This is a genomic window from Streptomyces sp. NPDC046931 (assembly GCF_040644655.1).
Taxonomy (GTDB): Bacteria; Actinomycetota; Actinomycetes; order Streptomycetales; family Streptomycetaceae; genus Streptomyces.
Map to the genome: position 1 here is coordinate 1 of NZ_JBEYWX010000007.1, position 115343 is coordinate 115343.

The following is a 115343-nucleotide window of genomic DNA, read 5'->3' on the forward strand; positions in this document are numbered from 1 at the left end:
CTGCTGATCACACTGCCGTACGCCACTCTCGTCACCGTCGTCACCACCGCGCTGCTCGACGACTGGCCCAAGCTGCCCGAGGTGCTCGGGCTGTCACGGAGCGCAGAGGTTCCGGCACCCGGCTCGCCGCCGGCTTCCCGGCGGCTCGGGGCGTGCTGGTCAGCCCACGTTCACGGCGCTCCACGCCGCCGCGACCGCGTTGTACTCCGTACTGCCGGCCCCGTAGAGGTCCTTCGCCGCGTTCAGCGTCGCGGTGCGCGCGCCCGCGTAGTTCGTGGACGACGTCATGTAGACCGTCAGGGCCCGGTACCAGATCTTGCCGAGCTTGTCCCGGCCGATCCCGGTCACCGTCGAGCCGTTGCAGGTGGGGGAGTTGTAGGAGACGCCGCCCACGGTCTTCGCGCCGCGGCCCTCCGCGAGGAGGTACGCGAAGTGGTTCGCGACGCCCGAGGAGTAGTGCACGTCGAGGTTGCCGACCGACGAGCTCCAGCAGTCGGCCGAGTTGCCGTCCTTGGAGGGCTGGTCCATGTAGCGCAGCGCCGGCTTGCCGAAGCCGGAGCGGACGATCTTCTCGCCGATGAGGTAGTCACCGGGGTCCGAGGTGCTGTTCGCGTACCACTCCACCAGCGTCCCGAAGATGTCCGAGGTCGCCTCGTTCAGGCCGCCCGACTCGCCGGAGTACGTCAGCGCCGCCGTCTTCGACGTCACGCCGTGCGACATCTCGTGGCCGGCCACGTCCAGCGCCACCAGCGGCCCGAACGTCGTCCCGTCGCCGTCGCCGTACGTCATGCAGAAGCAGCTGTCGTCCCAGAACGCGTTGTTGTACTTGTTGCCGTAGTGCACCCGGTTGTACGAGCCCTTGCCGTCGCCCGCGATGCCGGCCCGTCCGTGGACGTTCTTGTAGTAGTCCCAGGTCTCGTTGGTGCCGTACTGCGCGTCCACCGCCGCCGAGGAGCGGTCGGACGCCGTGCCCGTGCCCCAGTGGTTGTCGGCGTCGGTGAACAGCGTTGCGGGGGCGCGGCTGAAGCAGATGCCGAAGAAGCACAGGTCCGTCTTGTTGGCGGCATCGCCCGTGTAGGTGTTGCCGCGCGTGGGGTCCTTGAGCTGGTACGTCGACCCGGACTGCGTCGTCTCCAGCGGCACCGTTCCGCTGTAGAGGGACTGTCCGTCGCCGGTCGCCGTCTCGATGCTGTCCCACGCGTCGATCTGCCGGCCGGTGCAGGCGTCCGTGAGGACCGTGCGGGCGACCGGGTTGCCGAGCGAGTCCTGGCCGACCGCGTTGGTGCGCCAGGCCAGCCGGGGTGCGCCGTGCAGCGCGTCGACGACGAGCTGCGGCTTGGCCTTCACGTTCTTCAGCAGCTCGCCGGCGTTGGCGGCGCGCAGTGCGGTGGCGGCCAGGTCGGCGGCCTTGGGGGCCTTCACCGAGGGGATGACGGTGGGCAGGGAGACGGTGTGCCGCATGGCCTGGTCCGCGCCGCGGTAGGACCCGTTGCGCGCGAGGTGGACCACGAAGTCGCCGCCGAGAACGGGGAGGTGACGGTACGTCCGGTCGTAGCGCACGTGCTGGCTGCCGTCCGCGTCGACCACGACGTCCCGGACGCTGGTACCCTCCGCAGCGGTGAGGCCCAGGCGTGAGGCCTGCTGCACCAGCGCCGCCGTGGCGTGGTCGATCGCGGTGGCGCGACTGGGTCTGTCGGCCGCGCCGGCGGCGGGCGCGGGTGCGAGGGCGGCGGCCAGCAGGGCCGCGGTGGTCGCGGCGGTGCCGGCCGCGGCGATACGGGAACCTCGGATGTGCCGTATCCGACTCATCGGTCTCCTCGGGAAGGCGCCTGGGGGCGCGTGTGGGGGGCCAGAGGCGGGGACCCCTGGCGTGCTCCTGATTTAAGGGTTCATGACATGTCATGTCCATAGCTTGTTCGCGGAGGTGTGTGAGGGGTCAGAATCGTTCCTGCGACGCTTCGGTAGAGGCACGGAAGGAGACCGGCCATGGTCGCGGCCGACGGGCCGGCCGGCGGGAGCACCCGGGAGGCCGGGCACGTGAGACTGCCGTTCTTCGTGTACGGGACCCTGCGCCCCGGCGAGCGCAACCACGACCTCTTCCTGCGCGGCCGCACCCGGTCCGAGGAACCGGGGCTGCTGTCCGGGGCCGTGCTGTACCACGGCCCCGGATACCCGTACGCCGTGGAGGCGGACGGCGGCACGGTCAGCGGCGACATCGTCACCGCGCTGCCCGGGGAGTACGGCGCGCTCCTCGTCGCCCTCGACCGGCTCGAGGACTGTGTGCCGGGGGATCCCCGCAGTCTCTACGAGCGAGTGGTGCGGGAGGTGACGGCGGGGGACGGCAGGACCCTACGGGCCTGGGTGTACGTAGCCGCGCCCGCCGTCGCTGCACGGCTGCGGGCACACGGCAGTCCGGTCGAGGGCGGGGACTGGCGCACCCGGCGAGACTGAGCCCGCGCCCGGCTCCGCGTCGTCCCGTCCCTCCCCGCATACGTCGCTCGTGCGGGCGACCGCACTGTGCGTCCCCTCCCGCCGCCGCCCCCGCCCGCCCTAGGGTCCCGCCCATGACCGATAGCGACCTCACCCGGCGGCGGGCGCTCACGCTGGGCGGCGCCGCCGCGGGTGCCGCCCTCGGATTCGGGCTCTTCTCCTTCTTCTCCTCGGACGACGGCACCCGGGTGCCGGGGCGGGAGGGGGCCGGATCCGGTCGCGACGGGGTACCGGACACCGCACCGGATGCCGAGCTGTGCGTGCTCAACCGGAGTGTGGAGCCGGGCCCTTACCACCTGGACGGCGCACCCCTGCGCAAGGACATCACCGAGGGCAGGCGGGGCGTTCCGCTGAGGCTGCGGCTGACCGTGCGCGACCATCCGCACGCCTGCGCCGTCCTCGCGGGCGCCGACGTGGAGGTCTGGCACTGCGACGCCTGGGGCCACTACTCCGGCTATCCCGGCGCGCATCCGGACGGCGGGCCCGCAGCGGGCGGGCCGGCCGGCTCCAGGACGTTTCTCCGCGGCTGCCGGACGACCGACGCCGCCGGCCTCGCCGAGTTCGCCACGGTCTTCCCCGGCCGGCGCGCGGCGCGGGCCCCGCACATCAACGTCAGGGTCAGCACCGGCGGCAGCAGGACCGCCCGGGGCTACCAGGGCGGCAGGGTGAACTGGACCGGGCAGCTCTTCTTCCCCGACCGGTACACCGACGCGGTGTACGCGAAGTCCCCGTACGCAGGGCGCAAGGGCACGCGCACACCACTCGCGCAGGACCCTGTGTACCGCTGGGGCGGCGGGAGGGACGGGCTGCTGAGCGTCACGGGGGGCGTGGACACGGGGCTCGTCGGGGTGCTGACCATCGGCATCGACCCGACGCGGGAGCCCACGCAGGCCGCGAAGGGCGTCCCGCGCACCGGGAGGACACCGGCACCGGACAGCTCCGCGAGCGCCTCCCGCCCGGCGAACCCCCCGACTCCCTGAGGCCGGGGCGTCTTGCGTCTGGTGAGCCTCTGGCTTCTTGAGGCCTGGGCGTCTTGCGTCTGGTGAGCCTCTGGCTTCTTGAGGCCCGGGCGTCTTGCGTCTGGTGAGCCTCTGGCTCCTTGAGGCCGCGAGCGCCTCCCGCCCGGCGAACCCCCCGACTCCCTGAGACCGCGGCGCTTCCCGTCTGGTGAGCCTCTGGCTTCTTGAGGCCGCGGCGCCTTGCGTCCGGTGAACCCCCGACTCCTTGAGGCCGCGGCGCCTTCCCTCCGGCGCCTCCTTGAGGCCGAGGCGCCGGCGTCCTCACCTCCGCGCCGCCGCCAGGGCCTTCGCAACCCCGGGCTCCTGCGGGCCGAGGAAGCGCGGGTCCGGGCGGAACAGTGCGTCCAGGGCCGCCTTGCCCGCGGCGAAGACCTCCCGGGTGCCGCCGTAGTACCACGTCATGTCGTGCTTGTCCTCGACGCCGACGCCGTACGAGGTGATGCCCGCCGCCTGGCACAGGGCGACCGCACGGCGGATGTGGAAGCCCTGGCTGACCAGAACCGCCCGGTCCACGCCGAAGATCTTCCGGGTGCGGACACAGGAGTCCCAGGTGTCGAAGCCCGCGTAGTCGCTGACGATCCGTTCGTCCGGCACGCCGTGCCGCGTCAGATACGTGCGCATCGCGTCCGGCTCGTCGTAGTCCGTACGGCTGTTGTCGCCGGTGACGAGCACGACCCTGACACGGCCCGCCCGGTACAGCTGCGCCGCCGCGTCCAGACGGCGGGCGAGGTACGGCGACGGCTCGCCGTCCCACAGGCCCGCGCCGAAGACGACGGCGACCTCCGCGCGCGGCACGTCCGCGGTCGTGCGCAGCCGGTCGCCCGTGGAGAGGAACAGCCAGGTCATGGGCAGCAGTGCGAGGACGCACAGCAGCATCAGGCCCTGCACGGTGCGCCGCTGCCCGGTGCGGGTGCGCGGCAGCCTCGGTCTGCGGATCCTCAGGCGGGGCAGGCCCATCGAAACGTTTCCCCCCGGGGTCGGTGGTCGTCGTCAGGGGGGACGCAGCGAACGGTGATCCGGTTCGCGCGCGGACGCGCCGGGCGCGTCACAGAGCCGCGCGCCCTCTCACACCACCTGGCCCGCCCCTGTGAAACACCGGAAAACACCTGTCACGGTCGCGCAACGGCGTGGCAATCTGCCACCGCCAGGATCGGTCCATGACGGCGTCGAACCCCTCCCCCGACGAGTCCCGCCCCCGCCCCGCGGGCCGGCCGCTGCACGATGCCGACCTCGGCAGCGCGGCGCAGCTCATGAACCGCATCGGCAGTCGGCTCGGCAGCCGGCTCAGCGTTGTCTCGCACAACGGCACCCTGCACCCGGCCCCGCCCGCGCTCGTCCTGGTCGCGCACGGCAGCCGCGACCCGGAAGCCCTGTCCACCGTGCGCGCCCTCATGGAACGGGTGCGCGAACTGCGCCCGAGGCTGCCGGTGCGTCTCGGCCACATCGAGCTGAACGAACCCCTGCTCCCCGACACACTCGCCTCCCTCGGCGAGGACCGGGCCGTGCTCGTACCGCTGCTCCTCAGCCGCGGCCACCACGTCAAGCGGGACATCCCCGAGATGGCCGGCGCGGCCCGCGCCGACACCCTCGTGGCCGCCCCGCTGGGCCCGCACCCCCTGCTCGTGGAGACGCTCTACGCCCGGCTCGTGGAGGCCGGCTGGCCCGCCCGGATGAGCGACGCGAGGCGCCGGGCGAGCGCGGTCGTGCTCGCCGCCGCCGGTTCCCGCGCCCCCGACTCCGCCGCCGACACCCGCCGCGCCGCCCAGCTCCTCGCCGAGCGCCTCGGCGTGACCGTCGTCCCCGCCTACGCCTCCGCCGCCACGCCCACCGTGTCCGCGGCCATACGCACGCTCACCGCCCGCGGCCACCACCGGATCGCCGTCGCCTCGTACTTCGCCGCGCCGGGCCGTTTCGCCTCCGAGTGCGCCGCGGCGGCCCCGTGGATCGCGGCGGCCCCGCTCGGCCCGCACCCGGCCGTGGCACGTCTGGTCCTGCACCGCTACGACCAGGCCGTCGCGGCTTCCGAGCCGGCCGCCGCACAGTCGCTGGCATCGGCCTGACCGGCCCGCGCCCCGCGCCTGCGGGCCCGCGCGGGTCACGGCGGGAGGTGAAGCGGACGCCGACATCCCGATTGTCACCCGCTGCGTTTACTGTCGGGTCATGGACGGGACTGCACCCAAGGCCCACGAGACCTTCGCGCGGCATGACAACGGTCCGGCGACCGCCACGGCCTACGACGACACCGACGCCGAGCGCTGGGCGGCCGAGCCGGACAAGCGCCCGGGCCGCACCGCCTTCCAGCGCGACCGCGCCCGAGTGCTGCACTCGGCCGCACTGCGCCGTCTGGCGGGCAAGACACAGGTCGTCACCCCGGGTACCGCAAGCGCGGCCTGGGACGCGAGCCCCCGCACCCGGCTCACCCACTCCCTGGAGTGCGCCCAGGTCGGCCGGGAGCTGGGCGCGGCCCTCGGCTGCGATCCGGACCTCGTCGAGGCCGCCTGCCTCTCCCACGACCTCGGCCACCCACCCTTCGGGCACAACGGCGAACAGGCGCTCAACGAGTTCGCCGAGGACTGCGGCGGCTTCGAGGGCAACGCCCAGTCCCTGCGCCTGCTCGCCCGTCTCGAGCCCAAGCGGTTCGTGCACAGCGCGGCGACCGGCGAACTCGTCAGCGTGGGGCTGAACCTCACCCGCGCCGCCCTCGACGCCGCCACCAAGTACCCCTGGCCGCGCGGCCACCACCCCACCGATCCCACGTCCCCCAAATTCGGGGTCTACGAGGACGACCGCCCCGTCTTCGACTGGTTCCGCAAGGGCGCCCCCGACGACCGCACCTGCTTCGAGGCCCAGGTCATGGACTGGTCCGACGACGTGGCCTACTCGGTTCACGACTTCGAGGACGGCCTGCACGCCGGCCATATCGACCCGGGCTGCCTGCACGCCGACCCCGAGCGGCAGGCGGTCTTCGCCGTGGCCCTCGGGCGGTATGTCCCCGCGGACACCGACCCCGAGGAGCTGGCCGAGGCCCTCGACCGGCTGCTGGGCCAGCAGTGGTGGCCGCGCGGCTACGACGGCTCCGCGGTCGCCCAGGGCCGCCTGAAGGACGCCACCAGCCAGCTCATCGGCCGCTTCTGTCTGGCCGCGGAGGGCGCGACCCGGGCGGCATGGGGCAGCGGCCGCCTCACGCGGTACGCCGCAGAACTCGTCGTCCCGAGAAGCACCCGCATGGAGTGCGCGGTCCTCAAGGCGGTCGCCGACCGGTATGTGATGCAGCGCGCCGAGCAGGAGCGGCTCCGCGCCGACCAGCGGATCGTCGTGGCCGAACTGGCCGAGGCGCTCACCGCCCGCGCACCCGAGGGGCTGGATCCGCAGTTCCGCGCGCTGTTCCAGGAGGCGCCCGACGACCGCGCCCGCAAGCGGGTGATCGTGGACCAGATCGCCTCGCTCACCGACGCCTCGGCGGAGTCCCTGCACGCGCGGCTGAGGGGGCACGCCTGATCCGGACACGATCCGGACATCGCGATCCGGACTCGGTGATCCGGACAGCGTGAATCCGGACCCGCGATCCGGACCGACTGGGACGGCCGGGACCTACGGGCCTGGAGGTGACCCTGAGTGGCCTGATCGGGCCACCCCCTCTTCCCGCGGCAGACCGTGTGCGGGACGCTCCCATGTGGCGACATCCTTACGAGGAGGCATCAAGTGGTCGACGCGGATCAGACATTCGTCATCGTCGGAGGGGGTCTCGCGGGCGCGAAGGCGGCCGAGACTCTCCGCGCGGAGGGCTTCACCGGCCGCGTCATACTGATCTGCGACGAACGCGATCACCCCTACGAGCGGCCTCCTCTCTCCAAGGGTTTCCTGCTCGGCAAGGAGGAACGCGACAGCATCTTCGTCCACGAACCGTCCTGGTACGCGCGCAACGACATCGAGCTGCACCTCGGCCAGACCGTCGACGCCATCGACCGCGAGGCGAAGACGGTCCGCTTCGGCGACGACGGCACGCTCGTCCGCTACGACAAGCTGCTGCTGGCCACCGGCGCCGAGCCCCGCCGCCTCGCCGTCCCCGGCACCGACCTGGCCGGCGTCCACCATCTGCGCCGTCTCGCCCACGCCGAGCGCCTCAAGGGCGTCCTCACCTCCCTCGGCCGGAACAACGGCCATCTCGTGATCGCGGGCGCCGGCTGGATCGGCCTGGAGGTCGCCGCCGCCGCACGTGAGTACGGGGCGGAGGTCACCGTCATCGAACCCGAGCCGACACCGCTGCACGCGGTCCTCGGCCCCGAGCTGGGCAGCCTCTTCGCCGAACTGCACAGCGAGCACGGCGTCCGCTTCCGCTTCGGGGTCCGGCTGACCGAGATCGTCGGCCAGGACGGCGTGGTGCTGGCCGCTCGCACCGACGACGGCGACGAGCACCCCGCGCACGACGTGCTCGCCGCGATCGGCGCGGCGCCGCGCACGGGGCTCGCCGAGGCCGCGGGCCTGGAGATCGCCGACCGCGCGCACGGCGGGGGCGTGGTGGTCGACGAGCGGCTGCGCACCTCCGACCCCGACATCCACGCGGCGGGCGACATCGCCTCCTTCCACCACACCCTCTTCGGCACCCGGCTGCGCGTGGAGCACTGGGCGAACGCGCTGAACGGCGGTCCGGCGGCCGCCCGCGCGATGCTCGGGCGCGAGGTGACCTACGACCGGGTGCCGTACTTCTTCTCGGACCAGTACGACATGGGGATGGAGTACTCGGGGTGGGCGCCGCCCGGGTCGTACGACGAGGTGGTGCTGCGCGGCGACGCCGGCAAGCGGCACTTCATCGCGTTCTGGCTGAAGGAGGGCAGGGTGCTGGCCGGGATGAATGTGAACGTGTGGGACGTCACAGAGCGGATCCAGTCCCTGATCCGGGCCGGGACGGTGGTGGACCAGGAGGCGCTGGCGGACCCCGGCGTGCCGCTGGAGAGCCTGCTCCCATGACGCCACGCGCGCCGTCCGCCGTCACAGCCTCACCGTAGAATCTCCTCGTGGCAGGACGGATCAACGACGAGGACGTGAAGACGGTCAGGGACGCGGTCCCGATCGACTCCGTCGTGTCCGAGTACCTCCAGCTGCGCAACGCGGGCGGTGGCAACCTGAAGGGCCTGTGCCCGTTCCACGACGAGAAGTCCCCGTCCTTCCAGGTCAGCCCGAGCAAGGGTCTGTTCCACTGCTTCGGCTGCCAGGAAGGCGGCGACACCCTCACGTTCGTGATGAAGGTCGACCACCTCTCCTTCTCCGAGGCGGTCGAGCGCCTGGCCGCCCGCGCGGGCATCACACTGCGCTACGAGGAGGGCGGGTACAACCCCACCCACCAGCGCGGCGAGCGCATCCGCCTGGTCGAGGCCCACCGGATCGCCGCCGAGTGGTACGCCGAGCAGCTCGACACCAGCCCCGAAGCCGGCACCGGACGCACGTTCCTGGCCGAGCGGGGCTTCGACCAGGCCGCCGCGGTCCACTTCGGCGTCGGCTACAGCCCCCAGGGCTGGGACCACCTCACCCGCCATCTGCGCGGCAAGGGCTTCAGCGACAAGGAGCTGATCCTCTCCGGCCTCTCCCAGGAGGGCCGCCGCGGCCCCATCGACCGCTTCCGCGGCCGGCTGATGTGGCCGATCCGCGACATCGGCGGGGACGTGGTCGGCTTCGGCGCGAGGAAGCTGTACGAGGCGGACACCGGACCCAAGTACCTGAACACGCCCGAGACGGCGATCTACAAGAAATCCCAGGTGCTCTACGGCATCGACCTGGCGAAGAAGGAGATCGCCAAGGCGAGCCGGGCGGTCGTGGTCGAGGGCTACACCGACGTCATGGCCTGCCATCTCGCGGGCGTCACCACGGCCATCGCGACCTGCGGCACGGCCTTCGGCGGCGAGCACATCAAGATCCTGCGGCGGCTGCTGATGGACAACGGCTCGGCGCGGGTGATCTTCACCTTCGACGGTGACGCGGCCGGTCAGAAGGCGGCCCTGCGGGCCTTCGAGGACGACCAGAAGTTCGCCGCCGAGACCTACATCGCGATCGCGCCGGACGGCATGGACCCCTGCGAGCTGCGGCTGGCCAAGGGCGACGAGGCGGTCGCCGACCTGGTCGAACCCCGTACTCCGCTCTTCGAGTTCGCCCTCCGCCAGATCGTCGGCCGCTACGACCTGGACACCCCGGCGGGCCGTGCCGCCGCGCTGGACGAGGCGGCGCCGGTCGTCGCCCGGATCAAGAACAGCGGCGCCCAGCACGAGGTGGCGGTCCAGCTCGCAGGCATGCTCGGCATCCTCGACACCCAGTTCGTGGTCAAGCGGGTGGCCCAGCTGGCCCGTTGGGCACGCGACCGGGGCGGCAGGGGCCCGGCGCCGGCCGGGCAGCGCACCCAGGGGCCGTACCAGGCGGCTCCCCGCCGGGCGGCCTCCGGCCCGGCGCTCAACCTCCGCAACCCGGTCTACGCGACCGAGCGGGAACTGCTCAAACTCGCCCTCCAGCGGCCGGAGCTGGTCTCCCCGGCGTTCGACGCGTACGGGATCGACGAGTTCACGGCGGCGCCGTACGCGGCCGTCCGCCAGGCGATCATGGAGGCGGGGGGCGCGGAGTACGGGGCGCGGGATCCGCAGGAGTATCTGGTCCGCGTCCGCGAGGCGGCGCCCGACGACACGGTCCGCGCCATGGTCACGGAGCTGGCGGTCGAGGCGATCATGCTCCGCAAGGAGGTGGACGAGATCTATGCGGGCGCCCAGCTGGTCACGGTCCGCCGCCGGGCGGTCGAACGCCGCATCCGTGACATCCAGAGCACGCTGACCCGCCTCGGCACCCACGGCGACCCGGCCCAACTCGCCGCCGTGCAGAACGAACTGTGGGTCCTGCAACAGTACGACCAGGCGTTGCGAGTGCGGGGCGCGGCGGCGCTCTGAGCGCCGCCTGGGGCGCCCGGGCCACCGGAGGCTGCGTCCGTGACGCCGAGAGGGCACGCGGGCCAAACGAGTTGAGTAACCGCCCGGTCACGCACCGGACTCAAAAAGTGGTCGCACGCCCCTCGTGGCGACGATGTGTCGTACCCCACACTGGGTTCCGGTGCCTGAGTCCCGGAGCGCGGCCGGCCCGTCCACGACGGGTCCGACACCCCCGCGGTTCCGCTCAACGACTACGGGACGGCCGGCGGGCGACCACCGGTCCCATCCCCGACGTACCGCTGCCGCCCCCTCAGCAGCGACATTCCTGGAGGTCGCCCCCCGTGCAGACCCAGACCCTGATAGAGACCGAGATCGCCCACGACGACCCGGACGCCGACAGCGACGCCCTCGCGGCGGTGCCCCCGCGGAGCCGGCCCGCTCAGCACCCCGAGACGGACACGGAACCGCAGGGCCCGCCCGAGATGGAGGAACCCCCCGAGCTCTCCGGCGCCCTCGGGGCGACCGAGCCCGTCGAACCGCTTCGCGGGCGCGCCGACACCGGCGCCCCCTCCTCGGACCTGTTCCGCCAGTACCTCCGCGAGATCGGCCGTATCCCCCTGCTCACGGCCGCCGAGGAGGTCGAACTCGCCCGCCGTGTCGAGGCCGGCCTGTTCGCCGAGGAGAAGCTCGTCCACACTCCCGACCTCGACACCCAACTCGCCCTGGACCTGGACCGGCTGGTGGTTCTGGGACGGATGGCCAAGCGGCGGCTGATCGAGGCCAACCTCCGCCTCGTCGTCTCCGTCGCCAAGCGGTACGTCGGCCGAGGGCTGACCATGCTGGACCTCGTCCAGGAGGGAAACCTCGGCCTGATCAGGGCCGTCGAGAAGTTCGACTACGCCCGCGGCTACAAGTTCTCGACGTACGCGACCTGGTGGATCCGCCAGGCCATGTCCCGCGCCCTGGCCGACCAGGCCCGCACCATCCGCGTCCCGGTGCACGTCGTCGAACTCATCAACCGTGTCGTGCGCGTCCAGCGCCGTATGCTCCAGGAACGCGGCTACGAACCGACCCCGGAAGAGGTCGCCGCGCACCTGGAGCTGTCCGCCGAACGGGTGATCGAGGTGCTGCGGCTGGCCCAGGAGCCCGTCTCGCTGCACGCCCCCGTCGGCGAGGAGGACGACGTCGCCCTCGGCGACCTCATCGAGGACGGGGACGCCGCGAGCCCGGTCGAGTCCGCCGCGTTCCTGCTGCTGCGGGAGCACCTGGAGGCGGTGCTCTCCACCCTCGGCGAGCGCGAACGCAAGGTCGTACAGCTGCGTTACGGCCTTGTCGACGGCCGTCCCCGCACGCTGGAGGAGATAGGCCGCATCTTCGGCGTGACCCGCGAACGCATCCGCCAGATCGAGTCGAAGACCCTGAACAAGCTCCGTGACCACGCCTTCGCGGACCAGCTGAGGGGCTACCTGGACTGAGAGGGGCCGCTCACCAGGAGCGGCCCCCGGACTCAGTCGACCTCGGCCACCGCCTGCGCGAACTGCGCCTTGTACAGCCGCGCGTACGCCCCGTCGGCCGCCAACAGCTCGTCGTGCGCGCCCTGTTCCACGATGGACCCGTTCTCCATCACGAGGATCGTGTCCGCGTCACGGATCGTGGACAGACGGTGCGCGATGACGAAGGACGTCCGTCCGTGCGCCAGCTTCGCCATGGCCTTCTGGATCAGCACCTCGGTCCGGGTGTCGACGGAACTCGTCGCCTCGTCGAGGACCAGGATCACCGGGTCCGACAGGAACGCCCGGGCGATGGTGATGAGCTGCTTCTCACCCGCGCTGACGCCCGTGCCCTCGTCGTCGATCACGGTGTCGTAGCCGTCCGGCAGCGTACGGATGAACCGGTCCGCGTGCGCCGCCCGCGCCGCATCCTCGATCTCCCCGCGCGTGACCTCGCGCGCGGCCCCGTACGCGATGTTCTCCGCGATGGTCCCCCCGAACAGCCAGGTGTCCTGAAGCACCATCCCGATCCCGGCCCGCAGTTCGTCCCGGGACATCTGCGAGATGTCGACCCCGTCGAGGGTGATCCGGCCGCCGGTGACGTCGTAGAACCGCATCAGCAGGTTCACGAGCGTCGTCTTCCCGGCACCCGTCGGGCCGACGATCGCGACCGTGTGCCCCGGCTCCACCGTCAGCGACAGGTTCTCGATGAGCGGCTTGTCCGGGTCGTAGCGGAACGACACGTTCTCCAGCGCGACCCGTCCGCGCAGCTTCTCGGGACGCACACCCGGCACCGGGTCCGCCACCTGCTCCTCCGCGTCCAGCAGCTCGAAGATCCGCTCCGCCGAGGCGACGCCGGACTGCACGAGGTTGGCCATCGACGCGACCTGCGTCAGCGGCATCGAGAACTGCCGCGAGTACTGGATGAACGCCTGCACATCACCGATGGACAGCGAACCGGACGCCACCCGCAGACCGCCCACCACGGCCACCAGCACATAGTTCAGGTTCGACACGAACATCATCAGCGGCTGCATGACGCCACTGTTGAACTGCGCCTTGAACCCGGCCTCGTACAGTTGCTCGTTCTGCTCGGCGAACTGCCGCGCCGACTCCTCCTGGCGTCCGAACACCTTCACCAGTGTGTGCCCGGTGTACATCTCCTCTATGTGCGCGTTCAGCCGGCCGGTGGTGCGCCACTGCTGCACGAAGTGCGGCTGCGACCGCTTGCCGACCCGCGTGGCCACCACGAAGGAGAGCGGCACCGTCACCAGCGCGACCAGCGCCAGCAACCACGACACCCAGAACATCATCGCGAGCACGCCCACGATCGTCAGCAGCGAGTTGATGAGCTGCCCCATCGACTGCTGGAGCGTCTGCCCGATGTTGTCGATGTCGTTGGTGGCGCGGCTGAGCACCTCACCGCGCTGCCGCTTGTCGAAGTACGACAGCGGAAGCCGCGACAGCTTCGCCTGCACGTCCTCGCGCAGCCGGTAGACGGTCTTGTTGATGGCCCGGTTGGACAGCCGGGTGGAGACCGCCATCAACAGGCCGGCCACCAGGAACGTCACCAGCGCGAGCAGCAGGACGTTCCCGACGGCACCGAAGTCGATGCCCTTGCCCGGGGTGAAGTCCGTGCCGGAGAGCATGTCCGCGATGCCGCCGTCGCCCCGCTTGCGCATGGACGCGAGCACCTGTTCCTTGCTGAGCCCGGAGGGCATCTGCCGGCCGATGATCCCGGCGAAGACCAGGTCGGTGGCCTTGCCGAGGATCTTCGGCCCGACCACGGACAGCCCCACGCTCAGCACACCGCAGGCCAGCATCGCGATCATGGTGCTGCGTTCGGGTTTGAACTGGGCGAGGAGCCGTTTTCCGGACCCCTTGAAGTCCATCGAGCGCTGATCGGGGCCGCCCCCGCCCATCATGCGTCCCATGGGCCCGGCCATCAGGCAGCCTCCGCTTCCGTCAGCTGGGAGAGCACGATCTCCCGGTAGGTCTCGTTGTCCGCCATCAGCTCGTGGTGGCGACCGGTGCCGACGACCCGGCCCTCGTCGAGGACCACGATCCGGTCGGCGTCCCGGATGGTCGCCACGCGCTGGGCGACGATGACGACGGTCGCCTCGGCGGTCTCCCGCGCGAGCGCCGCGCGCAGGGCCGCGTCGGTCGCGTAGTCGAGCGCGGAGAAGGAGTCGTCGAAGAGGTAGATCTCGGGGCGCTGCACCAGGGTGCGGGCGATGGCGAGGCGCTGCCGCTGGCCGCCCGAGACATTCGTCCCGCCCTGTGCGATGGGGGAGTCCAGGCCGTTGTCCAGCTTGGACACGAACTCCTTGGCCTGCGCCACCTCCAGCGCGTGCCACAGTTCCTCGTCGGTGGCGTCCGGGTTGCCGTACCGCAGATTGGTGGCGACCGTTCCGGCGAACAGGTACGGCTTCTGAGGGACGAGTCCGACCGTCTTCGCGAGCAGCGCCGGCTCGACCTCCTGAACGTCCACGCCGTCCACGAGCACCTCGCCCTCGGTGGCGTCGAACAGGCGGGGGATCAGCCCGAGCAGGGTGGACTTGCCGCTTCCGGTGGACCCGATGACGGCCGTCACCTCACCGGGTTGCGCCACCAGGTCGATGCCCTTGAGGACCGGCTCCTCTGCACCCGGGTAGCGGAACCCGGCACTGCGGATCTCCAGATGCCCGTGGCGCCGGAGCTCGACGACGGGCGCGGTGGGCGGCACGACGCTCGACTCGGTGCCGAGCACCTCCTGGATGCGCTCGGCGCACACCTCCGCACGCGGCACCATCATGAACATGAAGGTCGCCATCATCACGGACATCACGATCTGCATCAGGTAGGCCAGGAACGCGGTCAGGTCGCCGATCTGCATACCGCCGCTGTCGATGCGGTGCGCGCCGAACCACACCACGGCGATCGACGAGAGGTTCACCACGGTCATCACCAGGGGGAACATCAGCGCCAGCGTGCGGCCGGTGCCCAGGGACACCTCGGTCAGGTCCGTGTTGGCTCCCCGGAAGCGGTCCTTCTCGTAGTCGTCGCGGACGAAGGCGCGGATCACCCGGTTGCCCGAGATCTGCTCCCGGAGAACCCGGTTCACCGTGTCGAGGCGGACCTGCATGCTGCGGAACAGCGGCCGCAGCCGGCGCACGATCAGTGTCACGGAGATGCCGAGCACGGGCACCACGGCCACCAGGACGCCGGACAGCGGCACGTCCAGACCGAGCGCCATGACGATGCCGCCCACACACATGATCGGCGCCGAGACCATCAGGGTGAACGTCATCAGGGTGAGCATCTGCACCTGCTGCACGTCGTTCGTGGTGCGGGTGATCAGCGAAGGCGCCCCGAAGTGGCCGACCTCACGCGAGGAGAACGACTGCACCTGGCCGAAGACGGCGGCCCGCATGTCCCGGCCGACGGCCGACGCGGTACGGGCGCCGAAGTAGACGGCGCCCATGTTGCAGACGACCTGCCCGAGCGAGACCGCGATCATCAGGCCGCCGAAGGCGAGGATGTAGTCCGTGTCCCCCTTCACGACACCGTGGTCGATGATGTGCGCGTTGAGGGTGGGCAGATAGAGCGTGGCGCAGGTCTGCAGGAATTGCAGCAGCACCAGCAGGGCTATGGGTTTTTGGTATGGGGCCAGGTGGGCCCTCAGAAGTCGTATGAGCACGCGAGATCTCTCGGAGTCGCAGACGGACGGCGGGGCGGGCGGTGGTGCACCACCCCCCTATCGTCGGGCACTCCACCCGTGTTACCTCAACCGATTAAGCCGACAGCGGTCCCGGGGCGCCCCGTCCCCGAGCTGAGGACAAGTCAGTCCGGGGCCCGCCTACGACCGGAATGCCCCGGGATGCGTCTGCTCGCGTACCGACACGTACTGCTGGCGTACGGCCTGGCCTACGGCCAGTTCGTCGCCGGGCTCCAGGACCTGCGCCACCGCGCCCTGCCAGGCGGGCGGGGTGCGGGGGTCGAGGGCGCCCTGCGACACACCGAGCGCCCAGGCCGCCTGCCGGGCCGCGCCGATCGCCGCGTAGTCGGCGGGCTGGGGCACCACGACCTGCACACCGAACAGCGCGGGCGCCGCCGCCTGTACGGCGGGCAGCTCCGCGGCGGCACCGAGCAGGAAGATCCGCCGCACCTCGACCCCGCGTCCGCGCAGCACGTCCAGCGCGTCCGCGAGCCCGCACAGCATCCCCTCGAACGCGGCCCGCGCCAGGTGCTCGGGCCTCATCGACTCGCGCCGCAGCCCGGCCAGGGTGCCCGCGGTGTGCGGAAGGTTCGGGGTCCGCTCGCCCTCCAGATAGGGCAGGAGCACCAGTCCGTGGGAGCCGGGTGTCGACTTCATGGCCAGCTCGGACAGCGACTCCAGATCGGACAGGCCGAGGAGTTCGGCGGTGCCGCGCAGGGTGCGTACCGCGTTGAGCGTGGTCACCACCGGCAGGTGCATGCCCGTCGCGTCCGCGAGCGAGGTGATCATCCCGCTGGAGTCGACGAGCGCCTCGGGGTGCACGGCCATCACGGATCCGGACGCGCCGAGCGAGACGACCGCGTCCCCGAGCCCGATGCCGAGGCCGAAGGCGGCGGCCATGGTCTCGCCGGTGCCCGCGGAGATCAGCAGCCCCTCCGGTGTCGTACCCGCCGCCTCCGAGGGGCCGAGCACGTCCGGGAGCGCGGCCTGGTGGCCGAGCGCCAGTTCGACGAGGTCGGTGCGGTAGGCGCCGGTCGCCGCAGACCAGTACCCGGTCCCGGAGGCTCCGCCGCGATCGGTGGTCCTTCTCAGGGGCCGTCCGAGCAGCTGCCACACGAGCCAGTCGTGGGCCTGGAGCAGCAGGGCGGTGCGCCGCGCGTTGTCGGGTTCGGTCCTGGCGAGCCAGCGCAGCTTGGTCACCGGCTGTGCGGCCTGCGGAACGCAGCCGACGGCCTCGGCCCAGGCCTGCCGTCCGCCGAGGGCGTCGATGAGGTCGGCCGCCGCGACCTGCGCCCGCTTGTCCCCGCCGACCAGCGCGGGCCGCACGGTGGCGCCCTGGGCGTCGAGCGGGATCACCGCGTTCTGCTGCGCGGAGACACCGATGGCCTGCACGCCCTCCAGGAGTCCGCCGCCGGCCGCCTCCCCCAGGGACAGCAGCCAGGCCTGCGGATCGACGTCGGAGGGACGGCCTCCGCCCTCGGGGCTCTCCACCGGATGCGGCGCATAGCCCTGCCTGAGCACGGCTCCCGTGTCCGCGTCGCAGACGACGATACGAGTGAAATCGGGCGAACTGTCCAACCCGGCGACTATCCCCATGGCGGAAATTCTGCCGTACGAAGGGGGGTGGGCGTGCAGTCCTGGCAGGGCGTTCGCCGGAGTGGCCGCCGTGGCCCAAGTGACTTGGTGTGGTGGCTGCCGCCCAGTGCGATCGTGTCCTGCCGGTGAGGCCGGGCTCAGGTGTTGCTGGTGCCCCAGTCGTCCGCGCCGCCGCCGTTCGCGTTCCGCTCCCGCAGCGAGCGCACCCGGCCGGCCACCGAGTCGGGCATGCGGTCGCCGACCTTGTCGCTCACCGCGTGGAACGCCTTGCCGGCGATCTCGCGCCCCTGCTGGGCGGCCGTCTCGGCGGTGTTGCGCACGGCGGGGTTCTGCGCGACCTGGCGGGCGGACTTCTTCAACTGCTCGTAACGTTCGCGTCCGGCTCGTGTGCCGAGCACATAGCCCAGAACAAGCCCGGCGACGAATGTGAGCCGATAGCGCATGACGGTCATCCTTCCCTTGCCTCTGTCGTCATCCCTGGGGTGGGCTTTCGGCGCGGCGGGTACCGATTGGCGGAGCACCCCCCTGCTTGCGCTAATGTATGTGTCGCAGCGAGCGCGCGCCCCCTGGCGGATACCCAGGTAGGTACGTTCGATGCAACGAGGCATTCCTCCGTAGCTCAATTGGCAGAGCAGCCGGCTGTTAACCGGCAGGTTACTGGTTCGAGTCCAGTCGGGGGAGCTCGATCCTCCGTAGCTCAATTGGCAGAGCAGCCGGCTGTTAACCGGCAGGTTACTGGTTCGAGTCCAGTCGGGGGAGCGTCTGAACGAGGACCCCTCAGGGGTCCTTTTTCATGTCCGTCGGAACCGTCACGCCCACGGCGGAGTCCTCAAGGTCATGTGTAGCCGACCATCCGAAGCAGGAGATCGTATGAGCGGCTATGCTGCGGCAGACGGCGCGCACACATGTACGCGACGCGCCGTGACGGGGCGGTAGCTCAGCCGGTTAGAGCAGCGGACTCATAATCCGTCGGTCGTGGGTTCGAGTCCCACCCGCCCCACCAGTGGATGTCTCTGACCTGCAGAAACGTCCCTTCCGGGGCGCCAGAACCCCAACTCGGGCTCAACGGATTGAATCCGCTGCTGACGAGTTCAGGGTTCCTGCGCCGACGAGGTTCGACACTGCGCTGACCTGCGTGAATGTGTCGGACCATGGTGTGGTCGAGTCGCGCCCACGGCCTCCGCGAGGGAGCCGGAGGCGAACTTGAGGACGCTGTGAGGACGCAGGTATTGCGAAGGGTGGCTGCGCGGCCGTCTCCCCCAGGCTGTGGCCGGTCGGAGTGAGGAGCCCTCTGATGGATTTTGGGCATGCCCGCGGCGCTCACCCCAACCTGCGAGAGCGGTGGCCACTGGTCGTGATGGTCGGAGCGAACGCACGGCTCCCGTCTGCCTCTACCGGTCGTGGAGCACCTTCGGGCGGGTTACGGGGACGACGGTGAGGAGGTCGTCCAGGCCCTTGAAGTCGTCGGGGTTGGTGGTGAACAGAGGGAGATCTTCGGCGATGGCGATCGAGGCGATCATCAGGTCGGCGATGCGGCGGCGGGGTTGGCGGCCGGTGCTGATGACGGCGGCACAGACGCGGCCGTAGATGCGGGCGGCGTCGGCGTCGAAGGGGATGGGGTCGAACTCGTTCTCCGCGCGCTGGAGGATGTCGGTGCGTCGAGCGCGTTCGGCGTGTTCGTCGTAGTCGTCCTGTTCGGCGTTGCTGCGCACCTGGTGGGGTCCGGCGGAGAGCTCGGCGAGGGTGATGGTGGTGATGGCCATCTCGGCGGGCAGCTCCTCTGGGATGATCCACTTGCGCAGGATCATGATGTTGGTGTCGAGAAGACCCTGCTGGTGCTCACCGGGCATAGGGATCGTCCATGCCCTGTTCAGCGGTGGCGTCCTGGTTGGCGCGGAAGGCGTCCAGGGAGATGTCGGGGGCGCTGCGGGACATGGCGGCGAACTCGCCGCGGGGGACGAAGCGTCGTCGGCGGCGCAGGGGGATGAGCTCGCCGATGCGGTGGCCGTCGCGGGTGACGGTGAAGGACTGGCCGCTCTGGACGGCGTCCATGATCTCTTTGGACTTGGTGCGCAGGTCGCGCTGGGTGATCTCGGGTTGGGCGGTCATACGTCTAGGCTAACCATCGCGTGCTATCTGGTGCCACTCTGTAGCACACCGGGTGCTCCATCGAGGTCGGCAGATCTCGTGCACCGCACTTTGTGAGAGCGGAATACCGGTCCAGCGTTGAGCGGCTTGCGGGGCCCTCGTGGTTCCGCGTGCGATTACGAGTACGCCCGCTCGCGCGGGATCTGAATCGCAGCCGGGCAGGCCGATCCAGCACTCATCTCGGCATCCGGGGCCTTCTCGGCGTGCGGAACCTTCTTGAACAGGGGTTAGCGGACCGTGCGTTGCAGACCGTCGAGGACGAGGTCCACGGCGTCTTCGGCCCAGCCGATGCGACCCCCGCGGCCAGCCATGTAGTCGGCAGCTCGGCGCCTTCTACGCCGACTACCTCGCCGGACGCGCCACCGATCCGGGATGGGCACGGCACACGGTGGACGCCGTGCTCGCCGGCCATGAGGCCCCGTAGCCGAGTGTCCGCTCCCGCAGGAGTCGGACCGCGGCGTCTCGGATGCCGGTCCCTGTTCGCTGACCTCCTCATCGCCGAGGAACTGGAAACGGCGGGCCGCACGGAAGAGGCACTCGCCTGGGCCGAGCGGGGACTGCGGGACTGTGCCGCCGAGACGCACATCGACAGCCGTCTGGTCGAGCATGTATGCGTCCGGTACGCGAAGACGGGGCGGGTGGCGGACGCGGTCGCGGTGCGCCGGGACCGGTTCCGTCTCGAGCGGTCCCTGGCCGCCTACCGGCAGTTGCGCTCCGCCGCCCGGGCTGTGGACTGCTGGGAGGCCGAGCGCGCGGCGGCGCTGGCCACCTTGGAGGAGGACGCCCGTCGTGAGCGCGGCGGCCGGTACGGCGGGCCCGTGCTGATCGACGCGCTGCTCGACGACGGCGACCTGGACGCCGCCTGGCGGGAGGCCGCCGGCAGCGCCGACGACCGGCAGTGGGCGCAACTCGCCGACCTGTCGCGCGAGACGCGCCCGCCGGTGATCTGCTCGGACGGCTCGGCCACCGGCTCGCGCCCGAGTCCGTGCGTGGACTGCGGGCGCTTGTCGCACGGTGGTCGCCGGTCACGCCGCCAGGGGGTTCAGGGTCAGGGGTTTGATCTTGCCCTCCAGCATGGCGCCCAGGCCCTGTACGGCGCAGATGTCGGGGCGTTCGGCGATGCGTACCGGCATTCCGGTCCACTGGCGCAGCATCTGGTCGAGGCCGGGCAGCAGGGCGCTGCCGCCGACCATCATGATGCCGCGGTCGGCGAGATCGGCCACCAGATCGGGCGGGCAGTCCCGCAGTACCTTCCCGATGCCGTCGAGCACGGCGATCAGCGGGGTCTCGATCGCCTCCCGCACCGCCGCCGTGTCGACCTTCACCGAGCGCGCCAGCCCGGTCGCCACGTCCCGTCCGAGGATCTCGGTGGCGGCGGGGCCGTTCGGGGCGGACCCGTTGCCGGACAGGGCGAGCCGCAGGGGGCGTACGGACTGGCTCGGCAGCATCAACGCGTGCTCGTGGCGCAGATGCTGGACGATCGCGTGGTCGACGGCCTCGCCGCCCACCGGGATCCGTTCCGCGGTCACGATGTTCCCCAGCGACAGGACGGCGATCTGGGTGGCGGCGGCCCCGCACACCATGATCATGGAGGCTTCGGGCTGCTCGACGGGAAGCCCGCAGCCCACGGCGGCGGCGACCAGTGTGTCGACCAGCTCCACCCTGCGCGCCCCCAGCCCGACGAGCGTCTCGACCGCCGCGCGCTGGGCCAGCGGGTCCGCGTCGTGAGGGGTGCAGGCGGCGGCCCGCAGCCGGGGCTTGCGGCGCAGGGTGCGGCGCAGTTTCTCACCGAGGAGATGGCGCAGCATGCGCTGGGCCATCTCGATGTCGACGACGGTGCCGCCGGACACCGGCCGCATCACACGGATGTACGAGGGTGTCCGTCCCGTCATCTTCTCGGCGAGCTCGCCGACCGCTATCAGCGCACCGGTCCGGGTGTTGACCGCCGCGGCGCTCGGCTGGTCGACCACCAGCCCCGAGCCCCTGACGTACACACGGGTCCTGGCCGCGCCGAGGTCGACAGCGATATGGCAACGGCGCAGCTGGTCCAGGCTGACGGTCATGCGGTACCTCCCGAGAACGGACCGCGGGCGGCCGCCGGGTGGCGGGCCTCTCCTTCAGCATCGTGCGCCGGATGAGAGGACCTCGCCCCTTGAGAGGGGCCGGGCGGGTTCACCCGGGCGGGTGAACCCGCGCGCGCCGGCGCTCCGGGGACTCACCCGGACGGCGGGGCCGGAGCCGTCTCGCCGCCCGCGATTCCCCTTACCACCCCCAGAGCCACCAGGTCCTGGGGACGGACGCGGAGCTGGTCCGCCGTCGCCCGCACCCGGCCGGCCGGGCGCTTGAGTATCGCGGCGGCGAGCTCCGGTGCGATCACCGAGAAGTAGCTGTCCGGGGTGACCCAGGTGTTGTCGGGGGCGGCCAGGGCCAGCGCCCCGCCCGATCCGCCCTCCCCGATCACCAGCGTGGTCAGTGGCGTACGGGCCGTCGCCACGGCGGTGAACAGATCCGCGATGGCGGCGCCCACCCCCTGTCGCTCGGCCTCCGCGTCGTTGGCGGCGCCCGGCGTGTCCACCAGCGTCAGCACGGGCACGGACAGGGTGTCCGCCAGCCGGATCAGCCGGGCGGCCGTCCGGTATCCGGCGGGGCGGGTCGCGGTGCCGGTCTGGGCTGCGTACGCGATCGTTCGGCCGTCATGGCTGCCGAAACCGCACAGCATGCCGTCCGGGTCGCTGCCACCGCTGCGGTCGCCGCCGAGCGCCGCCCGGCGGGTGAAGTATGCGTCCAGGTAGGCCCGGGAGCGCGCCCGCCCCGGATCGCGGGCGCGCCGTACGGCGTCCCAGCCGGTCTCCGGGAGGTCCGCCGGGCCCAGCGGCCGGGGGACCGGAGCCGGCTCCGTCGAGGGCGCCGTCAGCAGGCCCAGCCACAGACCCACCGCCGCCCGCAGTTCCGCGGGCGGTACGACCGCGTCGACCGTGCCCGCCGTCAGCTGTGCCTCCGCGGTGTACGCCGCCGGGTCCGCCTCCGGCGGGCGCACCCGGGAGCCCGCGAACCCCACCTGGGCGCCCGGCAGCGCCAGCACCACGTCGGCGCCGGCGCCCAGCGTGGCCCAGCCGCCGCCGGTCGTCGGGTCCCGCAGGACCGCGAGTTGCGGCAGCCCGGCCGCACGGGTGAGCGCCGACTGCCGGGCCACCCGCTGGAGCTGGGTCAGCGCGAGCATGCCCTCCTGCATCCGGCTGCCGCCCGTCGCGACCAGCGAGACGACCGGCAGCCGGTGCGCACGGGCGTGGACGTGCGCCGCCTCGAGCCGGTCGCCGGTGCGCTCGCCGAGCGAGCCACCCAGGTAGCCGAACTCGAACGCGATCAGTACGGCCGGGGCGGAGCCGACGGTCCCGCGCCCGACGACCACGGACTCCTGCTCGCCGGTGCGCGCGGTGGCGCGGGCGCGCGAGGCGTCGTAGCCCGCCCAGCCGAGCGGGCCGTCCGGGCCGGACCGCCCTGGCGGGCCCGGCAGTTCCGTGAAGTCGTCGGTGACGAGGGCGAGCGCCTCCCGTGCGGACGGGCGTTCAGGCATCGCCCAGGGCCCGCTTCATGATCTTGCCCATGTCGTTGCGGGGCAGGGCGTCGAGGTACCGCACCGTGCGGGGCCGCTTGTGCGGGGCGAGGCGCCGGGCCACATGGTCGGCCAGTTCGTCGGCGCCGGGCGGGACCGCGGGGTCGGCGGGCACCACCCAGGCGACGATCCGCTCGCCCAGATCGTCGTCGGGTTCGCCGGTGACGGCGGCCTCCCGCACCCCCGGGTGTTCCAGAAGCGCGTTCTCGATCTCACCCGCCCCGATCTTGTACCCGCCGCTCTTGATGAGATCGGTGGCCTTGCGGCCCACGATGCGCACATAACCGTCGGGCTCGCGCACCGCCATGTCCCCGGTGCGGAACCAGCCGTCGGCGGTGAACGCGGCGGCGGTGGCGTCGGGCCGGTTGAGGTACCCGGTGAACAGGTTCGGGCCGCGCACCTGGATCTCGCCGACGGTCTCCCCGTCGTACGCCGCGATCGGGGTGCCGTCCTCCTCGACCAGGCGCAGCTCCACACCGGGCAGCGGCACGCCCACCGTCCCCGCGCGCGGCTCCCCGTCCGCGCGGACGCTCGTGTTCATCAGCGTCTCGGTCATGCCGTACCGCTCGATGACCCGGCGCCCGGTGGCGGCGGCGATCCGCTCGTGGTCGTGCACCGGCAGCGCGGCGGACCCGGAGACCAGCAGCCGGGCCCCGCCGAGCGCCTTGGCCAGCTCCGGGTCACCGGGCAGCGCCTCCGCGATGCGGTGGTACATCGTGGGCACCCCGAACAGCATGGTCGCCCCGTCGTCCAGTTCCCGGGCCACGCCATCGGTGCCGAAGCGCCCCAGGTGCCGCACGGAGCCGCCGCGCCGCAGCGGGCCCAGGGTGCCGAGCACCAGCCCGTGCACATGGAACAGCGGAAGGCCGTGCACGAGGACGTCGTCCGCGGTCCACTGCCAGGCGTCCGCGAGCGCGTCGAGGGTGGCGGCCACGGCCCGGCGGGGGATGAGGGCGCCCTTGGGCGGACCGGTGGTCCCGGAGGTGTAGACGACGAGGGCGGAGCTCTCGCCGTCCACCTCGGCGGGCGCGTACGCTCCCGTGCCGCGCACGTCGACGTCGACGCGCTCCAACGCCCGTACGGCGTCGGGAAGTTCGTCGCCGGGCGCGGCCAGGACGAGCGACGGCGCGCTGTCCGCCAGGATGTGCCCCAGCTCGCGCTCCCCGGACTTCGGGTTGAGCGGGACGACGGGCACCCCGGCGGTCAGCGCGGCCACCACCGCGACGGCCGTCTCCAACGAGGGCGTGGCCCACAGGGCCGCCCGCCCCGGAGCCTCGCCCAGTCGTCCGGCGAGCGCTCCGGCCGCCGCGGCCAGCTCGCCGTAGGTCAGGGCCCGCTCCCCGAACCGCAGCGCGGGCCGCCGCGCCGCCCCGGGATCGGTCAGGGCCGGAAAGAGGGAGGACACGCGGGACTCCTCGCGTCGAAGCGGACGTGCGCAGTAAGGACATCGAATCCGTTCCTACACCAGAGCCGGCGAAACCCGCCGTCGCCGTGACGGAGACCTCACTCCTCGCGGGCCGATGCCCACGGGGTCCCGCCGTTCCCCGGGCCGTTGTTAGCCTGCGCGCACATGCTGCCCACGAACAGGAGTCCGAACGTGTCCCGCACCCCCGTCCGCGTCGCGCTCGTCACCTGCCGTCCCGGTCCCGAGGTGACGTTCGACGCCGACCTTCCGGTCCTGGTACGGGAGGTACGGGCGGCCGGGGCCGACGCCGATGCCGTGCACTGGGACGACCCGGACGTCGACTGGGCGGCGTACGACCTGGCCGTGATCCGGTCCACCTGGGACTACAGCTGGCGGGCCGCGGAGTTCACCGCCTGGGCCGAGCGGTGCGGGAAGGCCACGCGGCTGGCCAATCCGGCGCCCGTCGTGCGCTGGAACACCGACAAGCGCTACCTCGGGGAACTGGCCGCCGCGGGCGTTGCCGCCGTCCCCACCCGGTATCTGGCCCCGGGGGACCCCGTCGACCTGCCAGACGACCACGAGTACGTCGTCAAGCCCACCTCGGGCGCGGGCGCCCGGTTCGCCGCCCGGTACACGCCCGAGGAGCACGACACCGCCGTACGGCAGCTCGCGCGGATGCACGCGGAGGGGTTCACGGCGATGGTGCAGCCCTATGTCCGGGGCATCGATGTGGCCGGTGAGCGGGCGTTGCAGTTCTTCGGCGGGCGGCTGCTGCACGCCAGCCGGAAGGGGGCCGTCCTCGCTCCCGGCACCCCCTACGACGAGCAGAAGGTGGCCCACCCCGGTCTGGAGCCCTGGACCCCGACCCCGGCCGAGCTCGCCGTGGCCGAGCGCGCGCTGGCCGCCGTGCCGGGCGCCCCGGAACTGCTGTACGCCCGTGTCGACCTCGTGGACGGCGCGGACGGGCAGCCGTGCGTGATGGAACTGGAGCTGGTCGAGCCGAACCTGTTTCTCTCCCTGCACCCCGGGTCCGTGCCGAAGGTGGTGGACGCGGTCCTGACGGCCGCGGGCCGCTGACTCCGGGGTCCGCCGGGGCTCTTCGGCGAAGACCGCCGGCGGTCCGGGGGCCGGCTAGTCGCGTACGGCCACCCGCTGCAACAGCCCCCAGGTGAACTCGGCGACCACCTCCCGCGGTACGCCCTTCGCGTCCGGGGCGGTGAAGGCGAGGCCCCAGCGGGTGGGGGCCGTGCCCTCCAGGGGGCGGGCGGGGGCGAAGGCGCGGGCGACCTCGTCGACCGTGCAGGACCAGGGGGCCAGATCGTCGATGGTCTCCAGCTTCGGGACCGGCGCGCCGGGGGCGCGGACCAGCCACTCGTTCCAGATCCGCCCGTCCGGCCCGGCGAGCACCTCGAAGCGCAGGTCGGGCCAGAGCGGGAGGGGCCACAGCCGGGCCTCGCAGTCCAGATCGCCGATCCGGCGCGGGGCCGTCGACTCGGGCTCGCCGAGGACCGAGCGATAGCGGGCGGCGGCCGACCGGGCGCGCGGCGACCGGACCATCGCCTGCCAGCGCCGGTTGGCCTCGCGCATGTCGGCGATGGACACGCCCAGTGTGCGGCGGGCGTCCTCCACCAGGTCCGGGTTGTGGTCGGCCATACGGCGCAGCAGGACCAGCTGGAAGTCCGGGGTGCCGAAGGGGTGTTGCGGGTTCCGGTTCACGGGCGCTGCCGACAGCCTTGGGTCTCGACGGGGGTCTGCTCGCTCCACCGTACTGCCCGCCGGCCGGTCACGGCGGAAACAGCGGACGGGCCCGTCCCCGGAACCCCGTGACCCCAGGCCGGCGCCCGTCCGGCAGGAACAGCACCGAGTTGACGTAGCGCGGGCCGCGGTGGAAGGGCAGGACGCGGCGCAGCAGGCCGTGGGAGACGACGTACGACGTCCTCGCCTGGTGCGCCTCCAGGGTCCGCGGGTCCAGCGGCAGCCAGGAGCGGGAGGGAAGGATCCAGCCCGCGTAGCCGAGGTCCGCGAGGAAGCCGACGACCGGTGCGATCGGCTGGATACGGCACTCCAGCTCGACGAAGAGGGCGGGCCGGTCGCGCGTCAAAATCTCCCTGGCTCCGCGCAGGACCGCCGGCTCGTTGCCGTCCACATCGACCTTGATGAAGCCGACATCGCGCAGCCCCAGCCCGTCGAGGGTGACACAGGGCACCTGAAGGGCGTGCGCATGGATGCCCCGGCGGACGAGGGAGGACACGCCCCGGTCGCCCGCGTCGCCGGACGGCAGCCACAGCCGGGCGGTGCCCCGGCGGTCGGAGGCCGCCGCCGCGACGACCCGCACGTTCGCCGGGGCCGTCGCGGACAGCAGCTGGGCCAGATGGGGCACCGGCTCCACGGTCACCACCCGGCGGGCCCGTCTCGCCAGGCGGTGCGTCCACGGGCCGTACCAGCCGCCGACGTCCACCGCCGTGCCGCAGCCGGGCGGGCACAGGTCGGCGAGCCGGGACAGCTCCGGCTCGCACCGCGGATACAGCAGCCGGGCGGTCGCCGCGACCAGACGGGTGGGCAGGCACCTGGCGATGCGGGCGGTGGCCGTCGTCATCGGGCCAGCCGCTTCAGCAGCCGCTCGTGCTCGTCCTCGCTCATCTGCTCGCCGGAGGTGGGCAGCAGCTGCGGAATCCCGTCGACGATGGGGTAACGGCGGCGCAGCCGCGGGTTGTAGAGCGCCTCGGGGCCGTCGCCGGCCGGCAGCAGATGCAGCGGGCCCTTGTCCAGCGGGCAGGCAAGGATCTTCAGCAGCGGGTCGTCCGGTTTCACGGGGGAGTCAACTCCTTCGGGGTCAGGGGGCGCCGGGGAGGCGGTGCGGTGTCGTGCTTCGGCATCGCCAGCAGGACCGCGACCGCGAGGGCCGTGCCCGCGAGACGCAGTGCGAGCCGAAGCGGCTCGCGGGGCAGCGCCTCGCCGAACGACAGCGTGCCGAGCACCGCCGTGAACAGACACGTCACCGTGGTGCACACCGGAACGATCAGCGAGGCCCGGCAGCGCTGCAACGCCGCCTGCGACATGACCAGACCGAAGCCGCCGGTGCACAGCAGCAGATAGGGGTACGGGGAGCGCACCAGGCCGAGCACGGCGTCCCCGGGCCCGCTCGTCGTCAGACAGCCCGCCATTCCCTTGATGGCGAGCGAGCTGACCCCGTACAGCAGGCCCACCGCCACGCCGTACTCGACGCCCGTCGTCGGCAGCCGGTGCCGGTGGCGGGCGCGCCGTTCGGCGGACCCGTACAGCCACACCCCCAGCGCCAGCGTCGGCACGCAGACCGTGAGGATCAGCGGATACGGGGCGCTGCGGCTCACCGTGTCGGAGCCCTCCCGCAGCGACAGCACCACCATCAGCAGGGCGAGCAGGATGGCGCCGAGCGCGCACCGCTCCCGCCCCGAGGTCTCCTCGCCGAGCAGCCGCGACGACAGCAGCACCAGCAGCACCAGTCCGGAGACGAAGATGCCCTGGGCGGCGGCGATCGGCAGTGTGCGGTAGACGGCGAGCTGGGCCCCGAAACCCGCGGCCAGTGCCAGCGAGCCCCCGATCCACAGCGGGCTGCCCAGGACCAGGCGCAGCAGCCGGGCCGGGCGGCGGAAGTCCACCGCGGGCAGCGCGGCGAGGGCCTTCTTCTCCAGGACGAACCCGGAGCTGTAGAGCACGTTCGCCAGCAGGGCCGCGGCCACTCCCCACCACATGGGCTACGTCCTTCGCGCGTGCAGCAGCAGGATGGAGGCCGCAGACGGCACCGCGCAGGCCAGGCGGTCCAGCGGGCGCAGCGGGCGTGGTACGCCGTGGAAGGGCGCGCCCTTGAGCGCCACGACCTCGAAGCCGGTCGCGGTGACGAACTCCCGCAGGGCGCGGGCGGTGGTGAGCCGCAGATGCCCCACGACCTCCCTGCCGGGGCGGCCGTGGATCGCGCGCAGGCTGACCTCCGAGAAGACGGGCTGGACGCCCGCCAGCAGCAGGGCGCGGTTGTACCAGGCGGCGAGGTTGGGCGTGGAGAGCATCAGATGGCCGCCGGGGCGCAGCACACGGCGGATCTCCTCCAGCGCCGAGTCCGGGTCGACGAGATGCTCCAGGACCTCGCTGAACAGGACGGCGTCGGCCGCGTGCGCGCGGAACGGCAGGCCGCCTTCGGTCAGTTCGCCGCGCACCGTGTACGGCAGCCGGACGTGGGCCCGTCTGAGCGCGTCCTGGGACCAGTCGACGCCGACGATCCGGTGACCGGCGAGGAAGGGGGCGGCGGTGGCGGCCGCGGTGCCGTCCCCGCACCCGATGTCCAGGACCGTCTTCGTGCCGTCGGCGGCCGGGCCCAGCGCGGCGGCCAGCATCCGGGCCTGGCGCAGACTGCGGGAGCTGCCGGAGGCGACGGGTACGGCGGGGTCCTCGTAGAACTCGCGCAGTCCGCGGCGGACGGGGGTGGTCGTGGTCATGGGGCTTCCTCGGTCGCGTGCAGACAGTGCTCGAAGAGGTCGCGCAGGCGGGCGCCGTCGTCGTCGCCGAGCAGGGCGCGGGACCAGCGCAGGGCGAGATGGAGACGGCCCGCGGTGGAGGCCGTGGTGAACGTCAGGCCGCGGGGCATACGGGCCGGGGCCGAGAACCACACGGCGTGCGCGCGGCCCCCCTCCTCCCCGAAATCCATCGGGTACGGGATGCGGCCGATGTTGCTGAGCAGCGTGGTCGAGGTCCAGGGGGTCGCGGCCCGGCGCAGCGCGCGGGTGACGGCGGCACGCCAGACGACGGGCACGACGGGGGCCGTGAGCAGGGCGGCGCCGTGGCCGAGCTGCGGGCGGGGAAGGGACTTGAGGGCACGGGTCCGTCGCGCGGTGCGGCGGAGCAGGGCCGGAAGGTCGCCATCGGTCAGCTCGTCGGCGGAGAAGGGCACTTCGACGAGGCGTGTGCCGTTGCCGATCGGCATGGTGGCGTCCCGGGGGCGGTCGTCGACGGGCATGGTGATGCGCATCGGGCGGGGCCGTGCGCCGTGTTCCTCGTTCCAGCGGGCGACGGTCAGGGCGGTGGCCACCATGAGCTGGTCGTTGACGGTGTAGGGGGCTGCTTTCGGGCGTTGGGGGACGGGGAGTTCGGTGACGAGGAGGCCGTTGCCGGGTGAAGGGTAGGGGCTTCCGGGCGCCACCCGCGCGGGCCGGACCCAGGGCGAGGGAGTGTGCGCCGGCCGGTCCGGGGTCTCGGGCGGGCGTACGGGCGGCGCCGCGGGGGAGTGGTCGCGGCCGCCGTAGAGTTCGGCGGCCGTCGCGAGGATGCGCAGGCAGGCGGGGCCGTCCAGGGCCGTGTGATGGACGGTGAGCACGAGGACCGTGCCGACGGTGCCGTCGCCCGCAACGGGCCCGGGCACCACCTCCAGTCGGATCGGCGGGGACAGGGCCAGCGGCGGGGCCTGCGCCAGCGCCCGCGCCCTCGCCTCCCGCAGGGCGTCCTGGCCGGGAGGGGAGAAGGTCACCGACTCGACCTCCGGGCCCCCTGTCAGTTCCCATGCGTAACGGCGGGCGTACCAGGGGAGGCGGGCCTCGTGCATCAGGATGCGGGGATGGTGGTGCAGGGCCTTTGTGAACGCCTTGCGCAGGCGGGAGGGGTCCAGGCGGCCCGGCAGGTGGACCTCGATGAGGACCGTCTCCGGCTCCTCCTCCTGGAGGCAGTGCCGGGCCACCTCGTCCACCACGGGGAACGGGATCCGGACGGGCAGGCGTACGGAATCCCCGGCGTGGTGCCCCAGCGCGGTCATGGCCCTTCCCCCTGGGTGTCGTCCGGTTCCCCGGGCGGTGCCGCCCCCGGCTTCGGCTTGCGCGACGACCACCGCCCGGCCGACGGCTCCGGCTCGCCGGACGGCAGGCCCGCGCCCCGCCTTCGGTGCGGCAGGGGCCGCGTCGGCGCCTCCGCCGAGGTGGGGGCCGGGCCCATCGCCGGCAGCACCGCCGTCGACCCCGGCGCAGCCGGCTCCCGCACGCTCACCAGGCCCGCGAACAACCCGATCAGCGCGAGGAGTTGGGCCGCCGGCCCGAACGCGCCCAGCCCGGCCCCCGGAGGCGACCCCGCCCCCGTGGCCGCGGCGATCCCCGCCCCCGCGAGTGCCAGGAACGCGATCGGCACCAGCAGCGCGTGCCGCCACCGGGCCACCAGCGCCAGCAGCGGGACCAGCAGCGCGAACGGCCCCGCGATCACGATGGCGACCAGGGTCAACGCCACCGTGCCGAGCCACACCCCGGCGCCCGGCGGCACCACGGACGGCCCGTCCGGGTTCGGTGAGCGGCGCCGCCACAGCGTGAAGAACGCCAGCACCGCGACCGCGGTCCCGCCGCCGACCAGCCCGGCCTGGTACGTCGCCGCGGGCGCGTACGACAGTTTCACCGCGCCGCCCGCCCCGGCCGGAATCCGCCAGCCCTGCTGCCAGCCGTCCAGCCGCACCGGTGTGAGCTTCCTGCCGTTCAGCGTGGCTTCCCAGCCCTCGTTGTAGTTCTCGTACGTCGTCAGGTACGAGGCCGCGCCCGACCCGACCGTCACCTCGCGTCGGTCGCCCAGCCAGTCGACGATCCGCAGGTCACGGCCGGCGGCCCCCGGCTCGGTGACGGTCCCCCGGGTCAGCGTCACGTCCGTCACCGTGAGCGGTCCGGTGTCACCCGACTCCACCCGGTGTGCGCCGGTGGGCAGTTGCACGGAGGGGTCGGCACGGTGCTGCCGACACAGCGTCAGTGTCACCGGCCGGCGCTCCACCAGGTCCCGTACGGTCCCCTTCGCGCCCGTCTCGTACAGCTTTCCGTCGATGGCGAGCACCGGGCCCTGACCGCATGGCAGCGAGACCGTTTGCGTGGCGGACGGCTGGGGTGTGCGGTACTGCCCGAGCGCGGGGATGTACGCCTCGGTGAGACCCACCGGCAGGCGCAGATCGTCGTTCGCGACCGGGTTGTGGAGGGTCACGGAGGCCGTCTCCAGGACCGTGATGTCCAGGTGGTCGGTGGTGATCGGATCGAAGCGGACCCAGCCGTTCTCGTCGACGCCGGCGATCGCCGCGCCGTCCGGGGAGCTGATCTCCACCTTCGTCGGACGGCTCGACAGTCCGCCCGCGGCGGCCAGCACGATCGAGTCGACCGGCTGCTTGCCGGGCCAGTCGAGGTGGATCGTCGGTCGGTCCCCGGCGATCCAGGCCGTGGTCAGGTCACCGTCGGTCAGGTTGCGGGCCGACAGTCCGGCGCCCAGCGACGCCGTGGAGTCGGCCGTCGCGGTGATGCGCCCCTGCTGCCCGGGCGCCACCTGGTACAGCAGCTTGTCCAGTGCCTGGCCGGTGACCGGCACCGCGCTCGCCTTCACGTCGTACGTTCCCGCCACCGAGGTCGTGAAGCGCCGGTGCAGACCGGCCTCCGTGCCCGTGGCGGACAGCCCGGTGGGGTCGGTGGCACGGTGCAGGGAGACGATCTCGGCGCTCGCGTCGGACCCGTCCGCGTCCGTCGGGAGCCTGAGCAGGCGGGTCACCTGGACCCCGGGGACCTGGATCTCCGAGAAGCCCGCGCCCGTCAGTCCGGTCCTGTGCCGCACCGAGTCCAGGATCGTGATCCGCAGCCAACCGGTCGCGCCCGCAGGGAACTTCACCGTCTGCGTCGTACCGTCGGGGTGGAGATAGCTGCTCACCGAGCCCTTCGCGGTCTCCACCCGGATCCGGGTCGCCGCCGCGCGCACCCCGTCCTGCGGCAGCGGCCTCACCTTCAACGACGACGGCATGTCCACCGGCCGTGTGAACGTGATCCGCAGCCACTGCCCGTCCGCCGAGCCGGCGGCACCCTCCGCCCAGGCCGTGTCCGGGTTGCCGTCGAAGGCGTTCACCGGGTCGTACTGCGGCAGATGGAACAGCCAGTTGCCGCTGGAGGACGCGGTCACCGATCGGGCGCCGCGCAGCTCGGCGACCGTCTGATGGCCGAGACCCGTCGCCGGCAGGATCTGGTGCGGCGTCCGGCCGGGGTCCTGCACGGCGCCGGGGGCGTTCTTCTCGTCGCGGGTGTACGTGTACGACGTGTTGGCGTCGACCAGGCCGAAACGGGTGTCGGCGCGGCGCAGCCCGTCACCCACCACCTGCACCGGGGAGGTGCCCAGGCCCGGGGTGCCGTCGCCGGTGAGCACCGCGGCCCGGCCCCGCATCACCGGGTCGGCGGCCAGCGGCAGCAGTGCCTCAGGGCCGCCGGAGACGACGGCGGTGTCCGCGACCGGCAGCAGCCGTGCCGGTCCCGGCCTCGGCACGTCCGTACTCACCGGCTCGTAGATCTCCACGGCCCGCTGGCGCGGATAGAGGCCCTCGACCTGCAACGGGGCGCCGTGCGCGATCCGCCCCCCGGTCAGCACCGGTCCGAAGCCGGACACCCGCCGGTAGCCGGACTGTTCCAGGGCGCGCTTCACGGTCGCCGTGGGGACGTAGCCGATCTGGTCCGGGTCGAGGTCGTTGCGGACGACCACGTAGTGGAGGCCGGCCCGGCTCAGATAGTCGGCGAGACCCGGGATGTCACCGCCCGTCATCAGGGCCTGCTCGACCGCGTCCATGGCGCGCCGGTTGCCGGCGGTGCCGAAGGGGACGAAGTCCCGCTCGGCCCAGCGGGAGTCCGCGAGCACATCGAGGGGCTCGTCGACGGGGGAGCCCCAGGTGTACAGGCCGTGCGCGGTCGCCGGGACGACGAGGGCACGGGAGTCGGGGGAGTACTTCTTCAGCCAGTCGGCCGTGCTCTGCCAGTACCCCGGGAGCTGCCGGAAGGAACCGGGCTGGAGAATCGAGCCGTTCAGGTACGGCGACGCGAGTCCCGGGACGACGAGGACCGCCGCGACCAGCGGGGCCCACCGTCGGCCCCGGACCGGGCGGGCCCGATGGGGGTCCGCGGCGACGCCCACCAGATGGACGAGGCCGAGCACCAGCGCGAGCGCCGTGCCCGTCTGGAACTTGTAGAGGTTGCGGAAGGGGGACAGCCAGCCGTCCAGCCAGTCCCGCACGACCCCGTGGAAGGGCGCGCCGAACGCCCCTCCGTACCCGGCCAGCGTGACCAGCGCGACCACCAGTACGGTCAGCACCAGCCAGCGCCGCTCCGGCATGTCCCGTCTCGCCAGGCCCGCGAGCCCCAGCCCCGCCGCGAGCGCCGAGCAGACGATCACGAGAACCGAGGAGGCCACGGTCCAGCCGGCCGGCAGCCACGCCTCACCGAAGTGCAGATAAGCCACCCAGTTCCCGGCGCCGCGCAGCGACTCCACCGCCGACATGGTGGAGGTCGTGGTCTGGGCGCTCTCCACGTACGGCAGGAAGTTCTCGCCGTAGACGCCGAGCACCAGCAGCGGGACCACCCACCACGCCGTCGCCAGGACCACACCGAGCACCCACCAGCCGATCAGCTTGCGCCGCCGGGGCCCGCCCGGCCGGGAGAGCAGATAGAGGCCGGCCGGAAGCAGGGACGCCAGGGTCGAGGCCGCGTTGACCCCGCCCATGAACGGCACGGCCAGGGCCGAGCGGAAGGCGGCGACCCGGGCGCCGTACCGCTGGTCCGCCAGCGGCAGCAGCACCCAGGGCAGGAAGGCGCCGGGCAGCGCGGCGGCCGACGTCGAGCCGATCACCACGGAGAACACCGGCCACAGCGCGTACGCCACCGCGCCGAGCAGCCGGGAGGCGCGGGTGCCCACGGCCAGCCGCTCGGCCAGCCGCAGCGCGCCCCAGAAGGCGACCGACACGACGATCGACATCCACAGCCGCTCCGCGAGCCACACCGGCAGCTGGACCGCCTTGGCGAGTGCGTAGTACGGCAGCATCGGCCACAGATAGCCGGTGTACTGGTCCTGGAGGCCGCCGAATCCGCCCCGGTCGTGCCACAACTGGCCCAGGTCGGACAGGAACCGCCACGGGTCGGCGGTGACCCCGAGCTTGGTGTCGAAGGTCTGCCGCCCCGGGTGCACCGCCAGGAACAGCACGAGCACCACGGCCCAGAACCCCAGCAGCCAGCCCCTGGAGCGGGGGCCCTCCGGGGGGCCCGCGCTCCCCGCGGTGGTGGGGACGGCTGCCGGGGGAGGGGCCTGGACCGTGGTCGTCATGGGGGACACCGCCGGAGGATGAGAAGGAGGTTCCAGGTGGCGAACTCGCGCAGCCACGGCGCCTTGACGACCGCGGACGCGAGGAACGGCCAGTAGCGGGAGCGCGCCGAGACGACCGTGATGTCGTCGCGGGCGCGGACCTGCCGCAGGGTGGGGCCGATGTGCACGGCGAAGAGGTTCTCGCCAAGGGTGTGCTTGGCGGGCTTCCCGGTACGGCGCCGGTAGCGGGCGCGGGCCCGCTCGGCACCCAGGTAGTGCCAGGGAGCCCATTCGTGACCGCCCCATGGGGACAGCCAGTTGGTGAACGACACGTAGATCAGGCCGCCGGGCCGGGTCACCCGGATCAGCTCGCTGAGGAAGGTTTCCGTATCGGCCACGTGCTCCAGGACGTTGGAGGAGAAGACGACGTCGGCCGCGCCGTCGGCCAGGGGCAGCAGATAGCCGTCGGCGATCACCGCCCCGGCGGCCGGTTTCGGCCCCAGCTCCCGTACGTCCGGCTCGAAGAGGTAGGCGTGCGCGCCGCGCCGCCGGAACTCCTCGGTGAACCAGCCACCCCCGCCGCCGACATCCACCACCGTGCGCTCCCGCACCGGGCCGCCGTACGCCTCCACCTGGTCGGCGGCGTCCCGGGCGAGCAGCGAGTAGCAGGCGTCCGGGTCGCGCTGCTCATGCCGGAAGGCACGGAAGAGGGCCAGGGAGCGGCGTATGGAGGGGTCCTTGAGGCCGGAGTCGGGGCCTTTCGCTCTCGTGCCCGTGCCCGTGCCCGGTCCGTTCGCCGCCGTCACGGCGTCCAGCTCCTCACCGCCTCCGCCGCCACCGCCCGGAACCGCTGGACCGTACGGTGCCAGCGGTACCGGGCCGCGCGTTCGCGGGCCGCCTTGCCCATGTGCCGGCGGCGCTCGTTGCTGAGCGCGAGGGTGCACCAGGCGGCGGCGAAGGACGACTCCCCGCGTGCCAGCATCCCCGTCTCCCCGTCCGCCACGGAGTCCCTGAGGCCGGGCACGTCGAAGGCGATCGCCGGGGTCTCCCGTGCGGCCGCCTCCGTCACCACCAGGCCCCAGCCCTCGACGGCGGAGGGGTGCAGCAGCATCCAGGCGGCGCACAGCAGCCGGTGCTTCTCGGCCTCGGTGACATGGCCCGTGAACTCGACGCCGAACCCGGCGAGTTGCTCCAGGCGCTGACGCTCGGGCCCGTCCCCGACGATCACCAGGCGTCCGCCGGTGACCGGGCGCACCCGTTCCCACAGCCGCAGCAGCAGTTCGATCCGCTTGTACTCGACGAGCCGTCCCATCGCCACGAACAGCGGCTCGGAGGCCTTCGGCTCGAGCGGCCCCGGCTCCTCGACGCCGTTGTGCACGACCCGGATCCGCTCGCGCTCGACCCCGATCGCGCGCAGCGCGTAGGCGGTCGACGGGGAGACCGCGACCAGCAGGCCCTCGCGCCGCGCGCCCGCCAGTGCCCAGTGCTCCAGCCGTCGGCCGATCCGGGCGGCGGGTGCCAGTGGGCCCCCGAACCGCATGCGCCACAGGTCGGTGTGGACGTGGTTGACCAGACAGAGGGTGGGGCCGTGGTGCCACAGCGGGGCGAGGTACGGCATGCCGTTGCACACCTCGACCAGCAGGTCGCAGTCGCCTACGCGGCGGTGGAGGGCGGGCCGGGCGCGCAGGTAGTGGCCCAGATCGCCGCCCGCCGAGACGACCCGGTAGTCACGCAGGGGATTACCGCCTGCCCGGGCGTGGTCGGCGGCGGGGGAGGCGGGTCCGCCGCACAGCAGGGTGACCTGGTGGCCGAGGCGGGTGAGTCCGTCGGCGAGGCGGTCGACCAGCAGTTCGGAGCCGCCCGCCGCCGGGTTGCCGAGATCGCGTCGGGCGAGGAAGACGATGCGGCGCGGGTGTGGGGGGAGCACCGTGGGGTGCTGCGCGGCGCGCGGGACAGCGGCGCGCAGCGGGGACGGTACGTGCTGGGGCATGGGTGCTCCAACTCGTGTCTCGGGGTGCGGAACTCGGCGTGGGGGCAGGGCGGTGCGGATCACCGCCCGGCCGCCGGCGCGGCCGCGGTCGGCGCCCGGTGCGGGGGGCGCCGTGGCCGTGTGCGCGGGTCGGCCGGTGCGGGGGGTGCGGGGAGTGCGCGCGATACCGGGGGGTGCGCCCTTGGGGCTGACGGCGCCGGCGGGGCCGGGTGGGGGGGTCGTGGGAGGTGGGGGTGGTGCGCGGCCGGCCGGTATCGCGTCGTGCGAGTCGTGCGAGTCATACGAGTCGTGCGCGTCGGTGCGAGTCTGCGCGTCGTGCGAGTCGTGCCGGCTGTGCGGGTCGTAGGAGCTGTTCGGGTTCGTGCGGGTTCGTGTGGGTTCTGCGGGGCCGGGTCGAGGTGTCTGTTCCGTTTCTGTCGCTGTTCTCCTTGCGTCACCGGTGCGGACAGGCCGTGCTCGGGTGGGGTGGACAGTTTTCGCCCAGCGGTCCGCCGGAGGCTACTCACCGGGGTGACAAATTCGGGGCCTTTTGAAGCTGACGCCTCATCACATCGCGCCCTCCGCCCCGGACATCCCGGATGTTTCAGAATCCCTCCGCCCTCGTACCAGCCACACACCGCCCGCCACGGCGAGGACGAACCCGGCCGCGGCGGCACCGACCGGCAGGGTCCCGCTCAGCAGCCGCAGCTGGCCGCTCTCCCGCCTGGCCTGCCGGACCTGGTCCTTCTGCGTCGCCGTGGTGAAGGCGATCTTCCGGCTGTCCAGGAGGACCACCGAGTCCTTCGTCGAACCGGGAGCGCGCAGCGTACGCCGCGGGCCGACCTGCGCGTAGATCACCCGGCCGGTGCGCTGGTCGACGACCAGCTCGATGCCGTGGTTGGCGTACCACTCCTCGGCCGCCACCTGACCGCTCGCGGGCCGGCCGACCAGCACACCGGGCACCAGCCGGGTGCCGACCTTGGCCGGGGCGACCGTGCCGGTGAAGCGGTACCCCGTGTAGCCCTGGATCCTCCGCGTGCCGGTGTAGTGCAGCGTCACGGTCGCGCCGAGGGAGTCGTCCCACCACTGGTAGGCGCGCCGGCCCACGTCGAAGGGGAACTTCAGATACGCGTCACCCTCGAAGTAGGGCTTCTCGCGGCAGCAGTGCACCGGCTCGTTGGTCGTGCGGTTCATGACCCAGCGGGCGGGCAGGAACTCCAGCGCGTTGTGCGGGTCGGCGGCCGGCCGCGTCCTGGCGGTGTCGACCGTGGTGGTCACGTCCCACACCGCGGCCCCGCTGCGTTCGCTGTCGGCGACGTCGCCGCGCACCCGCTGGGTCACGGTGATCCGCTGACCGGCGACGGTCCGCACCTCGCCGGCATCGAAGACGCTGCCCGTACCGGTGTAGACGGCGGTCTCGTCGATGTCGATCGGATTGACGGCGGCCCGCGGCGCCACGTACCACGCGAGCAGCGGGGCCAGCACCAGCAGGAAGGTGCCGAGGCCCAGCAGGACCAGGGAGACGGGTCGGACTCTACGGCGCATCCGGGCACTCCAGGGGCGTGAGGCGGCTCGGCCCACCAGGGTTGCGGGTGGGCCGACACCAAGGGGGAAAGTGCGCGTGCGGTCTGGGCCGGGAACCGTAGGCGCCTCTTGACGGAGTGTCAATCATCTGTTGAAACTGAGTACTTGTCGGTACGGGACCGGCAGGGCAGGTGCCGCGGAGTGATCGGCCAGGATCGCGCGGCGCACGGGGGTGGGGACGACCTCGACAGAGAGGCTTACCCTGCGATGTCCAGACTTCTCGCCGCCGTCCTGACCATGGCGGCCGCCGCCGCGCTCGCCGTCGGCGCCGCGCTCGGCATCGTCGCCCTCCTCGACGCGACACCCGAGCAGCCGAACACACCACTGATCACCTACGAGAACACCGGCCAGGAGCGCTGATCCGTGACCGCCCGCCCGGCAACCGTCACGGTCCGCTCGGCCTGGAGCGAGGTGCCCCCTTCCCAGGTGCGGCGGTTCACGGCGCTGGCGATGGCCGAGGCACCGGCGCTCGCCGAGGAGATCCTGCGGGAGATCCGCCGGGAGTACCCGCAACTGCCGGTGGTGCTCGACGACTCCGGCGAACCCATGGCGCTGGTCGGGATCCGCCGTGCCATCGAGGTCTTCGTCCAGCATCTGGAGTCCGCTGAAGGCCGCCCGCGCGTGCACCCCGAGGTCTTCCAGGAGTTCGGGCGCGGAGAGGGCCTCGAAGGCCGCAGCCTCGACGCGCTCCAGGCGATCTACCGGCTCGGCGTCCGGCTCGCCTGGCGGCGCTTCGCCGAGATCGGGCAGCGGGTCGACATCCCGCCCCCGGCGATGTACGAGCTCGTCGACGCCGGATACGAGTACCTGGACGGCCTGGTCGACCAGTCCCTGCGCGGCTATGCCGAGGCGGCGGCCCGGCGGGCGGGCGAGCGCCTGAGGCTTCAGCGGCGGCTGATGGAACTCCTTTTGTCCTCGCACCACCGCGGCGACCCGGCGGACGCGCTCGCCGAGCGGGCGGCCCGGGTGGGCTGGCCGCTGCCTGAGAAGGTCGCCGTCGGGGTGCTGCTGCGCCCGGCACGCGAGGCGGTGGCCCCGGCCGTCGGCCAGGGGGTGCTCCTCGACATGGAGTACGAGCGGCCGCACATGGTCGTACCGGAGCCTGACGCGGCGGGCCGGCCGGAACTGCTGGACCGGGCGCTGAGCGGATGGTCCGGAGCGATCGGGCCGCCGGTACCGCTCGCCGACGCGGCGAAGTCGCTGCGCTGGGCCGAGACGGCGGTGGGGCTGATGGAACGGGGGCTGCTGCCCGGCGGGGAGGTACTGCACTGCACCGAGCACACGCAGGCACTGGTGCTGCTCCAGCCGGAGGAGCTGATCGACGATCTGGCGCTGCGCTGCCTGGCGCCACTGGCCGAGTGCGGGCCGACCCATGCGCGCCGCCTCGCGGAGACGCTCCTGGCCTGGCTGGAGACCCGGGGCGGTGCGCCGGAGGTGGCCGCCCGGCTGGGCGTCCACCCGCAGACCGTCCGCTACCGCCTGCGCCAGATCCGGGAGCTGTGGGGGAACGAGGTCGACGACCCGGACCGCCGCTTCGAACTGGAACTGGTCCTGCGCGCGCAGCGCCTCAGAGGAGAGCTCGGAGAGACGGGCGCGCGCCGCTGATGCCGCGGGACCCGTCGGCACCCGCCTCCCCGGCCGCCCGCGAAAGACCCCCGGCCCATGCCTCGCACGACCATTGCCCGGCCAAGCCGACTATGACTAGCCTTTGTTCGCCATTCCGATCGCCAGTTGAAATTTCGAACATGGAGAGGGGGCCGGTCGTGGGACGCCTCGTACCTGCCGTGACCAGGGCTCTGGACATACTCGAGCTCTTCCTCGACGGGGACGGGACGCTCTCCGCCCCCGACATCGTGCGCAAGCTCCAACTGCCGCGCACCACCGTGCACGAGCTGGTCACCACGCTCGCCGCCCGCTCGTACATCGTCCCGGTGCCGGGGCAGCCGGGACGGTATCGGCTCGGCGTGCGCCCCTACCAGCTCGGCAGCCGCTTCGCCGAGCAGCTCGACCTCGCCGCCGAGGGCCGGCAGGTCGCCCGCTCGGTCGCCGACACCTGCGACGAGACAGTGCACGTGGCCATCCTCGAGGGCACCGATGTCATCTACATCGCCAAGGTCGACTCCACACACGCCGTGCGCATGGTGTCGGCCGCCGGCCGCCGGCTGCCCGCCCACTGCACGTCCGTCGGCAAGATGCTCCTCGCGTCCCTCCCGGAGCCGGAGCTGGCCGCACGCATCCCGGACGACGCCGAGCTGGTCGCGATGACCCCCGACAGCATCACCGACCCGGCGGTTCTGCACGAGGCGCTGGCCGGGATCCGTACCCGTGGCATCGCCCTGGAGACCCGCGAGTCCAACCCCGACGTCAGCTGTGTCGCGGCCCCCGTGCGCGACCGCACCGGGCAGGTCGTCGCCGCGCTCTCCATCTCCGTGCCGATGATCCGCTGGAACGACGAGCGCCGCGCCGAGCTGGAGCAGCTCGTGGTGAAGGGCGCCGTGGAACTGTCCGAGCGGCTCGGCCACCGGGGCGCCGAGTGACGTCGTACGAGATCGCCGTACGGGAGTACGCGGACCTCGGCGAGGGCCCGACGTGGGACGCCGCCGCCGGGCGGCTGATCTGGGTCGACATCCTGGGCTGCCGCGTGCACACCTACGACCCCGCCTCCGGGCGCCGCACGGTCATGGCGACCGGGCAGCACGTGGGGGCCGCCAAGCCGCGCGTGGACGGCGGTCTGGTGGTCAACCTCCGGGACGGCGTAGCCCTGTACGGACCCGGCGGAGACGATTTCCGCTGGCTGCACCGCGAGCCGGTCCCCGGCCGCCGCGGCAACGACGCGGCCGTCGCCCCTGACGGCTCGCTGTGGGCCGGCACCATGCGCTACGACGAGGCGCCGGGCGGTGGCACTCTGACCCGGATCACCGGCGACGGCACGGTCCGCACCGTCCTCGACGGCGTCGCCGTCAGCAACGGCACCGGATGGAGCCCCGACGGCCGGCTGATGTACTACGTCGACTCACCCACCGGCCGCATCGACGTCTTCGACGTGGGCAATGACGGCCTCCCGGCCCGGCGGCGGCCGCTGGCCCATGTCGACCGCGGGTCCCCCGACGGGCTGACCGTGGACGCCGACGGCTGTGTCTGGGTCGCCCTCTGGGACGGCGGCGAGGTCCACCGCTACACCCCCGCCGGCACGCTGGACCGCGTCCTTCGGCTGCCGGTGTGCCGCCCCACCGCGTGCGCGTTCGGCGGCCCGGACCTGTCGGACCTCTACGTGACCACGGCCCGCGCGGGTCTGGAGGCGCCGCATCCGCTCTCCGGCTCGCTCCTCGTCGTTCCCGGCGCCGGAAAGGGCCTGCCGGGGCCCGCCTTCGCGGGCTGACCACCCGCCGGCGCTCCTGCCCGGCCGCCGGGCGGGGGGCCGTCCTTCCTCCGGACCACGACCGGACCACTGGGGTGGTGCGCGGCGGCGACCGCGCCCCCGCACGGCGTGGGACCACGGAACGGGCCGCGGGTCCGCGTTCAATCGCGCCGGGGAGCCGAGCACGGGCAGCAACTCGCCCACCGTCGCGGATCCCCGGTCCGCTGCCGGTCCGTGCCCGAGGGAGGATGCGATGAGCGTCGCGGCGATGTTGCCGACACCGTCCGGTCCGTATCTGGAGAGGGGGCTGCTGCCCGCCGACTTCTACGCCTACACGGAACTGCTGTCGGACGGGGAGCGGGAGAAGATCGAGTCCGTCCGGGAGTTCCTCCGCACGCAGGCCGCCCCGATCGTCGACGACTACTGGGCCCGGGCCGAGTTCCCCTTCCAGCTGGTCGAGGGCTTCGGGAGGCTCGGTCTTGTGGGCTGGGCCGACCCGGACTCCTCGGAATCCAGGCCGAAGAACCTCTTCGCGGGCTTCCTCGCGCTGGAGTTCGGGCACGCCGACGCGTCCCTGGCGACCTTCTTCGGCGTGCACACGGGTCTGACCATGGGTACCGTCCTCAGCTTCGGCTCCGACGAGCAGAAGCGACGGTGGCTGCCGGCGATGTGCCGCTTCGAGAAGATCGGCGCCTGGGCGCTGACCGAGCCGCACGGCGGCTCCGACGTGGCCGGCGGTCTGCAGACGACCGCACGACGCGACGGCGACGGATGGATCCTCGACGGAGCCAAACGGTGGATCGGAAACGCGACCTTCGCCGACCTGGTCGTCGTGTGGGCCCGCGATGTGGAGACGCATCACGTGCTCGGCTTCGTCGTGGAGAAGGACACCCCCGGGTTCACCGCGACGAAGATCGGGCACAAGATGGCGCTGCGGATCGTGCAGAACGCCGACATCGTGCTCGAGGGCTGCCGCGTTCCGGAGGCCAACCGGCTCCAGAACGCGAACTCCTTCAAGGACACCGCCGAGATCCCGCGCCGCACGCGCAGCGGGGTGGCGTGGCAGGCGGTGGGAGTGATGTTCGGCGCCTATGAGATCGCGCTCCAGTACGCGAAGGAGCGCCGGCAGTTCGGGCGCCCCATCGGAGGTTTCCAGTTGGTCCAGGACCTGCTGGTGAAGATGCCCGGCAACGCCACGGCCTCGTGCGGAATGGTGACGCGCCTGGCCCAGCTGCAGGACGCCGGGGTCTACCGGGACGAGCAGTCCGCCCTGGCGAAGGCCTACTGCACCGTGCGGATGCGCGAGAACGTGGGCTGGGCGCGGGAGCTGCCGGCCGGCAACGGCATCGCCCTCGACTACAAGGTGGGCCGGTTCGTCGCCGACGCCGAGGCCCTCTACTCGTACGAGGGCACGCGGGAGATCCAGACGCTGATCGTCGGACGCGCGGTGACCGGCGGTCTCAGTGCCTTCGTGAGGTGAGGACGATGACCACGGAATCCGTCTTCACCGGCCTGAAGGTCCTCGACGCGTCGAGCTTTATCGCGGGACCGGCCGCGGCCACCATGCTCGGCGACTTCGGAGCGGACGTGATCAAGGTCGAGCCGCCGGGGAAGGGCGATCCCCAGCGGAGACTGAGCTCCCTGCCACCCAGCCCGCGCGCACAGGCCAACTACAGCTGGCACCTGACCAATCGCAACAAGCGCGGCATGGTGATCGACCTGAAGTCGCCGGCGGGCAGCCGGGTCCTCAAGCGCCTCGTCGAATGGGCGGACGTGGTGATCACCAACTTCCCGCACGGCACGCGCGAGAAGCTGCACCTGGGCTACGGGGAGGTCTCCGCCTGGAACCCCCGGGTGGTCTACGCCGACATCACCGGCTTCGGGGACGCCGGACCGGACGCCGGGCTGCCGGGATTCGACGTGACCGCCTTCTGGTCACGCAGCGGGCTGCTCTCCTCGACCCGCGACGCGGGAGCCCCGCCCACGGTGCCGGTCTGGGGCAGCGGTGACTACATGTCGGCGATCGCCCTCTACGCGGCGATCACGACCGCCCTCTACCGCCGCGAACGGACGGGACAGGGGGCGAGCGTCGGGACGTCGCTGCTGGCCGCGGGCATCTGGTCCGCGGGAACCCTTGTGGCCGGCGCGCTGGCCGGAGGCACGTTCTTCGAGTTGCACGACCGGACGGCGCCCGCGAACCCGCTCGTCAATCCCTATCGGTGCGAGGACGACAAGTGGTTCATGCTCGTCACCACGCCCTCGTACTGGCCCGCACTGACGCGGGCGGTCGGGCATCCCGAGCTGCTCGAGGACCCGCGCTTCCGGGACGTCGAAGGCTTCATCACAAACTCCGCCGCGCTGACCGGGCTGCTCGACGCCGAGTTCACTTCGCGGCCGTTCGCCTACTGGAAGGACGTACTCGACCGGGAACGCATCACCTACAGCCTCATCCAGACACCGGAGGAGACCGCGCGGGATCCGCAGCTGCCCGCGAACGACATCGCCGTGCCCCTGGAAGGGGTCCCCGGACTGGAGTACACCGTCAACAGCCCGGTCAACGTCCGCGGCGTGGCCAAGGTGCAGGCGAGGCGAGCACCGGAGCTGGGCGAGCACACCGGCGAGATTCTCGCCGAGCTGGGTTTCGGCACAGCCGAGATCGCAAAACTGCGCGCCGCGGGAGTGATTCCCGGCGCGCCCGGGCAGGAGGCGACGCCGAGCTGATCTGGAAGGCAGGCCCTACCGAGCGGGCCCGGGGGAGTTCACCAGCGTCACCGGGACTCCTCCGGCCGCTCGGCCGAGAAGCGTCAGCTCCACCCTGCCCGGGCCCGACGGTGTGGTTCCGTCGGACAGGACCGCCAGTGCGAGCGTGTTGACGCCTCGGGTGTCGAGCACCCCGTTCGGCAGGACGAAGGTGTGCTGGGGTCCCACGTCGTTGATGTACTGGCCCATGTTCCAGCCGTTGAGGAAGATCTGCACCCGGTAGGCGCGGGCCGGGTCGTCCATGAGGGTCAGGCCGATCGACGCGTCCGTGCCCGGGGCGGCGGACAGACGGAACCGCGTCCGGTACCAGACCACACCCTGCCGCCGCTCGGCGCGCGGGAAGTGCGCGGGCTTCCAGCCGCGGCCGCGGAAGCCGGGCAGATGCCAGCCCTGCCGTTCCCCGTACAGACCGCCGTTGTTGAGCGGGCCGCGCACGGGATCGGGGGCCGCCTCTCCCTGGATCCGCCAGCGCACGGCGGGGGCGGGGGAGGCGCCGTCGAAGGTGACGGAGACGAGACCCCGGCCCGCCTTGTGGGTGTCGTTCGCCCGGCCGTCCTGGTCGTGCTGCATACGGCGGACGAGGACCGAGAGGACGTGGGGCCCGCTTCCCGGGGCGACGGGGAACGTCGCCGAGGCCGTCCATGTCCCCTGGCGGACGGTCTTCGCGTCGGGTACGGGCATCCGGTGCGTGCCCAGTGGTCTGCCGTCCAGCCACGCCATCAACAGGCCCTGGGTGCCGGTGATGTAGGAGAGGGAGACCGACCGGGTACCGGCCGTGCCGTCGAAGCGGCCTCGGTACCAGACGTCCCCGTAGTGGAAGCCGTAGTCGTCGGCGAAGAGGACGGGTGCTCCGGCGGGCACGGGGGTCGTGGCGGCGGACGTGGTCAGGTCGGCCGTCCGCCAGGCCGAGTCGTCGAAGCCGGCGGCGGACTCGGGGTTCTCGGCCTTGCGGTGCCACTCGGTCAGCGGGGGCAGCCGCACGGCACCGGCGCCGGGCAGCCGCCGTTCGGCGCGCAGACTGCCGGAGCGGGTGACGCGGGTGCGCAGCCGGGTCCCGTTCCAGGCGACCGCGACGACCCCGCGCGGCGCCCACACCTCCAGGTCCGCCTCCTCGGTCGTGTCGCCGGTCAGTTCGGCGGTCGTGCCGTGCAGGACGGCGGTGCGCAGCAGAGCGGGCCCGTACACCAGGACCGGTCCCGAGGGGGTGGTACGGGGCCACAGCCGTACGGATGTCTTGTCGTCGGCGAGCAGCAGGAGCAGGGGGGCCGCCGCTCCTCCGCCCGTCACCGCGATCCTGGTGAGGCCGTCGAGCCGGGCGCGTACGAGCAGGGCGCCGTTGTCGTATGCGCAGTCGGCCGCGCCCTCCAGCACGGTGACCGCCGGCTTGTCCGGGCACTCCAGGACGGTCTCGGTCACCTCTCCCTGGCGGCCCGTGAACACGGCGACGTCCTGGCGCCCGGCGGCCAGGCGCAGCATGGGCTGTGCGGTGGAGTGGCGCAGCGTCCGCCTGCCCAGGGAGATCCCGGCGGCCAGCAGCCGGGCGTCCAGGGCGGGTACCGGCACCTGGAGGGTCGTCCCGGCGAGCGGGACCGCGGCGACGGTGTCGGTGGACCCGTCGTTGCGGAGCACAAGGATGTGAGCTCCGGTGTCGGGGTTGACGAGGTGGTAGACCCTGACCCCCGGGGCGTCGGCGGAGATGTCCTCCGCCCGGTCCAGCTTGGCCAGGTCGGGAAAGTGGTGCAGCAGCTGCCCGATCTGGTGCATGGGGACGAGCTTGGCGGTGGGCTGCCGGGCCTCGTCGAGGGCGGCCCCGTAGTCGTACGACGTGTAGACGACCGGCGCGGGCAGCCAGCCCCACGAGGTGCCGCCGAAGGTCATGTAGACGTTGTGGAGCGTGATGCCGTTGGCGAGGTTGGTCAGGTAGAAGCGCCGCTCGTAGGCCGCGCCACGGGTGCGGCGTGACTCGGCGTACCCCTTCCCGCCGAACTCGGCGCCGCCCCACGGGTCGAACCAGCCGCCCCCGAACTCGGCGAGAAAACCGGGGGTTTCGGGACTGGCCGTGGATCCGCCCTTCCGCCCGCCGCGGCCGAAGTACCCCCAGTCCGGTGGCGGCCTGAACGGCGACGGATAGCCGTCGAAGCCGTAGAGCCACCGGCCGCGCTCACCGCCCGTGTCGAATGTGCCGGGTGCCCAGTCGCCGTTCCTGCCCTTGTCGTTGTGGAACAGCGGTACGTCGATGCCGTCGGCGCGGACCTTCCGGTACAGGTGGGCCATGTAGGCGCGGCCGGTGTCCTCGGTGACGTGGTTCGCGTACTCGTTCTCCAGCTGGTACAGCAGGATCGTGCCGGTGCCCCTGGTGTACAGATGCCGTACCGCGATCCGGTTCACGGCGGTCAGCCACTCGTCCACATGCCGCAGATACGTCGGGTCGGCGGTGCGGGCCGTGCCCCGGGTGGCGGTCAGCCAGCCGGGGAAGCCGCCCGCGTCGACCTCGGCGTTGATGTACGGGCCAGGGCGCAGGATCACATACAGCCCCGCCTCGGCGGCCGTACGCAGGAACAGGTCCAGATCGCGCACGCCCGTGAAGTCGTAGGAGCCCGGTGCCGGGGAGTGGTAGTTCCAGGAGACGTAGACGCTGACCGTGTTGTAGCCATGCGCGCGGAGTTTGTGCAGCACATCCCGCCACAGGGACGGGCTCGGCAGCCGGAACGGGTGCATCTCGCCCGACCACAGCACCACCCGCCGGCCGTCGACGATCATCGAGTACCGGTCGAAGCCGACGGTGTGCGTCCGCCCGTCCGCGCCCGGGGTGCCCGGCGCCGGACCGGTCGGGGCGGTCGCGGCCGCCACGCACGCCTCACCGCTCCCGCCGAGCGAGAGCCCGAGCGCTGCGGTGCCGGCGATCGCGCTGAAGGTACGTCTGCTCAACACCAAGGCTGTTCTCCTCGACGGGGCGCGGGTGCGGCCATTGTGCACAGGAGCAGGCCCGGCAACGGGTTCATGAGGAGTTCGGCGCGGGAGGATTACGCGGTAAGAGCGGCGCCGGAGCCGACCGTCACTCAGGGGAGCGGTCCACGCGCCGTCCCGGAAGACCCCTGGGAGTCGAGTCCGCCCATCATGGCGACCATGTTCCGGGTGGCGTCCGGGCCGAAGAGGAGGTCGAGGCCCCGGGCCGACCGGGCGGCGGCCTGTTCCGCGCGCGGGAAGAGGGCCTTCTCGTAGGCGAGCAGACCGGCGTCGAGGTCGTCCGGGTGGGCCGCCAGGGCCGTGGCGAGTTCCGCGCCGTCCTGGAGTGCCGCGTTCGCTCCCTCGCCCGCGAACGGCGACATCAGATGGGCCGCGTCGCCGAGGAGCGTCGCGCCCGGCGCGTGCGCCCAGCGGTGGCCCACCGGGAGCGCGTGGATCAGACGCGGGGTCAGCGCACCCTCGGCGTCGGCGATCAGGGCGCGCAGCCGGTCGTCCCAGCCCTCGAAGTGCGCGAGCAGCGCCTGCTTGACCGAGTCCGGGGCCGCGAAGTCGAAACCGGACAGCCAGTCCTCGGGCACCTTGAAGGCCGCGTATGTATGGATGGAGCCGTCGGTCTCCCGGTGCGTGAGGAGCCCTTTGCCGTCCGCGAGCGCGAACATCATGCCGCCGCCCAGGAGTTCGGCCGTCGCGGGGTGCCGTACGGCAGCCTCGTGCAGGTCCGTCTCGACGAAGGACACACCGGCGTAGGCGGGCAGGTCGGGGGAGAGCAGAGGGCGGACCCGGGACCAGGCGCCGTCCGCGCCGATCAGGACGTCGGTGGTGAACAGGGAGCCGTCGGCGAGCGCCACCTCGTGGCGTCCGTCGCCCAGGGAACGCGCGCCGGTCACCTTCGCGCCCCAGCGGACCGTGCCCTCGGGCAGCGAGTCCAGCAGGATGCGGCGCAGGTCGTTGCGGTCGACCTCGGGACGGCCGCTCTCCTCGACGTCCTTGAAGCGGACCGTGCCGTCCGGGTCGAGGACGCGCAACTCCTCCCCGCCGGAGTGGACGATCGCGCGGAACGCCTCGAAGAGCCCGGCGGCCCGCAGCGCGGCCTGCCCCGACTCCTCGTGGATGTCGAGCATGCCGCCCTGGGAGCGGGCGGCGGGGGAGGCATCGCGTTCGTGGACGACCGCCTCGACGCCGTGCACATGGAGCACACGGGCCGCGACGAGACCGCCGAGACCGGCGCCGACTACGGCAACGGCGTGGTGGGTGGACATGGTGGCCTCCTCAGGGAGTACGCGGTGTGGTGGGCGGCTCGGGTGCCGCCGCGATGCCGCTGATCAGCACCTGGAAACCCCAGGCCAGGCGTTCCTCGCCGGTTCCGGACAGCAGCGTCGTGCCCAGCGCGGCGATCTGCGGGTGCCGGTCGGGCGATGCGTCCCGCAGGGCCCGGGTCAGCGCGTCCCAGTCGTCCTTCGTCTCGGGTGTCTGCCCCTGGGTGGAGTGCTCGGCCGCGCTCGCCGTCGCGTACTGCAACAGCAGGTCGAGGCCCAAAGACGCCCGCGCGGACGGCACCCCGCCCTCGGCGAGCAGGGCGAGGACCGCCTCCACGAGATCGAGGTAGTGCTCCCCGGAGGGGCGGGCCACCAGGGCCGCGCGGGCCAGCGCCGGATGCGCGAACAGGACGTCGACGTACGAGGTGAGCAGCCGCACGAGCCGCTCCCGCCAGTCGCCTTCCGCCCCGGCGGCGGACAGGTCCACCTCGCCGAGCAGGCGGTCCAGGACGGCCGCGTGCAGTTCCGCGGTGTTGCGGACGTAGACGTACAGCGAGGCCGGACCGGTGTCGAGTTCCTGCGCCAGGCGGCGCATGGTGACCCGTTCCAGGCCCTCCGCACGCATGAGCGCGACGGCGGTGTCGACGATGCCGTCCCGGGTGAGAGCGGGCTTGGCGGGGCGGTCGCGGCGGCTGCGGGGGGCAGGGGGGTGCGCTGTCATACCCCCAAGCTAACGAACATGTTCGTCGCGAACAAGTTCGTGACGAACATGTTCGTTCTTCAGTCCCGGGTGGCGTAGGAGAGGAAGTCGGTCCAGGCGGCCGGGGTGAGGGTGAGGCGGGGGCCCTGGATGTTCTTGGAGTCGCGGACGTGAACGGTGAGGGGGGTGAGGGCGACTTCGACGCAGTCTCCGTCGCCGCCGCTGCTGTGGCTGCTCTTGAACCAGGTCAGTTCGGTTGCGCTCATAGGTCTCCTCGCATCCGCTGCAACAGGCCCACGGAGTCTTCAAGGGTGAGAGCCTGTGAGCGCATCCTGGCATAGCGCCTTTGGAGCACGCTGACCTCTTTCGGGTCCGAGATGAGCAAGCCGCCTCGCTGCCCCTCGCAGTAGGCGAACCACTTGTTTTCGGGGGTCTCCAGCAACTGCATAGGACCGTCGAGCCCGGCGTGCGACTCCCGTCGCGTCGGCATGACTTGGATTTCGACGTTCCGCAACCTGGCCATGTTCAGAACGTGATCGATAAGCCCTCGGGTGGCCTCCGGACCGCCTGTGCGCCGCCGGAACAAGTGCTCCTCCAAGATGAAGTCGAAGGCCGTGTTCTGTCGGTTCCGCAGTAGTTGCTGCCGCTCGGCTCGCGCTACCCACTGGGCCTCGATCTGCCCGTCGTCCAGCGGTGGCAACTGCTCGGTGAACAAGGTCCGCGCGTACGCCTCCGTCTGCAACAGCCCAGGGACCAACCGGCACTCATACGTGTACAACGTGATGGCCGTCCCCTCCATCCGCGCCCACTGCCGGAACCACGCCGCCAACCCCGGTTGCCGCGCCAGATGTTCCGCCGCCTTCCGTAACGCACCCGTGTTCCCCAGCACCTCCTCCGCCCGCTCCACGAATGCCGGGTCGGGCATGCGGCGGCCCAACTCCACGGATGCGACCGTGTGCTTGGAGAACCGCACCTGTTCGCCGAACTCCTCCCGGCTCAGCCCGGCGTGCTCCCGCAGGGCCTGGATCACCGCCCCGAACGTCCGCAGGCTGCCCTAGGATTCCGGCTCCCCGCCCGTACCCACCGCGCCATCGACCACAGTCCGCCACCTCCCGCACACATGGTTACGGGCAGTCACGGGTACTGTCCAGCGTGTGAGCGCGTACGCTGCCGCAGCGTACGCGGCGTCGACCTGGTGAAACACCCTCCCCGGCCGTCAGATTGAGCGCATGACCGCACCATCCGTCCCCCAACGCACGGTTACCGTACGTATGTTCTCGCAGCGTTTCAGCGCCACACCGCGTGGTGCCCGCCTCGCCCGTCGGCTCGCCCTGGCAGAGCTGCACGCGTGGGGCATCCCGCACGGCACGGACACCTCCGACGCCGCCGCCGCGATCGTGGCCGAACTCGCCGCGAACGCGGTGACCCACGGCCGGGTGCCGGGGCGGGACTTCGAGCTGCGTCTTTCCCTCGTCACGGGCAGCGTCCGTATCGAGGTCAGCGACACCCGCAGCGGACCGCCCTGCCCGCCGGGCCCGGGCGGCGTACGGCCCCCCGCGGCCCTGGAGGAGTCCGGCCGTGGACTCGTCCTCGTCGACGCGCTCGCTGCCCGGTGGGAGGTGCTGGACCGGGACCCGCCGCCCGGCAAGACCGTACGCGCCGAGGTGGACGTGCCGAGGTGGCTGTCCCTGGCCCGGGCTCCCGCGGGAGGAGCTACGGCCGACTGAAGCGGGGCCGGGCTTCGGACCTCGGGGAGTCCCACAAGGTGTACGGTCCGTGTCCGGCCACGACAATGGACGGGTGGCAGGTGAAGGCGGCTTCCGGGTTCCTCGGGGATCCGCGAGCCCTGGGCGCTACGGCGAGCAGGTCTTCCGCCCACAGGACGAGGGCGAGTCGGAGCGGATCGACCTCGCGGCACTCGCCTTCGACGCCACGACGATCGCGCGGCTGCGGCAGCTGGGTGCCGGCCCGGACTGGCGTTGTCTGGACGTGGGCGCCGGAACCGGGACGGTGGCACGCTCGCTTCTGCGCGAGGCGGGTGTCAGCGAGGTCGTGGCGGTGGACCGGGACATCCGGTTTCTCACGTCCGAGCCCGTCGCGGGGTTGACCGCGCTCGAGGCGGATGTGACCTCCGACCGCTTCGAGCCGGGGCTCTTCGATCTCGTCCACGCCAGGTTCGTGCTGATGCACCTGCCGTCTCCCGCGCGGATGGTCCGGCGGCTCGCCGGGCTGGTCGCGCCGGGAGGTGTACTGGTGCTGAGCGACGCGGTGGACCTGACGACCGACGGCGCCCCGGACACGCCGTACACCCTCGCCATGCGGGCGATGTGGCGAGGGCTGCGTGACACGATCGGCACCGATGTGACGTGGGTACCGCGCTGTCCCGAGCTGATGCTCGCCGCCGGGCTGGAGTCCGTGGCCGCCGAGATCCATGTGCCGCCCCTTGAGCCGGGAAGCGCCATCAGCCGGTTCTGGGCGCGTACGTGGGACCGGGCACGTGCCGCGATGGTGGCGACGGGCCTGGTGGACGACGCCGTGATCGACGAGGCCGGGCGCCGGCTGGAATCTCCGACGTGCGCAGGACTGTCCCCCGGGATGCTCACCGCCTGGGGCCGGAAACCGGCACAGCCACGATGACCACGTCCCCGGACACGCAGCGCCGTCGACACCCCACCTCCGCCGGGCCGGCGCCGCTGCTGGCGGTGTGCGCCGGGTACTTCATGGTGATCCTGGACGTGACGATCATCAACGTCGCCGTTCCGGTGGTGGGCCGGGATCTCTCCGCCTCGCTCACCGGCATCCAGTGGATCACGGACGGATACACCCTGGCGTTGGCGGGGCTTCTGATGAGCGGTGGCGCGCTGGGCGACCGGCTGGGAAACCGCCGGGTCTTCTGCTGGGGCGTGGTGGTCTTCACGGTGTCCTCGGCCGCGTGCGCGTTCGCACCGAGCGCGCCCTTTCTGGTGGCGGCGCGGCTGGTGGAGGGGCTGGGGGCGGCGCTGATCGTGCCCGGGTCCCTGGCTCTGCTCCAGCAGGCCTACCCGGCGCCGGCCGCACGGTCGTGGGCCTTCGGGTTGTGGGGCTCCATGGCGGGGATCGCGGCCTCCGCCGGGCCGCTGCTGGGCGGGCTGCTGGTCTCGACGCTGGGCTGGCGGTGGGTCTTCCTCATCAACCTGCCCGTCGGCGTGGCCTGCCTGGGGACGACCCTGCGGCACGTGGCGCCCTCGCCCCGGCAGCCCGCCCGGGCTCTGGACTGGCCGGCGCAGTGCGCGGTGGTGGCGGCGGTGGCCCTGTTGACCGGCGCGCTGAACGAGGCCGGACGGCGCGGCTGGGCGGACCCCGCCGTTCTCGCCGGGATGGGCCTGGCCGCAGTGTCCGCCGCGGTGTTCGCGGTGCGGGAGCGGCTGGCACGGTCCCCCGTCCTTCCGCTCGGCCTGCTGCGCTCGCGCGCGATGAGTGGCGCGGCCGCCATCGGCCTGCTGTTCAACTTCGGCTTCTACGGCATGCTGTTCACCGCCAGCCTGTACTTCCAGCACCAGCGCGGCTTCAGCGCCCTGAAGACCGGGACGGCGCTGTTCCCGGCCGTGGCGATGACCATGTTCGCCTCGGTGCTGTCCGGGCGGCTGACCCGCCGTACCGGCGACCGCCCACTGGTGGTCTTCGGCATGCTCCTGGCCGCGCTGGGACTGGCAGGCTGGGCCGCGGCGGGAGCCGATCCGGCCTATGCGCTGCTGGTGGCACCGATGACGGCCGCGGGGTTCGGTACGTCCTTCGCCCTGACCGGGTCCACCGCCACCGCGATGGGTGCCGTGCCCCCGGCGTACTCAGGGGCGGCGTCCGCCCTGTTCAACACGACCCGCCAGATCGGCAGTGCCACCGGCGTGGCACTGGGAGGCAGCCTGCTCGCCACCGGCGCCGACCACCACGCCGGGCTGCGCACCAGCATGGCCGTCGGCGCGCTCGGCTACCTGACGGCCGCGGGGCTCGCCTGGCTGTGTGTGTCGGCGAAGCCCAATTCCCAAGAGAGGTAAGGGCGGTATGACGAAGGTGGTGGCGGCATCGCGCCGCCACCACCTTGCAGTCGAAAATTCGATCAGTAGGGACCGTTCACATTGTCGATCGAACCATAGCGGTGGTACGCGTAGTTGCACGCGGCGGTGATGTTGGCGACCGGCTCGTAGATGTCCCACGAGGTTCCCGGCACGTGGTACGCGTTGAACGTCGGCTGGATCACCTGGAGCAGACCCTTGGACGGGATGCCCTTGGCGGCATTCGAGTCCCACAGGTTGATCGCCCTCGGGTTGCCCGAAGACTCACGGATCACATTGCGGTAAATGCCGTTGTAGCTTCCCGGAATGCCGTTCTGCCTCATGACCGCCAGGGAGTGCTTGATCCAGCCGTCCAGGTTGTTGGCGTAGGCCTGGTTCCCGGCGACCGTGGCGGGCTTCGCCGTGGCGGGCTTGGCCGCCGTGGCGGGCTTGGTGGTTCCGGTGGGCAGGGTCAGGACCTGGTCCGGGTAGATGACGTAGGGGCTCGTCAGGCCGTTGGCCGAGGCGATGGCCGGCCAGCCGCCGGGCACCTTGAGGGTGCGGGCGATCGAGGCGAGGTGGTCGCCCTTCTTGACGGTGTAGGTGGTCGCGGCGTGCCCGGCCGGTGCGGTGACGGCCGTGGAGGCCGGAGCGGCGTGGGCGGTCACGGCCGTCCCGAACACGGCCGTGGCGGCCATGGCGAACGTGCCGACGGTGACGGCGCCACCGGCGGAGATTCGGCGCGTCCGAGACGAGCGCTTGGCGGCATGACGGGGCATGGTGCGGTCCTCATTCCAGGGGATTGCATCGTGCGCAGTTGCCGGTACCTCTCGACAAACAGCACCGCATTTGGTTTGCGGTGCCCTGCGGCGGACACATTCTTAGCCGCTGGGAATAACTAAACAATTACCCCTTTTACTAACCAGGCTAGTTGCCACAGGTGATCAGACAGGGGTTTGCGGGGTGAATCCGGGAGATTAAGACCCGGGTAAAGCACTAGGGTGCTTCGTAAGTGAAGTGCATCACGCCGCTCTGAAAACGGGAATGGGTTGCTTTGCGATCGCACTCAAGCAGAATTTTTAATGGCAAAAGGTGCAATGACACTAATTACGGCAAAACAAGCTTTCGTGCTTTACTTACTCAAAACGGACATGTGGTGTCGACGGGTCGGGCCACAAAGGCCGACGCCGCCGGCGGCCACGAGGTTGTCCTCATGGCCGCCGGCGGCGTCCGGTAGTGCGGCTGGGGCTCAGCCGACCTGGTTGTACATCGCTCCCGCCGCCGGCCAGCCGGTGGGCTCCGGGACCGGTTCCGGCTGGGTGCGGCCGCGGACCTGGGCGGCCGTGAGCCCGCCCGCGGCGGGCATGCCGCGCCGGTTCTGCGCGGCCGCCGCGAGTCCGGGCAGGCCGGTCTGCGGAACCGGCTGGAGACCGGCCGCGGCGGCCGGGGCGATCCCCGGCGGCATGCCCGGTACGGAAGCGGGTGCGGGTGCGGCGGCCGCGGGCATCGGGGCCGGGGCCGGCGCGGGGGCCTGGACCGGCGGCGGGACCGCGGCGGGCACGGGTGCGGGCATCGGCAGCGGGGCCGGTGCGGGCATCGGCAGCGGGGTTGGTGCGGGCATCGGAGCCGGTGAAGCCGCGGCGGGTGCCGGGGCCGGTGCGGGCGCCGAGCCCGGAGCCAGTCGCGGCATCGCCGCGGCCTGGGAGGCCAGCCCCGTGACACCCGCGCCGTTGGTCTGGCTGACGAGCCGGTCCACCGCCGCCGTACCCGAGCTGTAGCTGGTCCCTGTGCTCAGCTCGGGCACGGCGGCTCCCCTCCTGGTCCCGTAGAGCACCTGCTCCAGGGCGGACACCAGGCGACGCACGTCCACCTCGGGGCGCACCACGAGCCGCAGGAAGCGGCTGGATGAACCGATCTTGTTGCCGCACTCGCGGACCAGGATCCGGTGCTCGGACAGCAGCCGGTCGCGGACCACGGTGCCCTCGGCGCCCACCGGAAGACGCACGAAGAGGAAATTCCCCTGCGACGGGTAGACCGTCAGACCGGGCAGCTGGGAGAGCTGGCGGGACATGTCCAGTCGGTCCCGGCGGACCTGGTGCAGGCTCTCCATGTACTCGGCGCCGTGCTCCCTCAGCATGAACACCACATGCTCGGCGAAGGAGTTGAGGTTCCACTTCGGCAGCATGGAGCGGATCTTCTGCGCGAGCGACGGGTTGGCGACCAGGTAGCCGAAGCGGATGCCGTGCAGGCCGAAGTTCTTGCCGAGGCTGCGCAGCACGACGACGTTGGGGCGCATCACGGCGTCCTGGACGACGCTGGGCTCGCTCTCGGCGTCGGCGAACTCCAGGAACGACTCGTCGATCACGATCAGGTCCAGGTCCGCCATCGCGTCCATGAACTGCACGAGCGTCTGCCGGGGCACGAACCCGCCATCGGGGTTGTTCGGGTTGCAGACGACGGCGACGCGGGTGCCGCGCTTGCGGATGAACTCGGCGTACTGGGCCAGGTCCAGGGCGAAGCCGCTGGACTCCTGGAGCGGGAACATGTCGACGCGCTTGCCGGTCTCCATGGGCTGGTCGGTCCAGCGGCCGAAGGTGGGGACGGGGACGGCGAGGGACTCGCGGACCAGCAGATGGTCGATCCAGGTGATCAGCTCGGTGGAGCCGTTGCCCATGGCCACGCACTGGGGAGGCAGCTGGAGCAGATTGCACAGCTCGGCCGTGATCGTGTCGGCGCTGCTCGGGTAGTAGGTGATGATCTCGCGCAGCTTGCCCGCCATCTCCTCGAACATGGCGGGCGTGGGGAAGTAGGGGTTGCAGGGGATACAGAAGTCCACGGGCCCCGTCCCGTCGCCGCCCTCCCGCGTCAGCGCCGCCATCGACGGGCTGTGCGCCGCGGTGCTACGGAACAGCGAGGTGACGCTGTCGGCCATGGAACCTCCGTATGGGGCGGGCCCGTGGGGGACGGCGGCCCGTCGTCTTCGGGTGGCCCGCGCGGGGGAGCGCGGGCCACCCACTCATACGGAGACGGACGTGGCGCTGTTCAACCGCTGTGCACGGAGTGCGGGTTCCGCCGGGTCGCACGAAGGGTTCCCGGTGCGCACAACGTTCGCGTCTCAGGGTGCGAAAAGCACGGGTGGCACCCCGGCACGGCGCTCGCCGGCCAACCCGGCACCGGCGCACGGCCGGGAGGAATCACGGCCACAGCAGGACCTTTCCGAGCTTCGGGTCGCCGGACGCCACCAGCTCGATGGCCTCCGGGAACCCGGCGAGCGGCAGCTCGTGCGTGACCAGCGGCAGCGGATCGAGCAGTCCGGCGCCGAAGGCCCGCACGGCGTGCGCCCAGGCGTCCGGCGGCGCCCCGAACACGGTGTGCACCCCCAGCTGCCGTACGACGAGATCGGTGGGGTCGAGCCCCTCGGCGCCCGGTGCCGGGATGCCCGTGAGGACGAGGCGTCCGCCACGCCTGAGCAGACGGGCGGCGGTGCGTGCGGCGGACGCGGACCCGGCGGCCTCGACGACGACATCGACGTCGTCCGGGAGATCCTGAAGGGTGCGGAAGCCGGTGGCGCCGAAACTCCGGGACAGGGCCTCGCGTTCCCTTCCCGTGCCGACCACCAGCAGCTCGGCCGGGGACACGGCCTTGAGGAACTGCACGGCGAACATGCCGAGCGTGCCGGTGCCGACCACCGCGACCCGCTCACCGGGCCGCGCGTTCGCCTTGAGCACCGCGGCCGCGATGCAGGCGGCGGGTTCCAGGAGCGCGGCGGCGGTGAGATCGGCACCGTCCGGCAGGACATGCAGCAGGCGCGCCGGCAGCGTCAGCGTGGTGGCCATCGCGCCGGGCCGGGTGAAGCCGGTCTCCTCGTACCCCGCGGTGCACAGCGTCGTTTCGCCCGCGTGACAGCGGTCGCAGACCTGGCAGTTGCGGAAGCCCTCCCCGACGACCTTGCGGCCGACCAGCGACCTGGGCACTTCGGCGCCGACCGCCTGGACCCTGCCGGACCACTCGTGGCCCGGAACAAGCGGATAGCGGACGTATCCCTCGGGCCGGTTGCCCTGGTACACCTCGCGGTCGCTGCCGCAGAGGCCGACGGCGTGCACACGGACCAGGGCCTCGCCGGGACCGGGGCCGACGGGCTCGTGGGCGACCAGACGGTGTGCGCCCGGTGCCTCGACGACGACCGCGGTGCTCACCTCGTCCCCTTGGGCCTGCGCTGCTCCCAGCCGTCGGCCCACAGGTCGAAGCGGGCCTGCTGCTGGGGAGACTCGGCCGCCGCGTCGGTGTCCAGCTCGACCCCGAGGCCGGGGGCGCCGGAGAGGTGGAAGTAGCCGTCGACGACCTCCGGAGCGCCCCTGACCACCTTCTTGATCTCCGCGTCGGCGAAGTCGTTGAAGTGCTCCAGGATCTTGAAGTTCGGCGAGGTGAAGCCGACCTGGAGACAGGCCGCGGTGAGCACGGAACCGCCCACGTTGTGCGGGGCGACCAGCAGATAGTGGGTCTCGGCGGTGGCGGCCAGCTTCCGGGTCTCCCAGATGCCGCCGATGTGGCCGACGTCGGGCTGGAGGATGTCGGCGGCCTGGTTCTCGAACAGCTCCCGGAACTCCATCCGGTCGTGGATGCGCTCACCGGTCGCGACCGGTAGATCCACCTTCTCGGCGACCTTCTTCAGCGCCTTGAGGTTCTCCGGCGGGACCGGTTCCTCCAGCCAGGCCGGCTGGAAGGGCGCCATCTCGCGGGCGAGCCGGACGGCGGTGGCGGGGGAGAAGCGCCCGTGCATCTCCAGCATCAGCTCGGTGCCGGGCCCGATCGCGTCCCGTACCGCCTCGATCAGGGAGACCGAGTAGAGGGTCTGCTCGTGGTCCAGCTCGAAGTGCCCGGTGCCGAAGGGGTCGATCTTCAGGGCCTTGTAGCCGCGGGCGACGACCTCCGCGGCGGCCTTGTGGTACGCCTCCGGGGTCCGCTCGGTGGTGTACCAGCCGTTGGCGTAGGCCTTGACCCTGTCGGTGACCTTGCCGCCGAGCAGCTGCCAGACGGGGACGCCGAGAGCCTTGCCCTTGATGTCCCAGCAGGCCATCTCGACGACCGCGATGCCGGACATGACGATCTCACCCGCACGGCCGTAGTCGCCGTACTTCATCCGGCGGACGAGATCCTCCACGGCGAAGGGGTCCGAACCGAGGATGTGGTTGGCCTCCGCCTCCCGCAGATAGCCGATCAGCGCGTCGGTGCGGCCCAGCATCCGGGTCTCGCCGACTCCGGTGATGCCCTCGTCGGTGTGCACCTGGACGTACGTCAGGTTGCGCCACGGGGTCCCGACGACGTGTGTGCTGATTCCGGTGATGCGCACGGCACTTGCCTCCCAGCTGTTCGATATTTCGTCATGCGTTCGGAATATTGGCGTGACAGTAAGGAGGGGGTGTGGGGGGTGTCAGTGGGTCGGACCGGTAACGGTTTTGGCACGGCAGTCGAGAGTTTTTTCGGTTTCCCACAGAACCTTCACAGTGGGGCCTAGGAACGTGACCAGTGCGGAATCTAGTCTTCCCGCGTCATGGACTACTGCCACCCGTGCCGAAGGCACCTCAACGGCGCCCTTGCCTGCCCGGGGTGCGGCACACCGGTCGAGCAACTTCGCGCGTACGCCGACGAGGACGACGCCCGTCCGTTCGGCGACGCCCTCGGCCGCGACGGGGGCGACGAGCACCCCGAGGACGCGGACGGCTACGGCGAGTCGGCGGCGTCCTCGGAGGACCGTGCCGCACGGCCCGGACGGGCACAGAATCGCCGACGCGCCCAGGGGCGCGGCGCGTCCGTGGACCGTGACGGCGGCCGCGGGACTCGGTCCGGCCGTCGCGACCGCAAGGCCGCCGCGCATCGCAGGCGCCGGCGGCGGGTCCTGTTCGTGGGTGCCGGGCTGCTGCTGGCGGCGGGCGGGCTGAGCCTGGCCGAACTCGGCGTAGAGGCGCCGGGAAGCACCCCGAAGACCGCGACCGCGGGGGACGAGAGTGCGGACGGCGCGGCCGCCGTAGGGGAGACGACCGGACCGTCCGGCGGTACCGAGCGACAGGGAACCGGGGGTGCGGCATCGGCGTCGGCCTCTTCCTCCGCCTCCGCCTCCGCGTCGCCGTCCGCGTCGGCGACGGACAAGAAGCCCGGCAAGCAGGATGCGGTCACTCCGTCGGCGACCCCGACCGGGCGCCCGGACCGCCCGGCAGCTCGCCCCACGGCGACGGCGACCAGGGCCCCGAGCGCGGCCCCGTCGGCGGATCCGGCACCGACGAGCCCGCGCCCTCAGCCGTCGCCGACGAAAACGTGCAACCGGTTTCTGTGGTGGTGCACGTAGCACCCGCCGGGGTGCGAATCGGTGCCTTTGGTGGTGCACGCAGCGCCTTTGGTGGTGCACGCAGCGCCTGTTGTGGTTGTTGTGGTGCACGCAGCGCCCGTTGTGGTGCGCCTGGCACCCCCGTCCGCCCTCCCGGTACGCACCCGCGGTGAGAGTTACGCCTTGAGCATGCGGCGCAGCAGATCCCGCAGGGCCAGCTGCTCCTCGTGCGACAGTCCCGCCAGGGGTTCGCGGGCGAAGTCCAGGGAGTCCCGCAGGCTGCGGGCCAGCCGGCGGCCCTCGTCCGTCGCCGCGGCGACCTTCACCCGGCGGTCCGCCGGGTCAGGGCGGCGCTCGACCAGTCCCCGCGCCTCCAGCCGGTCGACGATGCCGGTGACATTGGACGGCTCGCACTTCAGCTTCTGCGCCAGCCGCCGCATCGGCAGCGGCTCCAGCGACAGCAGGCTCAGCAGCCGCGCCTGCGCCCCGGTCAGCGCGTGCTCGCCCGCCGCCTCCTCGTACTCCTCGTGGTAGCGGGCCACGACCGAGCCGATGAGTTCCACGACCTCCAGCGTCAGGGGGTCCATGCGGGGTGTCTTCTGCGCGGCCATGGCGTCCAGGGTACCGCTTTACTTGACAAGCTGAAATATTCAGGAGCATCTTTGTTTAAGGTGCTGAAGTATTCGGTATCCGCCACCGGAGCCTTCGGTACCCGAACCGACCGAGCCGCCGCACGCAGCACCCGAGGAAAGGCCCCCATGTCCGACACCCCCGCCCTCCCCGCCGTCAGCCGCGAATGGCACCTGCTCAGCCGCCCGGTCGGCTGGCCCAAGCCCGAGGACTTCGCCCTGGTCGAGGCGGAGGTGCCGCAGCCCGGCGCAGGCCAGGTGCTCGTGCGGAACGAGTACGTCTCCGTAGACCCGTACATGCGCGGCAGGATGAGCGCCGCCAAGTCCTACGCCGCCCCCTACGAGCTGAACCAGCCCATGCAGGGCGGCGCGGTCGGAGAGGTCGTCGCCTCCAACGCCGAGGGCATCGAGCCCGGCGATCACCTCCTGCACTTCTTCGGCTGGCGCGAGTACGCGGTCGTGGACGCCAAGAACGCCGTCAAGGTGGACCCGGAGGCCGCGCCGCTGTCGACGTACCTCGGCGTGCTCGGCATGACCGGCCTCACGGCCTACGCCGGCCTGCTGCGCACCGCCGCCTTCAAGGAGGGCGACTCCGTCTTCGTGTCCGGTGCCGCGGGCGCCGTGGGCAGCCAGGTCGGGCAGATCGCGAAGCTGAAGGGCGCCTCCCGCGTCATCGGCTCCGCCGGTTCGGACGAGAAGGTCAAGCTCCTGGTCGAGGAGTACGGCTTCGACGCGGCCTTCAACTACAAGAGCGGGCCCGTGAGCGAACAGCTGCGCCAGGCCGCCCCGGACGGCATCGACGTCTACTTCGACAACGTCGGCGGCGACCACCTCGAGGCCGCCATCGGCTCCCTCAACCGGGACGGCCGCATCGCGGTCTGCGGCATGATCTCGGTCTACAACGACACCGAGCCCGCCCCCGGCCCGAGGAACCTCGCCCGGCTCATCCAGACCCGTGGCCGCATCGAGGGCTTCCTCGTCAGCGACCACTACGACCTCCAGCCGCAGTTCGTCCAGGAGGTCGGCCCCTGGATCCGCTCCGGCGAGCTGAAGTACCGCGAGACCGTCGTCGAGGGCATCGAGAACAACCTGGAGGCGTTCTTCGGGGTCCTGCGCGGCGACAACATCGGAAAGATGATCGTCAAGCTCTGACGGAGCCCGTGACGTGCGCCGACCAGGGTCGTTGCGTACGACGAAGGCCGCGCCCCTGGACGTGGGGCGCGGCCTTTGCCTCTGCTCGGCCACGGGGTCTGGCGGCTCACCGCCGACTCGGTAAAGTTCCCCCCATGCGCGATCTTGGGGTGGGATTCGGCCGTCTGCTCGAGGGCCAGCGGTGGATGGCCCGGCACGACAGGCAGTACGGCTTCGGCCTGCTGCCCGGGCTGATAACCCTCGTGCTCTACACGGCCGCGCTCACCGCCCTGGCCGTCTGGGGCGACGACGCCGTCACCTGGGCCACCCCGTTCGCCGACAACTGGCCGAGCCCCTGGCTCGGCCTCTTCCGGGGCCTCCTCACCGTCGTCCTCTTCGCCCTCGCCCTCCTCCTCGCCGTCCTCACCTTCACCGCCGTCACCCTCCTCGTCGGCCAGCCCTTCTACGAGAGCCTCTCGGAGCGGGTCGACCGTGACGTCTCCCCGGACGGCACCACCCCGCAGTCGGGCCTGCCCCTCCACCGCGAGCTGTGGATCTCGGCCCGCGACAGCCTCCGCATCCTCGTCCGGGCCGCGCTCTGGGGCGTCCTGCTCTTCGCCCTCGGCTTCCTCCCGGTCGTCGGCCAGACCGTCGTCCCGGTGATCGGATTCTTCGTCACCGGCTTCTTCCTCACCGAGGAACTCACCGCCGTCGCCCTCCAGCGCCGAGGCGTCGAACTCCGCGACCGCCTCACCCTGCTGCGCTCCCGCAAGCTGCTCGTATGGGGCTTCGGCACACCCCTCGCACTCGCCTTCCTGGTGCCCTTCGTCGCCGTCTTCCTGATGCCGGGCGCGGTCGCGGGCGCCACGCTCCTCGCTCGCGACCTGCTGGGCGAGGAGACGGCCGGGGGCCGGGACGGCGACGAGGACGCCGACGCCGACGAGGGCGAGCCGGTCAGCGGCTCCTGACCCCGGCTGCGAACGTCGCGTTCGCCGCCGCCGTCACGATCGCGCGTACCTGCGCGATGATGTCCAGCCGGTTCCGTACGAACGCCGGGTCGGTGACCGTTCCGGTCGCCGGGTCCGTGTTCCCCGCCCCGAACTCGAGGACCGGAGTGTGGACATGCCCGCCCGGCAGCCGGTCGTGCAGCCCGAGCCGGTCCCGCAGCAGCGTCGCCCGGTACGCGATCTCGTTGGAGAGATAGTTGCCGCCGCCCCCGGCCCGGGCGGTCGACCCGGGGGTCGGGCCGTCCGGCCGTACGACGGGATCGCCGCCGCCCGCCGGAATCTCGGTGACCTCCGTGTGGTCGAAGACGGGGAAGCGTCCGGTGTCCGCGGAGATGATCGCCCGGTACGGGAGGGTCGTCGACGTCCACTGCGGCTGGGTGGCCGGATCGGGGACCGGGACCGTCTCCGTCCGGCCGATCCCGTCGTTGTCCGGGAACCCGCCCCGCCACGCCCCATTGGTCCGCTCGATGTCGAAGCGGCCGATACGCCCCTGGCTCACGGTCGTGAAGAGGTCCACGCGCGGCAGCTGCCGCCGCAGGGTGCGCTCCACGGTGCCCTCGGCGAAGTCCTGCCAGCGCACCGGGAAGACGACGGCCTCGATGCGCGCCGGGCCGTCCACCGTCTGGATCACGGTGCCGTCGAGCGCGAGCGCGGTGGCCCCGGACGGGTTGGAGATCCGGATGTCCCGGTCCAGCGTGAACGGGTCGAAACCGGTGACCAGGATCCGCTTCACGGCCCTGGCGCGCGGAAAGCGGACGGAGTCCTGCCCGCGCGAGGAGACCTCCAACTCCGACAGCAGCCGGGCTCGTTGCGTGTCCGACAGCCCGAACTCCGGCTCCCAGCCCCGCACTTCCCGGCTCATCCCCAGCCGCGCCCAGTACAGCGGCCGGTCGTCGTCACGGCTGAGGTCACCGCCGGCGGGCCCCCGCTGCTGCGCCCGCTCCACGGCCCGCCGCCACAGCAGGGACCCCTGACGGACGACCGCGCGCTCGGCCTGGGGGTACGAGTGGGCCTCCGCGAGCGCCCGCGCCAACCGCGGTGCCATCGAGTCGAAGCCGGAACGCCGGAGGATCTCCTGCGGAACGGCCCGGTCGAGACGCTGCTCCTCGACGGTCGCCGAGGGGGCGCTGTCCGCCGTCGCGGTGCTCGGGGCGGTGAGCCCCGCGAGCAGGGCCAGTCCGAGGATGCCTATCCGAACGCGTATGGAATGCACGGATTGTCGTCCTTCCGTCGCCGTGGCGTGCGTGCTGCCGGACGCCCCGCAGTATCGCGTGACGGACGTGACCTGGGCCACGGTGCGTGGCGCCGGGTTGTGAAGGGTTCGTACGAGGTTGCGGCCGGACGCCCGATCGCCGACCGCCACGTCATCACGGCGATTAACGTCTCACCCGGGACAGGTCTCCCCACGAGCAGCCCCGGTCCGGGACCTGACCCCTGGACCGGGGCTCGTGGGGCCCCGCGCCACCGAGGGGACCGCCCTCCGGGCGACGCGCCCCAGGGCCTCTCGTTTGGATCACGCCGGGCTCGCGGGGTCTGGCCTGATCCAAACGAAAGACCCTAGGTCACGGGGTCCTTCGCGGTGACGGTGCGATAGGCGATCTCGGCGAGATGGGCCTGACCGTCCCGGCTCGGATGGAACCAGTCCCAGTGACTCAACTGTCCCGTCCCGAAGCGGTAGTCGAAGACCGCGTTGCCGTCGAAGCGGCACCGCCGGTCCTTGACGCACACCTCCCTCAGGACCCGGTTGTACGCCTCCACACGCTTCTGCACCGCGTCGCGCCGCTTGGTCGCCCGGGCGTCCAGCGCGTCCGCGTCCCCCAGCATCGACGGGCAGATACCCAGCTTCCACACCTGCTTGCCCAGCTGGCTGGAGCGGCCCTGCGACCACAGCCGCTTCAGGTTCGGCACGCTGGACACATACACCTGCGTCTTCGGCAGCGCCTCGCGCAGGTCGTCCATCGCCTCCTGGAACTGTTCGCGGAAGCCGGCAACCGAGGTCATCGCGGAGACGGTGGAGCGGCAGGCGTCGTTGGCGCCCACCATCACCGTCACCAGCTCCGGCTTCCGCGGCACTGCCTGCGCGATCTGCCCGGGCAGGTCCGCCATCCGGGCCCCGGTCACCGCGTAGTTCCAGCTGCGCTGCGCGGCCCCGGTCACCCCGAGCAGCCGTACGGCGAGACTGTCCACAGCGGTGTCGCTGCCCGTCGCCCAGGACACCTGGGGGCAGTCGGACAGCACGGTGCAGGCGTCGAAGCCCCGTGTGATGGAGTCGCCCACGGCGGCGATCGAGCCGGGCGAGCGGTCCCAGACCGGAGTGGGCCTCGGGGACGGATGCGCCTGCGCGGTGCTTCCCCGGCGAACGGCCCCGTCCCCGCCCGAGGCGTCACAGCCCGCAAGCCCCAGGACGGCCGCCGCCGCCATCGCGACGACAGTCCGAGAGCGACGCCCCGCTTTCCGCATCCCCTGGTCCCCTCGCTCGTCGTCCACGGCGGTCGGTCCGTGCACGGTTCATCCGCAGTCGTTCGGCAGCGCTTCGAACACGCTGGGTCAGCCCCGCGTCCCCTTGGGTGAAACCTCGGGGTTCGGGAGTGCCGGGACCGACGGTACGTCACACTCCTTGCGCCGCCGCACGGTAGCCTCGCCCCGTGGCCGCCCTGCCACGCCCGATCCGTAAAGTTACAAGATGTCGCGGTCTGCCCGGAGGTTCAGGTGACGACACGTGGAGTCCTGTACGTGCACTCCGCGCCACGCGCACTGTGCCCGCATGTCGAGTGGGCAGTCGCGGGCGTGCTGGGCACGCGCGTCAACCTCGACTGGATCCGGCAGCCCGCCGCGCCCGGCACCTGGCGGTCCGAGTTCTCCTGGCAGGGCGAGGCCGGCACCGCCTCCAAGCTCGCCTCCGCGCTGCGCGGCTGGCACCTGCTGCGCTTCGAGGTCACCGCGGAACCCTGCCCGACCGCCGAGGGCGAGCGCTACAGCTGCACCCCCGATCTCGGGATCTTCCACGCGGTCACCGGCATCCACGGCGACATCCTGATCCCCGAGGACCGGCTGCGGGCCGCTCTGGTGCGCTCCCAGCGCGGCGAGAGCGAGCTGGAGGCCGAACTCGCCAAGCTGCTCGGCAAGCCGTGGGACGACGAGCTGGAACCGTTCCGCTACGCGGGCGAGGGCGCGCCGGTCCGGTGGCTGCACCAGGTCGTCTGACCGGCCGTCACCCTCCACGGTTCCGTCCCGTCCGTCCCTCGCTCGTCCCCCGTTCGTACGAAAGGGCCCCCACCGAGTCGGCGGGGGCCCTTCGCACGGGCGACGGGGACGGCCCGGATCAGACCGTGCGGAACGCCAGGACCACGTTGTGGCCGCCGAAGCCGAACGAGTCGTTCAGCGCGGCGATGCGGCCCTCGACCGGCAGCTTGCGGGCCTCGCCGCGGACGACGTCCGCGTTGGCCTCGGCCTCCGGGTCGATGTTCTCCACGTTGATCGTCGGCGGGGCGACCCGGTGGTACAGCGCGAGGATGGTCGCCACCGACTCCACACCGCCCGCGCCGCCGAGCAGATGGCCGGTCATCGACTTGGTGGCGGAGACCGCCATGTGGTCGGTGTCGTCGCCGAAGACCTTGCGCAGCGCCTTCAGCTCGGCGATGTCACCGGCCGGGGTGGAGGTGGCGTGCGCGTTCACGTGCACGATCTCCGCCGGGTCCAGGTCGCTGTGGTCCAGCAGGTTCTGGAGGGCGTGCGAGATGCCGCGGCCCTCGGGCTCCGGCTGCACGATGTCGTGGGCGTCGGCGGAGATGCCCTGGCCGACCGCCTCCGCATAGACGCGGGCGCCGCGCCTGGCGGCGTGCTCGGCCGACTCCAGGACCAGGACGCCCGCGCCCTCGCCGAGGACGAAGCCGTCACGGTCGACGTCGTAGGGACGCGAGGCGCCCTGCGGGTCGTCGTTGTTCTTGGACATCGCCATCATGTTGCCGAACGCGGCGATCGGCAGCGGGTGGATGGCCGCCTCCGTGCCACCGGCGACGACGACGTCGGCGCGGCCGGTGCGGATCATCTCGATGGCATAGCCGATGGCCTCGGCGCCCGACGCGCAGGCGGAGACCGGGGTGTGCACACCGGCGCGGGCGCCGACGAGCAGACCCACGTTGGCGGACGGGCCGTTCGGCATCAGCATCGGCACCGTGTGCGGGGAGACGCGGCGGACGCCCTTCTCCTTGAGTACGTCGTACTGGTCGAGCAGGGTCGTCACACCGCCGATGCCGGACGCGATGACCGCGCCGAGACGGTCGGGGTCGACATCCGCACCCTCGCCCGCCTTGTCGGTGAAGCCGGCGTCCGCCCAGGCTTCCTTGGCCGCGATCAGCGCGAACTGCGCGGAGCGGTCCAGACGGCGGGCCTGCGGCCGGGGGATGACCTCCGACGGCTCCACGGCGATCTGTGCGGCGATACGGACCGCCTGCTCGGCGGCCCAGTCCTGCTCCAGGGGGCGGACACCGGACTTGCCGGCGATCAGGCCCTCCCAGGTAGAGGCCGCGTCGCCACCCAGCGGTGTGGTTGCGCCGATACCGGTGACGACCACGGTGCGATTGGTCGAGCTCACGGGAATTCTTTCTCCAACGGATACGAGGATTAAGCGGCGCCACCGCCGGGTGGCGGGGCAACGGCCCGAGTCACCGGGCCGCCGGCCCGGCGCTGGGCAGTCTGCCCAGGTGATCGGTCGATCAGGCCTGGTGCTTGAGGATGTACTCGGCAGCGTCGCCGACGGTCTTGAGGTTCTTCACGTCGTCGTCCGGAATCTTGACGTCGAAGCGCTCCTCGGCGGCGACGACGACCTCGACCATGGACAGCGAGTCGACGTCCAGGTCGTCGGTGAAGGACTTGTCCAGCTGGACGTCCTCGGTGGGGATCCCGGCGATCTCGTTCACGATCTCGGCGAGACCGGCGACGATCTCTTCCTGAGTGGCGGCCATGTCAGGCGCTCCTTCGTAGATATCCGTGAGGGTGTGGCGCCCGCCGCGTCAGCGGCAGGTGTTTGCAGGTCCCGTACCGGACCGGATGATCCGGCACGGAGTGCCTAGGGGAGGGTAACGACCGTCGCGGCGTACACGAGACCCGCCCCGAAGCCGATGACGAGCGCGGTGTCGCCGCTCTTCGCCTCGCCGGTCGCCAGGAGCCGCTCCATCGCGAGCGGGATCGAGGCGGCCGAGGTGTTGCCGGTGGTGCGCACGTCACGCGCGACCGTCACGTGCTCCGGCAGCTTGAGAGTCTTCACCATCGAGTCGATGATCCGCACGTTGGCCTGGTGCGGGATGAAGACGTCCAGGTCGTCCGCGGTGATTCCGGCCGCGTCCAGCGCCTGCTGGGCGACCTTCGCCATCTCGAACACGGCCCAGCGGAACACCGCCTGGCCCTCCTGCGTGATCGCGGGGAACTTGACGTTGCCCTCGCTGTCGACCGGGAGCTTGGAGACGTCGCCCGTGGGGGCGCCCCCGCTCGAGCGAAGTCGAGAGTGGGGGAGGAAGTCGTTCCACGGCACGGTCTGCTTGATCGTCTCGGACTTGTCGCCCTCCGAGCCCCACACGGTGGGGCCGATGTGCGGCTCCTCGGAGGGGCCGACGACGACCGCGCCCGCACCGTCGCCGAACAGGAAGGCGGTGGCCCGGTCCTCCAGGTCCGTCAGGTCGGACAGCCGCTCCACGCCGATGACGAGGACGTACTCGGCGGATCCCTCGACGATCATGCCCTTGGCGAGCGTGAGGCCGTAGCCGAAGCCCGCGCAGCCGGCCGAGATGTCGAAGGCGGCCGCCTTGTCCGTGCCGAGCTTGTCGGCGATCTCGGTGGCGATGGCCGGGGTCTGGCTGAAGTGCGAGACGGTGGAGACGACGACCGCGCCGATCCGCTCGGCGGTGATCCCCGCGTCGGCGATCGCCTTGCCCGCCGCCTCGACGGACATCGCGGCGACGGTCTCCTCGTCGTTCGCCCAGTGCCGGGTCTCGATGCCCGAGCGGGAGCGGATCCACTCGTCGGACGAGTCGATCTTCTCCAGGATCACCTCGTTGGGCACCACCCGGACCGGACGGTAGCCGCCGACCCCGAGAATGCGCGCGTACGGAGCACCCTTGCGTGCCTTGATCTTCGACATGCTCTCGGGCTCCTAATCAGGCGCTGTGCTCGGCGACGAGGGCGCGAGCGGCGTCGAGGTCGTCGGGGGTCTTCAGGGCCAGGAGCTGGACACCCGGCAGGGCGCGCTTGGCGATGCCCGTGAGGGTGCCGCCGGGGCACACCTCGATCAGTGCCGTGACGCCCAGCTTCTGGAAGGTCTCCATGCACAGGTCCCAGCGGACCGGATTGGCGACCTGGCCGATCAGCCGCTGAAGGACCTCGGCACCGGTGGCGACGGTCTCACCGTCCTTGTTCGAGACATACGTGACCCGCGGGTCGGCGGGCGTGAGCGCTTCGGCCGCCTCCGCGAGGCGGTCCACCGCGGGCGCCATGTGGTGGGTGTGGAACGCGCCGGCCACCTTCAGCGGCACCACACGGCGCACGCCCTCGGGCTTGTCGTCCGCCAGCGCGGCGAGCTGCTCCTGGGTGCCGGCGGCGACGATCTGCCCGGCGCCGTTCACATTCGCCGGGGTCAGGCCCAGCTTCTCCAGGTGCGGGAGCGTCGTCGAGGGTTCGCCGCCGAGCAGGGCCGACATGCCCGTCGGGGTGATGGCGGCGGCCTCGGCCATGGCCAGGCCCCGCTTGCGGACGAGCATCAGCGCGGCCGTGTCGTCGAGGACGCCCGCGAAGCTGGCCGCGGTGATCTCACCGACGCTGTGCCCGGCGACGGCGCCCGGGGTGATGTCACCCAGTGCCGCGGCAGACAGCAGACCCGCGGCGACCAGCAGCGGCTGGGCGACGGCGGTGTCGCGGATGGCGTCGGCGTCGGCCTGCGTGCCGTAGTGGGCGAGGTCGAGCCCGATGGCCTCCGACCATGCCGCGACGCGGTCGGCGGCGCCGGGAAGGTCGAGCCAGGGAGTCAGGAAGCCGGGCGTCTGGGCGCCCTGGCCGGGAGCGACGAGTACGAGCACTCTCACACTCTCTCTTGGGGACGGCCGGGGCCGCCCGTGGGGACAAGGACGAAGAACAGCAGGGGGTTTTGTGGGCCCCCGACAAAAGGCTAGGTCTGGGGATCTCCCTCGGCCAGACGCCCAAGGATCAGCGCGATCCGCAACGTGAACGCGGAGCGTACATCAGAAGGCGACCATCCAGTGACGTCAGTCACACGTCGGAGCCGGTAGCGCACGGTGTTCGGGTGAACGAAAAGCATGCGGGCGGCACCCTCGAGACTGGACGCCTGCTCCAGATACACGCTCAGGGTCTCCAGGAGCGCGGATCCCGCCTCCTCCAGTGGTCTGTAGATCTCCTCCACCAGCTGCTCGCGCGCGTTCGGATCACCGGCGATCGCGCGCTCCGGCAGCAGATCGTCGGCCAGCACCGGGCGCGGTGCGTCCTGCCAGGCGGAACACGCCTTCAGGCCCGCCGCCGCGGCCTGCGCGGACCGGGTCGCGGCCAGCAGGTCGGGCATGATCGGCCCGGCGACGACGGGCCCGGCGGCGAACGGGCCGATGAGCGATTTGGCGACGGCGAGCGGATTGTCGTTGCCGCCCGCGACCACGACGAGCCGGTCCCCGAGCACGCCCGTGAGCACCTGGAGCTTGGCGTGCCGGGCGGCCCGCCGGATGGCCTCGACCGTCAACTCACTGTCACCGTCGGGTGCCGTGCCCAGCACCACGCACACATGCTCGGGCGAGTTCCAGCCGAGCGCGGCGGCCCGGCTGACGGCGCCCTCGTCGGCCTCCCCGCTGAGCACGGCGTTGACCACGAGTGACTCCAGCCGGGCGTCCCAGGCACCGCGTGCCTCGGCGGCCTGGGCGTAGACCTGGGCGGTGGCGAAGGCGATCTCCCGGGCGTAGACGAGGAGCGCCTCGCGCAGCACGGACTCGTCGCCGGGAGCGGCCACCTCGTCGATGGCGGACTCCATGACCTCGATGGTCGTCCGCACCATCTCCACGGTCTGCCGCAGGGTGATGGCCCGGGTCAGCTCGCGCGGCGCGGTTCCGAAGACATCGGTGGAGATGGCCTGCGGGGCGTCCGGGTGCCGGAACCACTCGGTGAACGCGGCGATACCCGCCTGGGCCACCAGACCGATCCAGGAGCGGTTCTCCGGTGGCATAGCCCGGTACCACGGGAGCGTCTCGTCCATGCGTGCGATGGCCTGCGCGGCGAGGCTTCCGGACGATTTCTCCAGCCGCTTCAGGGTCGCGGAGTGCGGATGGACGGAGTGCGCTGCGGGCTCGGGGTGGATGGCTTCGGGTTCGGGCACGGGGACAAGACTGCCTTATCGGGACGGGGCCGTGGGGCGGCGGGTCCCGGAGCACGGCAGGAGCGGGGCATGAGCGGGGCTACGGTGGAGGCTGTGATGGACGTTCGGCGCGCCGGTGAGCGCTACCGCGGAGGGGACCCGGCCGCCGGGATCGAGTCCCTGCACGCCTTCAGCTTCGGCCCGCACTACGACCCGGACAACCTCCGGTTCGGCGCCGTGATCGCGTGCAACGAGGAGCGGCTGGCACCGGGCGCCGGCTTCGACGAGCACCCGCACAGCCACACGGAGATCGTCACATGGGTGGTGGAGGGGGAGCTGACCCACCGCGACTCGACGGGCCACGCGACGGTGATCCGCCCCGGCGACGTGCAGCGGCTGAGCGCGGCGGGCGGTGTCCGGCACGTGGAGCGCAACGACGCCGGCGCCCCCCTGGCCTTCGTGCAGATGTGGCTGGCCCCCCGGGAGCCCGGCGGCGACCCCGTCTACGAGGTGGTCCGCGGCATCGCGGACTCCACGCCCTACGCGGTCCCCGAGGCGGGCGCGATGCTCCATGTCCGCCGGCTGGCGGCGGGGGAGCGCACGGCGGTACCGGACGCGGCGTATGCGTATGTGCACGTCGTACGCGGCGCCGTACGGCTGGGCGGTCAGGAGCTCGGCCCGGGGGACTCGGCCCGGATCACGGGTGCGAAGCACCTGGAGGCGGTGGGGGCGTCGGCGGGGGCGGAGCTGCTGGTGTGGGAGATGGCGGGATGACCGTGGTGGAACCGGGCGGTCGGAGGGATGCGCCGACCGGTCCCGGAGAGCCCGGGCGGCTCCGGGGCGGAGGGCCCCGGCGGCTCCTCAGCCCCGTACCTCCGCCAGTACCGCGTCCGTGAACGGCGTCCACGCGTCGATCGCCCACGGCCCGAACGCCCGGTCCGTCAGTGCGACGCACGCCACGCCCGCGTCGGGGTCGATCCACAGGAACGTGCCCGACTGCCCGAAGTGGCCGAAGGTCCTGGGCGAGGACGAAGTCCCCGTCCAGTGCGGCGTCTTGGAGTCGCGGATCTCGAAGCCGAGGCCCCAGTCGTTCGGGTTCTGGTGCCCGTAGCCCGGCAGGACGCCTTTGGTGCCCGGGTACTGCACGGTCATCGCCTCGGCGACCGTGCGGGGATCCAGCAGCCGGGGCGCCTGGACCTCGGCGGCGAAGCGCACGAGATCGGCGACCGTCGAGACGCCGTCCTTGGCGGGGGAGCCGTCCAGGCTCGTCGATGCCATGCCCAGCGGCTGGAGGACCGCCTGCCGGGCGTACTCGGCGAAGGGGATGTCCGTCGCCTTGGCCACATGGTCGCCCAGCACCTCGAACCCGGCGTTCGAGTACAGCCGCCGATCCCCCGGCGCCGAGGTGACCCGGTGCTCGTCGAACGCCAGCCCGGAGGTGTGGGCGAGGAGGTGACGCACCGTGGAGTCGGACGGCCCGGCTGGCTCGTCCAGTTCGACGGCCCCCTCCTCGTACGCGACGAGCACCGCGTAGGCGGCGAGCGGCTTGGTCACCGAGGCCAGCGGGAAGCGGTGGTCGGACGGTCCGTGCGTGCCGAGCACGGTGCCGTCCGCGCGGACGACCGCCGCGGCGGCGGTGGGGACGGGCCAGTTCTCGATCAGCGCCAGGCTCTCCAGGGACATGGGCACGAGCCTATGCGGCTCACAGCTCCAGCCGCATCGAGGGGTCCGGCTTGCGGACGAAGCCCAGCGACGCGTACAGCGGCTCGGCCTGGGCGGACGCGTTCAGATCGACCTGCCGGACGTCCTGCTCGCGGAACCAGTCCAGCAGCGTCTCCATACAGGCGCGGGCGTGGCCCCGGCGGCGTGCGTCCGGATCGGTGGCGACGCTGAAGACATGGCCCACCCGGCCGTGCGGGTTGCCCGCCCGGCCGATCCGGTACTCGACCGTGCCCACCGCGAGTGCGGCGAGCGCCCCCGGCCGTTCGGGATGGTCGGTCACGAACGCCGCGAAGCCGCCGTCCGGGTCGGCGAGGCGACGGCGCAGGGTCGTCAGGGATTCCGCGTGCCACCGTGTGGAGGAACCGGCGTCGAAGACGGAGTCCAGCATCACCTGGCGCAGTCGCAGCACTTCTTCGGCATCCCCGGGCACCGCCCGGCGTACGAGACTCATGACGCGCACGCTAGTCACGCAGGCCCACCCGGGTCTCCCTGATTTCCCCGGATTCCGCTTGCTTGGAGTGCACTCCAGCGTTCTAGCGTGGAGGTCATGACGGTGATGGAGACCTTGGCCGAGGCGGCCGAAAACGGGACCGACGTCTGCTCCGTACCGCCCGAGCGGCACCCCCGTCCCGACGGACAGGACAGCTACACGATCAGCGAGGTCGTCGCCTTCACCGGCCTCACCGCGCACACCCTGCGCTGGTACGAGCGGATCGGACTGATGCCCCACATCGACCGCTCCCACACCGGACAGCGCCGCTACTGCAACGCCGACCTCGACTGGCTCGACCTCGTCGGCAAGCTCAGGCTCACCGGGATGCCCGTCGCCGACATGGTGCGCTACGCCGAACTGGTGCGCGCCGGAGACCACACCTACGCCGAGCGCTACGACCTCCTGGAGGCGACCCGCCGGGACGTGCTGGCCCGGATCGCGGAGCTCAAGGACACACTCGCGGTGCTCAACCGCAAGATCGATTTCTACGCGGACGCCGGGCGCGCCCCGGCGTCGGAGAGGCGCTGATGACCGACAGCAGGATCGCAAAGGCACGACTCGGCGGCGACGGCCCCGAGGTGGGCGTGCAGGGCCTCGGCTGCATGGGGATGAGCTGGGCGTACGGCCCCTCGGACGCCGAGGAGGCGCGCGCCACCCTGGAGCGGGCGCTGGAACTGGGCGTCACGCTCTACGACACCGCCGACGCCTACGGTGCCGGGGAGAACGAGAGGTTTCTGTCGCCGTTCTTCAAGGCGCACCGGGACGAGGTCGTCATCGCGACCAAGTTCGCGATCTCCACCCCGCCGGACGACCCCATGAAGAGGGTCATCCGCAACGACCAGCCCTACATCCGCAGTTGCGTCGAGGCGAGTCTGAAGCGCCTGGACGTCGACGTGATCGACCTCTACTACATGCACCGCCGTGATGTGAACGTGCCGATCGAGGAGACCGTCGGCGCCATGGCGGAGCTGGTGCGCGAGGGCAAGGTGAGGCACCTCGGGCTGAGCGAGGTCACGGCCGGTGAGCTGCGCGCGGCCCGGGCCGTTCACCCGATCGCCGCCGTGCAGTCGGAGTGGTCCCTGTTCAGCCGGGACATCGAGGCGAACGTGGTGCCGGCCGCCGGAGAGCTGGGCGTGGCCCTGGTGCCGTACTCGCCGCTGGGCCGCGGCTTCCTCACCGGCTCCTTCTCCAACGCCGGCACGGACCTCACGGACCAGGACTTCCGCCGTACGATGCCGCGCTTCACCGGCGAGAACGCGGCCGCCAACCAGCGGCTCCTGGAGCCGATCCGCACGGTCGCCGAGGCGCACGGTGTCTCTCTCGCCCAGATCGCGCTGGCCTGGGTGCAGCAGCAGGCCGCGGTGCACGGCGTCCCGGTGGTCCCGATCCCGGGCACGACCAGGCGCTCGCGCGTCGAGGAGAACGCGGCGGCGACCCGGATCGTGCTGACCGCGGAGGAACTGGCGCTCCTGGAACCGATCGCGGCCAAGGTGGCCGGCGACCGTTACCCGGACATGACGTTCGCGTCGGCGGGCCGGGAGTAGGGATGTGCCCGGCGGCCGCTACAGCTCCGCCAGCAGCTCCGCCTTCTTCGTGGAGAACTCCTGGTCCGTGACGAGTCCCGCCTTGTGCAGCTCTCCGAGGTGCCGGATCCGCTCGGCGATGTCCGCGGGGTCCCGGCGCGACGCGGGCACGGCGGCCGGGGAGGGTCCCGCCGCTCGCACGGCGGACAGCACCGCCGCGGCGAACGGCAGCGACTCGTGCACCGGGCCGTACCCGAGGCCGAAGACCACGGCGGCAGGGTCCTGGTCCGGCAGCGCCGGCTGCCCGGCGTCCGCGTCCCGCCGCAGCAGCCGCAAATGGCCCTCCAGGGCCTCCGGTGAGCGCCACTCGACCCCGCTGAGGCCGGTGACCGGGAAGCTCTGGTCGCCGGCCTTCCACTTGGCGGAGGACGCGCCCGTCCAGGACCAGCGGAAGGAGACCGTACGGCCGTCGAAGGACGCCTTGCCGTCGTATGCCTTGAACTGCTGCGGCGCCTGGGGCGGCGCCACCAGGAACCGGTCGGCCGGGGTGCCGTCCTCGGTGATCAGGGCGCGCAGCTCGTCGGCGTAGTACTCGGCGAGGGTGTGGCGGTCGGCGGGCAGGAGCAGCCGGTAGGGGTCCGAGGTCTCCTTGAGCTGCCCGGCCGCCGCTTCCATCAGCGGATCGGCGCCGGGCCGCGGCACCGCGTACAGGACCACGGTTCCGCGCTTGCCCTGAGTCAGCGTCACCCCCGCGATCGCCTCCAGGGGGATCCGGCGTTCGCCGAGCGCCTGGAACAGCTTCGGGGTACGTATCCCCCGTTCGAAGCGGATGAGCACGGAGTCGGACTCGAACTCCCAGACGGCATGAAATCCGGCCAGTACGTCACCCATGCGGCTCATCGTATGCGGCACGCGCTCCTCCGTCGCCTCCCCGGGCAGTCCGCAATTCCCGTTTTTCTACGCGCGTCCGGCCGCCACCGTGCCGGACAAACCCGTCCGGCATGTGTCGATGTCGTGGGCGCACCGGACCGTGTCGTACGCGCCGACGCCGATCGAGGCGAAGTTGCGCAGGCTTTCGGTGCCCGGCTCGAAATAGCCGGCATGTCCCTTCGCTCCCTGCGCGGACAGCACTCGTGCCCCGAATCGCCGGGAGACCGGGTCGGCACCGTGACCGAGGCCCCCGACCTCCAGATACGGAACGTCCTGGATCCAGTCGTCGGCGTCCCGCATCGCCCACACCCGGGCTGTGGTGCGCAGCCCGGCGGCGCTCCCGGACCGCATGCCGGGGCTGCCCGCCACGGCGATGTCGGACACCCGTGACGGCAGGGTGTGCGCGGCCACCCCGCACACCACCGAGCCGTAGCTGTGGCAGTACAGCTGCACGGGCGCGCGGCCGGGCAGGGCGCGAAGGAGGGCGTTGAGCCGTACGGCGCCTTCCTCGGCGCGCATCGCGGTCGCCGCCTCCATGCCGAGGCCGTCGGGCGAGGTGTAGTCGGCCCAGGCGATGACGGCCGTACGGGCCGAAGGGCTCGCCGCTCGCTCCGCCGCGTACAGCGACGTGGCCATGCCGACCGGCGCCGAGTACATACGGTAGCTGCGCTGGAAGGTGAGCAGGTCGGTGTCGACACCCGGGACGACGACCGAGACGCGCTGGGCGGTGTCCAGGTCGCCGAGGGCCTCGGCGACCCGGCCCGAACCCTCCGGGTCGAAGGCGAGGATCTGCCGGCCCCCGGCCATCAGCGCCTCGAAGCGGTGCATGAGGCGGCCCGCCTCCCGCTGCCCGACCGGCGACAACCGGTCGTCGTGCATCCGGGCACGCTCGACCTTGCGTTGCTGGTCCAGGGCGATGTGGTTGGCCTCGTAGCGCAGCCGCACCGGCGCCCCGTTCATGTTGCCGACCGCGAGCGGGTAGCGGTGGGCGAGCCGGGATTGCTGGTGGGCGCCGAGCGAGGCGAAGAAGCGGGCCAGCAGTGCGGGGGACGCTTCGGGGTCCGGCAGCTCGCGCCCGGCGATCCGGCCGTGCTTCCATGCGGCGCGCGAGGCGTCGAGGGGCGTGGCGCCGGGGCGGCTGTGCACGGCGGTCCAGCCGGTCGTCGCGAGCATCACGAAGACCACGGCCAGCGCGAGCAGTGCGCGCCAGACGTTGAGTTGCGGGGAGGTGTCGAAGGAAGTCACTGGAAGGACACACTAGGAGAACGAGAGTGTCTCGCGTTAGCCGAGTGACGCGTCTCACGTTTCGCGCCCATTAATTCGGGCTTATCGGGCGCAGGTTAGGATGGCCGTCACGCTGTGTCGACGAGACGCGCGCCACTTGGTGCAGCCTGTCACGGCGCGTTCACCGCATCGGCCGCGGCACGCCGCCGGTCTGACGGGAATTCACTTGACGCTTACGGGATCAGTGCCGGATCGGTACCGGGTCAGCGCGGAATCAGTCCGCGCGCCACCTCTCCGCCAGCGCCGGGCCCACGGCATCGAGATACCGGGCGGTCAGCTCACGGATCGCGGCCACGCTGATCTCCCGGCCCGCACACCACAGCCGCTCCGTGACGCGCATCACCCCGCCGAACACGGCCACCGCGACGCGCGGGCGCGGATCCGCGTCGATGTCGAGGCCCTCACGCTCGGCGATGATGTGGGCGATCTCCTCCTCCAACTCCGCCGAGCGGCGCAGGTGGGTGGCGAACAGGACCGGTGTCGACTCGATCAACCGGTAGGTGCGCAGATGGAGTTCGGTGGGGATGATCTCCTCGACGGCCCGGCCGATGCCGTCCCAGCCCTCCAGCACCGCCTGCCGCAGCGCCTCGAGCGGCGCCTCGTGGGGCGGCCGCGCACGCACGGCGTCGACGAAGTGCGACTCCGCCAGGGACTGGACGAAGAAGACCGCGTCCTCCTTGCCCGCGAAGTACCGGAAGAAGGTGCGCTGCGAGACGTCCGCGGCCTCGGCGATCTCGTCCACGGTCGTGGCCTCGTAGCCCTTGGTGCTGAACAGCTCCAGGGCGGCCCGCAGCAGGGCGTCCCGGGTGCGCTGCTTCTTGCGCTCGCGCAGTCCCGGCCGCGACGCCGTGTCCATGGGTCCTCTTTCTGTTCATCCGCCCGGTTGGGGCTATCGGCAGATGGCGTGACAGTTACCGACTTGTGAATTGGTTTGTCAACTGTCAGTGGCTGTCACTAACCTCGAAAACATGACTAGTCAGACCACCGTCGACGCGACGGGACCGGGGGACAAGACATCCGGTACGTCGGCGGCACCGCCGGATCATGCGCCGGGCCGCGGGCTGCGCGGACATCCGTGGTTCACCCTCGTCTCGGTCGCCATCGGCGTGATGATGGTCGCCCTGGACGGCACCATCGTGGCCATCGCCAACCCGGCCATCGCCAAGGACCTAGGCGCCAGCTTCGCCGACGTCCAGTGGATCACCAACGCCTACTTCCTCGCCCTCGCGGTCACCCTGATCACCGCGGGCAAGCTCGGCGACCGCTTCGGCCACCGGCAGACGTTCCTGATCGGCGTGATCGGCTTCGCCGCCGCCTCCGGCGCCATCGGCCTGTCCGACAGCATCGCCCTCGTCGTGACCTTCCGCGTTTTCCAGGGCCTGTTCGGGGCGCTGCTGATGCCGGCCGCGCTCGGCCTGCTGCGGGCCACCTTCCCGGCCGAGAAGCTGAACATGGCGATCGGCATCTGGGGCATGGTCATCGGCGCCTCCACCGCGGGCGGCCCGATCCTCGGCGGCCTGCTCGTCCAGCACGTCAGCTGGCAGTCCGTCTTCTTCGTCAACGTGCCGGTCGGTGCGCTCGCCCTCGTCCTCGGCCTGCTGATCCTCAAGGACCACCGGGCCGACAACGCGCCGCGCTCCTTCGACCTGCCCGGCATCGCGCTGCTGTCGGGCGCCATGTTCTGTTTGGTCTGGGCGCTCATCAAGGCACCGGCCTGGGGCTGGGGCGACGGCAGGACCTGGCTGTTCATCGGCGCGTCCGTGCTGGGCTTCGCCCTCTTCTCCTTCTGGGAGACGAAGGTGAGGGAACCGCTGATCCCGCTCGCGCTGTTCCGCTCGCTGCCGCTGTCGGCGGGCGTCGTCCTGATGGTCCTCATGGCGATCGCCTTCATGGGCGGTCTGTTCTTCGTCACGTTCTACCTCCAGAACGTGCACGGCATGAGCCCGGTCGACGCGGGCCTGCACCTGCTGCCCCTGACCGGCATGATGATCGTCGGCTCTCCGCTCGCGGGCGCCCTGATCACCAAGGCCGGCCCGCGCATCCCGCTGGCCGGCGGCATGCTCCTGACCGCGGTCGCCATGTTCGGCATGTCGAAGCTTCAGGCGGGCACCGGCAGCGGCGTCATGTCCGTCTGGTTCGCGCTGCTCGGCCTCGGCCTCGCCCCCGTGATGGTCGGTGCCACCGAGGTGATCGTGGGCAACGCGCCGATGGAGCTGTCCGGCGTGGCCGGCGGTCTACAGCAGGCCGCGATGCAGATCGGCGGCAGCCTCGGCACCGCCGTCCTGGGTGCCGTGATGGCCTCCCGCGTCGACGCCGACCTCCCGGGCAACTGGGCCGCGGCCAAGCTGCCGCCGCTCACCCCCGCCCAGCTCGACCAGGTTTCCCAGGTGGTCCAGCAGGGTGCCGCGCCGGTCCCGAAGGGCACGCCGGCCCCGATCGCCGCGAAGATCGCGAGCGTCGCGCACGACACGTTCATCTCCGGTATGAGCCTGGCCTGTCTGGTCGCCGCGGGTGTCGCCGCCGTCGCGGTGCTGGTCGCGCTGCTCACCAAGCGGGGCGAGAACGCGGAGGCGGGTGCGGGGGCCGCGCACATCTGACGCCGCACCGGACAAGTTCGCCTATCAGGGTGAACGCGCTAAAGATCCCTCCCGCCCCGCACGCGCCGCAGGTCACAGTGGGTCACGTCCTCCGTACGACAGGGCCGTACGACCGGAGGACGGCCGGACTGCGGCGCGCTGCCGGAGGGGGGCAGCGCGCAAGCAGGTCTGAACGGGGGAACGGGGGGTACCCGCGTCATCGAGCCCGAAGCGACCACGAGCGGCCGGGAGTTGATGATGGCGAACTTCGGACACAGCACGCGCAGGTACCCCCGCTCACGAAGCCGGATGGGGCTTCGGACCGGGCCGGATCGCGCGACGCTCGGGATCGTCGGAGTCATCTGTGCGGTCGCGGGATTCTTCGTCCTCGGCATCATCCTGGGACCGGTCGCGATCGTCTGCGGCTGGCTCGCCATGGGCCGCAGCTGGACGGGCAGCCGGCCGGTACCGGCCCTGGTCGCCGTCGTCCTGGGCGTGATCGACACGCTCCTGGCGATCATCTGGCTGGCCGGACTGGCCGCCCCCGGGAACGGACTGCTCTGACCCGCGGGGAGCGCGGGCGGGCCCTCGGCTACGGCCTGGGGCCCGCTTCCTCATGAGCATGCGGGTGCGGCACGGACGCTCCCGACAACGCGGCGACCTCGGCCCTCAGCGCCCGTACCTCCTCCGTCAGCGCCTCGATCGCCGCCGTCTGCCGCCGCTCCTCCACGTCGTCCTTCTCGAAGCGCGCGATGAACCACGCGGCGATATTGGCGGTCACCACGCCGAGCAGGGCTATCCCGGACAGCATCAGCCCCACCGCCAGCATCCGTCCGAGCCCCGTGGTGGGCGCGTGGTCCCCGTAGCCCACGGTCGTCATCGTCGTGAACGACCACCACACCGCGTCGCCCAGTGTCCGGATGTTCCCGTTCGGCGAGTCCCGCTCCACCGACAGCACGGCCAGCGACCCGAACATCAGCAGCCCGATCACCGCCCCGCCGACATAGGTCGTCAGCCGGATCTGCGAGGCCATCCGCGCCCGCCGGCCCACGAGTATGAGCGTGGCCACCATCCGCAGCAGCCGCAGCGGCTGGAGGATCGGCAGCAGCACCGCGCACAGATCGAGCCAGTGGGTGCGGACGAACTCCCGGCGACGCCCGCTGAGCGCGAGCCGCATCAGATAGTCGGTGGCGAACGCCGCCCACACCACCCACTCCACCACCGTGCACCCGGTCGTCAGCCCCGGACTCGCGCCACTGTCCACGATCGGCACGGCATAGGCGACGGCGAAGGCCACGGCGAGCGCCAGCAAAGGCCGCTGGGTGTGGCTCTCCCAACGGTCCTGCGGCGATTGCTGCTCCATGTCCGCATCGTAAGGAACGAGCAGGGGGGTGAGGGAGCGAGCAGGGGCGGACCGGGGAACGAGCGGAGGCGGCCCGGGGAAACGAGCAGGGGCGGCCGGGGCGCTCGTCCCCGCCGCCCCGGCCGCCCCTGAACTGCCGCTCAGGGCAGGCACGGTCTCATGCGTCGCCGCCCGCCACCCCGGGATCGGCCGCCGTCACATCCAGCAGCCGGTAGCGGTCGATGGCCTGCTTCAGGACCGAGCGGTCCAGCTTGCCCGCCTGGGCCAGTTCGGTGAGCACCGCGACCACGATCGACTCGGCGTCGATGTGGAAGAAGCGGCGGGCCGCACCGCGCGTGTCCGCGAAGCCGAAGCCGTCCGCGCCCAGGGACTGGCAGCTCCCCGGCACCCAGCGCGCGATCTGGTCCGGAACCGACCGCATCCAGTCGGACACCGCCACGAACGGGCCCTCGGCGCCGCTCAGCTTCCGCGTCACATACGGAACCCGCTGCTCCTCCTCGGGGTGCAGCAGATTGTGCTGCTCGCAGGCCACTGCCTCGCGCCGCAGCTCGTTCCAGGAGGTCGCCGACCAGACGTCCGCCCGGACGTTCCACTCCTCGGCGAGGATCTGCTGCGCCCGAAGCGCCCACGGCACCGCCACGCCCGACGCCATGATCTGTGCCGGGACCGCGCCCGAGGTGCCCTCGCTGATCCGGTGCACGCCCTTGAGGATGCCCTCGACGTCCACGTTCGCCGGCTCGGCGGGCTGCTGGATCGGCTCGTTGTAGACGGTGAGGTAGTAGAAGACGTCCTCGCCGTGCGGGTGCTCCTCGGAGCTGCCGTACATCCGGCGCAGACCGTCCTGCACGATGTGCGCGATCTCGTACGCGTACGCCGGGTCGAAGGCGATGCACGCCGGGTTGGTCGAGGCGAGCAGCTGTGAGTGCCCGTCCGCGTGCTGGAGCCCCTCGCCGGTCAGGGTCGTACGGCCGGCGGTCGCACCCAGGGCGAAACCGCGCGACAGCTGGTCGGCCATCTGCCAGAACTGGTCGCCCGTCCGCTGGAAACCGAACATCGAGTAGAAGACGTAGACCGGGATCAGCGGTTCGCCGTGTGTCGCGTACGCCGAACCGGCCGCGATCAGCGAGGCCGTGCAGCCCGCCTCCGAGATGCCGTCGTGCAGCATCTGCCCGGTGGGCGACTCCTTGTAGGCGAGCAGCAGATCGCGGTCGACCGACTCGTACTGCTGGCCGAGCGGGTTGTAGATCTTCGCGGTCGGGAAGAACGAGTCCATGCCGAACGTGCGGTACTCGTCCGGCGCGATCAGCACGAACCGTCTGCCGATCTCCTTGTCCCTCATGAGGTCCTTCAGGAGCCGGACAAAGGCCATCGTCGTCGCGATCGACTGCTGGCCCGAGCCCTTCTTCACACCCGCGTACGCCGTGTCGTCCGGCAGCCGCAGCGGCTTGGACCGCACGACGCGCGTCGGTACGTACCCGCCGAGCGACCTGCGCCGGTCGTGCATGTACTGGAGCTCCTCCGAGTCCCGCCCCGGGTGGTAGTACGGCGGCAGCCCGGACTCCAGGTCCTGGTCGGAGATCGGCAGGTGCAGACGGTCACGGAAGTGCTTGAGGTCGTTGACCGTCAGCTTCTTCATCTGGTGGGTCGCGTTGCGGCCCTCGAAGTTCGGGCCGAGCGTCCAGCCCTTGATCGTCTTGGCCAGGATCACCGTCGGCTGGCCCTTGTGCTCCTTGGCCGCCTTGAACGCCGCGTAGATCTTGCGGTGGTCGTGACCGCCACGGCCCAGGTGGAGGATCTGGTCGTCGGTCATGTTCTCGACCATCGCGCGCAGCCGGTGGTCGTCGCCGAAGAAGTGGTCGCGGATGTAGGCGCCGGACTCCGTCGCGTACGTCTGGAACTGGCCGTCCGGCGTGGTGTTCATCTTGTTGACCAGGATCCCGTCCCGGTCCTGCGCGAGCAGCGGGTCCCAGGTGCGGTCCCAGATCAGCTTGATCACGTTCCAGCCGGCACCCCGGAAGACCGACTCCAGCTCTTGGATGATCTTGCCGTTGCCGCGCACCGGGCCGTCCAGGCGCTGAAGGTTGCAGTTGACCACGAAGGTCAGGTTGTCCAGGCCCTCGCGGGCGGCGATGGTCAGCTGGCCGAGTGACTCCGGCTCGTCCATCTCGCCGTCGCCGAGGAAGGCCCACACATGCGACCGGGAGGTGTCCGCGATGCCGCGCGCCTCCATGTAGCGGTTCATCCGGGCCTGGTAGATCGCGCCGATCGGGCCGAGGCCCATGGAGACCGTCGGGAACTCCCAGAAGTCCGGCATCGAGCGCGGGTGAGGGTAGCTGGAGAGGCCGTACGGCGCCTTGGACTTCTCCTGGCGGAACCCGTCCAGATGCCGCTCGCTGAGCCGGTCCAGCAGATACGCGCGGGCGTAGATGCCCGGCGAGGCATGGCCCTGGAAGAAGACCTGGTCACCGCCGTCGCCCTCGTCCTTGCCGCGGAAGAAGTGGTTGAAGCCCACGTCGTACAGCGAGGCGGAGGAGGCGAAGGTGGCGATGTGGCCGCCGACCCCGATCCCGGGCCGCTGGGCCCGGGAGACCATGACGGCGGCGTTCCACCGCGTGGCATTGAGGATCTTGCGCTCGATCTCCTCGTTGCCGGGGAAGAACGGCTCGCTCTTGGTAGGGATGGTGTTGACGTAGTCCGTACTGCGCATCTCGGGCACGGCCACGCGCTTCTCGCGGGCCCGCTCGATCAGACGGAGCATCAGGTAGCGGGCCCGCTCACGGCCACGCTCGTCCACGGCGGCGTCGAGGGAGTCGAGCCACTCCTGGGTTTCCTCGGGATCGAAGTCAGGAACCTGACTCGGAAGGCCGCCAATGATGATCGGATTGCGATCGGATCCGGAAGCCACGCTGTTCCTTACCTGTCAGAGGGCCACTTCTGCATGTGCCTGCGCCGATCCCCATCGTGTACCTGGGGCGAGCGAAACGTCATCTCTACCGTGGGGTAACCACTGCGGCGGACGGGTCTTCACGGGCGGGCCCGACCAAAACGCAACGATACGCTCGGGTCGTGATCTGTTCCGCAAAGCCATTCGAGTCTCGTACCCGCAGAGGATTCCAGAATGCGCAAACCGGGCAGAACGGTGTGGTGTAGATCACCGCAGGGCGCGATACGGTGCCTGGAGTTGCGGCGACACGGCCAGGATCGTCACCGTTTCGGCGGTCTGAACGGCCGGGTACTTGCGCGATCCGTCCCGCCCGTGTGGACTACGGCCAATGCTTCGCGTACGCGCGTGGCTGAGATACTCACCAAGACATGATCAGGAGGCAACCCGTGAGCGCGACCGCGGACCACGCGGAGGAGCGGACGAACCCTGCCGCGAGGCTGGGGTTCCAGCCCGAGCAGGTGGTCCAGGAGATCGGCTACGACGACGACGTCGACCAGGAGCTCCGCGAGGCCATTGAGGAAGTCATCGGCAGCGAGCTCGTGGACGAGGAGTACGACGACGTCGCCGATGCCGTGGTGCTGTGGTTCCGCGACGAGGACGGCGACCTGACGGATGTGCTGGTGGACGCCATCACGTACATCGAAGAAGGCGGCTCGATCCTGCTCCTCACGCCGAAGACCGGCCGTACGGGCTACGTGGAGCCGAGCGACATCTCTGAAGCCGCGACGACGGCGGGTCTGTCGGCGTCCAAGAGCGTCAGCGTGGGCAAGGACTGGAGCGGGTCGCGTCTGGTGACGCCGAAGGCGGCCAAGTCCAAGCGGTGACGCCCCGCAGGCGGTAGGTACCGGGGGCGCCGCCCCCGGACCCCGCAACCGGCCTCGACCGTTCCCCGTCCCCGAGCTCCGGACGGGCTGACATGGCTCAGCCCGTCCGCCGGCTTGCGGTGATCGCTGCGTAGGGTGGTTCCCACCCGAACAGCCCCACCGAAGGGATGCAGGATCATGGCGACCCAGGTCGGCGACAAGGCCCCCGACTTCGAGCTCAAGGACAACCACGGCGCGACCGTGCGGCTCTCGGACTTCCGCGGTCGGAAGAACGTGGTGCTGCTCTTCTACCCGTTCGCCTTCACCGGCGTGTGCACCGGCGAGCTGTGCGCACTGCGTGACAACCTGCCGACGTTCGTCAACGACGACACCGAGCTGCTTGCCGTCTCCAACGACTCCATCCACACCCTGCGCGTCTTCGGCGAGCAGGAGGGCCTGGAGTACCCCCTGCTGTCCGACTTCTGGCCGCATGGCAACACTTCGCGCGCGTACGGCGTCTTCGACGAGGAGAAGGGGTGCGCGGTGCGCGGCACCTTCATCATCGACAAGGAGGGCATCGTTCGGTGGACCGTTGTCAACGACCTGCCGGACGCCCGTGACCTGAACGAGTACGTCAAGGCGCTCGACACCCTGTGATTCTTCGGTTCCAAGGCCTGCGGGGCGTGGGAACCCGTCACTAGGATCGACTCGTTGATCCGACACCAACGCACGACGGGGCTCCCCGCCCCTGACACCAATGGGAGGACTCGTGGGAGTCAGCCTCAGCAAGGGCGGCAACGTATCGCTGACCAAGGAGGCCCCGGGCCTGACCGCGGTCCTCGTCGGTCTGGGCTGGGACGTCCGCACCACGACCGGCACCGACTTCGACCTGGACGCCAGCGCTCTGCTGCTGAACCCGTCCGGCAAGGTCGTCAGCGACCAGCACTTCGTGTTCTTCAACAACCTCAAGAGTCCCGACGGCTCGGTCGAGCACACCGGCGACAACCTCACCGGTGAGGGCGAGGGCGACGACGAGGTCATCAAGGTCAGCCTCGCCACGGTCCCGGCCGACGTCGACAAGATCGTCTTCCCGGTCTCGATCTACGACGCCGAGAACCGCCAGCAGTCCTTCGGCCAGGTGCGCAACGCGTTCATCCGCGTCGTCAACCAGGCCAACCAGCAGGAGATCGCACGGTACGACCTGAGCGAGGACGCCTCGACCGAGACCGCCATGGTCTTCGGCGAGCTGTACCGCCACGGCGCGGAGTGGAAGTTCCGCGCCATCGGCCAGGGCTACGCTTCGGGACTGCGCGGTATCGCGCAGGACTTCGGCGTGAACGTCTGACCCGATCCGGCCACAAATCCACCCCCACCCCCACGTCCGGTCCTGCCCCCGCCGGGGGTTCCTGCGCCGGGCGTGGGGGTGCCTCGGCCTAATGGGGTGGCGGCGTCTCGGCCCGTCGGGTGGGCGCCCCCCGCGGGCGGTGGCGTCCCGTATCTCGGCGAGCGCCGGCCCATCGGGCCGGTGGCGTCCCGGCTCTCCGGAGGAAAGCGTCTCCGGGCTGCCGGGCGGAGCTGCTTCGGCCCACCGAGGGCCGGCCTTGTCCTACCGGGCGGAGGTGCCATGGCCTGGCGGGTGGACGTGTGCGAGGCCGGCAGGTGAGGGCATCAGGCGCACCGGTCAGGGGCGTCCCGCTCGTCGGGCGGAGCCGGCCCCTCGGGCGGAGGCGGCCCGTCGGGCGGAGGCGGCCCGGTCCGTCGGGTCAGGGGTTTCGTGGCCCGGCGGGTGGAGTCGTTTCCGCTTGGCGGGTGGTTTTCGCCGTCGTGTGCCGGTAGGGGGCCGCGTCGGCTCAACGGGGGGTTTCCGCCTCCTGTCCTCGGGGGAGCCACCCCCCGACCGCCGAGGGTTCGCCCTCGGGTTGCAGGATGACCACTGGGGGGAACCGGCCCCCGACCACCGGGGGTCTCCGCCCCCGGGACAACGCACGTTCTCGGGGAGGACCAGCATCATGGGCGTCACGCTCGCCAAGGGAGGCAATGTCTCCCTCTCCAAGGCCGCGCCGAACCTCACACACGTGATGATCGGACTCGGCTGGGACGCACGCTCCACCACCGGAGCCCCCTTCGACCTCGACGCCAGCGCGCTGCTGTGCAGCGGCGGCCGGGTCCTCGGGGACGAATGGTTCATCTTCTACAACCAGCTCAAGAGCCCCGACGGTTCCGTGGAGCACACCGGCGACAACCTCACCGGTGAGGGCGAGGGCGACGACGAGAGCATCCTGCTCGACCTCTCCAAGGTGCCGGCCCAGTGCGACAAGATCGTCTTCCCGGTTTCCATCCACCTCGCCGACGAGCGCGGCCAGACCTTCGGCCAGGTCAGCAACGCCTTCATCCGCGTCGTCAACCAGGCCGACGGCCAGGAACTCGCCCGCTACGACCTCAGCGAGGACGCTTCCACCGAGACCGCGATGATCTTCGGCGAGGTCTACCGCTACGGCGCCGAATGGAAGTTCCGGGCCGTGGGACAGGGGTACGCATCCGGTCTGCGCGGCATCGCTCTAGACTTCGGAGTCAACGTTTCGTAAAGCCGGGTACGGCGACGGGGGAGCCCCCTAACAGATTCGGATTGGGTAGCCAGTGCTTCTGAAAACCTTCGGCTGGTCGTTCGTGGTCACCGCGGTCGGCCTTGCCGCAGCGGTCCTCTACGGGGGGTGGACCGCCTTCGGCATCGTGGCGATCCTGTCCATCCTCGAGATCTCGCTGTCCTTCGACAATGCCGTGGTCAACGCCGGAATCCTGAAGAAGATGAACGCCTTCTGGCAGAGGATCTTCCTCACGGTGGGCGTGCTGATCGCGGTCTTCGGCATGCGGCTGGTCTTTCCCGTCGTCATCGTCGCCATCACCGCGAAGAAGACCCCGATAGACGCGGTCAACCTGGCGCTGACCGACAAGGACCAGTACCAGCAGCTCGTGACCGACGCCCACCCGGCGATCGCCGCCTTCGGTGGGATGTTCCTCCTGATGATCTTCCTGGACTTCGTCTTCGAGGACCGGGACATCCAGTGGCTGCGCTGGATCGAGCGCCCGCTCGCCAAGCTCGGCAAGGTCGACATGCTGTCGGTCTGCATCGCGCTGGTCGTCCTGCTGATCACCTCCTTCACCTTCGCCGGCCACGCCCACCAGCACGGCGGCGCGCACATCGACAAGGCGCAGACGGTCCTGATCTCCGGTATCGCCGGCCTGATCACGTACCTCGTCGTCGGGGGTCTGTCCGGGTTCTTCGAGGACCGGCTGGAGGAAGAGGAGGAGCGGGAGCACGAGGAGGAGGAAGAGGCCCGGCGCTCCGGCAGGGACCGCTCGGCGGTCCTGCTCGCCGGCAAGGCCGCGTTCTTCATGTTCCTCTACCTGGAGGTCCTGGACGCGTCCTTCTCCTTCGACGGCGTGATCGGCGCCTTCGCCATCACCAACGACATCATCCTGATGGCGCTCGGCCTCGGCATCGGCGCGATGTACGTCCGGTCGCTGACCGTCTACCTCGTCCGCCAGGGCACCCTGGACGACTACGTCTTCCTGGAGCACGGCGCGCACTACGCGATCGGCGCACTGGCCGTGATCCTCATGGTCACCATCCAGTACCAGATCAACGAGGTGATCACCGGTCTCGTCGGCGTCATCCTGATCGGCTGGTCCTTCTGGTCCTCGGTGCGCCGCAACCGGGCGCTCGCCGCGGCCGAGGGAAAAGGCGCGACCTCGGACGAGCGGACTGAGGTCTCGTCCGGGGTCTGACATCTCGTTCCGGGAGGGCCCGGCAATGCCGACGGTGACGGTTTCCGCCGGTGTGAAGCGGGCCCCGGTGAGGAACGCTCTGTTCGGGGCGGCTGTGAGGATTCGTCCTCGCGGCCGCCCCGCGGCTGTCGAACCATAGGCGCAGGGGGCGGGCATGGGTTTCTGGGACGGCGTGTGGCGCGGGCGGGCGACGGAGTTCGACTCGGGCAGCGCGGCGACCAACGCGATCGAGCTGACCAAACGGCACCAACGGGTCTCGCTCACCAAGCAGGGAGCCGCGAGCGGCAATCTGCGCATCAACCTGTCGTGGCGGATGCGGACCTCCGACATCGGGGGCCCCGAGCGGGGCAGTCTGCTGCGCCACCCGATGCGGCTGTTCACCCCGGAGGTGGTGCAGGCCCACACCCAGAGCATGGTCAACGTCGACCTCGACCTGGGCTGCCTGTACGAGCTGAAGGACGGCACGAAGGGCGTGGTGCAGCCGCTGGGGAGCTTCTTCGGGGAGCTGAACGACCCGCCCTACATCAAGCTCAGCGGCGACGACCGGTTCGGCTCCGGCTCCGGTGAGACGATCTTCGTCAACCTGGACCACCTGGACGACTTCAAGCGGCTGCTGATCTTCGTCTACATCTACGACCAGACGCCGGCCTTCGACCGTACGCACGCCGTGGTCACGCTCTACCCCAGCAACGGCCCCCGCATCGTGATCGGCCTCGACGAACGCCACCCGCAGGCCCGCTCCTGCGCCGTCGTCCTCATCGAGAACGTCAGGGGCGAGCTGGTCGTCCGCCGCGAGGTGAAGTTCGTATACGGCTTCCAGGCGGAACTGGACCGGCTGTACGGCTGGGGTCTGCAGTGGGGCCGGGGTTACAAGGCCAAGGCGTGAGCGGGGGCCTCTAGCGCCCGATGAACTGCGGCCCCTGCGGCGGCAGCTCGAAGTCCGGGTTTGGCACGGGCGCCGCCGTGGGCGGATAGCCGTACGCGGGCGCGGGCACCGCGGCGGTCCCCGGCTGCGGATAGCCGTACCCCGGCCGGGCGGCCGGCTGGGGGTATCCGTAGGCCGGCTGCGTCGCCGGCTCCGGCGGATACCCGTACGTGGGCTGCCGCGGCACCGGCTGCTCCGGCGGCAGCGGTGCCGACACCTCGGGCGGGGCGGGGACGGACGCGGTGGCCGCGGCGGGGACCGAGGCCGTGGCCGCGGCCGGTACCTCCCCCGTGGCGGCCGGTGGGGCCTCCGACTCGTCCACCGAGATGCCGAAGTCGTTCGCGAGGCCCTTGAGCCCGTTGGAGTAGCCCTCGCCGAGCGCCCGGAACTTCCACCCCTCGCCGCGCCGGTACAGCTCCCCGCAGATCAGCGCCGTCTCCGCACCCGTCTCGGGCTTGATGTCGAAGTACGCGAGCGGTTCCCCGTCGGCGACGGACGCGTCGTACAGCAGCACGCACAGGGACCGCACCCGGCCGAAGGGGACGTCGTCCGCCGAGGCGACCAGCAGGATCTGGCCCACGCCGGGCTCGACCGCCGCCAGATCCGCCCGGATCGTGTCGGTCAGCCCCTCCGTCTCCCGCTTCTTGCCGAGCAGCCGGGCCGCCCCCGAAGGATGCCGGGGCTGGTTGTAGAAGACGAAGTCCTCGTCGGAGCGCACACGTCCGTCGGGACCGAGGAGCAGCGCCGAGGCGTCGACGTCCGGGGCGTCCTGTCCCGGCGCCCAGCGCAACACCGCCCGTACGGCCGTGGCCTTGAGCGGAACGTTCGACCCCTTCAGCATCCCGTGCGTCATGGCGTCATCCTGCCCTCTCGGTCCTGGTCACGACAATGCGGGGGCGCGATGCCCCCGGCGCGGTGCCGTCGTACGGTCCGCATACCACCGACCTGTCACCGACACAGCCGGGTTACCTGAACTTCATGCGCGACGGGAACCCAGGACACAGAGTTCTTCGTACTATTACCGGCCACCTCTTTTCGGGCCGTCCAGCACCACGGGGGAGTCTTATGCGTCATTTCGGGCACATCGCCCCTGAGGAGCGGCAGCGTCTCTTCCACCGGGAGCCGGCCGTCTTCACCGCCGACTCGCCGGCCCGCGTCCTCGCGGCGGCCCTCGGCGCCACCCTGTACAGTCCGGCGACCCGGCCGTACCTGGCCGACGACGTGCTCAAGCAGGCCGGCCGCGGGGTGGTCTCCATGGTGCTGTGCCTGGAGGACTCCATCGACGACGCGGACGTCGCGGACGCGGAGGAGAACCTGGTCCGGCAGCTCACCGACATCCTCGCCCGCCCGGAAGCGGAGCTCCCGCTGCTGTTCGTACGGGTCCGTGTCCCCGAGCAGATCCCGGACCTGGTGGCCAGGCTCGGCCCGGCCGTGCGGCTGCTGTCCGGATTCGTGCTCCCGAAGTTCACCGAGGAACGGGGCGTGCCGTTCCTGGAGGCCCTGACCGCGGCGGAGACGGCGAGCGGGCGCCGGCTGTTCGCCATGCCGGTCCTGGAGTCCCCCGACCTGCTCTACCTGGAGACGCGCCGGGAGACCCTGGCCGGCATCGTCCGCACCGTCGACAAGTGGCGCGACCGGGTCCTCGCGCTGCGCCTCGGCGTGACCGACTTCTGCTCCTCCTACGGCCTGCGCAGAGCGCCGGACATGACGGCGTACGACGTCCAGATCGTGGCCTCCGTGATCGCCGATGTCGTCAACGTCCTCGGGCGCGCCGACGGCACCGGGTTCACCGTGACCGGGCCGGTGTGGGAGTACTTCCGGGCCCAGGAGCGGATGTTCAAGCCGCAGCTGCGCCGCAGCCCCTTCCTGGAGGGCGAGGTCGAGGAGCTGCGCGAGGCGCTGATCGAGCACGACATGGACGGGCTGCTGCGCGAGATCGCCCTCGACCGCGCCAACGGCCTGCTCGGCAAGACCTGCATCCACCCCTCGCATGTGATGCCGGTGCACGCGCTGTCCGTCGTGAGCCACGAGGAGTACAGCGACGCCCAGGACATCCTGCGGCCCGAGCGCCTCGGCGGGGGCGTGCTGCGCTCCGCGTACACGAACAAGATGAACGAGGTGAAGCCGCACCGCGCTTGGGCCGAGCGCACCCTCCAGCGCGCCGAGGTCTTCGGCGTCGCCAACGAGGACATCGGCTTCGTGGAGCTGCTGGCCGCCGGGGTGCCGCACTGAGCGCCGAGGCCGCCGCCGTACCGTCGTACTGACAAGGAACCGAGGAAGAACGTGGTCTGGTCCGGGACCTGGGTTGCCGAGCGGCTCGGGGTCGAACTCGTCGGCGACGAACAGCTGACCGAGCTGCTGGGGCTCGCGCTCCGGCGCAACCCCAAGCGGGCACACCTGCTCGTCTCCAATGTGCTGGGCAAGCATGTCCCGCAGTCCCCGTCCGTGGTCTACGCGCACGGGTTCGCGCTCGGCCGCCGGGTGCGGGAACTGCTGGCCGCCGACGGCGGACGGGAAGCCGAGAGCGCGGTCGTGCTCGGGTACGCGGAGACGGCCACCGGTCTCGGCCACTGTGTGGCGGACGGCCTCGGCCTCGCGCCCTATCTGCACTCCACCCGCCGCCCCGTCGAGGGAGTCGTGCGTGCCGGAGGCTTCGAGGAGTCCCATTCCCACGCCACCTCGCATCTGCTGCTCCCCGAGGACCCGGCGCTGCTGGCGGGCGACGGCCCGCTGGTCCTGGTCGACGACGAGTTCTCCACCGGCAACACCGTCATGAACACGATCCGCGACCTCCATGAGCGCCATCCGAGGAAGCGGTACGTCGTCGTCGCCCTCGTCGACATGCGCTCGCCCGCCGACCTGGGGCGGCTCGAGGACTTCGCCCGGGAGATCGGCGCCCGGGTGGACCTGGTCACGGCCGCCGCCGGGACCGTACGGCTGCCCCAGGGCGTCCTGGAGAAGGGCCAGGAGCTGGTCGCCCGGCACGAGTCGGCCGTTCCCGACCGGAAGGCCCATGGGACGGTCACCCGGGTCACGCTCGGCTGGCCCCGCGGCCTGCCCGACGGCGGACGGCACGGGTTCACCCCCGGACACCGGGCGCGTCTGGAGGACGTGCTGCCCGCCATGGCCGCGCGGCTCGCCGAGGCGGTGCCCGCCCGGGTCCGGCGCGTGCTGGTGCTCGGCTCCGAGGAGCTGATGTACACGCCGCTCCGGCTCGCCCGCGAACTGGAGCGGCATCTGCCCGCCGAGGTCCGTTACTCCACGACCACCCGCTCGCCCGTCCTCGCGGTCGACGATCCCGGCTACGCCATACGCACCCGGATCGTCTTCCCCGCCCACGACGACCCGGCCGACGGCCCCGGTGAGCGCTACGCCTACAACGTCGCGGACGCCGGCTTCGACGCCGTCGTCGCGGTCGTGGACTCGGCGGCCGACACCCTCGCCCTGCACGCCCCCGGCGGTCTGCTCGACCGGCTCGCCGCCCACACCCCGCACGTCCTGCTCGCGGTCGTCCCGAGCTACGTCCCGGCGCCCCCGCACGCCCCCGAAAGGCCCGCCATGCTGCCCGAGCCCCTCCGCGGCCCCACCTTCTCCTCGTATGCGCCGGACGAGGTCGGCTGGCTGCTCCAGGACCTCTCGGACGTCACCCTGGAGGCGCCCACCGAGGAGCGCGAGGAGGCGATCCAGAGCGGCGGTGCGCACTACGCCGAGTCGCTCCCGGTGGAGTACCAGCCGAGCGAGCAGTACCAGGAGCTGTTCCACACGGCCCTGGACGCCTCGGCCACGAGGCTCGCGCAGGCCGTCGGGGTGGTCACCGAGACCGTCCTCGCCGAGAGGTCACCGCGCCCGGTCCTGGTCTCCCTCGCCCGGGCCGGCACGCCCGTCGGCGTCCTGATGCGCCGGTGGGCCGAGCACCGGCACGGCCTCGACCTGCCGCACTACGCCGTGTCGATCGTCCGCGGCCGGGGCATCGACGCCAACGCGCTGCGCTATCTGGCCGACCACCACGACCCCTCCGACGTCGTCTTCGTCGACGGCTGGACCGGCAAGGGCGCCATCACCCGCGAACTCGCCGAGGCGATCAGCCGGTTCGAGGCGTCCGACGGCGTCAACGGCTTCGACCCGGAGATCGCGGTGCTCGCCGACCCAGGCTCGTGCGTACGGACCTACGGCACCCGGGAGGACTTCCTCATCCCCTCCGCCTGCCTCAACTCCACGGTCTCCGGACTGGTCTCTCGCACCGTCCTGCGCGCCGACCTGGTCGGACCGCACGACTACCACGGCGCCAAGTTCTACCGCGAACTCGCCGCGTCGGATGTCTCGGTCGCCTTCCTCGACGCCGTCTCCGCCCGTTTCGCCGAGGTCGAGGAGGCCGTCGAGGCGCAGGCCAAGGAGCTGCTCGCCGGCGACCGCACCCCGACCTGGGAGGGCTGGGCGGCGGTGGAACGCATCAGCGAGGAGTACGGCATCCACGATGTGAACCTCGTCAAGCCGGGCGTCGGCGAGACCACGCGCGTACTGCTGCGCCGGGTGCCCTGGAAGATCCTGGCCCGGTCCGGGGCAGGCGCCGATCTCGGGCATGTACGCCTGCTGGCCGAGCAGCGGGGGGTGCCCGTGGAGGAGGTCGACGGTCTCCCGTACACCTGCGTGGGGCTGATCCACCCCCGGTACACGCGGGGCGCGACCGGCGCCGACGGCCGGGCGGTGGCCGTATGAACCCCGTGCTCGTCGCCAGCGACCTCGACCGTACGCTGATCTACTCGTCCGCGGCGCTCGCGCTCACCATGCCCGACGCGCGGGCCCCCCGGCTGCTGTGCGTGGAGGTCCACGAGAGCAAGCCGCTGTCGTACATGACCGAGACCGCGGCGGGGCTGCTCACCGAACTCGGTGACCGCGCGGTGTTCGTGCCGACCACGACCCGCACCCGCAAGCAGTACCAGCGCATCAACCTGCCCGGCCCCACCCCGCCGTACGCGATCTGCGCCAACGGCGGCCATCTGCTGGTCGACGGGATCCCCGACCACGACTGGCACACCGCGGTGCTGGCGCGGCTCGCGGACGAGTGCGCGCCGCTCGCCGAGGTGCGGGAGCATCTGGCGGCCACCGCGGACCCGGCCTGGGTGCGCAAGCACCGGGTCGCCGAGGACCTGTTCGCCTATCTCGTCGTGGAGCGCGAGCTGCTGCCCGAGGAGTGGGTGAAGGAACTGGCGGTGTGGGCCGAGAACCGCGGTTGGACGGTGTCCTTGCAGGGCCGCAAGATCTACGCCGTGCCGAAGCCGCTCACCAAGAGCGCGGCCGTGCGCGAGGTCGCCCGCCGCACCGGTGCCTCGCTGACGCTGGCCGCCGGGGACTCTTTGCTGGACGCGGACCTGCTGCTCGCGGCGGACCTCGGCTGGCGTCCGGGCCACGGCGAACTCGCCGACGCCGACTGGGCGGCGCCTGGGATCAGCGCCCTGCCGGAGCGGGGCGTGGCGGCCGGGGAGCGGATCCTGAGGGAGTTTCTGAAGGCGGCACGGCAGGCGTAGGCACTGCTTTCGGCCAAAAAACCCCGGGGTCAGCCGCAGCAGCCTCCGCCACAGCAGCCCCCGCCCGAGCCGCCCGCCCGCGGGGCCGGCGCGGGGGCGGCGGCCGTGCCGCCCACGGCCACCGTGGACAGCAGCTTCACGGTGTCGCCGTGGCCCGAGGGGCAGGTCGCGGGGGCCGCGGACTCCGCCATGGGACGGCTCAGTTCGAACGTGTCGCCGCAGGAACGGCAGCGGTACTCGTAGCGAGGCATGAGCACAGACTAACCGGCGGTTCCCGGCGGTCGCAGGACGTCGAAGGGGGGGCGGGCGCGCCGAAGGAGCCGGTCCCCTGCACGGAGACCACGGAACCTCCTTAAGATCTCCTCAAAATGTGCGACACGACCACTTCGGTGCCACTCCTGACCCGAGACATCACATAGACCGCTGATAATTTGTATGAGCCGCGATGAGCCGCAAGGTCGTGAGGGGGGCTCGCAGCCACATGCGTGGCCGCTGTTTCTACCCGCGCGCGCAACGCCGAGTGCGGAGGGAGACGCAGTCGTGACCGAGGCATGGCAGCGAATACAGGGCCGGTGTTCCCGGATCCCTGCTTACACCGGGGGCCACCGTGGCTAACGAGGGCGGCGGCCGTCCGCACCGCCGCAGGGAGACGCCGGAACAGCCCGGCCACCGCCCTGCCAAGGCCCGGGGCGGGGGGTCCTTCGATCCCGACGAGACCATGCAGTTGAAGGCCGGGGTGCCCCTGCCTCCGGACGAGACGATGCAGTTGAAGGCCGTGACGCCACCGCGGCCGGGTGCCACCGGGCCGGAACGGCCGGACAAGGACACGCCACCGGCGGACGCCACCATGCAACTGCGCGTGATGCAGCCGGAGATGTCCGGACGGCGCGCCACCCGTAAGAAGGCGACGCAGCCGTCGGCCCTCACTCGTGTCACCGCGCCCCTCGCCCCGTATACCCGGAAACTCGCGCCCTACGCCCGCAGGCTCAAGCCGATGTATCCGCGGCCGGGCCTGGAGGGCTGGCGGCGCTGGGTGCCCTCCTGGCGTCAGTGGCTCGGGGCCGTGCTGACGTCGATCGGGATGAGCGGCGCGTTCCTGGTCATCGCGTACGCCGCCACGGACATACCGGAAAACCTCAACTCGTACGCCACACAACAGGACAACGTCTACTTCTGGTCCGACGGCACGCCCATGGCCCGCACCGGCTGGGTGCAGCGGCAGGCGATGCCGCTGAAGGACATACCCGTTCAGGTGCGCTGGGCGGTGCTCGCGGCGGAGAACGAAAGCTTTTACACCGACCCGGGCATATCCGTCAAAGGCCTCTCCCGAGCCCTGTGGCGCACGGTTGGCGAGGGCGACACCCAGGGCGGCTCCACCATCACCCAGCAGTACGTCAAAAACGTCTATCTGACGCAGAACCAGACAGTCGGCCGCAAGTTCACCGAGGCGATGATCGCCCTCAAGCTCGACAACAAGATGAGCAAGGACAAGATCCTCGAGGGCTATCTCAACACCAGCTGGTTCGGCCGCGGCACCTACGGCATCCAGCGCGCCTCCCAGGCGTACTACGGCAAGGACGTCAGCCAGCTCAACGCGAGCGAGGCCGCGTTCCTCGCCTCCCTGCTGAAGGGCGCCGGCCTCTACGACCCGACCCTCAACAAGGCGAACCACCACCGGGCCGTGGAGCGCTGGTCCTGGATCCTCGACCGGATGGTCAAGATCGGCCAGCTGTCGCCGGCCGAGCGGGCCAAGTACAAGACGTTCCCCGAGCCGCTCAAGCAGAACCCGCTCTACGACACCGGCAAGCAGAGCGACTACCTGGTGGAACTGGCCTCGCAGTACGCGAAGAAGTCCGCCCACATCTCGGACCAGCAGTTCGACCTGGGCGGCTACCAGATCTACACGACCTTCGACCGCAAGCGGGAGGACGCGCTCACGGACGCCGTGACCAAGGCCCGCAAGCAGGCCAAGCAGAACCATCGCGACCTGGTGAAGACCGCCCACTACGGCGCCGCCTCGGTCGCCGCCGACGGCCGTATCCTCGCCGTCTACGGTGGCCCCGACCACCGCAGACAGGGCTACAACGAGTCCAACGCGACGACCGTACCGGCCGGTTCGGCGTTCCTGCCGTTCGTCTACGCCGCCGGTCTCGAACACGGCGTCCACAAGATCCGCGGCGGCCCCGCGACACCGGTCACCCCGGAGTCGGTGTACGACGGCAACGACGGCGTCCCCGTCACCACGCCCGAAGGACCGTACTGGGACCGCAGCGGCAAGAAGGTCTCCGCCCACAACGACGGCAACAAGTCCTACGGGCAGATCACCCTCGGTCAGGCCCTCGCCCGATCAGTGAACACCCCGTTCATGCAGCTCGGCATGGACACCGGACTGACCGAGGTGAGCGGGACCGCGGAAGCGGCCGGACTGCTGCCTTCCAGCATCGGCCCCCAGGTGCCCGCCCTCTCCCTCGGCAACTCCACGCCCAGCGCCATCCGGATGGCGAGCGGGTACGCCACCTTCGCCGCGGACGGTACGCACACCGAGCCCTACTCGGTGCGCCGTATCACCCGCAACGGTGCCACCGTCGCCCTGCGGACGCCGAAGGCCCGGCGGGCGGTCGGCTCCTCGGTGGCCCGCCAGGTCACCGAGGCGCTCACCGAGTCCGTCCGCATCGCCCACCCGGAGGCGGCCTCCGCCTCCTCCGCCCAGGTCGCCGGGAAGGCCGGCACGACGCCGGACGACACCGCCTCCTGGTACGTCGGGACGGCCACGTCCGTGTCGACGGCGGTCGTCGTCTACCGCATGGACCTGTCCAAGAGCCTCGAACCACTGCCGCTCAAGGGACTCGACGGCACCGCCACGAACGCGGTCCCGTACGCCATCTGGTCGAACGCCATCAGACCGCTCGGCTGACGCCGACGGCCGAGACATCGCACGCGCCCGCCCCTCCTCGCAGAACGAGCCGCCCATGACTACGAAAAACAGTCGTCGCCGCCGAGCACGCCCTTCCCGTCCGTCCCGTCTCAACGGCCGTGTCACCCTGGCGGTCCTCCTCGCCGTCGCCTCCGTGACGATCACCTTCCTGGCGGTGTCCCGGCCGGACAGAACCGCCGCGACCGCCTCCGCCGACTCCGGCGGCGGCAAGAGCGGAGGCAAGAGCGCCGGCGCCAAGGCCACCGAGGAACCCGCTTGGGACGGCAAGACGAAGATCATCGGAGACGGGTCCACCTCCTACACCGGTCCACAGAAGGGCGCGCTGAAGGCCAAGCCGCTCAAACCGGGTGAGAAACCGCCCCAGTTCGTCGTCTTCTCCTGGGACGGCGCCCTGCAGGGCGACGACCAGCTCTTCTCCCACTACCGCGACCTGGCCCGGGAGTACAACGCCCATATGACGTTCTTCCTCACGGGCATCTACCTGCTGCCCAAGAGCAAGAAGGACCTCTACCACCCGCCGCAGCACGCGGTGGGTGCCGCCGCGATCGACTACGCCACCGACGAGCACATCCGCACCACACTGGAGCAGCTCCGCAAGGCCTACGACGACGGCAACGAGATCGGCACCCACTTCAACGGCCACTTCTGCGGCGCCAAGGGCGGCGGCGACTGGAGCGTCGACGAGTGGAAGAGCGAGATCGACCAGTTCTACTCCTTTGCCGAGAACTGGAAGACCAACACCGGCTTCAAGGACGTCCCACCGCTGCCCTTCGACTTCAAGAAGGAGGTCACCGGCGGCCGCGCGCCCTGCCTGGAGGGCCAGAAGAACCTGCTGAAGGCCATGAAGAGCTACGGCTGGCGCTACGACGCCAGCTCCCCGGGCGACTTCCAGATATGGCCGGCCAAGAAGGACGGAGTCTGGGACTTCCCGCTCCAGATGCTCCCGTACGAGGGCGGCAAGTACCAGGGACTGTCGATGGACTTCAACTTCCTCTACAACCAGTCGGACGGTGAGACCCACGGCAACCCGGCGAAGTACCCCGAGTGGGAACAGATGACCGTGGACTCCTACATGGCCGGCTTCAACCGTGTCTACTACGGCAGCCGGGCGCCCCTGTTCATCGGCAACCACTTCGAGAACTGGAACGGCGACATCTACATGAAGGCCATCGACCAGGTCGTGAAGAACGTGTGCACCAAGAAGGGTGTCAAGTGCGTGTCCTTCAAGGAACTGGCCGACTGGCTCGACGTGCAGAAGCCCGAGACCCTTCAGCGGCTGCGCGCCCTGGACCCGGCGCAGTCGCCGGACTGGCCGACGGTGGTCAAGTGACCACGGAGGTCAGGTGACGCGTGTAATACCTTCGTTCCACTTGTGCATCCCCTCTTCACAACCGACACAGACGCCGTGCGAAGATGCCGTCTCCCGGTAGGAGTACCGGCGTAGAGGGGAACATCATTGAAATCGAGAAGATTGAGCCGTAAGCGGCGTCGCGCCACCATAGTCACCGCGGCGGCCGCATCGGTGGTCGCCGGCGTGGCCCTGGTGCCCAACTGGAGCGCGGGCGCGGCGGTCACCGACGACCCGACGGTGGACCCGGCGACCAAGGCCACCTTCCAGCGGCTGGCCGACGCGGTCTTCACCGACCGCACCAACGCTCTGCTGGACGGCAAGAGCGAGCAGGAGGCGGGGGCCCACCAGCTGACGTCCGGCTTCTCCGGCAAGGTGCGCCTGTCCGGCGCACAGTCGCACCAGGAGAGCACCGCCCTCTCGGAGCTGCGCGGCCGCAAGTCCCGTCTCGCGAAGCTCGGCGAGAAGTACAGCGCGGCCAGCACCAGCGTCAAGCTGGACGCCACGCAGGTGAAGGGCCGGCACGCCACGGTCGACGTCACCGAGACCACGACGCTGACGTACGCGAAGGTCAAGGGCACCGAGCCGAAGACCACCGGCTTCCAGGCCCACCACGAGCTGACGTTCAAGGCCGACCGGCAGGGCAACTGGCAGCTGACCGGCATCCGGGACACCGACGACGGCTACCTCGCCGTGAACCAGGTGGCCAAGCCGGCCGTCGCCGCACCGATGACCGCCACCGACGACGGCCCGCCCTCGGCGGCCCGCTCGGCCACCACCCGGCCCGCACCGGCCAACCCGAAGAACTTCTCCGCCACCGGCTACGACTACAAGGCCATGGCGGCGTACGCGCAGAAGTACTGGAACCACTACAACCCCGACTACCCGGACTTCAACGGGCAGGGTGCCGGCGGCGACTGCACCAACTTCGTCAGCCAGTCCCTGAAGGCCGGCGGCTGGAAGCATGTCCCCGGCTACACCTCGGACTTCCACAAGTGGTTCGGCAACTCCGAGATCCAGTCCGACTCGTTCGTCGGCGTCAACGAGTTCTCGTGGTTCGCCCTGTCCTCCAAGCGGGTCACCAGCCTCGCCAACGTCTACCAGATGGACGTCGGTGACGTGCTGCAGATGGACTTCAACAAGGACGGGTCCAAGGACCACTCCATGATCGTCACCTATCGCAGCCCGCAGGGCGTGCCCTATGTGACGTACCACTCCACCAACACCTTCAACAGGTCGGTGGCGAGCATCATCGCGTCGTACCCCACCGCGGCGTACTACGCCTACCGGACCTGACCGGTGCCTTCCGGGGCGGGGGCCGGGCTCAGTGACCGGCCCCCCGCTCCTCCCGGATCTGCGCGACCACCCGGGCCACCGACTGCCGCACCGCCTCCGTCTCCGTCAGGAAGTGCCAGTAGTCGGGGTGGCGGCCCTCCAGCGTGGTGACCGCGCGCTCCAGCCGCGCCACGGAGTCGTCCAGCGGACGGGCGTGCCGCGGATCGGGCGTCGTCCGGCCCGTCATGGCCAGCCGCTGCGCGTCCCGGATCGCGAACCGCGTCCGCTCGATCTCCGCATGCGGATCCTTCTGCACGGCGTTCAGCCTCTTCAGGCGGTCCCCCGCGGCGGACACGGCCTCGTCCGTCGTGTTCAGCAGCGCCCGTACGGTCGACAGCAGCGACGTCGCGTCCGGCCAGCGCTGAGCCTCCCGCGCCGCCTGCGCCTCCTTCAGCTTCAGCTCCGCCTGCCGGACGGCCTCGGCGGCCTGCTCCGGCACCTGCTGGAGGTCCTGCCAGCACGCGGCCGCGAACCGCCGCCGCAACTCGCTCAGCACGGGCTCGACCTGCCCGGCGCGCGTGGTGAGCGCCTGAGCCCGGGTGCGCAGGGACACCAGCCGGTGGTCGATCTCCGCGGCCCGCTCCGGCAGCCGCGCGGCCTCCACCCGTACGGCCTCGGCCTCCCGCGCGACCCGCTCGGCGCGCTCCAGGGTCCCCGCCACGCCGTGCTGTCCCGCGCCCTGGTTCAGCTTGGTCAGCTCAGGGGCGAGGGCGGCCAGCCGGGCGGCGAGGTCGTCCGCCCTGAGCCCGGAGGCCCGGGCGCCGTCCAGGGCGTTACTGGCGGCGAGCAGCGCCTGGCGGGCACGCTCCACGGCCGGGGCCAGCCGGGCCAGCTGGGTCTCGGCCTTGCCGAGCAGCGGCCCCAGGCTCTCGCCGAAACGATCCAGCTCCTGCTTGACACGGCCGAGTTCGTCCTTGGCGGCGAGGAGATCGGCCCGTGCGCGGGAGGCCACGGAGGCCTCGAGGTCGACCCGGTCGAGGTCGTGCGCGTCGACGGCCTCGATATACCGGTGACTGGCCTCGTCGATGCGCCGCCCGAGCGCCTCGAAATCGGCGATGGCCCGGCGGGCGGCGGGGGAGTCGTCGACCGCGGTGATGGTCTCGATCGAGATCCTCAGATCCCGCTGGGCGGTGTCGAGCTCGTAGAACGCGGCCGCCGCGGCGTCCTTGGCGGCCTGTGCCTCGGCCCGCAGCCCCTCGGCCCGCCCCCCGAACCACCGCCGCGTCCCGCCCCCGGCGAACGCCGCGGGCAGCAGCAGGGCGGCGACGAGCGGGAGGGCGAGGAGGGCGAGAGCGTCCCGGACGGGTGTGGGCCCGCATGGCGCAAAAGGCGTGCACGGCTGTGGTGGTGTGGCCTGTGATGGTGTGGCCGTCACATCCCTCTCCCGTGCTGTCATCCGCCCTGCCCGGTGTCATTCTCCCACCGGTTGAGGACGAACACACGGGGTGGTCGGTTCGCGATGCGCCCCATTCACCACCGTCTCCCGCCGGGCTACCGCGCCGCTCGTACCGTGACCGAACCGTCCGCCGTCCGTGCCTCGACCACATGCGCCCCGGCCGGATCCGTCGGTATGGACACATGCACCGAGCCGTCCCGCGAGCCGGCGATCACGCGGTACCTGTCCGGCGGCAGCGCGATCGTGACGGAGCCGTCCCGGCTGCTCGACCGCACCAGGTCGGGCACGGCCCCCAGCTCCAGGTGGACCGATCCGTCCCGCGTCTCGGCGTCCACCCGCCGCGAGCCCACGCCCGTCGCGAGAACGCTTCCGTCGCCGCTCTTCAGCGTCAGTGGCCCGGTGGAGTCGGCCACCCGCACCGAACCGTCCCGCGTACGGATGCTCAGTGCCTCCTCGAAACCCTGCGCCCGCACGCTGCCGTCGCCGTCCTCGACGGTCACGGCGACCCCGCGCGGCACCCGTATCCGGTGTCTGGCGGAGCAGTCCGCGACCAGTCCGGAGCACTTCAGCCGCAGGACGAGCCGGTCGTCCCGCATGGCCCAGGTCACCCGGGGGTCCCCGCCCGCCACGACCGTGCCCCGGAACCACCGCGTGACCTCGACCTTGTCCACGTCGGCCGGGACGATCTCCAGCGCCGAGTCGTCGGAGTCGACGGTGAGCGTATGACCGCGCAGCGCGAAGGAACGCCGGTCCGGGTGCGGATCGTCCCCGGCATCGTTGCCGCACGCGGCCACCGTCGCGCCGAGCGCCGCGATGACACCGGCAAAGACAACCGCCCGAGCACGCCGAGCAAGGCGTGTACGTTCCGTCTGCATCACCGCACGCGTCATGACACTGTCCCCCGAGAGCCGAAAGCCGGATGCCCCATGGAGCCGGACGCCCCACCAAGCTGGATGCTCTACGACCGTACGCATCCAGGACCGCCGGGAGGATGCGGCGGACCACCGGATCGACGGTGGGGTTACCCCCCGGCCCGCTCCGTATACGCGTTTGCAGGACATCCCCCAGGGCAAGGTAGGCTGTCGACTCGTCCCGGGCGCGTAGCTCAGCGGTAGAGCGCCGCCCTTACAAGGCGGATGTCGGCGGTTCGAAACCGTCCGCGCCCACCAGTCCCAGGACATGCCAAAGGCCCAGGTCAGCGGGGGAGAACCCGGAAACCTGGGCCTTGATCTTTCCCGGCCGCTCGCAGCCGTCGTGCCACTCATGTGCCGGTCGGGCCGCGAGGAGGCTGCTCCAAGCGCGGGACGCGTCCCCGCGCACCTCCGTCGCTCATGCGATCACGTCGCCGGGAGCTGGTACGGCGGGAGCTGGTACGGACGTACGCGTCCGCCGCCATCACCGTGTCACAGACCTCCACGGCCCGCCCCTCGGAGTCGTAGGTGGTGCGAATCAGGTGGATCACGGGCGCACCGGAAGCCGGCCGGAGCGTCCTGACCTCGGTGGGGGCGATGTCCAGGGGCAGATACGACGTGGCGAACTCCACTGGCCGCTCGAACCCGATGTACACGGTCCGCCGCCGCTCCCCGGTTCCCGGGTCGTCCTCACGGCGATGGCGGAGGCGGTCAGCCAGAACGGTGCCGGACACGGCAAGAGATCCACCGCTGACCGTCTCAGCGAGCGCGCCCCGGCCCACGTCCGCCCTCCCGGCTCTGATCACGACGTCGGCATCCGGAATCGATGCGTGGCCCCTTCCGAAGAACCGGGACCGGGCCTGCTCGCAGCGGGTGGGCGTGGCCAAGAGGTGCGGTCCCGGGTTGAGCCGTTCGAGTGCCTGCTTCGCGGTGGGTTGTTCGGCGTCGGGAGATATGGGTCCGGTCGCTCTACGGTGACCCGGACACCGCAGGCGAGGGCTCCGGGGCCCTGCCGGGACCAGGAGTGGGAGGGCGGCCATGGTGGCGCGTCAGCAGCGGACTCTCAGGACGCGGGCACACGCCCGTCGCTCGGTCGCAGCCATGGCGCTCGCAGCGGTGTGCGTCCTTGCGAGCTGTGTCCCCCCGGCCGCGGCGACTCTGTCGGGGGGCGCATCCCGGCTGTGCGCCACGAGACCCTTCCCCCCGTCGCAGAGCACTGCGCCCCCCATCCTCTCGGGAAGCGGCGTATGGCAGTTCGTCTCCGAGCCGGCGCTGCGCCCCATGCGCGTGACGGTGACCACCCGCAGACCGGGGACCGCTCCCGGCGGCATCTTCGTCGCCCCCTTCAGCGCCGACCAGATGGTCGGCCAGACCGGCGCACTGATCGACGACGACTCCGGCGACCCGGTCTGGTTCCGGCCGCTGCCGTCCACCAATCTCCAGAACTCCGACTTCAAGGTGCAGACCTACCGCGACCCCCGCACACACAAGGCCCAGCAGGTCCTGACGTGGTGGCAGGGAAGCGAGGCCATTCCCCCGTGGTACACCAACCTGCCCGCGGGCGCCCCGGAACCGGGCGGCTGCTACTACATTTACGACACTCACTACCGCCTGCTGAAAACGGTCTTCGCGCACCACGGCTACTACCCGGACGAGCACGAATTCACCCTGACCCGCAGGGGCACCGCACTGTTCATCGCCTCACGACCGGTACCCATGGACCTCACCCGCTACGGGGGCGCCGCAAACGGAGCCATCCTGAACAGCGAGATCCAGGAGACCGACCTCGCCACGGGGAGACTGCTGTACTCGTGGAACGCGCTGGACCACCTCGACCCCGCGGATTCCGAGGAAGCGGCCTCGAGCGCGTCGTCGTCCGACGGGGTGTGGGACGCCTTCCACGTCAACTCGGTGGACGAGGGCCCCGACGGCCGACTCCTGATCTCTGCCCGGAACATGTGGGCGATCTACGAGGTCGCCAAGAAGTCCGGGAAGATCCGCTGGCAACTCGGCGGGAAGAAAAGCGACTTCACCTTCGGCCGGAACGCGGACTTCTACTGGCAGCATGACGCACGCTTCCGTCCCGGGAACCGGATCAGCATGTTCGACGACGGCTGCTGCGACCTGCCCGACGGTGCCCCCGAGCAAGAGTCCCACGGCCTGATCCTCACCCTCGACTTCCGCACCCGGAAGGCAACCGCGGACCGGACCTACTACCACCGGCCGCCACTGGAGGCGAAGACCCAGGGCAACACACAGGCTCTGCCAGGCGGCAACGAATTCGTCGGGTGGGGCCAGACCCCGTACTACTCGGAGTACACGGCACCAGGGAACACCCAGGGCGACGGCGGCAGGAACCTGCTCTACGACGCGAGAATGCCCGCATCGGACTTCTCCTACCGGGTGTTCCGCAACGAATGGGTCGGCACTCCCGACTACCCGCCGAGAGCGGCGGCACGGGCCGCAGGCGGAAACACCGTCGTCTACGCCTCCTGGAACGGCTCGACACAGACCCGCGCATGGCAGGTCCTCGCGGGACGCACACCCCACTCCCTGTCCGTCGTCGTCCGCCGGACCGGACGGACCGGCTTCGAGACGGCCGTCACCACCGCATCCCCGGGGCCGTACTTCCAGGTGAGAGCCCTCGACGCAAAGGGACGCGTCCTCAGGTCCTCCCCGGTCGTCGCACGGCTCCACTGAGCGTGCCCGCCCTCTGGCGTGTTCGGTGGCGGGGTGGGGCTCGGCTGGTCGGCGAGTACGGGCCCAGGGCCACTGTCGGTCTCAGTCCTCGGGCTCGTGCTCCTGGGCGTGCTTCAGCCGCATCCGTGCGTCCACCTTGTTCTCGGTGGTCACCTCCGCCCAGAAGCGGTGCGAGGAGACGAAGATGGCGAGTTCCCGTTCCCGTTCGCGGAGCTTTTCCACCTCTGCCTGTTCGTCCGCGGTCCAGCCCGGGGAGGCGGGGCGTTCCACGCTGCGCCAGCCGTTGTCGTCGCTGAATCCGTCCAGCGGTTCCACCGACCAGGGGAGCCGCTTCAGCAGGGCCAGGAGCTCTGCCCGGACCTGATGCAGCTCCTCCTGGCCGGCAAGTAGGTCACTCGGAAAGTCATAGCTCGCAGGCACACCACAATGCTACGCCTGTTCGATTTTCGGGTGCGAGCCGCTTCACTCACATCACTCGAACGGATGTCTGTCGCGGGCCCCCGGTCCCGCCATGCCCGTGGCAATACACAGGTGAAACTGTACAGGTAAACTGGACAGGCGCACCTGAAGGGTTTACGGTGGCCGCATGGTCCAGGACCCCGAAGGTGTCTCCGAGTCCGCCGCTCGCGCGGCCCGTGACCTGCGGGTGCTGTTCAGCCGCCTGCGGCGCCGTATTCGCGAGGTCGCCGGGGACGAGGACCTGACGCCCTCTCAGGTATCCGCCCTCACCCTGGTCGGCAAGGGCGGCGCCGCCACCGCCAGCACCCTGGCGTCCGCCGAGGGTGTGCGTCCCCAGTCGATGGCCGCCACGCTCGCCGTCCTCGAACGGCACGGACTGATCCGGCGCAGTCCCGACCCCGACGACGGCCGCCGCCAGCTCGTCACCCTCACCGACGCCGGGCGCGACCGCGTCGAGGGCGACCGGGAGGCACGACAGGAGTGGCTGGCCCGTGCCCTCCAGGACCGCTACACGGCGGACGAGCGGCGGACCGTCCTCGAGGCGCTCTCCCTGCTGGAACGGCTCACGCGCCCGTGATCCGTGCAGGTACCTCGGCGCGCTGGGTGCCTCCGCCGCTGACGCGGCTTCTTCGCCCACGCCGAACCTGTCCACCCTGTCCATCCTGTCGACCGTGTCAGCCCCGCCCGCCCTCTCCGCCCCGTCCGCCCGCCCTCCCTCGCCCCCGTTCCCGGAAAGGCCTGAGCATGGCTCTCACCACCTTCGACCCGCGCACCGCCCTCGTCGTGATCGACCTTCAGAACGGCATCGTCGGAATGCCCACGCAGCCGCACAGCGGCCCCGAGGTGGTGGCCCGCACCGCCGAACTGGCCGACGCCTTCCGGGCCCGGAACCTCCCGGTCGTACTGGTCCGGGTCACCTTCGCCCCCGACGGATCCGACGCCGTGCCCGGCCGTACCGAGCGGCAGCCTGGTGCCCGCGCCTTCCCCGAGGGCTGGGACGTCGTCGTCGACGAACTGTCCGGCCACTCCGGCGACATCCACGTCACCAAGCGCAACTGGGGCGCCTTCCACGGCACCGGCCTCGACGTCCGGCTGCGCCGGCGCGGCGTCACGCAGATCGTGCTGACCGGCATCGCCACGAGCATCGGAGTCGAGTCCACGGCACGGGCCGCCTACGAGCACGGGTACCACGTCACGCTCGTCACCGACGCGATGGCCGACGCCGACCCCGAGGCGCACCGGGGCAGCGTCGAGCGGATCTTCCCCCGTCTCGGCGAGACGGGTACGACGGCCGAGGTTCTGGAACTGCTGGCCAAGACCCACGCGGTCTGACCCCGAGCGGGGGCGGCGGGCGCGCGAGGGACACTGGACGCATGTGCCGCAGCATCAAGACGCTTCGCCCGCCCGCCATCCCGGAGGACGCCACGGAGGCGGAGATCCGGGCCGCCGCGCTCCAGTTCGTGCGCAAGGTCTCCGGCTTCCGTGCCCCCGCCGCCCACAACCGTGAGGTGTTCGACCGGGCCGTGGACGCGGTCGCGGCGGCCACCGCGGAGCTGCTGGCCGGCCTCGAGGTGCGGGGCCGTACCCGCGAGGCCGCGCCTGCGGCAACCGATGGCGGGTGAGGCGCCGCGCGAGGGACGGCGGGTGAAGTGTCCCTCCACGGGACGGCAGATGCGCCCCGCGACGGGCGGCAGACAGGCGCCCCGCGTCGGCCCGCCGCCGGTCGCGGACGACCTAAGGACGCTCCTCCCGCGGGACCGGGCGGCGCATCAGGCAGGTGGCGACCGCTCCCGCCGCGAACAGGGCCGCCACCGAGACGCCCGTCGCCAGCCAGCTCGCCCCCAGCCACTGGCCGCCGAAGTAGCCGAGCGCCACGCTGTACGCGGCCCAGGCGATGCCCGCCAGCGCCGACCAGGGCACGAACTCGCGGGCCCGGCGGCGGGCGGCGCCCGCGCCGAGGGAGACGACCGAGCGGCCCGCCGGCGCGAACCGGGCGAGGATCACCAGCGCCCCGCCGCCGTGGGCGAGGGCGGCGCCCAGCCGCTTCTGCGCGCTCGACAGCCGACGTGAGCGGGCGATCGCGCGGTCCAGACGGGCGCCGCCGCGCCAGGCCAGGCGGTAGGCCACCAGATCGCCCAGGACCGAGGCCGCCGCCGCGCACACCATGAGCCAGAAGATGTCCGGTACGTGCGCGACCGCCGAACCCGCGGCCGCCACGGTCGCCGCCGTGATGACCAGCACGCCGCTGGGCAACAGGGGCAGGAAGACGTCCAGCAGGACCGACGCGGCCACCACCGGGTAGATCCAGGGGCTGCCGGCCAGCGACCCCACACTCTCCAACACCCGGAACTCCCCGTCCGACTCCCCGTAGGCAACTGCGTGCCGCGATGTCGCGGGGGAGCGGCAGGAGCGGCCTTTCGACAGCCGTACAGCGTACGCGGGGGCTGTGACAGGAGAGGCGGCGGGGGTCAGTGTGGCGCGCACGGTGACGGTGCGACGGTCACCGTGCGCGCATGGCCGGGGCGGATCAGGCGGCGATGGGCTGCGAGGCCGGCTTCTCGTCGGCTGCGGCCGAACGGGTGGCGACGAGACGGTCGAGACCGAATGCGCCCGAGCCGGTGAACACCAGGAGCAGGAAGGACCAGCAGAAGAGCACCGACAGTTCGCCGCCGTTCTGGAGCGGCCACAGGGCTGCCGACTGGTGTACGTCGAAGTAGGCGTAGGCCATCGAGCCCGACGCGAGCAGGGCGGCAACGCGGGTGCCGAGGCCGACCAGCACCAGGGCGCCGGCGACGAGTTCGATCACGGCGGCGTACCAGAACGGCCAGGCGCCGACCGGTACGGTTCCGCCCCTGCCCGGGATTCCGCCGAGGACGCCGAAGAGGTCGGCGGCGCCATGGCAGGCGAAGAGCAGTCCGGTTACGATCCGGAACAAGGCGATTGCATAGGGTTGCGCACTGTTGAGACGTGCGGTCATGTGGGGGACTCCTTCGGTCTCGTTTTCGGTCCGCGAACGGACCGGTAGGGGACGGCAACCGACTGAGCCGAAGGTTAGGCCCACCTAACTGTGCTTGCAACTTCAACATCTGCTCTACGACTCCACTCCCGGTGTGCGGCTTCGCTTCCGCCATGGGCCGCCGACAGGCGAGGCGAGATGAGGGTGGCCAGGCACCGCCGTTGTCGGCGGTGCCTGGCCACCCTCATGCTCCTCTGTGCTGTTCAGCTGTCGGGTCCGAGCGTGGTCAGGGCGATCGTGTTGGCGATGGCGCTGTATCCGTCAGCGGTGAGGTTGACGTGGTCGCCGGAGTCGTAGTCGTTCGGGGCGGCGCCGGAGTTCAGCATCAGTGGCGCGGGGTCTGCGGTGCTCGACGACGACGGCAACGTCCACACCCGCACCACCCGCTCCACCACCCAGCAGGTCACCCGCCGCCAGGTTGCGGTAAGGCCAAGTGGTCCCAGGCGCGACGTTTCCCGACCAATCGTCGATCTCGAAGGCGACGGCCAACGCCGATGGGTGCTCCTCGGAGGCGATGTGCATCAGGACTGCGGTCCGCACCGGGTCGCGCACCAGTAGCCCGGTCTCCTCCTGTAACTCGCGCCGGAGCGCTTCGCGCAGGATCTCGCGGTCTTCGACCCCGCTGCGTGGCCGAGGAGTTCATCGAGCATGACCAGTTCGACGCCCTGTTCCAGGAGCAGGGTCGTGGAAGCCGCCCCGCGCTGCGCGGCCGGAGCCTGTTGTTGAGTCAACGGGCCCCGAGGCGGGGAACATCGGCCGCAGCTGACCCAGGTCACACCTTGTGCGAGTAGGCGCCAGGGCGTGTCCGGCCGCGAAGGCACCCCTCGAACGGGCAGCGGGCCGTCACTGATCGTCCAGTGACGGCCCGCAGAGAGGGGAAGGGTGAGCCGGGGTTGGTTATACGAGGGCGTTCAGGGCGTGGCGGGCGCGCTGGGTGAGGCGTTCGGCGCGGCGCTGGAGCCGGACCGCGCGAAGGAGACGTTCTCGCTCCGCCTCTCGTATGCGCTCGCTCATGAGCTCTCGGGTTTGGACTTCGTGCAGCATGGTTTCCCCCTGTGGGCGACCTTCCGGCATCCTCGTGATGCCGTACCGTCCAGGTCTCGCGTTTTGCTTCAGATCGTAGTCTCGCGCTGGCCGATGCGCCTTTGATTTTTGAGCTGAGTCGGTCGATTGCCTCTCGATTCCATGATCGGAGTGCGCTTCCATGGTCGAGGCGAGCAGGACGCCGTCATGGGTGCCGGGGGCGGCCAGTTCTGCGGTGTCGGTGGCCCGGGTCACGGGGTCACGGGGTTTCCTCCTGGACGGCAGTGGACGGACGGCGTGCCGGCGGGAGCTGTGCGGCTGGTGACGTGAGCCCGAATTGCGCGGCCTGGAGGGTGAACATGCCCTGGTAAAGGCCGTTCGGGAGGGCCATCAGCTGGTCATGCGTGCCTTCCTCGACAACCCGCCCTTGATCGAGGACGTAGATACGGTCGGCGTTGGCGGTGGCAGCCAGCCGGTGGGTGACGAGCACGACCGCGTGCCCGTCCTGGGCGAGGGACCACAGCCCTTCGAACGCGGCGATCTCCGCATGCGGGTCCAGTGCCGAGGTCGGCTCGTCGACGAGCAGGAACGGCGCACCCCGGTACAAGCTCCGCGCGGTGCCCAGTTTCTGCCACTGCCCGCCCGAGAGCTGGACTCCGCGTTCGTAGCCCTTGAAGACGATCGAGTCCCAGCCGTGCGGCAGGCTCTCGACGAGCGTGAGAACGTCCGCGGCCTGGGCGGCGTCCTCGACGCGGTCCATGTCCCGTGGGCGGTCGCCGGCGCCGATCGCGATGTTCGCGGCAGCGGTCATCTCCCAGCGGGGGAAGTCCTGCGCGAGCAGTCCCACCGTGGTGAAGACCTGGGCGCGGTCGGCCTCACGGATGCCGACCCCCTCGCCTTCCTCGTTCTGCCACCACACGTTTCCCTCGCTGGGGACCAGCAGCCCCGCGAGTACCTTGGTCAGGGTGGTCTTCCCCGACCCGTTCGCGCCCACCAGGGCCGTCACCTCGCCGCGGTGGACCGACAGGCTCACTCCCTTCAGCGCTGGGGATGTGGCCCCGGGGTAGGTGAACGACACATTCTCCACGCGCACCCGGTCCACACCGGGAGGCAGCGGGGTTCCGGCGGAGGGGATGGCGTGCTCGGTGGCCAGTTCGATGGCGGTCTCGGTGTCGGTGAGGAACAGCAGCTCCTCGTAGAGGTGGTTGACCTGCTGGATGAGGGAGGTGAGACGGGCGGTGGAGGTGCGAATGGCGATGACCGCGGTCCCGCCGACGGCGAGCGGCAGCATGCCGGTGACCAGCAGCCACCACAGGACTCCGTAACAGGCCAGTGACGCCAGTCCCGCCAATGCGTCGGCGACGAGGTCGGTGAACGCCTGTGCACGGGCCAGCCGCCGCTGCTCCATCTCCGTCTGCCGGGACATCTCCGCATAGCTGGACAGCAGCTTGTCGCCGGCCGCGTGCACGCGGATCTCTCCGGCCGCGTGCGGGCGGGTCAGATAGGCCAGCAGGGAGGCGATCGCCCGCCGGTGATCGACCCAGTGCAGCCGGGAGGCGTAGTCGCGGCGCGCGGAGCGTACCGCTCCCCACCCCTTGGGCAGGGCGATTGCCAGCAGCATCGGCAGCAGCATCCAGTGGAGCGACGCCAGAACGACCGCAGCCGCCGCCATACCGATCAGCACGTTGGCCACGCCCACCGACAGCCTGAGCATGCTGCGGGCGGAGTCGGTGCCGAACCTGCCTGCCTCCAGGACCCGCTGGATCTCCGGACGCTCGGTCGCCTCCACCTCCACCCGGGTGACGGCCGCGTAGTACCGCTCGGAGACCGCCCGCTCCACCTGTGGCTCCAGCCGGCCCGACATGGCCGTCGACCACGCCGACAGCAGCGCGGCACCCACTGCGGTGACGGCCAGCACCGATAGCGACGGCAGGGCGTCGCCGAGCTTGTCGGCGGTCGGGCCGTCGGCGAACAGCCGGGTGAGGACGCTGTTGACCGCCACCAGCCCCCACGCGGCCGTGACTCCCTGTCCGAGCTGGCAGGCAACGACCCCGGCCAGTGCCCGCGGGTCCGTCGTCCACCCGGTGCGCAGCACCATGCCCACCATGCGTGGGAGCGCCGCTGCCATGTATCCGAACGACAGCCGGGTCAGTGGTCCCTCGTGGCGCACGAAGGACTGGTCGTAGCGGAGCCGGCCCCCATACAGCTCGCGCTCCGCGTTTGAGATTCCGTCAGCGCTCGCGGTGTTCCGCTCGTCCTTGAGCGCGTCGCGGTCCGCTCCAGCCGATGTCAACGGCGTTCCTCCCTTGTCGATGGTCGTGGCTGTGCCGCACCTGGATGGCTCGGCGGTGCACGGCATAACGACGTGACGCGGGATTCGAACGCACTCGATTCCGGACGCGTTGGGGCCCTTGGAACGCAAGGGAACGCAAGGGGAGCGCAAGAGAGCGCAAAGGGAGCACAAGGGCAGCGCAAGGGGTCGAACGCGTGGCCGCCGCGATGGGGCCGCTGTCGGGCGGTGGGGGTGGGGGTGGCCGATCGCCCACGTCGGCAACGCCTGTGGCAAAGGAGGTTTCCAGGCGGTGATCGCCCCGCTGTAGCCCCGTACTCCGCCCGTCGCCGCGGAGGCGGCGTGGTGTGGTCGGGGAGTCGGCAGCCGGGCTGTCGGCCGGCGTCCGGACGCGTCGGCGCCTGGGCCGGAGCAGTGGCCGACCTCGATGGGAACGGCCGACCTGTCAGCCAGGACCAACAGGTTCTCGACGCATTGGCGCCGCGCTGCACGGAGGACCGCCCGCATATGGCGGCCATCGTCAACGCCACGCTGGAACACCTGCGGAAGAACGGTGTCGACGACGAGGACGAGTTCAGTACCCCGCAGCGCCTGGAGCAGTCGGTGCCCGCGGGTACCCCGCGGGTCAACTGCGGGTCGGCGGCGACGCTTACGCCACCCTCCGGGAAGGGAATCAGATACCGGACAGCTCCACGCGCGCGCCCCGCAAACACGCGTACCGGTTGTGCCTCATGGTCATTGCGCCGGGTCACCGGAGGTCAGGGAGGACTCCTGGACGGTCGCGAGCCGTGCCTTTCCCGTCCTGTCCGGGCGTGCGCGGGCCACTCGCAATGACGCCGAACGCCCCTGCAGCGTCAGCGTCATGAGCTGGTTGCCGAACCAGGGGCCGCCCGTCCGGCGCCAGCCGAACCGGGTGGGCGCACCGCGACCGTGCCGGAGGAGAAGGCGGCCCAGGGCGCGCCCCGGGCCGCTCCAGCCGAAGCGGAAGCCGAGCCTCAGGGACAGCGGTACGGAGTTGTGCAGGGGCGAGCACGTCAGCTGGAGGACCCGGGCGTCGGGACCGCCCTCCGGCCACGTGGGCTCCGCGGCGTACCCGTGGTGGACATCACCGGACAGCACATAGACACCGGCCGGCGCCCCCGGTCCCGTACCCGCCTCGGCGACGAGGTCCGCGAGCGCCGCGAACGACTCAGGGAACGCCGACCAGTGCTCCAAGTCCGCCGTCTGCCGCAGGCGTTCGCCGAAGCCGGCCCAGCGGGCGCCGCGCTCGCCGCGACACAGGGCGGAACTCCACACCTCGGCGTCGTGTACCAAGTGGGGGAGCAGCCAGGGCAGCGAGGTGCCGATCAGGAGCTGGTCGCAGACGCCCCGGGCGCCGCGTACCTGCTCCTCGAACCATTCCGCCTCCGCCGGGTCCAGCATCGCCCGGCCGTCCTCGTCCAGGACGCGCGCCGCCCGCGAGTCGAGCATCACCACCCGTACCCGGCCGAAGTCCCGGTGGTAGCTCCAGCGGACGGTGGAGGGATGGGCGTCCGCCTGGGCGGCGTACGCGCGCAGGACGTCCGTGCCGTCCGGAGTCTCGCGTACGGCGGCGTAGAGCGGGTCTGCGGCCAGTTCCGCAGGGGAGAGATTGCCGAGGTGCTGGTGCACCCAGTACGCCATCAGGCCGCCGAGCAGTCGCTCGCGCCACCACGCGGTCGCCCGCATGCCGGCGAGCCAGGCCGCGCTGGTGTTCCAGTCGTCGACGAGGTCGTGGTCGTCGAAGATCATCAGGCTGGGCACGGTGGACAGCAGCCAGCGGATCCCGGGGGCGAGCCAGGACTCGTGGTAGAGCCAGGTGTACTCCTCGTAGTCCGCGACCTGGGAGCCCGGGGGATCGGCGAGGCCGCGGCGGGCGGCGATGCGGTCGCGGATCGCGGTGGACGTCTCGTCCGCGTACACCTGGTCCCCCAACAGCAGGAGCACATCGGGGGGTTCGGCGTCCGGGGCGGCGGCGAGGCGGGCCGCCAGCGTGTCCAGCGCGTCCGGGCCGACCGGGTCCTTCCCGTCGGCGGGCGAGGCGGCCCAGCGGCAGGAGCCGAAGGTGACGCGGACCGTCTCCGGGCCGGCTGTGCGTATCACGGAGGGCGGGAACGGCGAGTCGGGCGGCGGCCACACGAGGGCGCCGTCCAGCAGCACCTCGTACGCCTCCGCCGTGCCCGGGGCGAGCCCGGTCACCGGCACGATCGCGTAGTGGTGCCCGGCGATCTGGAAGGTGCGGGCGGCGCCGTGGGCGCCCGAGGCGCAGCGCACCTCGGCGGTGCACGGGCGGCTCGCCTCGACCCAGACGGTCGCGGACGAGCCGTCCGCGTATCTCAGCAGTGGTCCCAGACGCAGTCCCGCCACGGCGATCTCCTCCTCCGTCGCCCCGTACGGTACGGAACGACGGAGGTCCGCGGGAGAGGCCGGAAAGCAGCGGTTCGCCGGGGCCCGGGTCCGGCGGTTCGCGAGGGCCCGGGTCCGGCGGTTCGCGAAGGCCCGGGGGTCAGCAGCTCGCGAGGTAGTTCTGGAGGGCGCTCTTCTCGGCCGAGTCGACCGAGAGGTTGTAGTAGTACTTCACCTGCACCCAGGCGCGGACGTACGTGCAGCGGTACGCCGTCCGGGACGGCATCCAGGTGGCCGGGTCCTGGTCGCCCTTGGCCTGGTTGACGTTGTCGGTGACGGCGAGCAGCTGGGGACGGGTGACGTCGTTGGCGAAGGACTGGCGCTGGGCCGTCGTCCACTTGCTCGCTCCGGAGTCCCAGGCCTCGGCGAGCGGGACCAGGTGGTCGATGTCCACGTCGGAGGCGGCGGTCCAGGTGGCACCGTCGTACGGGGAGTACCAGCTGCCGCTGGTCGCGGCGCAGGAGGAGTCGGTGACCACGTTCGTACCGTCGCGCTTGAGGATGTACTCGCGGGTGTTGCAGGTGCCGCTGATGGTGATCCAGGTCGGGAACAGATCGCGCTTGTAGCCGGTGCGGTTCTCGGTCGCCACGGTGAGCTGGGAGAGGTAGCTGCGGGCCGTGGCCCCGCTGACAGGGGTGGGGAGGGCGGCGGAGGCGGTCGGACCGTTGAACAGTCCGACCGAGGCTATGAGCCCGGTAAGCGCCGCGAGTATGCTGACGCGTCGACGCGCGTAGACCTTGGACATGCGAACTCCCTTGTGGGGTGGGGATGTTGGGCCGCGAGCGTGGGAATGCTCGCGGGCGTGTGTTGCCGGGAGATGTGCGTTCGGTTAGACGCTAGTGACAGGTACATGACGCAACAAGGGGTGTGACATGTCTTACGGCCCCGGGGCCCCGCCCGGCGGTCCCGTACCATGGGAGGCGCAGAAGGGGAGTAGCTCTTCGCCGGACCGTCGACACACTGCTCAGCACGTCTGAGCCGGCGCCCGGAGGCGGATCTCAAAGGATCGGCCAGCGAGACCTTCGGCAAGCAGTGCACGCCCGTGCCCTACGGCACGGGTGATCCGTGTGCTGCCGTGCCGAGGTGTCGCCGTGCTCGCAGCACTCTCGGTGGGGCAGCCCCGACCGATTGAGGAATCTTGAT

At 71.4% G+C, this 115343-nt stretch carries 98 protein-coding genes, 4 tRNA genes and 3 pseudogenes (1 of these 105 running past the window's edge); 47 read left to right on the forward strand and 58 right to left on the reverse strand.

The annotated features are described in order from the left end of the window. Positions 1-159 precede the first annotated feature (159 nt). Positions 160-1809, reverse strand: coding sequence for a M4 family metallopeptidase (locus ABZ876_RS15270; RefSeq protein WP_361779980.1), 1650 nt, complete (start codon positions 1807-1809; stop codon positions 160-162). Positions 1810-1986: 177 nt separating this feature from the next. Here ABZ876_RS15270 and ABZ876_RS15275 point away from each other — a divergent pair, with 177 nt between their 5' ends. Both ABZ876_RS15275 and ABZ876_RS15280 read left to right on the forward strand, forming a co-directional pair. Beyond that, the gene (locus ABZ876_RS15275) at positions 1987-2451 is read left to right on the forward strand and encodes a gamma-glutamylcyclotransferase family protein (RefSeq protein WP_361779983.1); all 465 of its coding nucleotides are present in this window, start codon (positions 1987-1989) and stop codon (positions 2449-2451) included. A 113-nt stretch (positions 2452-2564) separates the two neighbouring features. Beyond that, positions 2565-3470: a protocatechuate dioxygenase gene (locus ABZ876_RS15280; RefSeq protein WP_361779986.1), complete on the forward strand. Its 906-nt coding sequence runs from the start codon at positions 2565-2567 to the stop codon at positions 3468-3470. Positions 3471-3770: 300 nt separating this feature from the next. Here the strand turns inward: ABZ876_RS15280 and ABZ876_RS15285 are convergent, their stop codons facing one another. Then, positions 3771-4466: an ElyC/SanA/YdcF family protein gene (locus ABZ876_RS15285; RefSeq protein ID WP_361779989.1), complete on the reverse strand. Its 696-nt coding sequence runs from the start codon at positions 4464-4466 to the stop codon at positions 3771-3773. A gap of 200 nt (positions 4467-4666) precedes the next feature. On the opposite strand from ABZ876_RS15285, the gene ABZ876_RS15290 reads away from it, so the two are divergent. From ABZ876_RS15290 to ABZ876_RS15310, 5 genes and pseudogenes are all read left to right on the forward strand, one after another. Beyond that, positions 4667-5569: a sirohydrochlorin chelatase gene (locus ABZ876_RS15290; RefSeq protein WP_361779992.1), complete on the forward strand. Its 903-nt coding sequence runs from the start codon at positions 4667-4669 to the stop codon at positions 5567-5569. 100 nt (positions 5570-5669) lie between these two features. Continuing rightward, positions 5670-7007 carry a deoxyguanosinetriphosphate triphosphohydrolase gene (locus tag ABZ876_RS15295; protein WP_361779994.1) on the forward strand — a complete coding sequence of 446 codons (1338 nt, stop codon included), beginning with the start codon at positions 5670-5672 and terminating at the stop codon, positions 7005-7007. Between the two features lie 204 nt (positions 7008-7211). Further along, a complete protein-coding gene (locus tag ABZ876_RS15300; protein WP_361779997.1) occupies positions 7212-8477 on the forward strand; it encodes an FAD-dependent oxidoreductase in 1266 nt (421 codons plus the stop codon). Positions 8478-8524: 47 nt separating this feature from the next. Then, complete coding sequence (gene dnaG / locus ABZ876_RS15305; RefSeq protein ID WP_361780000.1) at positions 8525-10432, forward strand: DNA primase; 1908 nt, start codon at positions 8525-8527, stop codon at positions 10430-10432. A gap of 174 nt (positions 10433-10606) precedes the next feature. Next, a pseudogene (locus ABZ876_RS15310) lies at positions 10607-11886 on the forward strand (RNA polymerase sigma factor); the annotation flags it as partial. 32 nt (positions 11887-11918) lie between these two features. Here the strand turns inward: ABZ876_RS15310 and ABZ876_RS15315 are convergent. The 4 genes from ABZ876_RS15315 to ABZ876_RS15330 all read right to left on the reverse strand — a co-directional run bounded on the left by ABZ876_RS15315 (position 11919) and on the right by ABZ876_RS15330 (position 17637). Beyond that, complete coding sequence (locus ABZ876_RS15315; RefSeq protein WP_361780003.1) at positions 11919-13847, reverse strand: ABC transporter ATP-binding protein; 1929 nt, start codon at positions 13845-13847, stop codon at positions 11919-11921. Beyond that, entirely contained in the window at positions 13847-15580 is a 1734-nt protein-coding gene (locus ABZ876_RS15320) for an ABC transporter ATP-binding protein (protein WP_361780006.1), read from the reverse strand. Before ABZ876_RS15320 ends, ABZ876_RS15315 begins: the two co-directional genes overlap by 1 nt. A 159-nt stretch (positions 15581-15739) precedes the next feature. Beyond that, positions 15740-17194, reverse strand: a complete 1455-nt coding sequence (locus tag ABZ876_RS15325; protein ID WP_361780009.1) for an FGGY family carbohydrate kinase — start codon at positions 17192-17194, stop codon at positions 15740-15742. A gap of 137 nt (positions 17195-17331) precedes the next feature. After that, the gene (locus tag ABZ876_RS15330) at positions 17332-17637 is read right to left on the reverse strand and encodes a YtxH domain-containing protein (protein WP_361780012.1); all 306 of its coding nucleotides are present in this window, start codon (positions 17635-17637) and stop codon (positions 17332-17334) included. A gap of 165 nt (positions 17638-17802) precedes the next feature. On the opposite strand from ABZ876_RS15330, the gene ABZ876_RS15335 reads away from it, so the two are divergent. The 3 genes from ABZ876_RS15335 (at position 17803) to ABZ876_RS15345 (ending at position 18197) form a co-directional block, all read left to right on the forward strand. Further along, a tRNA-Asn gene (locus ABZ876_RS15335) sits at positions 17803-17875 on the forward strand. A gap of 5 nt (positions 17876-17880) precedes the next feature. After that, positions 17881-17953, forward strand: a tRNA-Asn gene (locus ABZ876_RS15340). 167 nt (positions 17954-18120) lie between these two features. Next, positions 18121-18197: transfer RNA gene (locus ABZ876_RS15345), tRNA-Ile, on the forward strand. Positions 18198-18585: 388 nt separating this feature from the next. Here the strand turns inward: ABZ876_RS15345 and ABZ876_RS15350 are convergent. The 5 genes from ABZ876_RS15350 to ABZ876_RS15370 all read right to left on the reverse strand — a co-directional run bounded on the left by ABZ876_RS15350 (position 18586) and on the right by ABZ876_RS15370 (position 24360). Continuing rightward, positions 18586-19044 (reverse strand): type II toxin-antitoxin system VapC family toxin, encoded by a 459-nt coding sequence (locus tag ABZ876_RS15350; protein ID WP_361780015.1) that lies wholly within the window; start codon positions 19042-19044, stop codon positions 18586-18588. After that, the gene (locus ABZ876_RS15355) at positions 19034-19303 is read right to left on the reverse strand and encodes a type II toxin-antitoxin system prevent-host-death family antitoxin (RefSeq protein ID WP_361780018.1); all 270 of its coding nucleotides are present in this window, start codon (positions 19301-19303) and stop codon (positions 19034-19036) included. The genes ABZ876_RS15350 and ABZ876_RS15355 overlap by 11 nt, the downstream gene beginning before the upstream one ends. Before the next feature lie 1064 nt (positions 19304-20367). Beyond that, complete coding sequence (locus ABZ876_RS15360; protein WP_361780021.1) at positions 20368-21405, reverse strand: rod shape-determining protein; 1038 nt, start codon at positions 21403-21405, stop codon at positions 20368-20370. 152 nt (positions 21406-21557) lie between these two features. Then, positions 21558-22916 carry a carboxyl transferase domain-containing protein gene (locus ABZ876_RS15365; protein WP_361780024.1) on the reverse strand — a complete coding sequence of 453 codons (1359 nt, stop codon included), beginning with the start codon at positions 22914-22916 and terminating at the stop codon, positions 21558-21560. After that, positions 22909-24360 carry an acyl-CoA synthetase gene (locus tag ABZ876_RS15370; RefSeq protein WP_361780027.1) on the reverse strand — a complete coding sequence of 484 codons (1452 nt, stop codon included), beginning with the start codon at positions 24358-24360 and terminating at the stop codon, positions 22909-22911. Before ABZ876_RS15370 ends, ABZ876_RS15365 begins: the two co-directional genes overlap by 8 nt. Before the next feature lie 165 nt (positions 24361-24525). Here ABZ876_RS15370 and ABZ876_RS15375 point away from each other — a divergent pair, with 165 nt between their 5' ends. Next, positions 24526-25437: a hypothetical protein gene (locus tag ABZ876_RS15375; RefSeq protein WP_361780030.1), complete on the forward strand. Its 912-nt coding sequence runs from the start codon at positions 24526-24528 to the stop codon at positions 25435-25437. Between the two features lie 54 nt (positions 25438-25491). Here ABZ876_RS15375 and ABZ876_RS15380 read toward each other — a convergent pair whose 3' ends face one another. From ABZ876_RS15380 to ABZ876_RS15425, 10 genes are all read right to left on the reverse strand, one after another. Further along, complete coding sequence (locus tag ABZ876_RS15380) at positions 25492-26076, reverse strand: hypothetical protein (RefSeq protein WP_361780033.1); 585 nt, start codon at positions 26074-26076, stop codon at positions 25492-25494. 67 nt (positions 26077-26143) lie between these two features. Next, positions 26144-26956, reverse strand: coding sequence for an FkbM family methyltransferase (locus tag ABZ876_RS15385; protein WP_361780036.1), 813 nt, complete (start codon positions 26954-26956; stop codon positions 26144-26146). After that, positions 26953-27171 carry a Trm112 family protein gene (locus ABZ876_RS15390; protein WP_361780039.1) on the reverse strand — a complete coding sequence of 73 codons (219 nt, stop codon included), beginning with the start codon at positions 27169-27171 and terminating at the stop codon, positions 26953-26955. Before ABZ876_RS15390 ends, ABZ876_RS15385 begins: the two co-directional genes overlap by 4 nt. Beyond that, positions 27168-28079: a DMT family transporter gene (locus tag ABZ876_RS15395; RefSeq protein ID WP_361780654.1), complete on the reverse strand. Its 912-nt coding sequence runs from the start codon at positions 28077-28079 to the stop codon at positions 27168-27170. The genes ABZ876_RS15390 and ABZ876_RS15395 overlap by 4 nt, the downstream gene beginning before the upstream one ends. Before the next feature lie 15 nt (positions 28080-28094). After that, on the reverse strand, positions 28095-28829 hold the full coding sequence (locus ABZ876_RS15400; RefSeq protein WP_361780042.1) for a class I SAM-dependent methyltransferase: 735 nt from the start codon (positions 28827-28829) through the stop codon (positions 28095-28097). Beyond that, positions 28826-30136, reverse strand: a complete 1311-nt coding sequence (locus ABZ876_RS15405; RefSeq protein ID WP_361780045.1) for a condensation protein — start codon at positions 30134-30136, stop codon at positions 28826-28828. Before ABZ876_RS15405 ends, ABZ876_RS15400 begins: the two co-directional genes overlap by 4 nt. Beyond that, positions 30133-34458 carry an alpha-(1->3)-arabinofuranosyltransferase gene (locus tag ABZ876_RS15410; protein WP_361780048.1) on the reverse strand — a complete coding sequence of 1442 codons (4326 nt, stop codon included), beginning with the start codon at positions 34456-34458 and terminating at the stop codon, positions 30133-30135. The genes ABZ876_RS15405 and ABZ876_RS15410 overlap by 4 nt, the downstream gene beginning before the upstream one ends. Next, on the reverse strand, positions 34455-35165 hold the full coding sequence (locus ABZ876_RS15415) for a class I SAM-dependent methyltransferase (protein WP_361780657.1): 711 nt from the start codon (positions 35163-35165) through the stop codon (positions 34455-34457). Before ABZ876_RS15415 ends, ABZ876_RS15410 begins: the two co-directional genes overlap by 4 nt. A gap of 74 nt (positions 35166-35239) precedes the next feature. Next, positions 35240-36427 (reverse strand): glycosyltransferase family 4 protein, encoded by a 1188-nt coding sequence (locus tag ABZ876_RS15420; protein WP_361780051.1) that lies wholly within the window; start codon positions 36425-36427, stop codon positions 35240-35242. 546 nt (positions 36428-36973) lie between these two features. Further along, positions 36974-37951, reverse strand: coding sequence for a DUF3068 domain-containing protein (locus tag ABZ876_RS15425; protein ID WP_361780054.1), 978 nt, complete (start codon positions 37949-37951; stop codon positions 36974-36976). A gap of 246 nt (positions 37952-38197) precedes the next feature. Here ABZ876_RS15425 and ABZ876_RS15430 point away from each other — a divergent pair, with 246 nt between their 5' ends. The 6 genes from ABZ876_RS15430 to ABZ876_RS15455 all read left to right on the forward strand — a co-directional run bounded on the left by ABZ876_RS15430 (position 38198) and on the right by ABZ876_RS15455 (position 44069). Beyond that, the gene (locus tag ABZ876_RS15430; protein ID WP_234512821.1) at positions 38198-38350 is read left to right on the forward strand and encodes a hypothetical protein; all 153 of its coding nucleotides are present in this window, start codon (positions 38198-38200) and stop codon (positions 38348-38350) included. A gap of 3 nt (positions 38351-38353) precedes the next feature. Continuing rightward, on the forward strand, positions 38354-39595 hold the full coding sequence (locus ABZ876_RS15435) for a helix-turn-helix domain-containing protein (RefSeq protein ID WP_361780057.1): 1242 nt from the start codon (positions 38354-38356) through the stop codon (positions 39593-39595). Positions 39596-39753: 158 nt separating this feature from the next. Then, positions 39754-40527, forward strand: coding sequence for an IclR family transcriptional regulator (locus ABZ876_RS15440; protein WP_361780660.1), 774 nt, complete (start codon positions 39754-39756; stop codon positions 40525-40527). Then, positions 40524-41369: an SMP-30/gluconolactonase/LRE family protein gene (locus ABZ876_RS15445; protein ID WP_361780060.1), complete on the forward strand. Its 846-nt coding sequence runs from the start codon at positions 40524-40526 to the stop codon at positions 41367-41369. The genes ABZ876_RS15440 and ABZ876_RS15445 overlap by 4 nt, the downstream gene beginning before the upstream one ends. A 232-nt stretch (positions 41370-41601) precedes the next feature. After that, positions 41602-42828 (forward strand): acyl-CoA dehydrogenase family protein, encoded by a 1227-nt coding sequence (locus ABZ876_RS15450; protein ID WP_361780063.1) that lies wholly within the window; start codon positions 41602-41604, stop codon positions 42826-42828. 5 nt (positions 42829-42833) lie between these two features. Beyond that, on the forward strand, positions 42834-44069 hold the full coding sequence (locus tag ABZ876_RS15455; protein WP_361780065.1) for a CoA transferase: 1236 nt from the start codon (positions 42834-42836) through the stop codon (positions 44067-44069). A gap of 15 nt (positions 44070-44084) precedes the next feature. On the opposite strand, the gene ABZ876_RS15460 is transcribed toward ABZ876_RS15455, so the two are convergent. From ABZ876_RS15460 to ABZ876_RS15480, 5 genes are all read right to left on the reverse strand, one after another. After that, positions 44085-47042 (reverse strand): beta-galactosidase, encoded by a 2958-nt coding sequence (locus ABZ876_RS15460; protein ID WP_361780068.1) that lies wholly within the window; start codon positions 47040-47042, stop codon positions 44085-44087. A gap of 125 nt (positions 47043-47167) precedes the next feature. Beyond that, positions 47168-48334, reverse strand: coding sequence for an NAD(P)/FAD-dependent oxidoreductase (locus ABZ876_RS15465; protein WP_361780071.1), 1167 nt, complete (start codon positions 48332-48334; stop codon positions 47168-47170). A gap of 10 nt (positions 48335-48344) precedes the next feature. Beyond that, entirely contained in the window at positions 48345-49052 is a 708-nt protein-coding gene (locus tag ABZ876_RS15470; protein WP_361780074.1) for a TetR/AcrR family transcriptional regulator, read from the reverse strand. A gap of 59 nt (positions 49053-49111) precedes the next feature. Continuing rightward, positions 49112-49297: a DUF397 domain-containing protein gene (locus ABZ876_RS15475; RefSeq protein ID WP_361780077.1), complete on the reverse strand. Its 186-nt coding sequence runs from the start codon at positions 49295-49297 to the stop codon at positions 49112-49114. Beyond that, complete coding sequence (locus tag ABZ876_RS15480; RefSeq protein ID WP_361780663.1) at positions 49294-50079, reverse strand: helix-turn-helix transcriptional regulator; 786 nt, start codon at positions 50077-50079, stop codon at positions 49294-49296. The genes ABZ876_RS15475 and ABZ876_RS15480 overlap by 4 nt, the downstream gene beginning before the upstream one ends. Positions 50080-50260: 181 nt before the next feature. Here ABZ876_RS15480 and ABZ876_RS15485 point away from each other — a divergent pair, with 181 nt between their 5' ends. From ABZ876_RS15485 to ABZ876_RS15495, 3 genes are all read left to right on the forward strand, one after another. Then, on the forward strand, positions 50261-50758 hold the full coding sequence (locus ABZ876_RS15485) for an ATP-binding protein (protein ID WP_361780080.1): 498 nt from the start codon (positions 50261-50263) through the stop codon (positions 50756-50758). A gap of 73 nt (positions 50759-50831) precedes the next feature. Next, positions 50832-51668 (forward strand): methyltransferase domain-containing protein, encoded by an 837-nt coding sequence (locus ABZ876_RS15490; RefSeq protein ID WP_361780083.1) that lies wholly within the window; start codon positions 50832-50834, stop codon positions 51666-51668. Beyond that, entirely contained in the window at positions 51665-53062 is a 1398-nt protein-coding gene (locus ABZ876_RS15495; RefSeq protein ID WP_361780086.1) for an MFS transporter, read from the forward strand. The genes ABZ876_RS15490 and ABZ876_RS15495 overlap by 4 nt, the downstream gene beginning before the upstream one ends. A gap of 62 nt (positions 53063-53124) precedes the next feature. Here the strand turns inward: ABZ876_RS15495 and ABZ876_RS15500 are convergent, their stop codons facing one another. The 4 genes from ABZ876_RS15500 to ABZ876_RS15515 all read right to left on the reverse strand — a co-directional run bounded on the left by ABZ876_RS15500 (position 53125) and on the right by ABZ876_RS15515 (position 58409). Beyond that, a complete protein-coding gene (locus ABZ876_RS15500; protein WP_361780089.1) occupies positions 53125-53838 on the reverse strand; it encodes a LysM peptidoglycan-binding domain-containing protein in 714 nt (237 codons plus the stop codon). Between the two features lie 470 nt (positions 53839-54308). Beyond that, complete coding sequence (locus tag ABZ876_RS15505) at positions 54309-55991, reverse strand: histidinol-phosphate transaminase (protein ID WP_361780091.1); 1683 nt, start codon at positions 55989-55991, stop codon at positions 54309-54311. A gap of 262 nt (positions 55992-56253) precedes the next feature. After that, positions 56254-57255, reverse strand: coding sequence for an alcohol dehydrogenase catalytic domain-containing protein (locus ABZ876_RS15510; protein WP_361780094.1), 1002 nt, complete (start codon positions 57253-57255; stop codon positions 56254-56256). Next, positions 57252-58409: a mandelate racemase/muconate lactonizing enzyme family protein gene (locus ABZ876_RS15515; protein ID WP_361780097.1), complete on the reverse strand. Its 1158-nt coding sequence runs from the start codon at positions 58407-58409 to the stop codon at positions 57252-57254. The genes ABZ876_RS15510 and ABZ876_RS15515 overlap by 4 nt, the downstream gene beginning before the upstream one ends. 201 nt (positions 58410-58610) lie before the next feature. Here ABZ876_RS15515 and ABZ876_RS15520 point away from each other — a divergent pair, with 201 nt between their 5' ends. Continuing rightward, the gene (locus ABZ876_RS15520) at positions 58611-59402 is read left to right on the forward strand and encodes a hypothetical protein (RefSeq protein WP_361780100.1); all 792 of its coding nucleotides are present in this window, start codon (positions 58611-58613) and stop codon (positions 59400-59402) included. 155 nt (positions 59403-59557) lie between these two features. Here ABZ876_RS15520 and ABZ876_RS15525 read toward each other — a convergent pair whose 3' ends face one another. Further along, positions 59558-59992, reverse strand: a complete 435-nt coding sequence (locus ABZ876_RS15525) for a MarR family transcriptional regulator (protein ID WP_361780103.1) — start codon at positions 59990-59992, stop codon at positions 59558-59560. A 147-nt stretch (positions 59993-60139) separates the two neighbouring features. On the opposite strand from ABZ876_RS15525, the gene ABZ876_RS15530 reads away from it, so the two are divergent. Next, positions 60140-61162, forward strand: a complete 1023-nt coding sequence (locus ABZ876_RS15530) for an NADP-dependent oxidoreductase (RefSeq protein WP_361780106.1) — start codon at positions 60140-60142, stop codon at positions 61160-61162. Between the two features lie 134 nt (positions 61163-61296). Continuing rightward, the gene (locus ABZ876_RS15535; RefSeq protein ID WP_361780109.1) at positions 61297-62109 is read left to right on the forward strand and encodes an EI24 domain-containing protein; all 813 of its coding nucleotides are present in this window, start codon (positions 61297-61299) and stop codon (positions 62107-62109) included. Here the strand turns inward: ABZ876_RS15535 and ABZ876_RS15540 are convergent. Then, positions 62096-63361, reverse strand: coding sequence for a pyroglutamyl peptidase (locus tag ABZ876_RS15540; RefSeq protein WP_361780112.1), 1266 nt, complete (start codon positions 63359-63361; stop codon positions 62096-62098). The genes ABZ876_RS15535 and ABZ876_RS15540 overlap by 14 nt on opposite strands. 344 nt (positions 63362-63705) lie before the next feature. After that, positions 63706-64608: an SGNH/GDSL hydrolase family protein gene (locus tag ABZ876_RS15545; RefSeq protein WP_361780666.1), complete on the reverse strand. Its 903-nt coding sequence runs from the start codon at positions 64606-64608 to the stop codon at positions 63706-63708. A 249-nt stretch (positions 64609-64857) separates the two neighbouring features. Between ABZ876_RS15545 and ABZ876_RS15550 the strand changes: the two genes are divergently transcribed. After that, positions 64858-65352 carry a DUF3145 domain-containing protein gene (locus ABZ876_RS15550; RefSeq protein WP_311698275.1) on the forward strand — a complete coding sequence of 165 codons (495 nt, stop codon included), beginning with the start codon at positions 64858-64860 and terminating at the stop codon, positions 65350-65352. A gap of 118 nt (positions 65353-65470) precedes the next feature. On the opposite strand, the gene fabF is transcribed toward ABZ876_RS15550, so the two are convergent. The 5 genes from fabF to fasR all read right to left on the reverse strand — a co-directional run bounded on the left by fabF (position 65471) and on the right by fasR (position 70510). Further along, positions 65471-66742 (reverse strand): beta-ketoacyl-ACP synthase II, encoded by a 1272-nt coding sequence (gene fabF / locus ABZ876_RS15555; RefSeq protein WP_361780115.1) that lies wholly within the window; start codon positions 66740-66742, stop codon positions 65471-65473. Between the two features lie 121 nt (positions 66743-66863). After that, entirely contained in the window at positions 66864-67112 is a 249-nt protein-coding gene (locus tag ABZ876_RS15560; RefSeq protein ID WP_043440034.1) for an acyl carrier protein, read from the reverse strand. 104 nt (positions 67113-67216) lie between these two features. Next, positions 67217-68284: a ketoacyl-ACP synthase III gene (locus ABZ876_RS15565; RefSeq protein WP_361780118.1), complete on the reverse strand. Its 1068-nt coding sequence runs from the start codon at positions 68282-68284 to the stop codon at positions 67217-67219. Between the two features lie 16 nt (positions 68285-68300). After that, the gene (locus ABZ876_RS15570) at positions 68301-69215 is read right to left on the reverse strand and encodes an ACP S-malonyltransferase (RefSeq protein ID WP_361780121.1); all 915 of its coding nucleotides are present in this window, start codon (positions 69213-69215) and stop codon (positions 68301-68303) included. An 89-nt stretch (positions 69216-69304) separates the two neighbouring features. Continuing rightward, positions 69305-70510 (reverse strand): fatty acid biosynthesis transcriptional regulator FasR, encoded by a 1206-nt coding sequence (fasR, locus tag ABZ876_RS15575; protein ID WP_361780123.1) that lies wholly within the window; start codon positions 70508-70510, stop codon positions 69305-69307. Between the two features lie 69 nt (positions 70511-70579). Here fasR and ABZ876_RS15580 point away from each other — a divergent pair, with 69 nt between their 5' ends. Next, complete coding sequence (locus ABZ876_RS15580) at positions 70580-71263, forward strand: pirin family protein (RefSeq protein ID WP_361780126.1); 684 nt, start codon at positions 70580-70582, stop codon at positions 71261-71263. Positions 71264-71350: 87 nt separating this feature from the next. Here ABZ876_RS15580 and ABZ876_RS15585 read toward each other — a convergent pair whose 3' ends face one another. Together ABZ876_RS15585 and ABZ876_RS15590 are read right to left on the reverse strand one after the other, a co-directional pair. Then, a complete protein-coding gene (locus tag ABZ876_RS15585) occupies positions 71351-72172 on the reverse strand; it encodes a serine hydrolase domain-containing protein (RefSeq protein WP_361780129.1) in 822 nt (273 codons plus the stop codon). 19 nt (positions 72173-72191) lie between these two features. Then, positions 72192-72662, reverse strand: coding sequence for a GNAT family N-acetyltransferase (locus ABZ876_RS15590; RefSeq protein WP_361780132.1), 471 nt, complete (start codon positions 72660-72662; stop codon positions 72192-72194). Between the two features lie 96 nt (positions 72663-72758). Here ABZ876_RS15590 and ABZ876_RS15595 point away from each other — a divergent pair, with 96 nt between their 5' ends. Together ABZ876_RS15595 and ABZ876_RS15600 are read left to right on the forward strand one after the other, a co-directional pair. Continuing rightward, positions 72759-73232: a MerR family transcriptional regulator gene (locus ABZ876_RS15595; protein ID WP_234512869.1), complete on the forward strand. Its 474-nt coding sequence runs from the start codon at positions 72759-72761 to the stop codon at positions 73230-73232. Further along, positions 73232-74248, forward strand: coding sequence for an aldo/keto reductase (locus ABZ876_RS15600; protein ID WP_361780136.1), 1017 nt, complete (start codon positions 73232-73234; stop codon positions 74246-74248). The genes ABZ876_RS15595 and ABZ876_RS15600 overlap by 1 nt, the downstream gene beginning before the upstream one ends. Positions 74249-74266: 18 nt before the next feature. Here ABZ876_RS15600 and ABZ876_RS15605 read toward each other — a convergent pair whose 3' ends face one another. The 3 genes from ABZ876_RS15605 to ABZ876_RS15615 form a co-directional block, all read right to left on the reverse strand. After that, the gene (locus tag ABZ876_RS15605) at positions 74267-75118 is read right to left on the reverse strand and encodes a DUF4429 domain-containing protein (RefSeq protein ID WP_361780139.1); all 852 of its coding nucleotides are present in this window, start codon (positions 75116-75118) and stop codon (positions 74267-74269) included. 66 nt (positions 75119-75184) lie between these two features. Continuing rightward, a complete protein-coding gene (locus tag ABZ876_RS15610) occupies positions 75185-76402 on the reverse strand; it encodes an alpha/beta hydrolase (protein WP_361780142.1) in 1218 nt (405 codons plus the stop codon). Between the two features lie 253 nt (positions 76403-76655). Next, positions 76656-77297 (reverse strand): TetR family transcriptional regulator, encoded by a 642-nt coding sequence (locus ABZ876_RS15615; protein WP_361780145.1) that lies wholly within the window; start codon positions 77295-77297, stop codon positions 76656-76658. Between the two features lie 112 nt (positions 77298-77409). Between ABZ876_RS15615 and ABZ876_RS15620 the strand changes: the two genes are divergently transcribed. Together ABZ876_RS15620 and ABZ876_RS15625 are read left to right on the forward strand one after the other, a co-directional pair. Beyond that, positions 77410-79038 (forward strand): MFS transporter, encoded by a 1629-nt coding sequence (locus ABZ876_RS15620; protein ID WP_361780148.1) that lies wholly within the window; start codon positions 77410-77412, stop codon positions 79036-79038. 234 nt (positions 79039-79272) lie between these two features. After that, positions 79273-79581 (forward strand): small hydrophobic protein, encoded by a 309-nt coding sequence (locus tag ABZ876_RS15625; RefSeq protein ID WP_361780151.1) that lies wholly within the window; start codon positions 79273-79275, stop codon positions 79579-79581. A 28-nt stretch (positions 79582-79609) separates the two neighbouring features. On the opposite strand, the gene ABZ876_RS15630 is transcribed toward ABZ876_RS15625, so the two are convergent. After that, on the reverse strand, positions 79610-80380 hold the full coding sequence (locus ABZ876_RS15630) for a potassium channel family protein (protein WP_361780154.1): 771 nt from the start codon (positions 80378-80380) through the stop codon (positions 79610-79612). A 157-nt stretch (positions 80381-80537) separates the two neighbouring features. Continuing rightward, on the reverse strand, positions 80538-83285 hold the full coding sequence (gene aceE, locus ABZ876_RS15635) for a pyruvate dehydrogenase (acetyl-transferring), homodimeric type (protein ID WP_361780157.1): 2748 nt from the start codon (positions 83283-83285) through the stop codon (positions 80538-80540). A gap of 425 nt (positions 83286-83710) precedes the next feature. Between aceE and ABZ876_RS15640 the strand changes: the two genes are divergently transcribed. From ABZ876_RS15640 to ABZ876_RS15665, 6 genes are all read left to right on the forward strand, one after another. Further along, on the forward strand, positions 83711-84148 hold the full coding sequence (locus ABZ876_RS15640) for a DUF3052 domain-containing protein (protein ID WP_234512879.1): 438 nt from the start codon (positions 83711-83713) through the stop codon (positions 84146-84148). A 177-nt stretch (positions 84149-84325) separates the two neighbouring features. After that, positions 84326-84784, forward strand: coding sequence for a peroxiredoxin (locus ABZ876_RS15645; protein WP_361780160.1), 459 nt, complete (start codon positions 84326-84328; stop codon positions 84782-84784). Positions 84785-84896: 112 nt separating this feature from the next. Further along, positions 84897-85472, forward strand: coding sequence for a TerD family protein (locus tag ABZ876_RS15650; RefSeq protein ID WP_361780163.1), 576 nt, complete (start codon positions 84897-84899; stop codon positions 85470-85472). 664 nt (positions 85473-86136) lie between these two features. Further along, positions 86137-86712 (forward strand): TerD family protein, encoded by a 576-nt coding sequence (locus ABZ876_RS15655; protein WP_361780165.1) that lies wholly within the window; start codon positions 86137-86139, stop codon positions 86710-86712. Between the two features lie 52 nt (positions 86713-86764). Beyond that, positions 86765-87913, forward strand: coding sequence for a DUF475 domain-containing protein (locus tag ABZ876_RS15660; RefSeq protein WP_361780167.1), 1149 nt, complete (start codon positions 86765-86767; stop codon positions 87911-87913). Between the two features lie 154 nt (positions 87914-88067). Next, positions 88068-88799: a Tellurium resistance gene (locus tag ABZ876_RS15665; protein ID WP_361780169.1), complete on the forward strand. Its 732-nt coding sequence runs from the start codon at positions 88068-88070 to the stop codon at positions 88797-88799. A 10-nt stretch (positions 88800-88809) separates the two neighbouring features. Here ABZ876_RS15665 and ABZ876_RS15670 read toward each other — a convergent pair whose 3' ends face one another. Further along, the gene (locus ABZ876_RS15670) at positions 88810-89691 is read right to left on the reverse strand and encodes a TerD family protein (RefSeq protein ID WP_361780172.1); all 882 of its coding nucleotides are present in this window, start codon (positions 89689-89691) and stop codon (positions 88810-88812) included. A gap of 212 nt (positions 89692-89903) precedes the next feature. Between ABZ876_RS15670 and ABZ876_RS15675 the strand changes: the two genes are divergently transcribed. Genes ABZ876_RS15675 through ABZ876_RS15685 form a run of 3 tightly spaced genes read left to right on the forward strand, consistent with a single transcriptional unit; the run spans position 89904 to position 94363 of the window. Further along, positions 89904-91070 carry an HpcH/HpaI aldolase/citrate lyase family protein gene (locus ABZ876_RS15675; protein WP_361780175.1) on the forward strand — a complete coding sequence of 389 codons (1167 nt, stop codon included), beginning with the start codon at positions 89904-89906 and terminating at the stop codon, positions 91068-91070. A 51-nt stretch (positions 91071-91121) separates the two neighbouring features. Beyond that, on the forward strand, positions 91122-93554 hold the full coding sequence (locus tag ABZ876_RS15680; protein ID WP_361780178.1) for a phosphoribosyltransferase: 2433 nt from the start codon (positions 91122-91124) through the stop codon (positions 93552-93554). Next, on the forward strand, positions 93551-94363 hold the full coding sequence (locus ABZ876_RS15685) for an HAD family hydrolase (protein ID WP_361780180.1): 813 nt from the start codon (positions 93551-93553) through the stop codon (positions 94361-94363). The genes ABZ876_RS15680 and ABZ876_RS15685 overlap by 4 nt, the downstream gene beginning before the upstream one ends. Positions 94364-94392: 29 nt before the next feature. Here the strand turns inward: ABZ876_RS15685 and ABZ876_RS15690 are convergent, their stop codons facing one another. Further along, complete coding sequence (locus ABZ876_RS15690) at positions 94393-94614, reverse strand: zinc ribbon domain-containing protein (protein WP_361780182.1); 222 nt, start codon at positions 94612-94614, stop codon at positions 94393-94395. Positions 94615-95081: 467 nt separating this feature from the next. Between ABZ876_RS15690 and ABZ876_RS15695 the strand changes: the two genes are divergently transcribed. The 3 genes from ABZ876_RS15695 (at position 95082) to ABZ876_RS15705 (ending at position 99942) form a co-directional block, all read left to right on the forward strand. Continuing rightward, positions 95082-97277: a transglycosylase domain-containing protein gene (locus ABZ876_RS15695; protein ID WP_361780669.1), complete on the forward strand. Its 2196-nt coding sequence runs from the start codon at positions 95082-95084 to the stop codon at positions 97275-97277. A 55-nt stretch (positions 97278-97332) separates the two neighbouring features. Beyond that, positions 97333-98628 carry a hypothetical protein gene (locus tag ABZ876_RS15700; RefSeq protein ID WP_361780185.1) on the forward strand — a complete coding sequence of 432 codons (1296 nt, stop codon included), beginning with the start codon at positions 97333-97335 and terminating at the stop codon, positions 98626-98628. A gap of 192 nt (positions 98629-98820) precedes the next feature. Beyond that, entirely contained in the window at positions 98821-99942 is a 1122-nt protein-coding gene (locus ABZ876_RS15705; RefSeq protein WP_361780672.1) for an amidase domain-containing protein, read from the forward strand. A 28-nt stretch (positions 99943-99970) separates the two neighbouring features. Here the strand turns inward: ABZ876_RS15705 and ABZ876_RS15710 are convergent, their stop codons facing one another. Both ABZ876_RS15710 and ABZ876_RS15715 read right to left on the reverse strand, forming a co-directional pair. Further along, the gene (locus tag ABZ876_RS15710) at positions 99971-101356 is read right to left on the reverse strand and encodes a hypothetical protein (RefSeq protein WP_361780188.1); all 1386 of its coding nucleotides are present in this window, start codon (positions 101354-101356) and stop codon (positions 99971-99973) included. A gap of 116 nt (positions 101357-101472) precedes the next feature. Next, a complete protein-coding gene (locus tag ABZ876_RS15715; protein WP_361780191.1) occupies positions 101473-102267 on the reverse strand; it encodes a DUF4097 family beta strand repeat-containing protein in 795 nt (264 codons plus the stop codon). Between the two features lie 204 nt (positions 102268-102471). Here ABZ876_RS15715 and ABZ876_RS15720 point away from each other — a divergent pair. Further along, a tRNA-Val gene (locus ABZ876_RS15720) sits at positions 102472-102546 on the forward strand. Positions 102547-102714: 168 nt separating this feature from the next. Here the strand turns inward: ABZ876_RS15720 and ABZ876_RS15725 are convergent. Next, a pseudogene (locus ABZ876_RS15725) lies at positions 102715-102926 on the reverse strand (UTRA domain-containing protein); the annotation flags it as partial. A gap of 643 nt (positions 102927-103569) precedes the next feature. On the opposite strand from ABZ876_RS15725, the gene ABZ876_RS15730 reads away from it, so the two are divergent. Beyond that, a complete protein-coding gene (locus ABZ876_RS15730) occupies positions 103570-104988 on the forward strand; it encodes an arylsulfotransferase family protein (RefSeq protein ID WP_361780194.1) in 1419 nt (472 codons plus the stop codon). A gap of 81 nt (positions 104989-105069) precedes the next feature. Here the strand turns inward: ABZ876_RS15730 and ABZ876_RS15735 are convergent, their stop codons facing one another. Beyond that, positions 105070-105408, reverse strand: coding sequence for a hypothetical protein (locus ABZ876_RS15735; protein ID WP_361780196.1), 339 nt, complete (start codon positions 105406-105408; stop codon positions 105070-105072). Between the two features lie 166 nt (positions 105409-105574). Between ABZ876_RS15735 and ABZ876_RS15740 the strand changes: the two genes are divergently transcribed. The 3 genes from ABZ876_RS15740 (at position 105575) to ABZ876_RS15750 (ending at position 107069) form a co-directional block, all read left to right on the forward strand. Beyond that, positions 105575-106024 (forward strand): MarR family transcriptional regulator, encoded by a 450-nt coding sequence (locus tag ABZ876_RS15740; RefSeq protein WP_361780199.1) that lies wholly within the window; start codon positions 105575-105577, stop codon positions 106022-106024. A 167-nt stretch (positions 106025-106191) separates the two neighbouring features. Continuing rightward, a complete protein-coding gene (locus tag ABZ876_RS15745) occupies positions 106192-106779 on the forward strand; it encodes a hydrolase (RefSeq protein WP_361780202.1) in 588 nt (195 codons plus the stop codon). Between the two features lie 41 nt (positions 106780-106820). Then, positions 106821-107069 carry a DUF2277 domain-containing protein gene (locus ABZ876_RS15750; RefSeq protein ID WP_361780204.1) on the forward strand — a complete coding sequence of 83 codons (249 nt, stop codon included), beginning with the start codon at positions 106821-106823 and terminating at the stop codon, positions 107067-107069. 112 nt (positions 107070-107181) lie between these two features. On the opposite strand, the gene ABZ876_RS15755 is transcribed toward ABZ876_RS15750, so the two are convergent. The 7 genes and pseudogenes from ABZ876_RS15755 to ABZ876_RS15785 form a co-directional block, all read right to left on the reverse strand. Continuing rightward, positions 107182-107790, reverse strand: coding sequence for a VTT domain-containing protein (locus ABZ876_RS15755; RefSeq protein WP_361780207.1), 609 nt, complete (start codon positions 107788-107790; stop codon positions 107182-107184). A 184-nt stretch (positions 107791-107974) separates the two neighbouring features. Then, positions 107975-108424, reverse strand: coding sequence for a DoxX family protein (locus tag ABZ876_RS15760; RefSeq protein ID WP_361780210.1), 450 nt, complete (start codon positions 108422-108424; stop codon positions 107975-107977). 242 nt (positions 108425-108666) lie between these two features. Further along, positions 108667-108870, reverse strand: coding sequence for a hypothetical protein (locus ABZ876_RS15765; protein WP_361780213.1), 204 nt, complete (start codon positions 108868-108870; stop codon positions 108667-108669). A gap of 94 nt (positions 108871-108964) precedes the next feature. Next, positions 108965-109066 (reverse strand): annotated as a pseudogene (locus ABZ876_RS15770) (NUDIX hydrolase); the annotation flags it as partial. Between the two features lie 679 nt (positions 109067-109745). After that, positions 109746-111713, reverse strand: a complete 1968-nt coding sequence (locus tag ABZ876_RS15775; RefSeq protein ID WP_361780675.1) for an ABC transporter ATP-binding protein — start codon at positions 111711-111713, stop codon at positions 109746-109748. A gap of 798 nt (positions 111714-112511) precedes the next feature. Further along, positions 112512-114161, reverse strand: coding sequence for an alkaline phosphatase D family protein (locus ABZ876_RS15780; protein ID WP_361780216.1), 1650 nt, complete (start codon positions 114159-114161; stop codon positions 112512-112514). Between the two features lie 139 nt (positions 114162-114300). Beyond that, positions 114301-114945, reverse strand: a complete 645-nt coding sequence (locus tag ABZ876_RS15785) for an HNH endonuclease family protein (protein WP_361780219.1) — start codon at positions 114943-114945, stop codon at positions 114301-114303. Positions 114946-115338: 393 nt separating this feature from the next. Between ABZ876_RS15785 and ABZ876_RS15790 the strand changes: the two genes are divergently transcribed. Next, on the forward strand, positions 115339-115343 hold the 5' end (the start) of the coding sequence (locus ABZ876_RS15790) for a TMEM165/GDT1 family protein (RefSeq protein ID WP_361780222.1). 577 nt of this gene lie beyond the right edge of the window; only the first 5 of its 582 coding nucleotides appear in the window; the start codon lies at positions 115339-115341; the stop codon falls past the right edge of the window.

Excerpts from the sequence above, each read along its gene's own strand:
- ABZ876_RS15615 (WP_361780145.1), bottom strand. The coding sequence starts at position 77,297 with ATGGACACGGCGTCGCGGCCGGGACTGCGCGAGCGCAAGAAGCAGCGC.
- ABZ876_RS15485 (WP_361780080.1), top strand. The coding sequence starts at position 50,261 with ATGACCGCACCATCCGTCCCCCAACGCACGGTTACCGTACGTATGTTC.
- ABZ876_RS15730 (WP_361780194.1), top strand. The coding sequence starts at position 103,570 with ATGCGCGTGACGGTGACCACCCGCAGACCGGGGACCGCTCCCGGCGGC.
- ABZ876_RS15425 (WP_361780054.1), bottom strand. The coding sequence starts at position 37,951 with ATGCGCCGTAGAGTCCGACCCGTCTCCCTGGTCCTGCTGGGCCTCGGC.
- ABZ876_RS15600 (WP_361780136.1), top strand. The coding sequence starts at position 73,232 with ATGACCGACAGCAGGATCGCAAAGGCACGACTCGGCGGCGACGGCCCC.
- ABZ876_RS15520 (WP_361780100.1), top strand. The coding sequence starts at position 58,611 with ATGGACTACTGCCACCCGTGCCGAAGGCACCTCAACGGCGCCCTTGCC.
- ABZ876_RS15405 (WP_361780045.1), bottom strand. The coding sequence starts at position 30,136 with ATGACCGCGCTGGGGCACCACGCCGGGGATTCCGTACGCCTGCCCGTC.
- ABZ876_RS15530 (WP_361780106.1), top strand. The coding sequence starts at position 60,140 with ATGTCCGACACCCCCGCCCTCCCCGCCGTCAGCCGCGAATGGCACCTG.
- ABZ876_RS15745 (WP_361780202.1), top strand. The coding sequence starts at position 106,192 with ATGGCTCTCACCACCTTCGACCCGCGCACCGCCCTCGTCGTGATCGAC.
- ABZ876_RS15535 (WP_361780109.1), top strand. The coding sequence starts at position 61,297 with ATGCGCGATCTTGGGGTGGGATTCGGCCGTCTGCTCGAGGGCCAGCGG.
- ABZ876_RS15715 (WP_361780191.1), bottom strand. The coding sequence starts at position 102,267 with ATGACGCGTGCGGTGATGCAGACGGAACGTACACGCCTTGCTCGGCGT.
- ABZ876_RS15545 (WP_361780666.1), bottom strand. The coding sequence starts at position 64,608 with ATGCGGAAAGCGGGGCGTCGCTCTCGGACTGTCGTCGCGATGGCGGCG.
- ABZ876_RS15315 (WP_361780003.1), bottom strand. The coding sequence starts at position 13,847 with ATGGCCGGGCCCATGGGACGCATGATGGGCGGGGGCGGCCCCGATCAG.
- ABZ876_RS15655 (WP_361780165.1), top strand. The coding sequence starts at position 86,137 with ATGGGCGTCACGCTCGCCAAGGGAGGCAATGTCTCCCTCTCCAAGGCC.
- ABZ876_RS15500 (WP_361780089.1), bottom strand. The coding sequence starts at position 53,838 with ATGCCCCGTCATGCCGCCAAGCGCTCGTCTCGGACGCGCCGAATCTCC.
- ABZ876_RS15590 (WP_361780132.1), bottom strand. The coding sequence starts at position 72,662 with ATGAGTCTCGTACGCCGGGCGGTGCCCGGGGATGCCGAAGAAGTGCTG.
- ABZ876_RS15785 (WP_361780219.1), bottom strand. The coding sequence starts at position 114,945 with ATGTCCAAGGTCTACGCGCGTCGACGCGTCAGCATACTCGCGGCGCTT.
- ABZ876_RS15475 (WP_361780077.1), bottom strand. The coding sequence starts at position 49,297 with ATGAGCGCAACCGAACTGACCTGGTTCAAGAGCAGCCACAGCAGCGGC.
- ABZ876_RS15685 (WP_361780180.1), top strand. The coding sequence starts at position 93,551 with ATGAACCCCGTGCTCGTCGCCAGCGACCTCGACCGTACGCTGATCTAC.
- ABZ876_RS15505 (WP_361780091.1), bottom strand. The coding sequence starts at position 55,991 with ATGGCCGACAGCGTCACCTCGCTGTTCCGTAGCACCGCGGCGCACAGC.
- ABZ876_RS15525 (WP_361780103.1), bottom strand. The coding sequence starts at position 59,992 with ATGGCCGCGCAGAAGACACCCCGCATGGACCCCCTGACGCTGGAGGTC.
- ABZ876_RS15760 (WP_361780210.1), bottom strand. The coding sequence starts at position 108,424 with ATGACCGCACGTCTCAACAGTGCGCAACCCTATGCAATCGCCTTGTTC.
- ABZ876_RS15750 (WP_361780204.1), top strand. The coding sequence starts at position 106,821 with ATGTGCCGCAGCATCAAGACGCTTCGCCCGCCCGCCATCCCGGAGGAC.
- ABZ876_RS15495 (WP_361780086.1), top strand. The coding sequence starts at position 51,665 with ATGACCACGTCCCCGGACACGCAGCGCCGTCGACACCCCACCTCCGCC.
- ABZ876_RS15645 (WP_361780160.1), top strand. The coding sequence starts at position 84,326 with ATGGCGACCCAGGTCGGCGACAAGGCCCCCGACTTCGAGCTCAAGGAC.
- ABZ876_RS15285 (WP_361779989.1), bottom strand. The coding sequence starts at position 4,466 with ATGGGCCTGCCCCGCCTGAGGATCCGCAGACCGAGGCTGCCGCGCACC.
- ABZ876_RS15360 (WP_361780021.1), bottom strand. The coding sequence starts at position 21,405 with ATGACCGTCAGCCTGGACCAGCTGCGCCGTTGCCATATCGCTGTCGAC.
- ABZ876_RS15595 (WP_234512869.1), top strand. The coding sequence starts at position 72,759 with ATGACGGTGATGGAGACCTTGGCCGAGGCGGCCGAAAACGGGACCGAC.
- ABZ876_RS15420 (WP_361780051.1), bottom strand. The coding sequence starts at position 36,427 with ATGCCCCAGCACGTACCGTCCCCGCTGCGCGCCGCTGTCCCGCGCGCC.
- ABZ876_RS15465 (WP_361780071.1), bottom strand. The coding sequence starts at position 48,334 with ATGTCCACCCACCACGCCGTTGCCGTAGTCGGCGCCGGTCTCGGCGGT.
- ABZ876_RS15290 (WP_361779992.1), top strand. The coding sequence starts at position 4,667 with ATGACGGCGTCGAACCCCTCCCCCGACGAGTCCCGCCCCCGCCCCGCG.
- ABZ876_RS15325 (WP_361780009.1), bottom strand. The coding sequence starts at position 17,194 with ATGGGGATAGTCGCCGGGTTGGACAGTTCGCCCGATTTCACTCGTATC.
- ABZ876_RS15355 (WP_361780018.1), bottom strand. The coding sequence starts at position 19,303 with ATGACCGCCCAACCCGAGATCACCCAGCGCGACCTGCGCACCAAGTCC.
- ABZ876_RS15385 (WP_361780036.1), bottom strand. The coding sequence starts at position 26,956 with ATGACGACGGCCACCGCCCGCATCGCCAGGTGCCTGCCCACCCGTCTG.
- ABZ876_RS15565 (WP_361780118.1), bottom strand. The coding sequence starts at position 68,284 with ATGTCGAAGATCAAGGCACGCAAGGGTGCTCCGTACGCGCGCATTCTC.
- ABZ876_RS15275 (WP_361779983.1), top strand. The coding sequence starts at position 1,987 with ATGGTCGCGGCCGACGGGCCGGCCGGCGGGAGCACCCGGGAGGCCGGG.
- ABZ876_RS15455 (WP_361780065.1), top strand. The coding sequence starts at position 42,834 with ATGACCACGGAATCCGTCTTCACCGGCCTGAAGGTCCTCGACGCGTCG.
- ABZ876_RS15270 (WP_361779980.1), bottom strand. The coding sequence starts at position 1,809 with ATGAGTCGGATACGGCACATCCGAGGTTCCCGTATCGCCGCGGCCGGC.
- ABZ876_RS15630 (WP_361780154.1), bottom strand. The coding sequence starts at position 80,380 with ATGGAGCAGCAATCGCCGCAGGACCGTTGGGAGAGCCACACCCAGCGG.
- ABZ876_RS15675 (WP_361780175.1), top strand. The coding sequence starts at position 89,904 with ATGCGTCATTTCGGGCACATCGCCCCTGAGGAGCGGCAGCGTCTCTTC.
- ABZ876_RS15375 (WP_361780030.1), top strand. The coding sequence starts at position 24,526 with ATGCTGCCCACGAACAGGAGTCCGAACGTGTCCCGCACCCCCGTCCGC.
- ABZ876_RS15330 (WP_361780012.1), bottom strand. The coding sequence starts at position 17,637 with ATGCGCTATCGGCTCACATTCGTCGCCGGGCTTGTTCTGGGCTATGTG.
- ABZ876_RS15690 (WP_361780182.1), bottom strand. The coding sequence starts at position 94,614 with ATGCCTCGCTACGAGTACCGCTGCCGTTCCTGCGGCGACACGTTCGAA.
- ABZ876_RS15620 (WP_361780148.1), top strand. The coding sequence starts at position 77,410 with ATGACTAGTCAGACCACCGTCGACGCGACGGGACCGGGGGACAAGACA.
- ABZ876_RS15295 (WP_361779994.1), top strand. The coding sequence starts at position 5,670 with ATGGACGGGACTGCACCCAAGGCCCACGAGACCTTCGCGCGGCATGAC.
- ABZ876_RS15350 (WP_361780015.1), bottom strand. The coding sequence starts at position 19,044 with ATGCCCGGTGAGCACCAGCAGGGTCTTCTCGACACCAACATCATGATC.
- ABZ876_RS15605 (WP_361780139.1), bottom strand. The coding sequence starts at position 75,118 with ATGGGTGACGTACTGGCCGGATTTCATGCCGTCTGGGAGTTCGAGTCC.
- ABZ876_RS15580 (WP_361780126.1), top strand. The coding sequence starts at position 70,580 with ATGAGCGGGGCTACGGTGGAGGCTGTGATGGACGTTCGGCGCGCCGGT.
- ABZ876_RS15430 (WP_234512821.1), top strand. The coding sequence starts at position 38,198 with ATGTCCAGACTTCTCGCCGCCGTCCTGACCATGGCGGCCGCCGCCGCG.
- ABZ876_RS15470 (WP_361780074.1), bottom strand. The coding sequence starts at position 49,052 with ATGACAGCGCACCCCCCTGCCCCCCGCAGCCGCCGCGACCGCCCCGCC.
- ABZ876_RS15700 (WP_361780185.1), top strand. The coding sequence starts at position 97,333 with ATGACTACGAAAAACAGTCGTCGCCGCCGAGCACGCCCTTCCCGTCCG.
- ABZ876_RS15410 (WP_361780048.1), bottom strand. The coding sequence starts at position 34,458 with ATGACGACCACGGTCCAGGCCCCTCCCCCGGCAGCCGTCCCCACCACC.
- ABZ876_RS15695 (WP_361780669.1), top strand. The coding sequence starts at position 95,082 with ATGCAGTTGAAGGCCGGGGTGCCCCTGCCTCCGGACGAGACGATGCAG.
- ABZ876_RS15585 (WP_361780129.1), bottom strand. The coding sequence starts at position 72,172 with ATGTCCCTGGAGAGCCTGGCGCTGATCGAGAACTGGCCCGTCCCCACC.
- ABZ876_RS15625 (WP_361780151.1), top strand. The coding sequence starts at position 79,273 with ATGATGGCGAACTTCGGACACAGCACGCGCAGGTACCCCCGCTCACGA.
- ABZ876_RS15665 (WP_361780169.1), top strand. The coding sequence starts at position 88,068 with ATGGGTTTCTGGGACGGCGTGTGGCGCGGGCGGGCGACGGAGTTCGAC.
- ABZ876_RS15670 (WP_361780172.1), bottom strand. The coding sequence starts at position 89,691 with ATGACGCACGGGATGCTGAAGGGGTCGAACGTTCCGCTCAAGGCCACG.
- ABZ876_RS15365 (WP_361780024.1), bottom strand. The coding sequence starts at position 22,916 with ATGCCTGAACGCCCGTCCGCACGGGAGGCGCTCGCCCTCGTCACCGAC.
- ABZ876_RS15280 (WP_361779986.1), top strand. The coding sequence starts at position 2,565 with ATGACCGATAGCGACCTCACCCGGCGGCGGGCGCTCACGCTGGGCGGC.
- ABZ876_RS15400 (WP_361780042.1), bottom strand. The coding sequence starts at position 28,829 with ATGACCACGACCACCCCCGTCCGCCGCGGACTGCGCGAGTTCTACGAG.
- ABZ876_RS15560 (WP_043440034.1), bottom strand. The coding sequence starts at position 67,112 with ATGGCCGCCACTCAGGAAGAGATCGTCGCCGGTCTCGCCGAGATCGTG.
- ABZ876_RS15740 (WP_361780199.1), top strand. The coding sequence starts at position 105,575 with ATGGTCCAGGACCCCGAAGGTGTCTCCGAGTCCGCCGCTCGCGCGGCC.
- ABZ876_RS15450 (WP_361780063.1), top strand. The coding sequence starts at position 41,602 with ATGAGCGTCGCGGCGATGTTGCCGACACCGTCCGGTCCGTATCTGGAG.